This is a genomic window from Paenibacillus sp. FSL H8-0282 (assembly GCF_037963825.1).
In the GTDB taxonomy this organism is placed as follows: Bacteria; Bacillota; Bacilli; order Paenibacillales; family Paenibacillaceae; genus Paenibacillus_AQ; species Paenibacillus_AQ odorifer.
The window spans coordinates 1,614,802-1,730,144 of record NZ_CP150146.1 but is presented as its reverse complement, the minus strand read 5'-3'; the positions used below and the strand labels follow the sequence as shown (position 1 = coordinate 1,730,144).

Sequence of the window (115,343 nt, the reverse complement as noted above, 5' to 3'; positions counted from 1 at the left end):
CAGCATCGTTACCCCATTCAAGCTGTCATTCTCTGTCGCTACGAGATAAGGTGCACGTTTGCCGTTCCAGTCAAAAGAAGAATTCAACATCGTCTCCATGAAATCGCCGTTAGGGAAATGGTCCGTCCATTGTCTCTGGCCTTGGAAACCGCCAACAATTGCATTGTGGCCGTTAGCTTCCTCCTCAAAACCAAGCTCAGCGAGAACCGGATTGCCGATCATCAGGTCGCGGGCGATCAATGTCATTTTCACACAGGTCTCCCACTGCTTCTCTTTCTCTTCTGCACTGATTTGCAGATGCGGCGGATTTTTATCGGCGCCAACTTGGCAGTTTTCTTTAGTCCACGCTAGCGCACGCTTAAATTCCCCTTTATCATAAATCTCTTCTTCAAAGCGCCGGACATATTCAGACATATCTATATATTCATTGCGCATGCCCAGATACTCTTGGAAAAACTGTTCATTCACAATGGAACCCGCAATCCCCATCGAAACAGAACCCATAGATAAATATGATTTCCCCTTCATTTGAGCAACTGCTAAGCCTGCTCTAGCAAACTGCAGCAATTTAGACTGCACATCCGCTGGAATCTCTTCACTGCTAGACTCTTGAACATCTTCACCATAGATACCAAACGCAGGAATTCCCTTTTGAGCATACGCCGAGAGAACAGCAGCTAGATACACAGCACCCGGCCGTTCCGTTCCGTTAAATCCCCACACGGCATGCGGAATGGATGTATCCATATCCATTGTCTCTGAGCCATAACACCAGCAAGGCGTCACGGTGATCGACACCCCTACGTTAGCCCCGGAGAATTTCTGAGCCGCAGCAGCAGCTTCTTTAACTCCACCGATCGTAGAATCGGCGATGATGCACTCTACAGGACTCCCATTCGGATACCTTAAATTCGCTTCAATAAACTTAGCCACCCGCTGAGCCATGCCCATCGTTTGCTCTTCCAGTGATTCACGAACGCCTCTTCTTCTGCCATCAATGGTTGGGCGGATACCAATTTTCGGATAGTTTTCTATCAATGCCGTTCCTCCTCAAGATCATCTTAGAGTCATCGTTAATAGATCTATTTCTCCTTCATCATAAAATCTGCAAGCGCTTTAGTCAACACAAAACAACATATCTCCTAAACAAAAGTGTGGTTTTATGTGATATTATTATTATATATTGTGGTTTTATGTGAATATGTAATTATTTTTAGATTTAAACAACAATGTAGTACACTAGAAAGCAGACGATTTATATATAAAGGTGAGTGAATGAATGAAAGCATTTGAACGACGGGATCTAATTATTAAAGAGCTTTACAGACAGAAGAAGGTCCATGTCGCAGAGCTAGCGCAAAAATTCAACGTCTCGGAAGAGACCATTCGGCGGGATCTAGATAAACTGGACAAAGAAGGCCTTGCCAAAAAAAATTATGGTGGAGCCATTCTCAACGCCCATACCAATGAAGATCCTTCCTACATCAGCAGACATCAGGTCAATATTGAAGCAAAGCGAATCATAGCCGATAATGTACTGCAATTAATCAATGATGGAGACAGCTTGGTGACAGATACGAGCTCAACGGTGTTTGAAGCCTTGCGTAGAATTATTGAGGAGAAAAACAATCTGACAATTATTACGAACTCTCTGGTGGTATTATCCGAATTTCAACACTCCGGTCAAAAGCTAATTTCCACAGGTGGAATTTTAGGTCCCGAGACCAGCTCCTTTGTTGGAAATACCGCTTCACAGACGATTCGAAAATATAATGTGGATGTAGCTATATTCAGTTGTAAAGCATTGTCCATGACAGGCGGGCTAAGTGATTCAAATGAAGAAGAAAGTGAACTGAAGGTGCTTATGCAGCAGCAGGCAAATAAAGTGGTTCTGCTCGTAGATCACTCCAAATTTGACCGGACTGCGTTCATTAAGTTGTTCAGCTTTGATAGAGTGGATTATATTGTTACAGATCAGAAGCCTTCTGAGGAATGGACCGATTTCTTAAATAATTACCATGTATCTCTTATCTATGCGCCCGCTGAGTGATCAGTAGGTGCATAGATAAAGAGAGATAATAACTTTATAACTTAGTTGTTTAAAAGACCACTTTCCAAGACGACCTCCAGCCATTCCCCAGCAATCAGATCATGCCCGGCAGTCGTCGGATGAACGCCATCCCACAGCCAGTAGGCTGCTTCTGCTCTCTCCACAGCTGCATTGAAAGCATCCTGTAAAGGTACATAGACCGTATCAAATTGCTCAGACAGCTGCTTAACCACTCCCTGATAATGTGTAATCTTCGCTTCCCATTCTGCCCACTGTTCAGCTGGAGCTCCGGTATTTAAAATAAAAGGCTCACATAAAACCAGCTTCGTATGTGGCAGAACTTCACGTGTTTCTTCAAGTACGTGACGGTAAGCGCGTTCAAAACGGTCCGTAACTCCACTTGGTTCCCCTTTCATCATTCTCCAAATATCGTTAACCCCAATCAATATACTAATGATGTCAGGCTGCAAGCTAATTGCATCTTCATTCCAGCGTGCATATAAATCGGAGATTCGATCTCCACTCACTCCGCGGTTATAGAATACCAGATTCTCTTCTGCCCGCTCATTCCCTAGCTTGCCCCCAATGATATACGCATAGCTATGTCCAAGAATATGATTCGGGTCTTCATCACGACCCCGATTCCCATCCGTAATGGAGTCACCCTGAAATAAGATCACTTTTGATTTTTTAGTAGCTGGATTAGTCATTGAATCTTTCATCTCCTTGATTACTAGTATATTAATCATTCAACTTGAATGTCTCCTATAATACAAGTAAAGTTATCATATAGAATACAAGGAGGAAAGAGAAAAATGAAATATAGAAGACTAGGCAATTCAGGGCTCAAAATCAGTGAGATCGGACTAGGCAGTTGGCTTACATATGGAACAGCAGCAGAGCAAAAGGCAGCCGATGCTTGTATCAGCAAAGCTTTTGAATGCGGTATCAATTTCTTTGATACGGCTAATGCATATAACCGTGGTGAAGGCGAAAAAGCGATGGGTGCTGCTCTACGCTCCTATGAAAGATCATCTTATGTGCTAAGTACAAAGGTCTTTTTCCCCATGGGAGACGATGTTAATAACCGTGGTTTGTCCCGGAAGCATATTATGGAGCAATGTGAAGCCAGCCTCCGCCGCTTAGGCACCGATTATATTGATGTATATTTTTGTCATCGCTTTGATACAGAGACCCCTGTAGAGGAGACTCTACGCGCGCTGGATGATCTGACGGCTCAAGGTAAGATTCTCTACTCCGCTGTTAGCGAATGGAGCGCAGCCCAAATCTCCAATGCAGCTGGTATCAGCCGCAGACTGAACCTGCGTCCACTGATCTCGAATCAACCCATCTATAATATGTTCGAACGTTATATTGAAGATGAGGTCCTTGAAGTATCCCAGCGTGAGGGGCTGGGCCAAGTGGTCTTCTCTCCTCTAGCGCAAGGAATTCTGACTGGCAAATATAAACCGGGGCAACAACCTCCAGCAGGAACCCGTGCAGCGGATAATTCAGTTAATGGTGTGATCTCCAGCTACCTCCGTGATGATGTGTTGTCTGTGGTTGGACAGCTGGATGAACTCGCTCACAGTTTAGACCTGAAGCTTTCGCAATTGGCATTGGCATGGATTCTACGCCAGCCTGGTGTAAGTTCAGCATTAATTGGTGCCAGTAAACCAGAGCAAGTTGCAGAAAATGCTAAAGCTGTAGATACGGTACTCTCCGCAGATACTTTACAGCAAATCGAGGAGATTCTTAAGCCGGTAGCTGATTTTGCTCCTGCAAGATAACCTATTGCACACTTGCCATATAGTACACAAAAGAGGTTGTGCCAAAAGCCATCACCATGGCTTAGGCACATCCTCTTTTTCTTTAAGAAATCAATTTAGACTCTTCGGCTTGTTCAGAAGCCTTATGGATAAAAGGCTCCAGTGGTTTCTTGAGGAGTAATGCCAGCAAGAGTGCTAGCACACCGAAGATAATCAGATAAATCACATCACGAATCGCCACTTCCGGCAGAATTCCCCCAACCGCCTCCCGCATCAGACTAATTGCATAGGTAAACGGCATATACGGATTTAATATTTGAAAAAAACGCCCAGTCGTACTAATCGGAAATGTGCCGCCGGAGCTAGAGAATTGAAGCACCATGAATACGATCGCTATCCCTTTTCCCAGGTTGCCAAATACAGCGACAAGCGTAAACACAATGGTTACGAACACGATGCTGATTAACACTCCAAAAAGTACAAACCACACCTTATTCACCACATAACAGTGCAGAATAAAAATGTTGCCAAGGACAGCCACCAACCCCTGAAGAATTCCCACCGTAAGGAAGGTCAGCAGGCGGCCAAAATACAGTTGATATCTTTTATACGTTAGCCCCCCCGTATCCACACCTGTGCGGAGAAGAGAGACAAGCAGTGTGCCTCCGACCCATAAGGAAAGTACGACATAAAAAGGAGTCATTGCTGAGCCGTAATTCGGAATGGGATATAACTTATTCTCTTTTAACACTACCGGATTGGCCAAAAAATCACTTTTGCTCTTAATATCTCCTCCGAGCAGTTGCGCAATTTCCCCCAGATCAATCTCTTCTTTAATTTGGCGGATCGTGGAGGCGGCTTTTCGAATCGAGTCTTCCAGTACTGGAAGATCATTTCTCACCAAATCTGCGGCAAGCGCCACTCCTTTGTCTGCACGGGGGAGTCCTGTACGAATCAACTCCGAGACCTGATGAACCCGCTCTTCTACAGTAGGCAGATCCTGACGCACGAAATTCGCAGCTTGCTGTATCTTTTCCCCTGCAGTAGGTAAGCTGCTCTCCAATAGCGGAAGTGTATCTCGGATGAAAGCACCAAAGCCCTGGGTCTGATCGGCAACCCCACTGGCTGCTGTGTGGACCGCTTCGCGTATAGCTGGCAAATCCTGCTGCAGACTAGCTAAGCTTGTCTGCCCGAACTCAATCGCCGACATCGTCTCTTCCAGTAGGGTACCCAGCGCGGGTATACGATCTGGCACCTGCTGCAATGCGGTGGCTGTGACATCTGCCGCCGAAGTTATTTGCTCCAGTGTATTTTTTATGGCAGGGATAGTCGACGAATCATACCCAGAGATAAGCTTCGCAATTGCCAGCTTCCCAAGACCAGACTTTAGGAACAATTGGTTAATTGCACTGGAATCAGCGTTATCCTTATTCTGAAGGTCAGCCGCCATAGCATTTACCAAGGACTTCTGACTGTTCAAAACACTGTCTACACCTTTCAATGCCGCAAGATCAGCAATAGACACTGTTTCAGGTGAAAATGTGTTCAATGCATTTAACATAGAAAGTGTGTGTTCAATCACGCTGCTTCCTGCAGCCAACTGTGCTGAGAGTACCTCCAACTGCTCACGTACAGCTTGTGGCTCGTTATCCTCTCCCTTTAACTGTTCAGCAAGCTTGACCACTGAGCTCTCCGTTTGCTGTAGGAGATTAAGATTCTGTTTGACAGCTGCTGGAACAGCTTCAAATGCAGCACTGCTCTTCTCCAAAAATTGTTGAAGCTCCAGAACAAAATCATTTCCGGCAGTGGCAATCTTTTCTGCCTCAGGCAGTGCTGTTAAGGCAGCATTAACGATTTTATGCGCTTCCGTAAGACCTTGCGAGGCCTGAGCCATGATCTGTTCAACTTCACCATAATGGTTATCAAGTTGAACGATTAGCTGTGCCGCTTCTTCAATCTTGGGCAGCTTGTCCTGTAGCCCCCCTAAATGATCTAAGGTACTCGCGATTTGCGGCCAATGCTCAGCAATTTTCTCTAAAGCCTCACCCGCTTTTTCCACCTCTGGCAGCTTATTCTCCAATGTGGAAATACGCTCTGCTGAGGCATGAATCTGCGGCCAATTTTCCTGAATTTTTAATACTCGTTTACCTGCGGTTTCAATTTCTGGCAGGCTCGCCTCTAATTTAAACAATCCTTTTTCTACCTTGCGTATAATGGGCAATTCAGATTGAAATTCCTTATCGATTTGACTTAAAACAGTAAATACCGTCTCACTAATCGTTTCCGTGAAATTCTCACTGATCTGTGTGGTGATTGAAGTGGCGCCCTTATCCGTGATTTTAGGAGCAATCGCATTTATTTTCTCATTGACGGTATATTCGATCTCTGGTTTCACAATCGTTCCTTCAAGAATTCCAGTCATTCGTTTGGAGAAATTAGCAGGGATAACAATACTGGCATAGTAGTCTCCGCGTTTGACACCATTATGTGCAGTCTCTGCATCTACAAAGGTCCAGCCCAAGTTTTTATTGCTCCGAAGACTTTCCATGACCTCATTGCCGATATTAAAATCCTTCTCCTGCACCTTAGTACCTTCATCTAAGCTGGTAACAGCAATTTTAATGCCAGAAGTATTGCTATAAGGATCCCATACTGACGCAACGTTCACCCAATCATACACGGAGGGCAATACCACCAAAGCGGCAACCAGCAATACGGCCACAGGAACTCTGAATAAGTTACGCCAATCGTTCCTATAAATCCGTAGTATTCCGCCCATTCGCTGCTCCCCCTAATCTGCATGTTTTGATATTTTAATATGCCCGAGGAGACAAGCTTTTACTATTCATTTTAGGGAACTCAAGACTTCTCATTGCTTTTTAAAAAAACTTTTAAAAAAATGCAACAAAAACTGCTCTTCTCACGTAAAGAGTAATATAAAACCCGTTTAAGAAAAAACAGAGCGGGTAATAAGTTTTATACAACGTCTTACATATCTCAAGGGGGAGATTAATAATGTTTAAGAAAAAGTCAGCGTATGTGTTACCGGTTGTTGTTCTGTTGTTTCTTTCCCTCATTACTTCTGCAAGTACCGTTGGAACACGGGTAGATGCGCAAGATAGTGACAAGACCCAGCATCAAACAGTTTACTTTCATACTATTGAATCCGACCATGGCAAGCTCTCCGGTACGACCGATGAAATAAACTGGTATCAGGGTGCTGATGCCGATCGAATCTTTGCTGAAAGAGATCCAGAAGCTGCAGCAGAAATAGGCGGAGCTCCAGACAGTTATTATATTGTAAATGATGTTGATACTCTGACAACTTATCCGATTGCGGATAACGCCACAGTGACGATGCAAATTTTTGATCACACTGGCAATATGGATGACTTGGATATCAACTGGAATGAGTCCATCACCTTACAGCAATTTATGGATCAATTTAATAAAACGGATGTCATCGACTTGAGCCAGTTCCCGTATCACATCACCATTCAGGACGGCGTAATTACTTCTATCGTTCAACAATATATACCTTAAGGTGCAACATAAGAAAGAGGGTTACTCAGCAGCCATGTAAATGGCTTATAAGTAACCCTCTTTTTTTATTTCCTTAACGAATTATTGTTTAGCTGCATCCTTAACGGGAACCCCAAAATTCGGCGTACCATCTTCATTCCAATGGAAGACTTGAGCACGAGTATGACGGTTCGGATCGTACAGCGGATCGCCGGTAATTTCTTTATAATTGCGGCAGTGGTAGATGAGCACATCTTCCCCATTTTCATTTACAGTAAAGCTGTTATGACCCGGTCCATATTGTCCATTCTCTTCATTGGTCTGGAATACCGGTTCCGGCAGTTTGGTCCATGAAGTGGCATCCAGCAGGTCGCTGTCCTCATCTGCAACCAAAAGTCCCATGCAGTAATTGAAGTCCGTAGCGCTAGCCGAGAAGCTGATAAAGATACGGCCGTTACGTTTAAGCACTGCAGCTCCTTCGTTTACCTTGTACCCAATAATCTCCCAGTCATATTCAGGAGTAGCAATCATGGTCTGAGGACCGGTTAGCGTCCATGGATTACTCATTTCCGAAATATACAGATTAGAATTCCCCTCAATATTCAGGTCCTTCTGTGCCCATACATAATACAATTTTCCTTTGTGTTGAAAGGTGGTTGCATCCAATGCAAAGGATTCCCAAGCGGTTTTTACCTGGCCTTTTTCTACCCATGTTCCTTCTAAAGGATTGGCAGATTCATTCTCAAGAGCAAACATACGGTGATCGAATAATCCATCCTTCGTCTCCGTAGTACGCGCCGCTGCGAAATAAATGTACCATTTCCCGTCAATATAATGGAGCTCTGGTGCCCAAATGTTTGCACTAAGCGGACCCGTCTCATATTTACGCCAAGCTACAACCGGTTCTGCAGCAGCCAATCCCTCGATTGTTGTTGCTCTCCGTACTTCGATCCGGTCGTATTCTGGAACAGAAGCAATAAAGTAGTAATAACCATCTGTATGTTTATATACCCATGGATCAGCACGTTGCTCCACCAATGGATTTTTATATTCTACACTCGTATTCATAATCTCTCTCCTCTATTTAAACTTTAACAATACAGAACCATGCTGTGGAAGAGTTTGAGAAATACCTTCGTTAACCACTTCCAAATCGCGGCTCTGCCATAGATCACGTATAGTGTTAGGAATTGAAACCTTAAGTTGCTCGAACGACACCTGAAGCGTTAAAGCTTCATCGCTAAGATTAAACAAAGCTACATAGTGGTTACCTTGTTCATCCTCAGATGTCCAGATCGCATGCGCCTCATTTAGCGCTACCTGACTGCCGCCTTTACCATAACGATGCAGATGAAGCACTTCCTTATTGGTCAATAAAGATAATGTCCAATCGTCATTGTCCCGAAGTTCTCCTCCAAACATTAACGGGGAGCGGAAAATACTCCATAGTGTCATCATGGTGACCTGCTCGTCATGAGTAAACCGCGTGAACCGGTCTCCCCCGCCATCTACAGAACGAATGCCCAGATGACCTAACGGCAGCATGTCACAATCCGGCCAATGGCCCGGCTGCACATAAGGAGCCCATTTCTCACAGCGCTCAAACATCCCGCGCAGCAAATGCCAATGATCCCAGTAATCATCGGTCATTCTCCAAAGGTTAGCGTGTCCGGCTAAGTGTTCAGCCTCTTCCACTGGAGCAGGTCCAGGCGAAAGACTGAGTACCATCTCGCGACCGCTGCGGTCAATAGCCTTACGGATCATAGCAACTTCTTCTTTGTGATATCCATAAATGCGAGAAGCGGCAATATCATCCACTTTCACATAATCCACACCCCAACTGGCATACAACTGGAACAGCGAGTCATAATACGCCTGACTGCCTTCTTTTGAAGCATCTACTCCATACATGTCCGTATTCCATGGACAAATAGAATTTGGATGAGCCACATCGCGTGCGGTTTGCTCAGATCCTAGAATGGAACTGGCCGCATGAGCAGCCTGACGCGGGATTCCGCGCATAATGTGTATGCCGAATTTCAAACCCAATCCATGTACATATTCAGCGAGTGGCGCAAACCCTTTGCCTCCCGCTGCGGAAGGAAACCGGTTCTCAGCAGGTTGAAGTCTGGAGTACTCATCCATAACCAGCGGTACAAAGTTGCGGTACTGCGAAGAATTTGCTCCAGGCTCATACCACTGAATATCCACAACTACATATTCCCAACCAAAGTCCTTCAAATGGGTAGCCATATATTCTGCGTTGCCTCTTACTTCTTCTTCATTTACACTGGCTCCGTAACAATCCCAACTATTCCAGCCCATCGGGGGCGTAGCAGCTAACAAATTTTGTGTGATGATTTTCACGTCCTTTTCAAAAACTTAGTATTCACTCCCAGCGAGGTGCCGAGGGATAGGGGCAAGTAGAGTCCTGCAATCTTGTTCTTACCTCTACGAGACAGCCGCAATAACGGCAAGTGCTACCAAATTGCAGGCCAGAGCAATCTCGGCAATGTTCAATACGCTGCAAATATTGCTCCTCCGGCGCTAAAGGTCTTTCTCTAGTGGCTATTTCTATTAAACGCTCCAGTTTTTCTGGGCTTATTCTCATGTTCTCATCACAGCTTTTGCAGCGACGGTTTTTTTCTTGGTTCTCTGACATGATGTTATTCCAGAGTCAAGACTACCACGGAAGCAGGTGGAAGCTCGCAGCTCAGCTTTTCACCTAATAAAGACGCACCCTCAAAAGCTACTGGAGTAACTGTATCCGGTGCCTCAAACGTATTGTGCGCTCCCAGCACGGAATGCGTTAAAATCTGACCTGTCACTTTGCTAAAGCTAACCTCTTCAATACCAATACTTAGCGATGCGCTGTCATTATGGCTCAGGTTACAGAGTGAAACATATACTTTGCCATTCGTATCACGAGATGCAGAAACGCTAATCTGTGGAATTGTAAGCTCCCCAAACGTATAATCAGGGCTCTCAATAGTAACTTCAAGCAGTTCATTATCCTGATGCTCTTTGTACATTTCAAATACATGATAGGTAGGCGTTAGAATCATCTTGTCGCCCTCCGTCAGGATAAGGGCTTGCAGTACATTGACCACTTGAGCCAAATTCGCCATTTGCACACGACTGCTATGCTTTTGGAAAATATTCAGCGTTACCCCTGCTACCAATGCATCTCTGAGTGTATTCTGCTGATACAGGAACCCTGGATTCGTACCAGGTTCACTTAAGAACCAAGTTCCCCACTCATCTATAATCATTCCAACCCGCTTATCCGGATCATATTTATCCATTACCGCTGAATGTTTGGTAATCAGTTCATCCATATGCAAGGTTTTTTGCATAGTCTCAAACCATTCGGCTTCATCAAAACCTAAAGCGTAACGTTTCTCTTCCCAGCTTCCAGGAATCGTATATGAATGAAGACTGAGACCATCCATAAACCGTCCAGCTTCGCGCATTAACACTTCCGTCCAATTATAATCATCAACGTTGGCGCCACCAGCGATTCTATAGATCTGATTTTCACCATAATTGCGCACATATGTCTGGTAACGTCTGTACAAATCTGCATAATATTCTGGACGCATATTGCCGCCGCAGCCCCAGTTCTCATTACCTACACCAAAATACTTCAACTTCCACGGCTCTTCACGCCCATTTTCACGACGCCAGTCCGCCATCGGTGATTCGCCTTCAAAGGTCATATATTCAACCCACTCCGACATCTCCTGAACAGTGCCACTGCCAACATTCCCGCAGATATACGGTTCACAATCCAGCAACTCACATAATTCAAAAAATTCATGCGTCCCAAAATGATTATTCTCGACGACACCGCCCCAGTGCGTATTCACCATCCGCTTACGGGTTTCTTTTGGACCGACGCCATCCTTCCAATGATACTCATCGGCAAAACAGCCCCCCGGCCAACGAAGGACAGGAATATTAACTTTTTTGAGTGCTGCTAGGATGTCATTGCGGAAGCCCTTGGTGTTCGGAATCGGTGAATCTTCCCCCACATAGATCCCGTCATAGATACATCTGCCCAAATGCTCGGCAAAATGACCATATAGATATTTGCTGATCTTATTAATTCCTTTACCTGCATGTAGCTTGATCGTAGTCATCTATTCTCTTCTCCATTCTTTTGCTTACCCCAGATGGAAATTCCATTTTCATTTAATCCAGTAAATACAAGGGTCTGAGTTTCTTTCTCCCAATCCCATGACGGAAGCAATTGCACCTTCTCTATCCGGCCTCTACCCTCGACAACATCATTCCAGACCAAGATCAGGACTCTGCATCCATCAAAAGACCAGCTTCCCTTTCCATTCGCACCTTCCAGCTTAAAGTCAGAGGATAGACTTATGACGGCAGACTGAATCTGGCCATCCGCTGAGGGGTCCATTACAATCCATTCCCACTGTCCTGCGATTAGCTGTTCTGGAATATCCTGTTCCACTTCACCCGCATACCGTTCTGGAGATACAACAGGCCAACCATCCTCTGTCCACAGAATTCGACGAATCTGTAAATAGGACCAATGTTTATCGTTTTCACCACGTGCATGATGAACTATATAATAGCTGCCATCCTCATGAAGAACTGAGTTATGGCCGGGAGCAATCCAACCTGGATCTTGTCCAAAGCGATAGCCACCCAGTATTTTATTGCCGACCTCATATCGGGGTTGATGCGCACTATCAGTCATATCTCGTCCGTTATAATCCACATATGGGCCGGTAATAGTATCTGCACGAGCGACACGAACGTTATAATCCTCAAACAGGGAGTCATAGGAGACGAACAAATAGTATTTTTTGAATTGCTCGTTATACACTATATACGGTCCTTCAACTGCTCCATCTTTAATGGTGTTATCCCGTTTAGCGATCAGCGTACCAAAACCTTCTTGCTTCGGTTTGCCCGTTTCCGCATTCAGCTCAATGATGTGAATTCCACCAAAAAAAGAACCATACACCATCCACATTCGCCCATCTGCATCCGTAAGCACATTGGCATCAATCGCATTCAGTGAATCTTCAGCACGCGTCTGAATCACTACACCTTCATCGGTCCAAGGTCCCTCAATAGAAGCTGAAGTTTGAAGTCCGATTAGCGATTGTCTACTTCCGAAAGATGAGGCCGAGTAATACATTCGATACTGTTCACCGTATTTCACCACATCGGGTGCCCATAAATTAGTAGCCCCTGCCCATTCCTTCGCAACTTGGGGAATTCCCGGCAGCGCATAATGAACCCATTCCCAATGGATAAGATCCTGTGATTTCCGAACCATTACGCCTGGACGTAATTCTCCTCCGACTCTTATGTCAGTAGAAAAAACATAGTAACCCTCATCTGTTTTAATAATGCCTGGATCATGTGTGTTGTGAATCGTCCATAAAGACTCGATATCAATCACTGATAGATCATACATTGGCATGTTCCCCGGGGAACTTGGAAAGACAAGATCTGTTGTTTTTTTTACCATTAGATTATCACCTCAGCAATAGCAACAGATTGAGTAACAATAAATATTAAATTTAAAATGAAAAAATATGTATTCGCTTACAATATAAAATAACATATATAAAAAGCCTTGTAAATATATTTCTATAAACCTTTTTATATTTATATGAAATTAAACTCGAAAAAAATGAATTATGGCGAAATAACAGCCTTTTTCTTTAGATTAATTCTTCATTTGTTTAAATTTTACTAAATCAAATAAAAATCATGCCAAAAACCCCTCTTATATTCGTACATTCTACAAAATAAGGAAGTATACTTTATTTATATGCCTTATTAGTTTATAATTTTATAAAATAGTATAATTTATGACGTAATCGGAAGAAGGTATTGATAAAATGATCTATATTAAAGATTTAATGAGTGGATTAGAAATTTTTAAGGCACTAAGCTCAGAAATCAGAATCCTCATTTTAGAGCTCCTTGCCACCAATCAAGCCTTGAACCTTAATGAAATTGCCAAGAAACTGAACCTCAGCAACGGCGCCATCACCATGCATATTAAAAAGTTAGAAGAAAGCGGTCTCATTGAGATAAACACATCAGTGGGTAAACACGGTATTCAAAAGGTCTGCTATTTAAATAAGGACAAACTTATTGTTGACCTTCGCAGCAAGGATGTTGATAATCTTTACGAAGTAGAAATTCAAGTAGGTCATTACAGCAACTATCAGGCTGTTCCAACTTGTGGACTGGCTACCAAAGACAGCATCATCGGGGATTTCGACGAGCCGCGTTATTTTGCAGATCCGCAGCGAATTGAATCCGAAATTATTTGGATGGCCGAAGGGTTCCTCGAATATAGAATTCCGAACTACCTTAAAGCCAACCAAACGTTCCGCGAAATTCAGTTCTCGATGGAGATCGGCTCTGAAGCTCCTGGGTCTAACGATAACTATCCGTCCGACCTTTATTTCTATTTAAATGGAATTGAAATCGGATTCTGGACTAGCCCTGGCGATTTCGGAGATACCCGAGGAACATTTAACCCCGATTGGTGGCCTCCGCACCTAAACCAATACGGTATGCTGAAGCTGATCCGTATCAATAATGAAGGCAGCTTTATTGATGGCTGTCGGATTTCTGACGTGACCCTTGATGATATCCAATTGGATTACAAAAGTGAACTCACTTTCCGTATCGCAGTAACCGACAAACCTACAAACAAACGTGGACTCACGATTTACGGAAAACATTTCGGCAATTATAGCCAGGACCTACTGGCACGTGTGTTGTATGATGTACATGAAGTTGGAGAGGGCCTCCCTCGTAACGCTGTTATAATAGCAGAGTAACAACCCCACTTGAATAAAAAGACCCTAGATTCAGCTAACGCTGATTTAGGGTCTTTTTGTGCTTCGTATATTTTTTCGATATTGAACCATAATAACTTTGTCTCCCAAACCACCGAGAAGGAGTGTTTCGAATGCGTGAAGGTCTAATTCCCGCTGTTCTTGGAACCGTCGTAACCGCTTCTAGCGCCGCTTTTCTTGGAAGCAAGTATAAGATGGCAGCAACAGGCGTACTTGGATTTGGTCTGGCTCATGTCGTATTGGGTGCCATTGATCTGTTTGAGCATCGGTAAGGATTGGAAGATGCCGGGTGGTATGAACACTGCCCGGTTTATTTTGTATTTCTTATGTTGGCGCAATTACAAGCTGCTCCAACAGATGATGTCATAAAAAAACAGCGCTTCTCCTGATATCGGAGAAGCGCTGTTTATGATTGGGTCTCTGGCTGGTTGCTCCAACCTTGTCTCCATCATCTCACGTGGCTTACGTGTCTTACGCGGCTTACGTGACTTACGTGACTTACGTGGCTTACGTGGCTTACGTGACTTACGTGGCTTACGTGGCTTACGCGGCTTACGTGGCTTACGTGGCTTACGTGGCTTACGTGGCTTACGTGACTTACGCGGCTTAGCGGCTTACGGACCCAGATGACGTTATTTGCATATTTTTAGCTCTTGGAGCATGTTTTCGGACTCCAGTGACGCTATCCATTGGAAAAAGACCAATATTGGACGTTTTTCAAGCCAATAGCTGCAATGGAGTCCGATAGCACCCAAAATATTGGAAAATGCTGCGTATAAGGTCCGCTGGGTCCGATCGCTACTACTAATACGTATATCTGATGGTAGTTGTGCATGCATGCGTGTTGGGTAGTGAAAACCCACACGCTTCCGTAAAGGGTAATGCATGAGCATTCGATAGCGGGAATCCACACGCTTCCGCAATCGGTAATGCATGAGCATTCGAGAGCGGCAACCCACACGCTTCCGCAATGGGCATATATGAGCATTCGATAGCGGGAACCTACACGCTTCCGCAAAGCGGTAATGCATGAGCATTCGATTGCGGGAACCTACACGCTTCCGCAAAGCGGCAATGCATGAGCATTCGATTGCGGGAGCCTACTTGTTTCCGGCAGCGTCAACCTATGTGCTTCTAACAGCAGCATTCCACTCGCTTCCGCCAGCAATAAGCTAAAGTCAAAAAAAGGGGCTGTCCCAGCAGCTATTTTCATAGCTTATGGGACAGCCCCTCTTAGTATTTTGAATAATTATTTTATAGCTACATAAAATAATCGTTCAGCATCATCTTCTGCCTCTACCCACTCGAAATCGGCGTAGATCTTCACATCACTAAACCCAGCCTTAAGCAGCTCTTCCTTCATCCAGTTAGGATCGTAGGCGCGCTGAATATGGGTCTCTTCGAATCGGCGATAGCGATCGCTATGTCCGTCTTCACGGGCAAAAATGGACAGATGATGTTCAATTTCGCGGCGTGGAACATCCATCTCACAAGTCCAAATATAAGAAACAGATGGCTCGTCCAGAATAAAGGGCTGTTCTTCTTCATAACGAATTAGTGTGTTTGGATGATGCACATCGAACAGGAAGGTTCCGCCTTGCTTTAACCCTGCATAGGTACTGGCAAAAACAGCGCTGATGTCATCCTCTTCCAACACATAATTCAGACAATCACAAAAGGAAATTACAGAATCCACCAGCTCCGGAAGCTCCCATTCCTTCATGTTTTGTCTAATCCAACGAACACTGCCTTCGCGCAAAAAACGCCGTCCCTGGGGATGCTCCTCCATTTTGCGCTGTGCCACTGAGAGCATATCAGAAGATAAATCGATTCCGGTCATATGATATCCTGAACCCGCCAAAGGAATTGTAATACTTCCTGTTCCGCAGCCAAGCTCGGCTACAGTTAACGGTTTGCCGTATTTACTCCATGCGGCTTCAGCAAAGGATATCCAATCTGGATACGGCATATCTGCCATAAGCTCATCGTATACATAAGCAAATTTCCCATAGGAAGACACAATTACACCGCTTTCTATAACAACATTTTATAAATTCCGTCTATTGAATCGTGAACTTAATCCGTCGTTTCTTCTTGGCCTTCGGTTGTTCCATCTTCATTATCCTTAGCAACAAGATACGTCCAATTCTCTTTTTGAGTAATATGGCCTTCCTTCATCAGCTTCCCAAGAGCACGCTTGAAGGCGGATTTACTGATTCCGAACCGTTGTTTGATAATATCTGGCGGCGTAGCATCCGAATAAGGCATCGCTCCACCTGGACGAGCATTTAAGAACTCCAAAAGTGCGGCGGAATCTACATCCATCCCCACTTCTTTACGAAGACCCATAGAAAGGTTAACACGTCCATCCTCACGGATATGAGAGACACGTGCTTCAAACTGCTCACCAAGACGCAGCAGACGGCTCCGCTCCGATGAATGGACCATACCGATAATCCCAAAGCCTAGCACACCCGCATCCACAAGTACAAAAGTACCCATTTGCAGCGGCTTATACACTCGGGCTGTTACAGTCTGTCCCATCCAAGATTCAGGTGCAGGCAGAGCTAGAGGAGCAAGCTCCTGTTCTCCGGCCAGCTTGGCACGTAGACGCCCCTGTTTATCATGCTCCATGATCGCAAACACATAGTCCCCCACCTGCGGACGCAGCTCTGGAAGCTCTGGAAGCTCACGGATAGGCAGCAACAGCTGACGTCCAAGGCCCATCTCCAAAAAGCAGCCCAGACGCGGATGAATATCAGCCACTTCCAATAACGCCATCTCGCCCAGCGTCAGAAATGGTTTTTTCATCGTTGCCGCAAGACGGTCCTCTGTATCAAAGAAAATGAAAACTTCAACTTTATCGCCGGCTTTTACCTTCTCTGTCAGCTCCGTATAATGCAGCATAACATCTTGGTCTCCAGCATTCAGAAAAAATCCGTATGGGGAAACTTCCCGCTCTACATGAAGTGTAACCGTAGTTCCTGCAATCAGGCTCATACAGTCTCCACAACCTTGGCATCGGACCACAGACGCTCGATATTGTAATATTCACGCTCATCGCGGTGGAATATATGAACGATAACATCGCCAAGATCCATCAGCACCCAGCGTGCTGAATCCATGCCTTCAATCCCTTTGATCACTCCGCCTGCTTCATGAACCACTTTACGGACTTCGGTAGCGATCGCCTGTACCTGAATATCCGAGTTACCGTGACATACGATAAAGTAATCACTGATTGGTGAAACATTACGTAGATCTAGTGCCACGACGTTCATTGCTTTTTTATCTTCAACAGCCTTAAGGGCCAGTTCTAACAGCTTGCTTGGTTGTACACTCATATTTTATCCTCCAATATTCTAACTAAATCATTACGCGCCAGTACCGTTAAGGGGAAAATCACCCGGCGTTTCTCCAGTAACAAACTAATCGTAGAATCGAACCCAGCGACTAATCCTTCTTCCAAACTTACTTGTGCCTTCTCGCGTATCTTATCAACCCCGGGAAAATCACGCCCAGGCTCGATGTAGTCAGCTAGGCAGACGATCTTTTCAAGTAAACTCATGTCTTCACGGCCTGAGGTATGGAAACGAATCGCATTGATAATATCAGGATCCGTAATCCCATAGTCTTTCTCAGCTACAAAGGCGCCTACTTCCGAATGCCACATCTGCTTGTCATACACCAGAAGATCCAAATTTAATTGATTTTGTTCAATGATCTCCTTCATACGCTCAACCGGCCAATACTTAGCCACATCATGCAGAATTGCTGCTGTCTCTGCACGCTCAGGGTCAGCACCATATTGCTTCGCCAGTTGAATAGATGTCTCCATCACGCCGAGTGTATGCTTCCAGCGCTTATCAGGCATCTGTGCGGAGACCGCTTCAATCAGTGCTTCGCGGCTGTATGCCATACAATCCACTCCTTTGAACATAATCGAACACTGCCTCTGGAACCATATAACGAATAGATTTACCTGCTGCCGCCCGTTCTCTTAACATCGTTGACGAAATATCAACCAGTGGCATATCTGCAAGCAATACCTTTTTCGCTATAAAGTCTGGCAATGCATCTAGATCAAGAGGTGTCCCCGGACGACCCACACCAATAAATGTAAGCCGCTGCACCAGTTCTTCAATCTCGTTCCATTTCGGCAAATACTGAACCATATCCGCTCCAATGATGAAATAAAGATCGAAATGCGGATACTCCTCTTGCAGACGTCTTATGGTCTCATAGGTATAGGAGACGCCACCTCTGACAACTTCCCAATCTAATGTGCAAAAAGCTTCGTGATTCTTCACCGCTTCCTGCACCATGGCTAGTCGGTCTTCTCCAGATACACCCGCCTCATGTTTATGAGGCGGGATATGTGAAGGCATAAACCATACCTCTTGCAGACCATAAGTATCTCTTGCGGCTTCCGCTGCCATCATATGACCGATATGAAGAGGATCAAAGGTACCTCCCATAATTCCAACTTTCAAGAGGACGACCTCCTCGGTAAGGTATACTTACAGCTATTAACGCGGCAGCTCAATGGTTTTGTTATCACGTGATTCTTTGTATAGAACGACAGTCTTACCGATCACTTGCACAAGCTCAGAACCCGATTGTTCAGCCAGAGCAGCGCCAATTTCCTTGGGATTCTCAATATTATTGCTCAGTATACTAATCTTCATAAGCTCGCGCTTCTCAATAGCTTCTTCAATATGGCGTACGAGGTGATCATTTACTCCACCTTTGCCCACTTGAAAAATAGGATCGAGATGGTGCGCCAATGAACGAAGATACCGTGTTTGTTTACCAGTTAACATAAATGAATAACTCCTTAATTAACATATATTATTACCTATTATTACCCTAACTTGATGAATCCATTTCTTACTCATTTCCACCCAAGCAATCGAGAATGGTCTGCCGCATGATTTCCGTAGGTGCAGGCTGCCCTGTCCAATACTCCAGTGCATAAGCTCCCTGATAGACAAACATACCAAGGCCTCCATGAATCGTACAGCCCCGTTCGAGTCCTTCCAACAATAGCCGCGTACGCAGCGGATTATAAATCAGATCGCTTACGACCATTCCTTTACGAAGCAGTCCAGGATCTATCGGTGTCTCATCCATATGAGGATACATACCTACGGAGGTAGTATTGATCAGCACGTCTACACCACTTAGCATTTCTGCTACTTCGTTCATGCTAATCCCGATGACATTCCCTTTGCTCCGGCACTGTGACGCCAAGTCCTCTGCCTTATCAACACTGCGATTAGCAATAATGATTGAAGAAGGCTTCTCCTGAAGTAGTGCGGCAACAATTCCTCTTGCTGCTCCACCGGCCCCGATAACCATAATCTTCACACCAGACAAATCAGAAATAGCTTCCGCTTTGAGCGAACGCACATAACCGATCCCATCCGTATTATATCCGGTGAGCACTCCGTTATCATTAACAATCGTATTGACTGCACCAACGGCTACTGCACTCTCATCTAATACATCCAAATATTGCATCACCGCAACCTTATGCGGAATCGTCACATTCACTCCACGGAAACCAAGCGTACGGATCGCTTGCACCGCATCGCCCAGCTTCTCCGGGCGGATGTGAAGCGGTACATAAGCACCCGGAATTCCCAGCGCTTGCAGCGCTGCTTCATGCATAATTGGAGATTTGGATTGTATAATAGGATCTCCCATTACACCGAGTAGAATATTACCGCTATTGTAGCCTTCGACTGCAGTTGTAGACAATAGATTATCCTCCCTCGTTAAATCATCGAAGGGCGGGTAAGCACCTTCACACCACGCGGAACATGAATGGCCACAACTGCACCTTCAGTTCCATTAACCTTAATCCAGCCCAGACCCGAAATATACAGATCGGCTCTGCTGCCCCGGTTAATCCGGAACTCATGCCGCTGCCAAGGTGGCAGCTTGTCCATCCGGTCACTTCCCGGTGGAGACAGCATTTCACCGCGATGATCCTGATAGAGGGAATCTGCGCGTTCCAGCTTCGTGCGATGGATTTTTAAAGTACCACTAATAAAGCAAGTGAAGGATTGATGCGGGCCTTGTACGAAATCAAAACGTCCCAATCCACCGAAGAAAAGAGTCTGTCCTTCGTTCAACTGATAGACTGTCGGCTTCAAAGGATTGGCAGGCATAACTGCATCCAGATCCTGACGCTCAACTAATTCACTATAACGCCAAGGATACACAATCCCTGGAGTATCTATAATGTAGTGGCCGTCATCCAGTGGAATTTTGACCGTATCGAGTGTTGTGCCAGGGTAACGTGAAGTCGTTAACTCCTGCTCTAAATCGCTATAGTCCGAAATCAGACGATTAATAAGTGTGGATTTGCCCACATTGGTAGCACCTACTACATATACGTCGCGTTGACCGCGCAACTCCGTTACGGCTTCCAGCAAACGGTCAAAACCTTGATTGCGTTTCGCACTGCAAAGTACGATTTCAGCCGTCCGCAAGCCTTCCTCTTTACAGCGCTGCTGCATCCAGTTACGCAACTTGTTCCAGTTTGTAACCTTCGGCAGCAAGTCACATTTATTCACTGCAAGAATAACAGGGTTATTGCCAACAAACCGCTGCAGGCCGGAAATCAGACTGCCTTCGAAATCGAAGATATCGACAATATGAATAACAAGCGCATTCTTCTCTCCTACTCCACTCAGCAGGCGAAGAAATTCATCCTGATTCACCGAAACAGATGAAGCCTCATTATAATTTTTAATCCGGAAACAGCGTTGGCAAATCACCGGGTCCCGTTCAAGTGCAACCTCCGGAAGGTATCCTGGTTGATCCTTATGCTCCGTCTGAAGCTTGATGCCGCAACCGCTGCACTTCTCAGGACGCTGTGTTTCGCTTTGTTCGTTCATTACTATTTATCCTCCTCGTGCCACAATCCTTTTTTGCGAAGCCGTGTCAGAGCAACCCGCTCTACCCGGCGATTAAACCTTGTGCCGAACCCCTCGTCCTTGACGGAGATTGGCAGTACCAAAACAGTATACAGGCCAAGGCGATTGCCGCCGTATACATCAGTAAGCATTTGGTCTCCCACCACAATCGTTTGTTCAGGGGGCAGCTCCATCTGCTTCATCGCTTTGAGAAAAGGAGCATTACTCGGTTTACGAGCCTGGTGCACAAATTCAATATTAAGCGGTGTTGCAAAGCGGGACACCCGTTCCATGTTATTGTTAGATACGATGATGAGCTTAAAGCCCAGTTCCTTCACCTTTTCGAACCATAACAACAGCTCCGGAGTAGCCACAGGCGCTTTGGCACCGACCAGTGTGTTATCCAGATCCGTGATGATTCCGCGATATCCCTGTCTATACAGCTCGTCCAGAGCAATATCGAATACCGTATTCACCCGGAGTTTGGGAACTAACATTTCAAACAATACGTTCACCTCGATTTCATACAAAAAACTATAACATACTCCTTGCGCATCGCAAATAAATCTGTAGCTATACTTTCACGCAAAGTGTTATTTCTTGGATCTCATTTTTCTCCGCACCCACAAAGCTTCAGTATACACGCTCTGCCAGTCTTTGTCTTCAATAACCTCAGGGCTATATTTCGCCTTTTCGAACATTGTTAGTAGTGAGTATAGATGATCAGCCACTGCCGGCCGTTCTCCACTCCAGCGATCTACGGCTTCACGTAAAGTTTCGTGCTCTTCTTTTAGCATTCCCTTGCGATGCAAATACCTTACCCAACGTTCAGTTTCCGCCACTACTTTCTGATCTGGCGTTAAAGGCCGGCCATTGCGCAGCTGCTGCATGAAGAAGCGAAGCTTAAAGCGTCTATGCCAAACTATAAAAATCGCCCAGGACAGCAAAACCACTACGGCTGCCACAACAACCCATAGACCTACATGAAACCCTTGATCTTCTTGTGCATTATTCACCGGCGCTGGTGTAGGTTCTGCCTGCTCTTCTTGATCTTCTGGCTCGACTTCAGGGGTTTGCTCACTCTGAGTTAGAAGCGGAATATTAAATCCAGGTGTAGCTTCAACTGGAATCCAACCATAATCACCAAAATAAACCTCAGCCCAAGAGTGGGAATCCGCATTGGTAATTGTATAGTTATTATTCACTGTGCCGGATTGCTGTTGTGCCGGATTCATTGGGATTTCTGGCTGTTCCCCAGGTGCGTACCCCTTAACCCATCGTGCAGGGATGTTCAGAGAGCGCGCCATAGTAACCAGTGCCGTAGAATAATAATCACAGTAACCTTCCTTTAACTCAAACAAAAACCCTTCTACAAAATCGTTGCTTGTGACACGTGATATATCTGGATTATTGGTATATGGAAAGGTTTGTTGTAAGTATTGTTGCAAAAGCGCTGTTTTTTCATACGGCGTTTTTCCTTCAGCCGTGATTTCCTCAGCCAGCTCTCTGACTCTTTTAGGAAAATCGTTAGGCAGTTGAAGAAACATTTTCTCCAAATCGTTCCCTTTATATAGCTCCTCATACGTCTTTGTTGTCAATTCTTGAACAGGAATTACAGGAACCTCAGACGTCACCTCAAAAGTAGACGGATAAGCGAGTTTCTTCCCATCCACATCCCAGATCAGCTCGCTGTCTCGGCTTCTCCAGGAGAGTCCATCTCCAGCTTTTTCCCCATTTAAAGAATCCACCGAAGATACTGAATAAGTGCCAAATAGTACGGGAAATTCATTATTATTAAGCACGGTTACTGTTTGTTTCAGTGTTCGTGTATTTACTTTAGAACCCACACTGCTCTCTAAAGCTTCACCTACATCCACCGCTTCTAGAGGTCCCCGATTTAACCGATCTCTATCGACCCAACCTCTTCCGGAATATAATCTGCGCGTTTCTCCCCGCATATAAATACGCAAATCAGAAACCACTGTCATCACCGGTGTATAATCGAAGGTAAAGCCGCCACCTAGTTGATCATCATTCAGACTGTAGCCTGACGAAGTATTGTTAGTAGGGGAGACAGAACCCATCTCAGATTTCGTGGTCCCAACTGTGCCCTTCCCTGAAGACTTCCCAATCCCATTCCATTCTTGCCAAGCGGTATAAGGATCGGTTAGGGTAGGCCTTACCCCAGGCATATTCACTCCAATTAGGATGACCAAAGAGAAGACGATGGCAATATTAATGACTATTTTCGTGGGATATTTCAGCAGATGCACCCAACCACGCGGATATTGAAGCTGGAAGCTTCTCAGATGCTGGCTGACCAGCCAGCCCATCCCCGCAAATACCGTCCAGGCTACTTCCTGCCACAAAACAATAGATGTAAAGGAATCCAAGGCAGCCAAGGCCACTATGTTCATTCCTATAAACCATAAAATACGTCTTTTTGAGGATGCCCACCAAGACGACAACAGCAGCAGGGCTGAGGCTCCGAGGGCAAACCAGATATAGGGCACCATATGAACTGCAATATCCTGCAGTCTGTCAGGGAGGGTTGTTGCCCAAGGATCAGCAACGTATATACCATAATTGATAAGTATCCGATAAACGATATAAATAATAGCTGCCGCTTCAATAAAGAGCCTTATCTGAACTTTTACAGGAATTATGATTTCAATCACAGTGATCGTTATTAATGCAGCCCACACAACAGCAGTTGTCTGTCTTAACCAGATAGGTTCCGTATAAGAGACCCACTGGTGGGCTATAATCAAAAGCCACAATAGACCTAAAGAACGGTGCCAGGAAAATTTCATCTGATTCCACCAGTTTCTCATATCAGACTTCCCCTCCTAATACTATGGGAAGCTCTTGCAGTGAGCTAATGCTGTAGCCTGTAATCCCCCGTGATCTTAGAACGTTCGTCCAATCTGTGCTGCTATTCGTTTCTGATAAATTCCCTATATGAATGTGCGACGGAGTCATCCCTCTGCTGTCAGCCCAACGTAGTGCATCCAGTACAGGCTGACCACGTTGAGGACTAATTAGCACGAAGTATGAGCCTTTAGGGAACATACGGTAACCTTTTTCCAAACGGGATATGAGTGGACTGTGCCCCTCGGCGTTAAGATCGATCAAATATTGAATCATTTTCTGACGCTCAGCAGCACCTTCAACAGGTGCAAATACCTTCGTGGTCTTATCCAAACAGCAAAGACCGATCCCAATTCGCTCTCGAATGCCGAATCCAAGTAGTGAGGCTGCGACGGAGACTGCGAGTTCAAATTGATTCGAATTCATATAAGCAGAAGCAGAGCCGTCCAGAACTAGAATGGTCTTGGGAATCGACTCATGCTCGAACTCTTTGGACTTCCACGAGCCTGTCTTTGCCGTTGCATTCCAATGAATGCGTGTTAGGCGGTCGCCATATACGTAGTCGCGTACACCGTTAATTTGGGTAGTCTCACGTCGTGATTGAACAACAGAGGTCTGTGGCCCAGAAAGACGGGATTTTCTTTCATATAACTGCCACCGCGGAACATAGATTGCACGAGGCAACACCTGAAACTGGCCTTCAGCCAGAAAAGTACCTTTATGCTCAACAAGGCCAAAAATATCTTGGCTGATGATATCCGTATCTGAAAATGTATAAGTGCCCCGTTCGAGAACTGGTGTCTGAAACCGCAGTTCCCCAAGTCCTCTGAGGCTGGGAATCAGGCTTTCCTCAAATACCCAGGATTCGCCATTATGCCGTTTCAGAACTTCCCTAACAACTACATAAGGTAAAGGCAAAATCCCCGGGATTGTGACCTTCAGACCTACACGAAGATACCCACCGGCAGAGAGCAAATCTCCCTTATCCTGTTCGGCATAAAAACTGCGAACACCCTTAGCCCGCCGAACGCCTCCCAAACCTCCAGCAATCAGATATGCAATAAGTACAGAGACCATAATAAACAACATAAATGCAGTTTTACCGCCCTGAAATAGTACATATAAGAGAGTAATACTCCAAATTACAAGGATGCTGGCGAACTTAGTAGGCTGAATGCGAGCTGCCACCGTAGACAAATAACGTCTCATATTATTGCCTCATCGTAACAGGCACTTGAATGCTCTGCAGAAGCTTTTGAAGCAGTGAATCTACGCTAACATTATCTAGGCGCGACTCTGGACGCAGCAATATACGATGACCCAAGGCAAATGGAGTAAGCACCTTTACGTCATCTGGAAGCACATAATCTCTTCCCTGTAAGAAAGCATAAGCTTTACAAGCCAGCATAAACGATAACGAAGCTCGTGGACTTGCACCGAGCAATACAAGCGGATGCTCTCTTGTCTGGCGCACAATATCTAACAAGTAATTCAGTACAGGATCACTCATATAAATCTCACGAATTTCCTCCTGAATACTAGCGATCTGCTCCATACTAGTGACAGCCGTAAGCCTGTCCACTGGTTGACCTTCTTGATGGCTCAGCAATAGATTTTTTTCGGTTGCTGCATCAGGATAACCAAGACTAATTCTTAGCATAAACCGATCCAACTGAGCTTCCGGCAGCGTGTAGGTTCCCTCAAAATCTATCGGATTCTGGGTGGCGCACAACATAAATGGATGCGGCAGCGGATAGGTCTCCCCATCTACGGTTACATTTCGTTCCTCCATCACTTCCAGAAGGGCGGATTGTGTCTTTGTGGTGGCTCGGTTAATTTCATCGGCCAGCAGGATATTCGTCATCACTGGACCTGGGCGGAAATGAAACATCTCGTCTCTCGGATGATACACAGATACACCGGTAATATCACTCGGAAGAATATCCGGATTACATTGTATCCGGCGATACTCTCCGGACATTGATCTGGAAAGTGCGCGAATAAGCTGGGTCTTTCCTGTTCCCGGTACATCCTCGATCAGAACATGACCACCGGCAAGCAGCGCTGTTAGCAGCAATTGTATTTCAAATGATTTTCCAAGTATGCAGGATTCTAGATTATTACGGACAGCATTCATGATGTGCATTGATTCTTGACGAACGGGCATATATGATCCTCCTAGGTCAGAATAAGCAGTAATATTTATATTTTACATGATTAGGGGACCCAAAGTACATTGTTGAAGCTTACGAAGTGTAAACAAACCAAAAACCCGCAGGACAAAATGTCCCGCAGGTTCTATTCTAAATCGCTAAAATCCCATTATCCTTTAGGCCGAACAACCAATGCAGCCAGGAAAGAGAACACAATCGCTGACGAAATCCCTGCGCTCGTGATATCAAAAATCCCTGTAACTACACCGATCCAGCCATCCCTTTCCAGCTCTGTCAATGCCCCGTGGACCAAAGAGTTACCGAAGCTTGTGATTGGAATGGTTGCACCCGCACCCGCAAATTTCACAAGTGGATCATAGATGCCAAAAGCATCAGCAATCGCTCCGGCTACAACTAATGTACTCATCGTATGTGCAGGTGTCAGCTTCAATACATCAAACATCAGCTGGCCTATAACGCAAATGGCTCCTCCGATCAGAAAAGCCCATAAGTAAATCATCATTAAACTCCACCTCCACTTTCTATAGCAACAGCATGAGCCACACACGGAATGCTCTCTCCCTGCTGGTATGACAATGGGGATAATAAGGCTCCAGTTGCCACAATCAGCACCCGTTTTAGTTCACCTTTTTTAATACGCTTGAGTATATGACCATAAGTCACTACTGCGGAACACCCGCAACCACTTCCTCCGGCGATCACATACTTCTGTTTCTCCAAATCGTAGATAAGCAAACCGCAATCATCAAAGGTTGTTTGCTCCATTGGAATCCCTTCTTTAGCTAATAAGGTTTTCGCAATGGGCAAGCCTACAGATGCAAGATCACCTGTAACAATTAAGTCATAATGCCCGGGGGATAGTCCGGTATCCCGAAAATGCGCAGTGATCGTATCCGCCGCCGCCGGTGCCATCGCTGTTCCCATATTAAAAGGATCTGTCAAACCGAGATCCATTATTCGTCCAAGGGTAGCCGAGACCACTACTGGATTGTTGCCAGTCCCATCATTCTGACCTACTACAGCACAGCCCGAGCCTGTGACCGTATATTGCGCCGTTGGCGGCTTCTGTGAACCGTATTCGGTAGGATAACGAAATTGCTTCTCCACCGTACAGTTATGGCTGGATGTTCCCGCGAGCACGTATTTGCTGCCTCCGGAATCTACGATCATAGAGGCAATTGCAAGGCTCTCCATGGAAGTGGAGCAAGCACCGAAAACTCCAAGATAAGGCACACCTAATTTTCTTGCCGCGAAGGAGCTGCTGATAATCTGGTTCATCAAATCTCCGCCAACAAAAAACTCCAGCTTCTCCTTATCCAGGTTTGCATTAATCAGTGCCAATAGGGAGGCTTTTTCGAAAAGAGCCCGCTCAGCCTTTTCCCATGTTTTTTCACCCATTTCCAAGGAATCAAATATAAAATCAAAATCTGACGTTAATGGACCCTCTCCCTCTTCAGGACCCACTACAGCGGAAGAGCCTAAAATAACGGGACGGCTCGTGAACTCCCAAGTCTGACTGCCAAGCTGTTTCATGTATGTGCACCTCCGCCAACGCCTAAAAAGAGATAGACGATACCAATTATGAAAGCAGCAACGGCACCAAATACGATGACTGAACCCGCCAGCTTGAACATATTGCCGCCCACACCGAGCACAAGTCCTTCCGCACGATGTTCAAGAGCTGCTGAGCACATACTGTTCGCAAAACCAGTAACCGGAACCGCAGTTCCTGCACCGGCCCATTGCGCCAGTTTGTCATACACGCCAAAGCTGGTCAGGATTACAGAAAGTAGAATCATCGTCGCTACAGTTGGACTTGCGGCTTCTTTGGAGGTCATATCGAATATTGCCATATAAGCCTCCTGAATCCCTTGTCCAATTACACAGATTAGGCCGCCAGCAAGAAATGCTCGCACACAGTTTTTGAATACGGGCCTAGCGGGTACAAAGGGCTTGGACAATTTCTCGTAATCTTGCGGGGTCAGGGTATCAAGCTTCAGCTTGACACCCGATTTTTTCGTTTTCGCCGGCATTGAGGGCACCTCCTGAAAGTTAGGCGAAGGGGGCTGACAAGCATCATAGTAGTACTCACTTTGAGCCCCTCAAGTTGTTTCTTCGCTTAGAAGTTTTCCTTATTGTTTGCCATACCCCGCTTCGTTATGTCCCTCCAATTCAGGAAAAATACAGTAACACAACTATCAGCAGCAAGAACAGCACAAGAATAAGCACTGCTTCCTTTTCCAGAGAGTTGTGGCGCCAGTAACGTCTGCGCGCTCCGCTAACCTTTAGGTTTCTTTTGGAGTATCCTCCCTGCACCCTTCTTTTGGGTACACTACCTGCTACCCTCATTTCCTTCGCATCCTTTCTAAAGCTCCTGCCACCAGAGCCCCTATTGCATTGTATTCGCGGAGCGTTCACCGGGTGTTCATTTGTCTCTTTAGCATGGACAAGTGAGCTCACAATGTTCATACTAAGTGGCAGGAAGAAATAACGTTGTCGTCCATTTTGGATGGCAACCGTTTCTCGTAGAACTATAAGGATGATGTATAACGCAAAGCTTATACGTCCTTATATTTTAATAAAGGAGTGATTTCAAATGAATCAAGAAACATTGGATCTATTCAAAACACTTACCGAATTCCCTGCAGCCCCGGGCTTTGAGCGCGAACTCCGCGCTTACGTCAAGGATGCTATGACACCTTATACCGAAGAGTTCGTGCAGGATCGTCTCGGAAGTCTGTTCGGCGTATTGCGCGGTGAGGAAAACGGGCCAAAAATTATGGTCGCTGGACATTTTGACGAAGTGGGCTTTATGGTCACCGGAATTACTAACACCGGGATGATTCGTTTTCAACCGCTAGGCGGATGGCTTGCTTCTGCTGTTGCTTCCCAGCGTCTCCAAATCATTACACCAAAAGGCACATTGACCGGTGTTGTTGGCAGCACGCCTATCCACCTACTAAGCGCAGAAGAACGCGGCAAGACGGGCGAAATTAGCAAAATGTATATTGATATCGGTGCAGACAGCCGTGAAGAGGCAGAAAGCTTTGGCGTCAGACCAGGTCAACAAGTACTGCCGATCTGTCCGTTCACCCCGCTTGCCAACCCTAAAAAAATCATGGCTAAAGCGTGGGATAACCGTTACGGTGTAGGCCTCGCCATTGAGCTGGTTAAGTCATTACACGGCAAAAAGCTGCCTAATACTGTTTATGCTGGTGCTACTGTACAAGAGGAAGTCGGACTTCGTGGAGCACGTACAGCCGCTAATCTTCTGTCCCCAGACATTTTCTTCGGCTTGGATGCGAGCGCTGCTGCCGATATGACCGGTGATAGCCAAGCCTTTGGCCATTTGGGTAAAGGCGCTCTACTGCGCATTTATGATCCTACGATGGTTACACATCGCGGCTTAATCGAATATGTACAAGACACAGCGGATACTCACAAGATCAAATACCAGTATTTTGTCTCCCAAGGTGGAACAGATGCAGGTCAGGTTCATGTAAGTGGAATCGGCGTTCCTTCCGCAGTCATCGGAATATGCTCTCGCTACATTCATACCGCTTCATCAGTTATTCATAGCGATGACTACGAAGCTGCTAAAGAGCTGTTAGTTAAACTGGTAGAAGGCCTCGACCGCACTACACTGCAAACGATTATTGAGAACAGCTAAGTTCTTATTTTTAAAAGAGCAGCGATCCTTTTTGAAGGATTGCTGCTCTTTTTTGGGTCGGGGCTTACGGACCTGTGTCACTTGCGCCCCAGTGGTGTTTACAAACCCCGATATTACTTCTAAAAACCAATTGTGCTTATGAACCCCATTGCCCGCTGATCCCGCCATTGGTACTACGACGGACCCATGATGCTTACGAACCCACGTTGTTTATTGTTTACGCTCCCAAGTTACTTGCTTACGGCCCCATGTTGTTTATTGTTTACGCTCCCCAAGTTGCTTGCTTACGGCGACACGTGGTTTATTGCTTACGCTCTCAAGTTGCTTGCTTACGGCGACACATTGTTTATTGCTTACGCTCCCAACGTTGCTTCCGGACTCAGATGACGCTATTTGCTAATTTAGAGCCTTTTGAGTAAAGTTGCGGACCTCAGTGACACTATTCCAGAGAAATGGGCTCATAATCGGTGTCATTTATGCTAATAGCGACTATGGTGTCCGATATTCCTCCAAAAGTGGCATAATTCTGCGTTTAAGATCATCTGTGTCCTATAGAGACTCCCCCTATCTCTTTTCATATAAAAAAAGCCCGCCTCAACGGCGAGCTCTTTAGCCACTCTCAGACAGCTATATCAACTCATATCCAGTGGCACTTTCCACGAAGGTATCGGGAAAGCCTCATCCAGCTTCCATCTTTCTTCTTCACTCAGCGTAATTAAACCTGCAGCAGCATTCTCAATTACATGCTCACGTGAAGAAGCTTTCGGAATCGTAATGATCTCCTCCTCGCGAATCGTCCAAGCTAACATAATTTGTAGTGGGGTTGCGTTATGAATACGGGCAATTTCCTGAACTGCCTCACTCTCGATAACCCCTTTGCGGAGCGCGCCTGCTTGTGCAAGCGGAGAGTACGCCATTACGGGCATGCGGTGACTTTTCTGCCATGGCAGCAATTCAGCTTCGATGCCTCTCGACCCTAAATGATACAGCACCTGATTCATAGCACAGTGAGTTCCCCCAGCTATACTAAGCAACTCTTTCATATCGTCAACACCGAGGTTCGATACACCCCATCTTGCTATTTTACCTTGAGAGACCAGTTTCTCCATGCCTTCCACAGTCACTTCAAGCGGAATATCTCCCCGCCAGTGCAGTAAATAGAGATCCAGATGATCCGTATTCAGTCGTTGCAAGCTTTCTTCACAGCTGCGAATAAGATTCTCGTTGCCGGCATTATGTGGGTATACTTTGGATACCAGGAAAACGTCATCCCGAATACCTTTAATAGCATCACCTACTAAAAGCTCTGAGTTTCCTTCCCCATACATCTCCGCCGTATCTATCAAATCCATGCCTAATTCCACGCCTAATCTAAGAGCAGCAATTTCTTCCTCTCTACGGGAAGCATCATCACCCATATTCCAAGTTCCCTGTCCTATTCTAGGCACAGAGGTACCGTCTGGAAGCAGCATGCGGTTAGCTCGGTTCACTTTCACAATTTCAGCCAAATGCTCGATTGAATCCTTAGTCATTGTAAAAATCTCCTTACCGATAAATTGTATACTTACTTTATACGACCTTTATGACCCTTTCGAAACATCTGAATCGTGTCTAATTTATAACTTATCTTTCCTTTAGGAGAGAAAAAGCAACAAATTGATTGCTAACTACGCTATCAACTTCAGCCCCACTGCGGCTCCCAGTATCATAAAAATACAGATAACCCGCCGCCAGTCTTTGGCCTCCCCATATAAAAGCATCCCCAAAATTGCTCCACCGGATGCACCGATCCCCGTCCATACCGCATAAGCTGTGCCCATAGGCAAACTTTTCATTGCAAATGATAGAAAAAGAAAACTTCCTCCAAAACCAAGGAAGAGCAGCAAAAACGACTGCAGATTCCGGTATTTATTCAACCTGTTGATCATAGCCACTCCGAACATTTCAAACAATCCAGCAACAACCAAAAATGCCCATGCCATTTAAGACTCCCCCTTTATTTCAGTTTCTTTGATATCTTTGGTTTCGTTAGTTACCATTTTCAGACCTATAACTCCTGCCAGCAAAATAACCACCAGTACCAGCTTCATTAGCTTGAAGGGTTCACCGAATAAAACCATGTCCGCAATGACTGTACCTGCTGTCCCCAGCCCAACAAATACAGAATATACGGTACCCACCGGTAATTTACTGCTTGCTGAAATAATGACATAGAAACTTATGATTATGGCTACAACTGTGATCAGCCACTCCCACACGCTTGAAGCATGCTTTAAACCTATGACCCACATGACTTCGAAAATCGCAGCGCCAACTACCTTCAGCCACTCTGAATTCTTTTTCATTTCAAGCCCTCCTTCAATTCTCCATAACTTATGATTGCCCACGGACAAACAAATAAGCCCGGAAGGTCATCGCCAAATGGCGATACCTCCCGGGCTTTTATCCCTCCGTGTAAACACAAACTTAATGTTCGTGCGTTTTCCCTCGGACCAGACCAGCTGTGCACTCGCTGCGGAACCCTAGAAAACAAATAAATGATTAAGTTACATCGTATGGTAGCAAATCGGGCGTATAAAAGCAACCTTTTCTATTCCGAGCGTAATTAAATCATAGTATAAAATTCCATAAAATTATAAAATAGATATAAATTTCATTCGATTATCTAGGAAAAGAGGTTAATTTATGTTTATTTCCAGACATTTTAACTGCGTCCCTCTAGTGGAAGGCATTTATTGCCTTGAAGCGAAGGAGCAAGGCGGAGCCATGAGCAATGCCGGTTTGATAGATATGGGTGATTACACATTAATCTTTGATACATTCAACACTCCACAAGCTGGCAAAGATCTTAGGGATGCCGCTCTGTATTATTTTAATAAACCTATCAAATACATCGTCAACAGCCATTGGCATGGAGACCACGTTAGAGGGAACCAATTCTTCTCGGATGAAGTAATCATATCCTCCAGTAGGACTAGAGAGCTCATGATAAAAACTCAACCAGACTGGCTTGCCCGAATGAAGAAACTGCTTCCTAATCTTGAAGAAGATCTTACGAAGCTTAATACATCTCTCGAGCTCGAGCTCGAACTCGAACTCGAACTCGAACTGAACGATTCCAAACAACGAGAGCTCCTTTCGCAAATAGGTTATTTACAAGAAATCAAAGAGTCTATACTAACGCTTGAAGTAACCCTTCCCCAACTAACTTATGACCGCAAAATGACTATACATGGCTCGGCTAGGACCGTTGAACTCCTAACGGTAGGTGCTGCCCATACGGAATGCGATTCTATTCTATTTTCTCCTTCCGATTCTTTAGCTTTTCTTGGAGATATTGTCGCAGTTGATAATCATCCATTATTAGTAGACGGTAATCCGTTATCCTGGTTGGAGGCACTTACTTATGTCGAGCGCTTAGATGTGAACATAATTGTTCCCGGTCATGGGCCCGTTACTCAAAAACATTATCTACAGCAAATAAAACGGTATATAAATGATATAATCCATATTAGCGAATCATTGATACACGAAGACATGAATGTGAATGTGAACCATATAGAAATTCCCGAGCCTTATCTGGGCTGGAATTATGGGAGTATTTTTTACAGAAATCTTGAGTTTTTGACGAAAGCAGCTAGTAACTAATTTTTGGAGTTGAAGGGAGCAGTTCGTTATGGTTTTTGGGATACTATTTGTAGGTGTCGCTGTATTTATTATTATACAAGCCGTAATACGTAATGGCTCGAGCTCGAACAGAAGTACCTTTGATAGAAATAGGCAAAATGATGCCGCCAACATGTCTTTTATGGCTGCCAGTCATCCGGATCTGCTGGATCCAAACCACTCTAACCACTCTAACCACTCTAACCACTCTAACCACTCTAATCATTCTAACCACCACCATAATCACTACGGAGATCACTCGCATCACCATTCTGGACCTGACAGCGGGGGGCATAGCTGGGGTGGAGACGGCGGACATAGTGGCGGTGGAGACTTCGGCGGGGGTGGAGATGCTGGCGGGGGCGGTTGTGATTAGATGAAAAGAAACGAAAAGAAAAGGACATCCCTGATCCTTCAGGAATGCCCTTTTTTTTAATGCTCATTTATGATACTGAGAATTTTAGCTTGAGTTTGGCTTAATAACTTTTCGGCACCGTGCGGATGGATTGGTTCGCTCCAAGCGAAGCCATCTCCTTCGTATCTAGGGATAAGATGCATATGATAGTGAGTCAGGTCGTTAAACTTCCCGTCATTTTGGCAAATGCTGATGCCAGCAGGTTCAAACAAAACCTTCAGGACAACTGATAGCTTCTTTGAAGCGTCCATAATCGCATAAGATGTTTCTGAATCGATATCTTCGAGATCCCAATAATGCTTTTTAGGGAGAATTAGGAGATGTCCTTCGTTAAATGGAGCAATGTCGAGCACACAAGTTACAAATTCATTCTCGTATACTACGTTTACGTTAGCCTCAATCCCATTAGCGATTCGACAACCCAAACAATCCATACAGGCACCACCACTCCATCCGAAGAAATTAAGCGTGTTCTAGCTTATCTTATTGATTAAATTGAAAACGGCTAAGCAGTACCTCACCATTAAAGATGAGATAAACATCGGTAGTTTCAGATTCCACGGACACTTCACCAGTAAGTGTGTTCCACTGCTGCAACACGCCACCCGACGGTACAGTCACAGATCCAACCAGCTTCCCTGCTGGGCTGCCCGTTCTGATCTCAAGGGTGCCTCCTTTTGCAGAGGATACCAAGGCTTCAAAAGCACCTGCCCCTTGCTCGAACAATACATCTTTAAAAGCAATCCAAGCGCCATCTTTTACCGGATGTATGGATGCATCGCCTGCTTTGCACTCGTCCAGATATACGCCTTCGTAGTCATCGTAATTCTCTGCTTTGGTATTGATATACAGATTACGCGACGGAATAACGTCCCCTTGAACTGATAGTTGAGCGGATAATTGGATATCAGCAGATGAACGGCCGATCAGAACCATGTACTCTCCATTTTCCACGCAATATTGCTCACGGGTAACATCCCAGAATGCCAGCTCGGCAACCGGTAACGTAAACTCTAGGGTTTGCGATTGACCTGCGGTTAGGTTTACTTTTTCAAAACCCTTCAACTGTTTAATCGGACGTTTGACCCGGGAATTCAGAGCTTGCACATAAAGCTGCACCACTTCGTCCCCATCAACAACGCCTGTATTCTCTACTTGAACAGAAATTTTCAGCGTCTCATTCGCTTGCAGCTCCTTAGCGCTTAGGCTTAGGTTGCTGTAGGAAATTTGGGCATAACTTAAGCCGTGTCCAAACGCATACAGTGGCTCTCCGTCAAAGTACATATATGTTCTTTTGCCTTTGATAATATCATAATCCATCAGCTCAGGCAGCTGTTCTACAGAACGGAACCAAGTCATGTTCAGCTTGCCGGAAGGACTGTAATCGCCGAAAAGAACTTCTGCCACCGCATTGCCCAACTCTTGTCCACTGTGGGAGGTATACAATACAGCCGGGATGTTCTCGTCAATCCAAGTGGAAGTTATCGGGTAACTGCCGACAATGACTACAACTGTATTCGGGTTCGCTGCATAGACAGCTTTGACCAGTCGCTCTTGCTCCTCTGGAAGCACAATATCCGGTCTGTCGATTTCTTCTTTTCCGTTAAGGAGTGGATGGTTGCCCACAAAAACCACAGCGATTTCAGCAGCCTTGGCAGCTTCTACTGCAGCCTCTATGCCGTTAGTTACGATGTTCTTTTTAAAAAGACCTGCTTGCGCATTGGCATCCTGATCTGCCACTTGCAGCGTTCCATTTTCCGGATTCACCGAGATCATTTTATCATTCCAGGTCCGCAAAGATACCGTATCTTCGCCTTCCGGAACGATGTTAATCGATTCTTTTACAAACCAGCCGTAAATTTCATCAGCAGATGCTGTGAGAGTCTCTGCTTCGCTTAAAGTTACATACTGACCGCGACTTGTCGCCTTCAGAGTATTGCTAGTCCAGCCCCAAGCTGTATGATGGAACAATTCTCCGTGCTCTGCTATGTCATGTTGTACAGCCAGTCTTCCGTCCTCCCCTGTGATTCCAATGGCTTGGCCGTTTGCGGCTGAAGTAAGAATGATCTGATCTGCGCCACTCTCAAAAGTAACGTGTTTACCAGGCAGCTTTTTGCTAACCCCCTGCAGCGGAGTCACTCCATAAGGTAAAGTGCCAGAATACCAGTCTCTAAAGGCTTCATCACCAAGCGGACCAATAATCGCCAATTTGCTCAGACTGCTTTTGTTCAATGGCAATGTGCCTTGGTCATTCTTCAACAATACTATAGATTGTTTCGCAGCTTCCAAGGAGAGTGCGGTATGTTTTTTGCTAAGTATAACGGAATCGTCGATTGCTGCGTATGGGTTCCCTTCAGCCGGATCGAACTCTCCCAGACGGAAACGAACTCTGAAAGTGTTGGCAAGCGCACGATCCAAATCTTCCTCTGCTAAGAGGCCTTGGTCTAGTGCTTCGTGAAGAACCTTGATTGTCTCTGCGGTTTCTTCTGTTACGCTGTCAATTCCATTTTTGATAGATTCAGCCATCGATTGTGCAAAAGATTCATAATACTTGTGATCCTTCACAATCCCAAAAAGATCGCCGGCATCGCTTACGATAAAGCCATCCATTTCCCATTCGCCTTTGACCACATCCATTACTGCCGGATGAAGAATAACAGGTACGCCATTCACCGAGTTATAAGCGGTCATCATGGACTGTGCGCCACCTTCTTGAAAAGCAGGCTTAAACGCTTCCAGATAATACTCCCGCATATTTCTCGGATCGATGCTCGCAGAGCAGTTCCCGCGTTCAATCTCATTATTGTTGCCGAGGAAATGCTTCAGCGTTGCTACCGCTTTCAAATAGACCGGGTGATCACCCTGGATTCCCTGCACAAGTGAGGTGCTGAGGCGTCCGGTCAACTCTGGATCTTCGCCGTAGGCTTCCTCGGTTCTTCCCCAACGCGGGTCACGTTCCATATCCACCGTTGGCGCCCATAACGTCAGACCATTCACCGTTGGATTCTTTTTGTAAAAGGCTCTAGCTTCATCTCCGATGGCCGAACCAATCTCCTTCAGCAGCTCTGGATTCCAAGTACAAGCCAATCCGCTCGGCTGAGGAAAAGAAGTCGCTTTTCCAAGCCAAGAAATCCCGTGCGCCGCTTCCGTACCATGCTTGTAGGCCCCAACACCCAAACGCTCTATGGCAGCTTGATACTGAGGCATCAGGCTTACTTTTTCATCAAGTGTTAGTCTGGAGATCAGATCCTGCACTCGCTCATTTAAAGGTAAATCAATCTGTTGAAATGGATATTTAGCTATATCTGTTCCCATCAAAATCGCTCCTTCGTTTCTTGTTGATAGCGGTTTCATTCATTCTCGAGGACAATCCTTCGAAAAAACACCCATACGTCCTATCCATCTAATCATAGAAGATTCCCCTCCTCCGCAACACCTTAACAATCTAAATAGAAATCAGGTCATAATTAGAGATTTGGGGGCCTCTCTTTCGCCTGACTCTCACCATTCGGATGATATCTAGGGCATTTTTGCCCATCTTTCGACTGACTCCCACCATTCGGATGATATCCAGGGCATTTTTGCCCTTCTTTTGCCTGACTCCCACCATTCGGATGATATCTCGGGCATTTTTGCCCCTCTTTCGCCTGACTCCCAGCATTCGGACGATATCTAGGGCCTTTTTGCCTCTCTTTCGCCTGACTCCCAGCATTCGGACGATATCTAGGGCCTTTTTGCCTCTCTTTCGCCTGACTCTCACCATTCGGATGATATCTAGGGCATTTTTGCCCATCTTTCGACTGGCTCCCACCATTCGGACGATATCTAGGGCCTTTTTGCCCCTCTTTCGCCTGACTCTCACCATTCGGATGATATCTAGGGCATTTTTGCCCATCTTTCGACTGGCTCCCACCATTCGGATGATATCTAGGGCATTTTTGCCCTTATTAAAATAGTAGCCTTACCATATCTGATTATCCTTAAAAGAATGCTTATACTCATACCTACAAACTCTACCACTTTCTATAGAAACCACTGGACTAAATATCCCTTTTTCACATAGTGTACCCAATCCTTTTCTAGCCGTACGCGGATGAATTCCAAGCTCTCTCACCAAATCAACAGGCCGAATGTCCCCGTTCGAACGCACCGCAATTTGCAAAATATCACGCTCCAGTCGACTAAACGCCTCCTTCTCTTCTGTCCTCAAAGCGAGGTACGGCATCAGCAATGATCTCAACAAAAAAATAGTATTCTCAGGATTCGCTTCCAGATCATCATATGGTATCGCCACTACCCGATAACCCGCGATTTGTAGATAAGTCTCTCTATTCAATTCCTGCCGATAACGCGTCCGATCTGTGTTTTGCACATGTGGGCCGTAACCTTTTACCTCAAAAGCAAACTTAACCTGCCCAGGCTTCCACGCAAAATCAACAAAATAAGGCCATCCCCGCCAATCCAACACTTCATATTCAGGATGAAGATCATTAAAATGACCCATCATTGGCCACCAAACCTTCTCCGCAAACATTCGCTCACCATGCCCATGTCCCCGCTCCAATCTCCCCCGTCTTTCTCCCGTTCTTCGACTAATATGATCTTCCATCCACTTACGATGTTCTTCCGTAAATCCCATAACGTTCCCCTCCTCCTTGGCATAAAAAAATCCCGCACCCAATTATGGATGCGGGACGTGCTTCGTCCTATTACTCAGAAGTATAGTATTCGCCTTCTTATGCTGTCAATGACACTCTACATTCAACGTTAGCACTCGAGCAAAATATGCTTACCTATTAAAAAATCACATTGGTTAAAGTATGTTCAGCTAGAGTTAGATCACTACAGTAAGTTCACCTTGAGTTAGATCACTACAGTAAGTTCAGCTAGAGTAGATCACTACAGTGAGTCCAGTTACAGTCAGATCACTACAGTAAGTTCAGCTAGAGTAGTTACAGTTAGATCACTACAGTTTAGTTAGTATTAGCTCAGCAAGAGCAATCTAGGTTAAGTAAACTATATTTGAGTTAGACGACTAGATTTAGCTCAATATAGTAGGTTTTGTATAGTAGGTTCAGTTAAAGTAATCTCGGTTTGACTAAGTTCCGCTAGAATAATATTATTCGACCTACCTTTTTGAAATTGTCAGAAATCGTCTCCCATTCTCCACTATTCACTGGCTATCGACCTGTGCTTTTTCTATTTAATTGTATTTCATGCAACTATTTAACCCTTATCCCCCTAAAAGTCCATTTAGTTGTACTTTCTACAACTAAAAAAGGAAACATTAGGTAGTTAAGCGTAAATGATCAAATTTAGATGTACAAAGTGCAGTTAACTGTTACTTTTCCTAAAACTACTGAAGTTTAACTGCACAAAATGCAATTAAAACTGAGTTCGAGATGAGGCTGACTGGATTGCGACTTAGTTGCATTGACTTAGCCGCCTAGTTATAACATTGCGACTTAGTTGCATTGACTTAGCCGCCTAGCTATAACATTGCGACTAAGTTACATTGATTTAGCGGCCTAGCTACAACATCGCGACTTAGCTACATTGATTTAGCGGCCTAGCTACAACATCGCGACTTAGCTACATTGACTTAGCGGCCTAGCTACAACATCGCGACTTAGCTACATTGATATAGCGACCTAGCCACAACATCGCGACTTAGCAACATTAATTTATTGATCTAGCTACAACATCATAACTTAGCAACATTAATATAGCGGCTCAACTAGAGTGACATATTGCTCCCTCTTCACTGCCTTCCCTCACCTAGCAAATGTGCAGGCCGAGCGCCTTGCCCATAGGCATCAAAAGAGATCATTCCATCGTCACCCTGACTTCGACACCCCAGCTTCAATCCGAGACGGGAAATCAATGACCTTAAATCCATTATCCATTATCCTTCACAACAACCTTTCACAGAAATGTCGGAGAGCGTTCTTTTGTTCCCTAACAAATCACCATTTACCGCATATAGCTTACGAAATCCCTGCTTATAAAGAATTCGCGCGGCTTTATTTCTTTTGTAGTAACTTCCTGCAAGAATTAGAACCGAGTCGCCCGGAGATAGACAGTGCTGCCAGACATAGGGTAACCGCCCCAGCGAAATATTTATCGAACCACGGATACTGTCCTTCTGGTAATCAACGGCATCCCTGACATCGAGCATTTTCATAGCCAATGATTGATCCGCTAATTCGCGAACCTCACGGACTTCTATATAAGTAAGTGAACGAACAGGCCAAGCATAACGCAAAAACCTCACAATACTAAAGACAATTAAAATACTCAGTAGGATCCGAACCATCATGCTCATATCATTACTCCCGCACCAAAAAATCATCCGTCCAAGCGCCTAATCCACCCGTCATGTTCACAACGTTATACCCCTTTTCACTCAGCAGCTCACAAGCCAGTCCACTACGGCCACCACTTAAGCACATCACAATTATCTCGCCATGAGAATCCAGTTCATCTGTGCGCATTAATAGCTGTCCAAGCGGAATATGTTTAGCACCCATTACATGTCCCTCCACCCATTCGGCGGGTTCGCGTATATCTAACATGGTAAGAGTTTCGCCATTCTTCAAGCGTTCCGCCACTTGCTGTGGGGTAATTTCCTTTGAAATTTTAAAAGACATCGAGCATCTCTCCTTCACCTTTATAAAAATAACTTGATTTTCATATCACTATATCATAATATTACGATATAAGGATATTGTAAAGCGAGGTGTTCGTTACCATGGACAAAAATTTCAAAGCCTATAACCAAACCGCCGAAACCTTAAAGGCTATAGCTCATCCCGTGCGCTTGTGCATCATCAAGGGACTTCTGGAAAAGGGCAGCTGCAACGTGAGCTTCATGCAGGACTGCCTCGATCTTCCACAATCTACGGTGTCCCAGCATTTACAGAAGCTTAGATCACTAGGCATCGTTGAAACCGAACGTAATGGGCTGGAGATTAACTATTCTGTTAAAGACGAAAAAATCAAACATCTGATTCAGTTATTTTTAGGGGAGGAATAAGTCATCATGAGTAAAAAAGTATTAATTGTTGGTGGAGTTGCAGGAGGCGCGTCAGCAGCCGCCCGACTTCGGAGATTAGATGAAGATGCGCATATTGTAATGTTTGAGCGTGATCCGTACATTTCTTTTGCCAATTGTGGACTTCCTTATTATATCGGCGGGTCCATTCAGGACCGCTCCAAGCTGCTGGTGCAGACACCGGAGGCGATGCATAAACGTTTTAACATCGATGTTCGGATTCAAAGTGAAGTCGTGGCTATCGACCCTGTGAACAAAAAAGTGCGAGTAGAAAGCATAGAAAAAGGCTCCTATGAAGAGAGCTATGATGCGCTTATTTTATCGCCAGGTGCTAAACCGATTCGTCCGAATCTGCCCGGTATCGAGAGTTCCCAAATACACATGTTGCGTAACATTCCCGACACTGACAAAGTCAAAGCTAAAGTCGCTGCGGAAGGCACACGTTCGGCCGTGGTGATCGGTGGTGGATTTATCGGTGTGGAAATGGCTGAGAACCTTAGAGAAGCTGGTCTGGAAGTTTCCTTAATTGAAGCAGGACCACAAATATTAGCTCCATTCGATACTGAAATGTCTTCTATTTTGGCAAAAGAACTCGACGAGCATGGCGTTAATCTTATTTTTTCCGATATGGTCAAAGGGTTTGCTGAGGTGGGAGAACAAATACAGGTGCAATTAGCAAGTGGCACTGTACTGCAAAGTGATATGGTTCTGCTGGCTATCGGCGTTTCTCCGGATACCTCTTTTCTGAAGGACAGTGGCTTAGAATTCGGTCCCCGCGGTCATATTTTAGTCAATGAGCGGATGGAGACCAATCTGGATCAAGTGTTCGCTGTAGGTGACGCGGTTGAGGTGGTTGATTTCGTAAACGGAACAAAAACCGCCATTCCACTAGCTGGTCCTGCCAATAAGCAAGGGCGGATTGCTGCGGACAACGTCAGTGGTCTCGGCACAACTTACAAAGGATCACAAGGGACTTCTATTATAAAGGTTTTTGGAGTCACAGGTGCTTCTACAGGTAATAATGAAAAAACATTACAACGTTTGGGTCTGCCGTATCACGTGTTTTATATACATCCAAGCTCACACGCATCCTATTATCCGGGGGCAACCCCGATATCTATGAAGCTGATTTTTGATCCAAAAGGTACGGTGCTAGGAGCACAAGCTGTAGGTTACAGTGGTGTAGACAAACGTATCGACGATATCGCTACAGTTATTCGTTTTAGAGGTACGGTCACTGATTTGACGGAGTTGGAGCTATCTTATGCCCCTCCTTATTCTTCCGCTAAAGATCCGGTGAATATGGCTGGCTTTGCCGCTGAAAATATTTTGCATGGTTTGACTACGGTATTCGTCCCTAAGGATTTAGAAGGTCGTGACAAAAACAATACCATTTTAGTTGACGTACGTTCGGAAATCGAACATGCTAATGGTCATATTGAAGGGTCCATTAACATCCCTGTGGATGATCTGCGTGGTCGGCTAAGCGAGCTTGACTCTAGTAAAGAAATTTGGGTGTATTGCCAAGTTGGACTCAGAGGCTACACCGCTTCCCGGATTTTACAGCAAAAAGGTTACCGTGTGAAAAACCTGACCGGCGGTTATAAAACCTATCAGATGATCCAATTTACGCCTAAAAAAAAAGATAACTTGACGCCAAACGTTGGTACACCAGCAGCCAGTAAAGAAATCGCAGCAACGGGAGCAATGACGGAGACTGAGACTGAAACTGGGATTGGAACTGGGACAGAGACTGGAACTGGCACAGTTACACCAACCGTTAACGCTGCAGCTTTCACAGCACCTGATTCCGTGCTTGATGCCTGCGGACTGTGCTGCCCAGGGCCGCTGATCCAAGTTAAAATGAGCATGGACCCGCTCTTGGACGGGCAAGTCCTGAAGGTCACTGCTTCCGATCCCGGATTTTATGAGGATATCAAGGCTTGGGCTCGTATGTCCAACAATACGCTTTTGCAGCTCACAAAGCTGCCTACTGGCATGATCGAAGCTTATCTGCGCAAAGGAGTTATCGAGACTTCAGCATCAGCACCAACCGGAGCAGGCGCACAAGTAATTCAAACTAGTAATGCAAGCACAATGGTTGTTTTTAGCGGGGATTTGGATAAAGCGATCGCTTCCTTCATCATTGCCAACGGAGCAGCATCCAGCGGCAAAAAAGTCACAATGTTCTTTACCTTCTGGGGCCTCAATATTATCCGCAAGGATGAAAAGGTGCCTGTGAACAAGAACTTCATCGGTAAAATGTTCGGTGCCATGATGCCACGCGGCAGCCGGAAGCTGACGCTTTCAAATATGAACATGATGGGCATGGGCTCGAAGATGATCCGCTCTCTAATGAAGAGCAAAAATATCTCTTCCTTGGAGGAATTGATTCAGATGGCTATCGACCAAGGTGTGGAAATCGTCGCCTGCCAAATGTCCATGGATCTTATGGGCATCACTCGTGAAGAACTGATTGACGGTGTCGGAATCGGCGGCGTTGGTTATTACCTCGGCCAAGCCGATCAGTCGGGTCATAATCTATTTATCTAAATACCTTAACACCGCAAAGAGACTCCTCTATTTAAATAGAAGAGTCTCTTTTTTATATAAAAATGAACTCACGAGAATCGGTGATATAGATTTGAATATCCAAAATGCAGAAATTGGCTGGATCTGGATACAGAATCTAAAACCTGCTATCCTATTTAATAGGCATTCATCCGAACAACGACCTATTTCAGGTAAATAAAGGAGATTAAATGAATAACCCGATACATATTCTTGTTGCTGAGGACGACAGCGACATCAACCGATTGCTGTGCAACATTATTAAGAAAAGTGGCTACATCCCCCAACCTGCCTACTCGGGAACGGAGGCACTACTCTATCTGGAGCAACGTCAATGGAGCATGCTGCTACTGGATCTGATGCTGCCTGGCATGTCAGGTGAGGAACTACTTGAGAAGATTGCCGGGCGGGATGATATGTCGGTAATTATCATTTCTGCCAAGGGTGAGCCCCAGACCAAGGTGTCTGCCCTGCGGGCGGGGGCGGATGATTTCATTACGAAACCCTTCGACGTTGAGGAAGTCTCTGCACGGATCGATTCTCATCTGCGTTTGTATTCGCGGATTACGCAATCGGCTTTGCCTAACGTGCTCCAGCATCAGGGTCTTGTACTTCATCGAGAGGCGATGTCGATTACGGCAAATGGTGTGGAACTGACGCTCACAGCTCTAGAGTTTGAAATCCTCTCGTTACTTTTGTCAGCCCCCAAAAAGGTGTTTACGAAAGCGAATTTGTATGAAAGAGTCTGGCACGAGCCATATTACGGGGACGATAATACGGTCAATGTCCATATGAGCAATTTGCGCAGCAAGCTAACCAAGGCCGCACCAGGAAGCGAATTTATCGAGACGATATGGGGCATAGGTTATCGGCTCAAGCCTTAAGACATTCTTAAGATTTGGCTTTAGCTCTTCTTATGTTTTCAATTCTATACTTGGTCTATCACGAAAAGGAGGCCAAGACGAGATGTACGAGTATGTATTAAAAACAAATCAGCTATCCAAAAAGTTCAAGGGCCATACAGCGCTGGACAAAGTCAATTTGTCAATCCGTAAAGGCTCTATTTATGGTTTTATTGGACAAAATGGAGCCGGAAAATCAACATTAATCCGGATTGTGACCGGACTTGCTTTTCCGACTCAGGGGACGATCGAGCTGTTCGGAGCCAGTGAAGAGCAAGCCCTGATCCAGGCTCGTAAGCGAATCGGCTCGATTATCGAGAGTCCCGCTTTATTCCCCCATATGACAGCGAGTGAAAATTTAGAAGCAAACCGGATTCTACGTGGTATTCCCGGCAAAGATTGTGTTCCTAGAATGCTAGAGCAAGTTGGACTGCAGGGCGCCGGAAAGAAGAAAGCCAAAAATTTCTCACTTGGAATGAAGCAGCGGTTAGGTCTTGCCATCGCCTTACTGGGAGATCCAGAATTTCTGATTCTGGACGAGCCAACTAATGGGTTGGATCCGATGGGTGTCGTCGAAATGCGCGAACTGCTCAAGCGACTAAACCGTGAGCTAGGCATTACGATAATGATCTCAAGTCATATTCTAAGTGAGCTGCATTTAATGGCAAGTCATTATGGCATTATTCATCACGGTCAGTTGCTTGAACAACTCACTGCGGAGGAATTAAACGAGAAATGTCAGCAGTATTTATTTATCAAAGTGGATGATCCGGGCAAGGCAACAGCCGTCATTCAGAACGAGCTGGGTACGGCCGATTTCGAAGTGATGCAGGATGGAACCATCAAGTTGTATAGCCGTATTGAGCAGCCAGGCAAAGTATCAACAGCGTTATTCAATGCCGGCCTCGAGATCGAGAAGTTTATGCCTATGGGTGAAGACTTGGAAAGTTATTTTACAAAGCGGATTGGGGGGAACCCAAATGTATAATCTGATCAGAGTGGAGTTTTTCAAGCTCCGTAAGAATAGATCATTTTGGACTTTTCTATTGGCACTTTCCGTTCTCTCGCTTGCTTACCCATTGCTATATTATTTTGATCATCGGTCCAATGGGGAACCTCAGATCACCGGCGCTGAATTTCTGACTACCTTTATTTCAAGCAATGCCTACATTATTAAATTCGGCGTAGCCATTCTGGCTGGATTCTTTATCTCTAACGAATATTCCACAGGGGTCATGAAGACGATCGCCTCTTCGGGCAACACCAGAGGGCGGCTGTTCGCAGCAAAACTAATCGTATTCGCAGTTGGAGCCATGGCGATTTCGCTCGTCTTTCCTATTGTCAGCACAGTCGAAGTCACGCTGCTTTCGGGCTTCGGTCATCTGCCGGAAGGAAGCACTACACTTTTCATACCGCGAGCTCTCGGGCTAACGTTATTGTACACGGCTGGTTACGCAGCCATCGGGGCGCTGTTCACCGTAATCCTAACCGACAGCGGCAAAACTATCGGCTTCTCAATGATTTTCTTCCTTATGATCGATACGGTTTTGGCTAGTATAGGTTCGAAGATCTCTTTCTTTAGTAATTTGTACGATTATTCCATCTTCAAACGGGTGAGCGATATCGGTAAGCCCAGTATCGACAGCGGAGATTGGCCAGCGCTTCTACTCGTGCCGTTGTTGACAATAGCCGTTTCCGGGGTACTCGGTATTCTCGTATTCCACCGAAAAGAGATCAAATAACAAATGGGGGGTGCAGGAGAGTGTTGCTTATTCTGACAATCATATTGTTTGCGGCAGGAGCTCTCCTGCTTTTCCGTTTCTTAATGTTAAGGCGAGAGCTAGGGCGGATAACAGGGCAATTGCATACCTACAATGAGCGAGCAACCGGTAAAAAAATTGATGTGGCTCTATTCGACCAGAAGCTTGAGGCGCTTGCAGGACAAATCAATCGTCAATCTGATTTAATCGTCGAAGCGGACGCCCAGCGAAAACGTGTCGAACAAGAATTCCGTCAGGCTGTGGCGAATATTTCACATGATATCCGTACACCCCTCACCTCCATCTTCGGTTATATTCAACTGTTGGAGGATGAGTCTATTACCCCTGATGAAAAGCTTGAATATGTTGCCATCGTTAAAAATCGGACGAAACGGCTGCAGGCGCTGCTGAATGATTTTTTTGAGCTTTCCTTGATCGAATCGCTAGATTATCCTCTACATACGGAAAAGCTTGGGATGACGGCCCTGCTCTCGGAAATTCTGGTCGGATTTTACGATTCTTTCAACGAACGCAATATTACACCGGATATACGGCTACCTGAAGAAGATGTATCCGTATACGCCGATCAATCCGCTGTGCGGAGAGTTGTCGAAAATTTACTTGTCAATACGGTCAAACATGCGACCGGGTATGTAGAAATCCATTTCGAACGACAGCAGGAAACAGCTGACTTAACAATAGTAAACGATGCGAAGGAACTAGTCGGAAGCGATATTAACCTCTTATTTGACCGATTCTATACCGCAGACCGTACCCGATCTTCTCAAGCTTCCGGGCTGGGTCTCTCCATCGCCAAAAGTCTAATGAATAAAATGGGTGGCACGCTGACAGCCGAACTGGAGGGTGAGAAGCTGATAATGACCTGCCGTTGGAAACTAGGCGATGCTGGCATTAGCTTGGCTACTTAATTCATTTTATAGTTGGTCTAGACTAACCATTGTTCTAACCCGTTTATTGAAGGTAGCCCATTCCCGATAGCCAATGGCCTGCAGGTTTTTCCGGACTTCTTCGAACTGATCTCCCACCCGTTCAGGTTCATGGTTCTGAACAAAACTTTATCGAGAAATTATTCAATAAAAGGGTCTCTGAATTTACGAAGCAACCTCCCGGCTATGAATTATATTTAAAAACACTTATGTTTGAGCTGCTTATTTATATTTATCGCCACCAGGAAGCTCGTGCCTTGTTAATCAATACTGCCTTTAAAGTAGCCAAGATAGCTGAAAATGTTGGATTTGATAATATGACTCACTTTGGTCGGGTATTTAAGGTAATCACCGGGCTTTCTCCACTAAAATACCGCCAGACTTATAAGATAGAAAGTCCATGATGTATCTACGAAAAAGGAGCAGCTGCAATCATTTTTATTACAATATCTAAACCAAAAAGACTCCTCTATTTATATAGAAGAGTCTTTTTTTTGTTACGACAGGCTAACGGATTATGTTTAAAATCTAACTCAGCAAGTTTAGGCTTGCTTCTTCAAGCGAGGGTATAAGAAATTTATGATCGATTGGTGATGACATCACGATCAGAATCGTGTAAGTACCGTATTTGTCACATTGATTTCCGAACTCCTCGAGGGCTCGTGTAGAGTCGGTTACTACCTTCAATAAGTAGTTGTGTTCCCCACTTATACGGTAACATTCGACGACATCAGGACTTGAGCGGCAGAAATCAAGGAATGCATTACAATCCCTAGAATGAAATAACATGTAGGCAGCTGCTTGTTTCCCAATCTTTTCAGGAGAAATTATGGTGCGATATTCGCTGATGATGCCTTTTTCCTCCATACGCCTAACTCTCTCCGTAACCGCAGGTTGCGATAAACCGACACATTTGCCCAGCTCTGTCATAGAAATTCTTGCTTGATTTTGAAGATGGAAGAGAATTTGCTTATCAACATGGTCCATCAAAATCGCCTCCTTTAAATTTAAGGTTTTCTATATTAACTAGATTGTAATTAACCGTTATAAAGCTAATTTAGCTTAGTTGCCTTATGTAATCAAGATAACTTGTTATATATAATAACCCTACAATAGTAAAGTGTTCTTGACTTTAACTATTCCGAAGGGATGAAGACCGTTGAGTATATTGGATTCAAATAAAATAATTACAGAATGTTTATCAGGTCGCATCGATAGAGTAATCGATCGAACCCTCGCTGACAAGCGCTTGGTCGGTGCTGTCATTAAAGTGGCGATAGATGGGGAACTGGTTTATAGCCGTGCTGCCGGTTTTGCCGACCGCGAGCTAGGCCGACTTATGCGAGAAGATGCCTTATTCCGGCTCGCTTCAGTTACTAAACCTATCGTTTCAACGGCAGCCCTAGTATTAGTTGCGCAAGGTCGTCTACAACTGGACGACCGCGTTGATCGTTGGCTTCCAGAGTTTCAGCCGCGTTTGCAGAATGGCGAGTTCGCTTCCTTGACGATTCGTCATTTGATGACGCACACCGCGGGCCTGTCTTACCGATTTTTCCAAGAAGAGAAGGGTTCCTATCAGTCAGCAGGGGTATCAGATGGTATGGATCAGTCCGGCATCACGTTGGAAGAGAACCTGCGTCGTCTTGCCTCTGTCCCCCTCCTTTATACGCCAGGTACCGAGTGGAAATATTCCATCGCGACAGATGTGCTGGGAGCAGTAATTGCAAAGGTCACAGAAACACCGCTCAGTGAGGCTGTACATTCACTCGTGACCAAGCCGCTTGGCATGAGCGACACGGGTTTTATTGCAGTCGATCGAGAACGGCTGGCCACTTCCTATGCCAATGATACTCCAGAGCCACGGCCCTTACTTGATCCCGACAGTATTGCCTTTGTGGAGGGAACGGCTGGGTTCCTGCTTGCCCCTAGCCGAGCACTTGACACTACTGCCTATCCTTCTGGAGGAGCTGGCATGGTCGGCAGCGCCGGAGATTTTTTGCAACTGCTGGAAACATTACGTAAGGGCGGAGCGCCGCTGCTACCGGAGTCACTGGTTCACGATATGACGACCAACCAGATCGGTGATCTGCCAATGGCCTTCTGGCCAGGACGAGGCTTTGGCCTAGGCATCACGGTACTAAAGGATCCTGTCGCCGCAGACACTCCAGAATCTCCGGGTACTTGGCGCATGGGGGGTACTTATGGTCATTCGTGGTTCGTAGATCCCAAGCAACGCCTCAGTGTCGTCGCTTTCACTAATACCGCATTGGAAGGCATGTCGGGTCAGTTTACTGTAGACCTTTGTGATGCCATTTATGATAGACGTAATAAATAGAGCATGAACACAAGAAGCCTGGGTCCGGAATGAACCAGCCTAGGCTCTCTGTCCAGTAGACCCTATTCGTCGTCTATATCATTGAGTTTGCTAAAATTATATAAGAGAGGGGCTTCTCTATGAGCCAAAACACATCTTCTGCCACACAAAGTGCCCCCAGCACTCCCTCTTCTGAACGTCTGCCATGGGCTGGATTACTCGCCTTAGCTATGACGGGGTTTATCTGTATTCTTACCGAAACGATTCCGGCAGGCTTGTTGCTCCAAATAGGTGAGGGGCTTGGTGTCTCCGAGGCCCTTGCCGGTCAACTTGTCACTTTGTATGCTCTTGGTTCCCTGTTGGCCGCGATTCCCTTAACTACCGTGACGCGTGGATGGCGGCGGCGACCACTGCTACTAATGTGCATCCTTGGTTTTCTCATATTCAACACCGTTACCACTTTTTCTTCCAATTATATACTTACGCTAACAGCTCGGTTCTTCGCCGGCGTATCCGCTGGAGTCTTATGGGGCATGATAGCAGGTTACGCCCGGCGCATGGTGCCGGAGTCACTCAAGGGACGAGCAATGGCGGTAGCGATGGTTGGCACACCTCTCGCTCTGGCACTCGGTGTCCCTGCTGGAACCCTTCTTGGCACCCTTGTAGGCTGGCGCTCTATCTTCGGGTTCATGTCGCTATTAGCTCTCATGCTGATCGCTTGGGTATTTTGGAAGCTACCGGACTATCCAGGAGAAGCCCCTGATAAACGGCTCCCTCTCTACAAGGTTTTTGTTATTCCGGGGGTACGGCCGGTATTGTTTGTCGTTCTGGTATGGGTACTAGCACACAACATCTTGTATACCTATATTGCCCCCTATCTTACTCAGGCCGGGCTAACCCAGCGGGTTGACTTGGTATTGCTTGTTTTCGGCATTACAGCGCTTGTTGGCATCTGGGTCATCGGTATTTTGATCGACCGCAAACTGCGTCCATTGGTTCTGATCAGCCTAGCTGCTTTTGCCTTGTCATCCATTGTACTAGGCATTAGTAGCAGCCAGCCCATAGTGATCTATTTAGTGGTTGGTGTATGGGGGTTGACGTTCGGAGGAGCAGCTACTTTGCTACAGACAGCCGTTGCCGAAACCGCTGGCGAAAGTGCAGATGTGGCCCAATCGATGCTGGTGACGGCATGGAACCTAGCTATTGGCGGTGGCGGAGTGATAGGCGGAATTCTTATTGAAACACTTGGTGTCCGCTCCTTCCCGTGGGTAATGTTTATACTATTGATTCTTGCGCTGCTAGTAGCGTGGCGCGCTAAAGATTACGGATTTCCTTCAAGGAAACGTTGAGGCACACCTATCGAGTTTATGGGTAACGGTATCCAGACAAGAAATTTACACAAATAAGACCAGTGGTGCATATTAGATAGGACTAATATGTGCCACTGGCTTACTTCTACTTAGTAGCCAATGTATTAAATTCTTGCAGATCCTTGGCTAAATCTTCTTCCGTGTATTTCCCTTGGCCGAAACCGATCATTGCCCGCAGCGGCATATATTTCATCATCGCCATGTACATTTCCGGGTTATCATCCATCGCACCTTCTAAGCCAAAAACACTGCTGAATTTCTTCACTTTTTCCGCTGTCCGTGGATTATCCAGCAAATCACCAATAGTACTATTCCGATGATAACGCATCGTAAGCGGATTGGTCGATTCTACTCCGATACAAGTTGTCAGACGAATATCCCGCGATGATGAGCCAATAGCAATTTCAAAATCTCCACTTTCCACATGCCAATCACCAATGTTAACGTTGTAATAAGCAAAGGAGCGTTTATCTAACTCAAAGGTTACCTCCTGCTCTTCTTCAGGCTGAAGCTCTAGCTTCTGGAAGCCTTTTAGTTCCTTCAGTGGACGGATCACGCTGCTCTCCACATCACTAACATAGAGCTGAACGATTTCTTTTCCTGCGCGAGTGCCCGTATTTTTAACAGTAGCCTTAACCTGAATAGTCTCGGTGTCCTTTATGCTACTCTTGGAAATTGTTAAATGACTGTATTGAAACTCTGTGTAGCTGAGACCAAAGCCGAAAGGAAACAGCGGTTTTATCTCTTTTTTATCATAATAACGATAACCTACGAACAAACCTTCCTTATACTCTACCTTGTCCCCTTCCCCCGGGAAATTAAGAAAGGATGGATTGTCGCTCAGCTTCATGGGGAATGTCTCTGCCAGTTTACCGCTTGGGCTGACCTCTCCAAACAATAAATCTGCTACGGCACCCCCAAACGCCTGCCCACCTAGATAACCCTCAAGGACTCCTTTTGTTTTATCAATCCAAGGCATCTCTACAGGTGAGCCATTACTGAGTACAACAACGATATTACTCTGCACCTCAGCTACCACATCGATCAGCGCTTTATGGCTCTCTGGAAGAGACAAGTGGCTGCGATCATAACCCTCTGACTCATAATTATCCGGCAGTCCAAGGAACAACACCGCTACATCACCTTTTGCCGCTGTTTCTCTTGCCTCTTGCAGCAAAACCTCATTAATCTCATCATGCTCCAGTTCATATCCTTGGGCATATAGCAGCTCAGCAGACCCCGCAAGACCTCTCATCTCTTCAAAAGCATCATCCAATTGAGTTGGATTCACATGCGAGCTTCCCCCACCTTGATAACGCGGATTTTTAGCAAATTCCCCAATGATCGCAATAGTACCTTGTTTAGATAAGGGTAGAACTTCCTCCTCATTTCTAAGAAGCACCATGCTTTCCCTCGCCACTTTCCGTGCCAGTTGGTGATGCTCTTCAGCATTAAATGAAGTATTATCTTTACGATTGTCTACCGCCTTAAAAATAAAAGTGAGCAGCCGCTCCACCGCAAGGTCTAACGTTTCTTCAGCTAGTTCCCCACTTTGCACCGCTGCGACAATCTTGGCATCGCCAAGTCCTCCCGTTGACGGCATTTCCAGCTCCAGCCCTGCTTGCAGCGCCTTCACTCGCTCATTGACCGCACCCCAATCCGAGACTACAAATCCTTCGAAACCCCATTCATCTCTAAGAATCCGCGTTAGAAGCGTTTCACTCTCAGAAGCGTATTCACCGTTAACCCGGTTGTAAGAACACATTACGCTCCAAGGTTGACTGTTCTTAACTGCACCTTCAAAGCTAGCCAGATAAATCTCCCGCAGCGTCCGTTCATCAATAACCGCATCTACCGACATTCTCCGGTGTTCCTGATTATTGGCGGCAAAATGCTTAAGCGAGGTTCCTACTCCTTCGCTTTGCACACCTTTGATATGGTTCCCCCCCATCTCCGCAGAAAGATACGGGTCTTCCGAGAAATATTCAAAGTTACGACCGTTCAGTGGAGAGCGTTTAATATTCGTCCCCGGTCCCAACAGAACAGCAACGTTTTCTGCCTGGCACTCCTTACCAAGCGCCTTCCCCACTCGCTCAATTAGTTCCCGATCCCACGAAGAAGCCAACCCTGCTGCTGAAGGAAAACAAGTTGCGGGAACACTGTTATGAAGCCCGAGGTGATCGGCACTCTCTTTTTGCTTGCGTAAACCATGGGGTCCGTCCGTTACCATCAAAGAAGGGATTCCGAGTCGTTCAATCCCCTTGGTATGCCAGAAATCAAGCCCTGAACAGAGTCCCGCTTTCTCCTCAAGGGTCAATTGTGATATGAGTTCATGAATTTTGGTTTTCATAAAAATGCCTCCTCTGAATGTATACTATCCCCATTTTAATATACTTCATGCTTGATTTATGGCATTATTATTGTGTTTTTGGTATTCTTGTTAGGCGAGGAGGTCATAACATGTTAGATCATTTGGAGGATAAGGAAAGAGTCCAATATATCTGTAAAGTGATGTATGAGTCACAGCAAATTCCCGTGTTCCTGCTCGACGCCAATCGGGAAATTGAATTTGCTATGCCTTCCTCCTTCGAGTGCGCCCCTTGGGTTCATAACCTTAATGAGCCACTTTCTGAAATTACTAAATCTTTTAACCGTGAAAACAACTCTAATGGCAATGGACGGACTTCTACCATACCCATCGTGCGTACCACAAATTTTCTAGAGAATTACATCATTCTCCATTTACCCTCAGACAACAGTAACGAGGGAAGCATTGTGATTGGCCCTTCATTGTATGCTCAACCTACGGAGGATAGTGTGGTAAGTCTGATGCGTGATCATGAAGTTCCGCTTAAGTTTCAGGAGCAATGGCTTAACTATTACCGCAGCCTGACCGTGTTAAATAAAATGAGACTATACCATACCGCTATGCTGCTATACTCGCTCGTTACTGGAAAAACCTTGACCCTTAGCGAACTGCTGCTGGACTCCCGCATTCTTGCCTATAAACAACTGCCCTCAGGCAGTTTGGATTTGGATATTTCTTATCGCCGTGAGAATACGTGGCTGCACCATGAGCCTATGCTAGAAAAAAATCTCTTTCACTATGTCAAAAAAGGCAATAAAACTGAGCTGCTACGCGTTCAAGCTTCGTTCTCCGAAGAGAGTTACGGGCTTCTCTCTAAAAGGAGCCAATTACGTAACAAAAAGAATCTGGCAATCTCTTGTATTACACTCGCTACACGTGCAGCTATAGATGGAGGGCTGTACTGGGAAATTTCTTATACCCTAAGCGACTTTCATATCCAGCATATCGAAGAACTAAAAGATATTCCCGCTGTAGATCATGCCGTTCTTAATGCCCTTTGCGATTTCGCAGACCATGTCAAAGAGAGCCGGATGGCGAAACTGTCGCGCACCGTGGCTCTCTGTCAGAACTATATTTTCAATCACCTATATGAGGAACTTTCCTTAGATAGACTGGCTGAGGTTGCAGGATTAAATAGAAGTTATCTCTCCCTATTATTTAAGAAGGAAACCGGCTTCACCATCAGCGATTTTATTCAATTGGAGCGGATTGAAGAGGCAAAACGACTAATAGAAGTACCAGAGATAAGCTTATCGGACATCGCCTCACGCCTACATTTTAATGATCAGAGCTACTTTACCAAAGTGTTTAAGAAATATACCGGAATCACCCCTAAACAATTTAGAACAAATAGGGAAAACACACTTTAAGAAAAGTAGACACAACAAAAATTCAAAATGGATATGAAAATAGCAGCTGACATCACAGCTCTGTGATTGCTGCAAGAACAGTATTGTTGAAATAATCAACATACATATTTTTAAATGGCTTCTGGTGATCCAGCTCTACGGATAAATGAACCGTCACTGTCTGATAAATCGGATCCACGCAGAGGAAAGGACCTGCCGCTCCCCAGTGTGAATAGGCATCTGCAGAGAGCAGATCTCCGCCGTCACGCTTCGTGCCATTAATCGCCCATCCGTACCCCCAGTACGCTTCAGGGAAAACTTCGTCTCTATATTGTGAGGATACGCCCGGAATTTGATTGCGGGTCATTTCTTTTACTGTTACCGGACTAAGCAATCGTACTCCGTTATATATTCCGCCGTTAAGGAACATCTGGCCAAAAACAGCCAAATCCATAGCCGTTGAGTAAGCGCCGCCCCCCGCAGATACAGAATTCAAATTGTATTCACTGTCTACCCATTCCGCGCATGCTGCCTCAGGGGCACGTCTAACTACTCTGTTCCGCACTTCCATTGGCACACGATAATATGTATTTTCCATTCCAAGCGGTTTAAAAATAGTTTCCTTTACGAATACATCATAAGCTTGTCCACTAACACGCCGTATAATTTCACCCAATAGCTCATAACCATATCCACAGTAAGACATCACAGTACCTGGCTCATGGCTAAGTGGTGCATCATAACCGCCATTAACCTCAATTCCAGAGGTATGTGTCAACAAATGATGTACGCATACCTTTGTTTTGTTCTCCCCTGTAAATTCGGGGATGTAATCAGAAACCGGCCTGTTTAGGCCCACTTTCCCTTGTTCCACTAACATCATAATAGCGGTTGCAGTAAATAGTTTTGTGATGGAACAGAGTGGAAATATAGCATCCGCTGTTAAATCTGCTGCGTCTGCTTCAGGTCCGAATTTCCCATTCGCTTGATGGACCAGCAGCGTCCCCTTTCTCGCAGCAACAATAACTTGCGCAGGTGTGATATTGTCTTCAACCATTTGTGCGGCGGCTGTACGAATGCGCTCCACACCAAAAGCCGAGACACCCGCCTGTTCTAAAGAATTAAATACTAACCCTCTCATCGGTAGCCCTCCAATATGATTCATTTAATACATATATAAACTATTATACAAATATATTAAATAATCCTGCTAGTTTACTATTATCCTGTGACTGAATTGTTGAGTTTCTATTAGCTATTTGCTAAAAAAACTAAAGCTGACCCCGGTTTCTCCCGAAAATCAGCTTCAGCTTAGTTTTTGCTAAGTTACCGCTACCTTAAAAGCATCCACATTAAATGTTGTCCCGTTGATGGATAATGTGGCATTGTAATAACCCCGATCACCATTTGTTTTGCATTTATATTCCCCCGAACATCCGCATACGAAAAATTTAGTTTTGTTGTAACCGGGATATATATTACTAAGCTTTCGGTAAAACAGATGTCCATGATGCGTAAAAATAGCTAACACCTTATCTCTCACTTTTGTAGGAATGGATGAAAAAAACTTATTCGTCTCCGATGCGCTTAATACATGGGTTGGGTCCACCGTAATCCCACTTACTTTGAGAGGCCAATGAAAATCTATAATATAATAAAAACTATCATCTAAATTTCTCAACAAATTTATACTACCCGGAGTAAACCGTCCAAGCGCACAATTAAGCCATACATACTTGACCTTCCCCTGCGTACCCGGAAAATTCATTTGACCTTCAACAGCACCTAAATATTGTGTGAATAAGGACTGTGTGCTTGCCTCCCAATTTCCTATAGATGCTTTATAAGGAATACTCCCAAGCGTGCTTGTTACCGTATCCTTGAAATCCTTGTAGTAAGCATTCGCATTATTTCCATGATTAGCTCCCGCTTGCGTATTATCTCCTCCAAAAATAACAAATCTCTTATTCCCGTTATTCACAGCTTTAGGCAAAAGATTACTAAAAATGCTTGAGCTGTTTCCATACCCCACATGACTATCACCAATAACCGCAAAGTTAATGATTTGCGCTTTTGCTTTAAGAATTAAACTACGTTTAGGCTGCAGTCTGGAGGCAGGTCTTCTTTTCCTACTAGGTTTCACCTGTCTTTTCATCTTAGATTCACCTCTTTTAAAATGGATGAAGGATCATAGTAGTATTTATATTCGCTTGACCTTAGGGACTCTTGGACCAATGGATTCATCTAGGAGATTAGTTTCTCTTCTACTTTGTGGTCATTTATGCGGCTTGTCCCAAACGGGAGATGTTATAATTAGTCCCATAGAAGTGAAGAATATAATACCATTCATAGAATTATAGGTAACGGAGGCTTAAGATTTGAATAACGTAGTCCCAGAATGGGCGGAGTCCCATTTCCCTTTATATACCGCTGATAGTATTCAGTCGATGTATGGAACCTCAAATCTGCCAAGACTTCAGATTCATGAGCATTCAACCGTCCTACTAGCTATTGCTGCTGGCAAGGGTATGCTTGAGGTCAATCATCAGACTTATGAGCTAATGGAAGGCATTGTCGTCCTTCTCCCCGAGAATACTTACGCCTCTCTAATTACAAATCGCCAGCAGCCGCTTCATGCTTATAAGCTTTCAATCCGGATTCAAGAACAGACACGAGCACTGCCCTCCAGTGCTATGACGCGGACAAGCCAACTGACATCCAATTCAAATATGCTGTTGTTTCCTCATGAACCAGCCATTGTATCTAATATGAAGGAATTGTATCTTCACCGGTTGCCAGATCGTGAAATACGTCATGTACAGAACCAGATCCTGTTCCATCAGATCCTTCTTCAATTGCTGGAGCAGCAGGAAACAAGATTTGAAGTGAGTGAGCAGCCATCAATGGAACGCAGTATCACATACTTAGAGAATCACTTCAGCGAAAAAATATCACGTGAGCAATTAGCTGCAATTGCGGGTGTGAGCGGTTCACATTATTCAACGCTATTTAAACAATTTACGGGCTTTACCCCTAATGAATATCTGTCCAGGTTGAGAGTTCACAGAGCGAAGGAACTACTGCTTAATAGTTCAAGCACACTAAGAGAAATTGCTTTAAAGGTGGGCTACAAGGATGAGTTCTATCTTAGTCGGCGCTTTAAGCAGCAGACCGGCGCATCTCCTTCAGGCTATAATCTTATCCCTTTCCAACGTGTAGCGGTGATGCTCACTCCCTATGCCAGTCATTTGCTGCTGCTTGGCCTGGAACCTGCAGTTACCATTTCAGAGAGCAGCGAGTATTTAAATCTTTCTGACCAGGAACCACCACAGTCTATGAAATTCATCCATACGAACAGCTCGGCTGAGCAGATAAAAGCGTTATTACTGGAAGCAAACATTGAATTGCTTATTGCAGCCACACAACATCTGGAAGAATTCGGCTTGAACGCTGAGCAGCTGCGGGCGGTCGCTCCTATTGTTGAAATCTCTTGGCAGGAACTAGGATGGAAAGACCACTTGCGCTTGATCGGCCGTGCCATTCACCGTAGCGAACGTGCTGAGCAGTGGCTGGACGATTTTGAACAAGAGGAGCTGGAAGCTCGGGCCGTGGTGCAGCAAAGCGCGGTGGCTAACGAGATTGTAACCCTTCTGGTCATTAAACCAGATGGACTACTCGTATACGGGGCAAGAAATGTTGGGTATGTGATCTATCAATCGCTAGGTCTCAAGGCTCCTGCCTTGATTGAGGATCAAATAAATAAACTCGGCGACCAGTTTCATTCCCTTGTGATTGACGTCTCTGAGCTGGAGGCTTATGCCGGTGACCGATTGTTAGTCACTGTATTTCCAGACGCAAAAGGCTCCACTGCACACAGTGAAGAAATCTTCCACTCCTCTTATTGGAACCAGCTTTCTGCTGTGCAGAACAAGAAGATCCATCTGCTTAATCTGGATGAATGGGTGCCTTATAATCCAGTTTCCATTCGTTTGCAGCTTGGACGTGCGGTTGCATTATTCGAAGGCCAATAATAGTCCAAGTCTTTTTTCCAACAAAAAGGCATGGTTAGGCACATAAGTGATCCCTATAATGATTACAAATGCGAATGATTCTCATAATCAATCTATGGCGCAGCCTGGGATTCATTAAATAATGGAATTATTCACGGAAACATAGTCATTAAAAGGGGAGAATTATTTAAATGAGAAAGATATTTATTCCGTTTGTACTTATTTTAGGGCTTGCCCTTAGTGCTTGTGGGGGAAATCAGGCGAAGAATGAGGTTAGTCTTACAAACAGCCCATCCTCGGCTCCTGCTGCGGAGTCAGAAAGTGCGACTTTTACTTATGAATCGGAAAATGGACCTGTTGAAGTTCCGACACATCCTCAGCGTGTCGTTGTCCTCACTCGATTTTTAACAGGTAATGTTATGGCTCTAGGTGTACCTGTTGTAGGCGTAGATGAAATGTCCAAAACCAATCCGCGCTTTGAAGAGCAATTGAAAGATGTAGAAGCTGTAAGTGATGAAAGTCTGGAGAAGATTATTGAGCTGCAGCCTGATCTGATTATCGGTCTCTCCGATATTAAGAACATCGATAAATTCAAGCAAATCGCACCAACGGTTACTTATACTTATAATAAAGTTGATTACTTAACCCAACAGCTGGAAGTCGGCAAATTAGTGAACAAAGAAAAAGAAGCCCAAGCTTGGGTAGATGACTTTAGTGCCCGCACCAAAAAAGCGGGTGAGGAAATCAGAGCGAAGATCGGCGAGGATGCAACTGTCTCTGTCATTGAAACCTTCAATAAGCAATTGTATGTATACGGGTATAACTTTGGCCGCGGAACTGAACTCCTCTATGGGGACTTCAAGCTCGGTATGCCGGATACAGTAAAGGAAGGCACCAAAACAGATGGTTACGTGGCCCTCTCAACAGAAGTGCTGAAGGATTATCTAGGCGATTACGTTATTTTCAGTAAAAATGCGGATGAAGATAATTCCTTCCAGGATACAGAAATCTACAAGAGCATCCCAGCTGTCAAAAATAATCATGTTTACGAAGCTGATGCCAAAGCATTCTATTTTAATGATCCGCTTAGCTTAGAATATCAACTGGAATTCTTTGAAAAAAACTTTCTAGGAAAATAATAAAGATGACTACGAAGCAAACTTCCATTCCATTCTTTTATAAGCTGCTTGGTAGCGTGCTGGTAATGGTTATTTGCCTCGTGATCGCGATGTTATTCGGGGCTAAAGAATCCACCCTCCATGATCTGTGGCTTGCCATCACTTCAAGTTCAACGGCAGACAATGTCCTCATTCTTCGTGAGATCAGGCTGCCGCGTGAACTGGCCGCCATGCTGATCGGCGCCGCCTTTGCCGTATCCGGGGCTATTATGCAAGGAGTTACGCGCAATCCGTTAGCCGATCCCGGCCTGCTGGGGTTAACTTCAGGAGCTAATATGGCACTGGCGCTTACCTTCGTATTTATGCCGGGGCTGAACTATTTTGGTACCATGATTGCTTGCTTCTTCGGCGCTGCTCTGGGAGCCGTTCTGGTTCTTATTCTCGGCTCCGTGCGCCAAGGTGGCTTGTCTCCGATCCGTATCGTACTCGCTGGTGCTGCGGTATCTGCATTCCTATATGCTATCGCAAGTGGTGTCAGCATTGCCTTCAAGATATCCAAAGATGTATCCATGTGGACTGCCGGTGGGCTTATCGGCACAACTTGGGGCCAGCTTCAGGCCATTGCACCTGTGATCCTCATCGGGATCGTGGTGGCATTAATATTTTCTAACCAGCTGACTATTCTTAGCTTGAGTGACGAGGTAGCGATCGGATTAGGACAAAACCTTGTTTTGGTTAAAGGGATTCTGTTCACGCTCATTATTCTGCTGACTGGCGCATCGGTCGCTCTAATTGGGGACATGGCTTTTGTAGGGCTAATGATTCCGCATATTGTCCGCAAAATAGTCGGCACCGACTACCGCTATATTCTGCCGATTTCAGTATTCACTGGGGCATCCTTCATGCTACTTGCAGATACCATTGGACGTACAATCCATGCCCCTTATGAAACGCCGATAGTTGCTGTCGTGGCTATGCTAGGACTGCCTTTCTTTTTGTTCGTTGTTCGTAAAGGAGGTCAAACACTCTCATGATTTCCTCTGCTCCAGTACGAAAACAACGTCTTATCCTGTGGGTATGCACCGGACTGATCCTGCTTACGGCTATTGCCAGTATGGGAATCGGCTACTCTTCCCTGTCTTTTGACAGGCTGCTTCCCGTTCTCTTCGGTCATGGAACCTTTAAAGAGGACTTTGTATTATTTTCTGTGAGACTGCCACGTATTCTAATTACGCTACTGGCAGGAATGGCCTTGGCCTTATCTGGGTCGATTCTGCAAAGTGTTACCCGAAACGATCTAGCAGACCCCGGTATTATTGGGATTAACTCCGGGGCAGGTGTGGCTGTCGCTGTATTTTTTCTCTATTTCCCGGTTAGCGTTGGATCCTTCATTTATGCGTTGCCGCTGGTTGCTTTTATAGGGGCTATAATTACGGCAGCATTAATTTATCTTTTTTCATATAGTCGGACTAGAGGGCTTGATCCTATTCGGCTAGTTTTGGTCGGGGTCGGATTTTCCCTAGCGCTGTCGGGAGTTATGATCGTAATCATTTCATCCGCAGATCGTGCCAAAGTTGATTTTATCGCAAAATGGATTGCCGGGAATATTTGGGGTACAGATTGGCCCTTCATCTGGGCTTTACTGCCTTGGTTATTACTGCTAGTTCCCTTTACCCTGTACAAATCGCTGCGACTCAATCTGCTCAGTCTGAGTGAGGTATCAGCCATTGGTGTCGGTCTGAATCTGGAGCGCGAACGTATCGTCCTGATTCTTATCGCCGTCGCAGCTGCCGCCTCCGCGGTATCCGTAACAGGTGGAATCGCTTTTATCGGATTGATGGCACCACATATTGCGAAATCGTTGGTGGGTCCGCGCAATCAGATGTTTATTCCCGTCGCAGTATTGCTGGGTGGCTGGTTGCTTCTGATCGCGGACACCGTTGGCCGCAATCTCGTCTCCCCTGATGGCATCCCCGCTGGGATCATGGTAGCATTGATCGGCGTACCTTATTTTGCTTATTTATTGATTAAGAAATAAATAAGCATATAGAAAATCAAAAAGAGGTAACTCAGAAGCCATGAATGGCTATTGAGTTACCTCTTTTAGTTAGAACACTCTTTATTAAATCTTCATATCCTTACCCGTATAGTCTACAAACATGAATTGACCTTCCGGTGTAGTCCGCTTCTCGATCAAGTCCATGATGCCCTCAGCACTTTGGGTCGGATTCGTTGGCGCCTCTGCCCCGCCCATATCCGTATGCATCCAGCCGGGATGTACGCCGAGTACTTGTACCCCGCGTTCTTTTAAATATACATGCAGCTGCTGTGAGAACATATTAAGTGCCGTTTTGGAGATGGAATAAGGATAGTCTCCGGAATAAGCATTAGTAATGCTGCCTGCTTCCGACGATATGTTGATGATCGAAAGCTCGGGTTCAATGAGTAGCGGCAAGAAATGCTTAACCACTCGCATCGGTCCATAAAGATTAATATCCATCGTGGTAAGCATATCTTGGAAATCCAGCTCTTCAATCTGTGTGTCCCTTGCAGTCAGTACTGCCGCATTATTGATAATGGCACCAAGCGTCCGACCTTGTCCTTGCAGATTTGCAGCAAGTGCCGCGATTCCTTCTTCATCCGTCACGTCCAGCTGGGCCACAGTCAGCTTCTCCCCGTAGGTCGCAGCGAGCTGAGATAGTGCTGTTTGTTCCTGATCGGGACGGCGAACCCCGGCAATGACTCCATGCCCCCGCTTCAATGCCTCAGCCGCCAGCTCATAACCTAGTCCACGTCCGGCACCAGTAATTAGAATATTCACTATACATCCTCTCCTTTATCCTTATCGTTCTCCAGCAGCTCCACAATCACCTTTAACTCCTTGAACGTGTCCATATAAGCATAACGCCCCCCGGTATACTCACCCTTTTGCTGGAGTGGGAACCCTTTGCCTTCGAGCAGCATAATCTTCTCCTTCATTCCTTCAACCACAAAAGCAATATGATGAGGTCCCTCACCATGTTCATTCAAATAATCACGCCATGTACTGGGCTGCTGGTCTGGCTCAATCAGTTCAAGCTGAAGGGAGCCCATATCAAAAAAAGCCAACTTCCCCCGCGCCACCGTCGCCTCGCCATTATACCGAGTCTGCGCCTGATCTTCTGTATCTGTAACGATAATTTCCGGCTTTTCCAGTCCAAAAAACTCCGCATAAGCCGTGCTTACCTTTTCAACATCATTCACCAAAATTCCAATCTGCGTAACAAAATGATTCCCCAGCCATCCTGACATGTACCCTACCTCCCATTTGTCTGACAAGTCCACCATACCGATTCTTTGAAAAGGCTGTCAAGCCTGAAAAGAAATCGCTCCGGGCCAGTGAAAATTATCCAGAGAAAGCTCAGCCGACTTCCGCGCTATCAAAGGCATTTTTGCCTCTCTTTCCTCCAAATCGCACACTTTCGGCGCTATCAAAGGCATTTTTGCCTCTCTTTTCTCCAACTCACACACTTTCGGCGCTATCAAAGGCATTTTTACCTCTCTTTTCTCCAAACCGCACACTTTCGGCGCTATCAAAGGCATTTTTGCCTCTCTTTTCTCCAAATCGCACACTTTCGGCGCTATCAAAGGCATTTTCGCCTCTCCCGATGCCGCAACTCGTTAAGAATACTTGGTGCGTTATATTACTGTTTGTTTCGGTTAATCACCAATTCGGTTATAGAATGAAAAGTTTAAATTAACAAAAGGGGTGAGGAACGATGGACCATAGAAAAAGATCACGCCTGATGCAGCAGTTTATTTTTGTCGGGCCAACTTCCTTGTTTTTCTTTATTATTGTGCTGATTCCTTTCTTTTTGGGACTCTATTATTCATTTACCAGCTGGAACGGAATCTCGCGGCATGTCGAGTGGACCGGACTACGGAACTATCTACATATTTTCACCAAGGATCCTTCCTTTCTTAATTCATTCTGGTTCACGGCGAAGTTCACTTTCTTCGGTCTAGTGCTGACCAATCTGCTTGGCTTCGCACTCGCTTATGTGTTGACGCGCAAACTGTTCACACGTAATGTCCTGAGAACTGTATTTTTTGTACCGCATGTGATTGGCGGACTTTTGCTCGGGTTTATTTGGCAGTTTATTTTTGTCAGAGGATTCTCCTCTATCGGGCAGGCCACCGGCTGGTCCTTCTTTAATCTTCCCTGGCTAGGCACCGGAGGGACAGCATTCTGGGCGATTGTTATCGTATTTGTCTGGCAAAATGCGGGATATCTGATGGTGATTTACATCTCTGCTATCAACAATGTTCCCCAAAGCCTAATTGAAGCGTCCAAAGTGGATGGAGCCGGACGTTTTCAGGCCTTGCGCCATGTCACTCTTCCACTGGTCATGCCTGCTGTAACTGTTTGTCTATTTCTATCTATCTCCTGGTCCTTTAAGCTGTTTGACCTCAACCTGTCGCTGACCAAGGGTGGACCCTTTAAAGCTACCGAATCTGTAGCCTTGAATATTTACAATGAAGCCTATACCATCAGCCGGTTCGGAATGGGCTCGGCTAAAGCGATGGTTTTCTTCGTCATCGTGGCCGTGATCTCCCTACTACAGGTTAGAGCAACCAAGAAAAGAGAGGTGGAGCTGTAATGGAGACTACCGCCAAGAAATTTAATGTCCCCCTGCTTCTCATCGAAGTGATTGTAATCCTGCTGGGACTTCTATTTTTAGTGCCCTTTTACTTTTTACTGGCTAACTCAGTGAAAAGCTATAGTGAAATACTTTCTGACTCTGCTGCGCTGCCTTCCGCACTCCAGTGGAGCAACTACGCGGAAGCTTGGAAAGCTACCAATTTCCCTCGCGCCTTCCTGAACTCTTTTATCATCACGGTGATTAGTAATATTCTGCTAGCGTTCCTCTGCTCTATGTGCGCTTACAAAATGGTCCGCAACAACAGCTTGTATAACCGTGTGCTCTATATTGCATTAGTAGCCGCCATGGTTATCCCATTTCAATCTATTATGATCCCGCTGGTACAGGTCGTCAGCGGTTTGGGCGTCATGGATTCAACCGCCGGTTTGATTTTAGCATATCTTGGGTTTGGGGCCCCGATGACTGTTTTTCTATTCCACGGCTTCGTCAAATCGGTACCTCTCGATATCGAGGAGGCTTCAAGAGTGGATGGCAGCAGTCCTTATGGTACCTTTTTCCGGATTGTTCTTCCGCTTATGCAGCCGATTATCGTCACCGTCATCATACTGAACACCCTGTGGATCTGGAATGATTACTTGATGCCATCGCTTATTCTGCAGGATCCGGTGCTTCGCACCATTCCTATCGCCACTTATAGCTTTTTCGGACAATATACGAAGCAGTGGGATTTGGCGCTTCCAGGACTTGTACTCGGGATTACGCCGGTGGTCATCTTTTTCCTAGTGATGCAAAAATATATTATTGAAGGCATTGCCCAGGGCTCCGTGAAGGGCTAATGATACATGTTGCTTTCAGCCAGAGAGGATGAATGAATATGAGAACAAAACGTGGAATTCTCCTCGCATGCTCCCTGCTGCTGGCTGCCCTGACAGCCGGTTGCGGACGCAGCAGCGACAATGCAGATGGAGTCAAAACCGTACACATCTACCAGTTCAAGGTTGAAATATCTGAAGCGCTGGCTTCGCTCAAGACCGAATTCGAGAAAGAACATCCCGATATTAAGCTTGAGGTGCAAAGCGTGGGTGGCGGGACCGATTATGGCGCCTCGCTGCGTGCCAAATTCTCTTCCGGAGATGAACCGGATATCTTTACCATCGGCGGCAACAATGAACGTGATATGTGGCTGGAATATCTGGAGGATCTGAGCGGCGAAACTTGGGCCAAGGATGTAAAGCCACTCGCAGCAGAACAAATGACTATAGATGGCAAGCTGTATGGGATGCCGATGAATCTAGAAGGATACGGCTTCATCTATAATAAGGATCTATTTAAAAAAGCCGGAATCACTGAGAAGCCATTGACGCTAACCGCTCTACGCGAAGCCTCCGAGAAGTTAAAAGCGGCAGGCATCACCCCTTTTGCGAATGGTTACCAAGAATGGTTCGTGCTTGGCAATCATAATGTAAACGTGCCTTTCGCCCAGCAGCCTGATCCAGAGGCATTCATCGCCGGACTTACAGACGGTTCCAAAACCTTCGCCGGAGACCCTATTTTCTCCAAGTGGATCGATCTACTTGACCTTACTGTTGAGTACGGCAATAAGAACCCGCTCTCGACCGACTATAATACACAAGTCACTATGCTAGCGAGCGGCGAAGCTGCGATGATGCAGCAGGGTAACTGGACACAAGGGCAGATCGACGGCATCGATCCCAATCTAAACCTTGGCATCCTGCCCATGCCCATTGACGACACTCCCGAAGACAACGACAAGCTTTATGTAGGCGTACCCAGCAATTGGGTTATCAATAAAAACTCTCCCGTTAAGGAGGAGGCCAAGGTCTTCCTGAATTGGCTCGTCACCTCCGAGACCGGAAAAAAATATATCACTAAGGAATTCCAATTCATCCCTGCGCTCGACAACATTAAGGGAACCGAAGAAGATCTTGGAGCACTAGGTGCTGAGGTGCTGGCGTATACTGATAAAGATCAAGCGCTGACTTGGAACTGGACCCGCCTGCCGAACGGGATGCCACAGGAATTATCCAGCAGCATTCAAGGGTATCTCGGCGGCAAGCTGACCAAAGAAGGGATGTTGAAGGAATTCCAAATCAACTGGGATAATCTCAGTGTGCAGTGATTTACCTGCTCTAGATACAACAAACAGCCGCGCAACGATGCGTGGCTGTTTGCGCTTGTTCATTTAATTCCTCTCCGTTCATTAGTCGGAACCCGTTGCTAGTTCGCACGCAGCATGCTAATTTGTCTGGCAAGATACACAGGCGTATAGGGCATGTCATCTCGGAGCCAAGAAATAACCGTGCCAATTAGAGCTGCTGAACCGTACCAAACGGCAATGTCCTTTTGTATCGGTACCTTTGAATGATCAACGGCCCCATCCTTTTTCTTCTGGTGTGCAGAAATGATTTCCGCCATCAAATTAAACAGGCGATTTGTAAAAATCGGGCTTCGTTTCGATGTGAGTATGACTTTGTAGAATTTTGCATTTTCCGCAATATGCTTAAGCAGACTCTCTAATATTCTCAGATTCTCTTCATCAACCGATTCATCATGGTTGCCATCGTTGTTCACCACTTGTAGAATGTCCTCCACCATCTCATCCGCCATCTTTTCTAACATATCCGGGAGATCCCGGTAGTGCAGATAAAAAGTAACACGATTGATTTTAGCCCGCTCTGCAATACGGTTTACTGATATTTTCTCAATATCCATTTCCTCAAGCAATTCAATTACAGCATCTCTAAGCAATTGGCGCGTCCGAAGTACCCGGGGATCTGTACGTTGCGTTGTGTTATTCATCTTCTACTCTCCAATCTTTTACTTTCCTATTGTAAGCTACATATTTTAAATAATTGTTGTTTTTTAAAAAGAAAAAACTACATTTTCACAAAGAATGTAAACTACTTTACATTCTTTCGCAAATTGTTGCTTGATTACATGAAAATTTCATTTATAATCTAATTCATGCATTGTAAACTATACAACACACTGTAAATTTAGTCCATGATCGACGAGTTGAAAGGATGGAGTGGAGTGAGTACAAAGAGAGAAGTAACAAGCAGTTCCGTGAAAAAGGGCCCCATCTTATTCATTATGATTTTGGGCGCCTTTCTTGCGACACTGAATCAAACGGTAATGAGCGTTGCCGTTCCGGAGTTAATGCATGATTTTAATATCTCGGCGGCTACAGCTCAGTGGCTGACAACGGGGTATATGCTGGTTAATGGTGTTCTAATTCCAATTACAGCTTATCTAATGCAACGGTTTACGACGCGGGAGCTTTTTCAAGCTTCTATGTTTATATTTTTGGCTGGAACGATCGTATCGGCCGTCGCGACAAACTTCCCTGTTCTGTTGACCGGGCGTATGATTCAGGCAGCTGGTGCCGGGATTATTATGCCACTGCTCACGAATGTCATCTTGACCCTGTTCCCTCCTGAAAAGAGAGGGGCTGCCATGGGGATGGTAGGGTTAGCCATCATTTTCGCACCTGCGATTGGACCTACTCTGGCTGGATATATTTTGGAACATTATTCTTGGGAGACAATGTTTTATGGCATGATTCCTTTGACCGTCATTGTAATCATATGCGGATTTATTTATTTAAAAAATGTATCGGAACGCATCTTTCCCAAGTTGGACATTGTTAGCGTAACTCTTTCTACCATCGGTTTTGGAACCTTGCTGTATGGCTTCAGCCGCGCTGCAAGTGCGGGTTGGTCGAGCGCAGAAGTGTTATTGTCTTTAGCAGCAGGTGTGCTTTCCCTTGGCTTGTTTACTTGGAGACAGTTGGCTTCCCAAAATCCACTGCTTGATCTCCGGGCCTTTAAATACAATATGTTCTCCTTAACAACTGTCATCAGTATCGCAGTTACAATCGTGATGTATGCGGATATGATGCTGCTACCTTTGTACCTGCAGAATGCCCGCGGTTTTACAGCGATGGAGTCCGGCTTGTTGCTGCTTCCCGGTGCACTCGTAATGGGATTGTTGATGCCGGTAACCGGAAAGCTGTTCGACCGGTTTGGGGCAAAATGGCTCGCTATAATCGGTCTACTGATTACAATTGCAACGACTCTAAGCTTTGTAAATTTAACAGACTCAACCAGCTACATGTATCTGGTATACATGTCAACAGGCCGCCGGATCGGGATGGCTTTGCTCCTCATGCCTATACAAACTCTGGGTCTAAATCAACTCCCCGCCAAGCTTAGTGCGCATGGTACAGCGATTTCGAATACCATTCGACAAGTAGCTGGCGCCGTTGGGACTTCCCTGCTCGTCACCGTAATGACGAGCCGTACTACAACACATATGAAGGATATGCTGGCCTCTGGCAGTACACAGAACGGAACACAGGAACATATGATTATGGAAGCATCCATTCAAGGGATCAATGATTCCTATCTAGTGATTGTGGGAATTGGTATCCTCGGTCTGCTGCTATCTTTCTTTATTAAACGTGTTGGGCAAGCGCCTGACCCTGAGCAAGAACCCAAGGTGAAGCTCAAAAAAGTCATTGCCAAAGAAGCTTGATATAAAAGTTATCAGCACTGTGTAAGCCTCATAAAAAAAGAGATCAACGATGAATAACATCGTTGATCTCTTTTTCTGCTAACTTGCATAACTATTTCAGTTTGAAATAGATGGACGTTTTGTCGGACTCAAGCTTACTATCGTTTCTACGAAGAACAAGGCTGTTCTCCTTGCCTTTGATTATTGGCAGAATAACTTTACCCGAAGCTTCAAAAGAACCCGGTTTACTTGGGGTGACTTCAGGAAAATCAGCCAACAGCTTTTCGATATTTTCTCCGAGAGATCCCTCAAAATAATCACTAGAGCCACCAATATAGTATTGTCCACTGGAAGTTTCTGCTCCCCAAATGCTAGGTGTAAAACTTGAAAGGAACTTCCACCCTTGGCCCTGACTACCTTTTACAAGACTGGCGTTTCTCACCTTAAGCGTTACATCAAGCAGGACATAATCTACAGCTACATCGGGATCAGTGACATGTTCTTCAAACCCAAGAGCTTTTAATTGTCCGAGAGTAGTCGACGTAACCTTATTGATAGTGAAAGTATATTGAGCAGATGTTGAATCACCCTTAGGGCTGTAATAGTTATCAAGGTCCGTATAAGTAAAAGAAGTACCCAACTTCACTGCATCTGCAAACGAAGCGCCGCTGTTACTGGAAGTTGTAGCGGAAGATGATGCAGCAGGCTTTGGTGTTGCTTGCGGAGTGGACTCAGTTGCAGGCGGAGTAGATACGGTTGCCGGCTTCGCAGTAGCTTGTGCAACAGTATTGTCCTTATCCGGGACAACGGATGTAGATGTTCCGCCGTTCGCCGATGTGATCACAACAGCTTGACGACTGTTATCCCATTTCACGGTTGCCCCCAGTGCTTCAGATACAGCCTTGGCGGATACATAGCTATGTCCCTCATAGATAATTGGGTACATTGTTCCTTCACTACTTGACAGGTTCACTTTCTGATTATCCACTTCAATGCTGATGGCCGCATTCTGATATGCAGAAATCTTCTTCAATGTCGTGTCTGCATAAGCGACTGCACCCACAGCCAACAGCATTGAGCTAACTGTAATAATTGACATGACTTTTTTGCTTGTTACCTTTAGCATCTTACACTCTTCTTTCATGTTTATGTATATGAATCTCGAAAATTATATCACTTTATATCGAATTTTGTAAATATTGGAATGATAGGATATTCGTTCTTTATTTGTGAATACTTAAAAAAGACACATTTCCATTGCCCAACGCCACATTTCACTTCTAATCTCCTAAATAGCATGAATACTATAAATCTTTATACTCAAATCAAAAAGCAGCCCTGGGGGCTGCCTTGATCAAATGTATTAGTAAGTCTCTTAGAATCATTCTACGCCGAAGCTTCAATGATCTGTCCTGCCAAAGCAATCAAATCCTCCTTGGTCAGATGTCCACCGGTTTCCCGAATAATATAATTGACACGGGTCTTTGGATTCATCCATGCAACTGACTTGTACTCCATCTTATCAATAGGTGTGTATACCACCTCTTGGCCACTCACTTTTAGCTTCTGCGACTGTGCATTTGCTGGTTCGGATTCAACAGTCGTATCCTTTGGTCCTGCAGGTTCGGCAGCGATGGCAAGAACTCCTCTTTTACCATTTTTCTCTGTGGTCATATTATAGATGATGTTGATAGCCGTACGCTTCTCCTGCAATTTCTTTACATAGATTTTCTTATCGGACGCCTTACCCTCGGCGATCACTTGATAGTATATCTTATCCTGTTCTTTTTTCGTCATATATGGAGAAACAATTGCCCTGAAAAAATTGTAGCCTTCCGGAGGCTCTTGCAATTGCAGTGGTATGGAGGTATTGCCGGCAGCATACCTTTCCACATATTCATTATACGTATTAAACGAAAGGGAATAATATGCACCCGCAGTGGGTGATCCCTTAGCATAGGCTTGATATTCCTTGTCATTAATATACACATATCTGATTTCTCCAGGTTTAAGCTCTTCACTTAATGCTTTCTGCTGCAGATCTTTGAGATTTTTGAATTTTTTTTGTTCCTGATCTGTTTTCGCTTTGGCAGCTTCATCGATGCCCTGAGCTATATATTTGACTTCCGCCTTAATGGCGGTTTCTTCCACAGACTGAGCAACAGACTTCTCGGCGTAAGCTTCTCCTTTGAAGCCATAACCTAAACCCAACATTAGGGTCATACTGGTCATGGCAATGAGTGTTTTTCTATTATTCATTAAAATACCTCACCTTCCTGTATATGTAGTACTCTTACATAACACTTACGTTACCGGATTTGTGACATCAAATTTCTATACTTATTTCATCATGTCGGCAGCAATTCGGATAACCTCCTCTTTGGTTAAAGAAGAAGACTCCGGTGCAGCAGTCATATCGTATACTACATTTTGTTCTGGATCCGTCCAGACAAGTCTGTATCTATACCCCAACTTTATTTCAATGTTTGTAGTTTCCGTATAGATCAGTTGGGTTCCGTTAACAAGAATATTCTCTACGTTTGTAGTGTTAGTCCTTAATAAGCTTTCCACCGTTCCGGTCTTTGCCTTGATGTGTTTGGCATAAATTCTTACCATACTCTCTCCTTTTTTGTATCTCATCGACGAATATTCATAATTAATTCTGGCCGTAGGTTCTTTTTTCCACATAACCCGGTAACCGCCTTCCAGCTTTATACCATCAGTCAGGGCAAGCAGTTCATTCTCGTTGACCTCAAAATCAGGTTGTATCCATGCTTGATCAAAAACATACCCTTCTGGCAGATACTCCGGGCGTGGCAAATATGGCGCCTTATACTCCTCTGCTTTGGCTAAATAACTAGAATAATCATTAAATAGCATCGCAGGAATAACTCTGCCAAGCTGAGGACGTTCATCTCCAGCACCTTCCTTTTTTAACACGTAAGAAGCGCCCTCTCCCGGTAGTAATAATTTCTCTACAACTCTATATGCCTCTAAATTTTTTTCACTCAGCAGCTCTTCTTCTTTGGTCGCCACTCTCTGAGGAATTTTTACCTTTGAGGGAACTAACGGATTCTTAGATACTTCAATCGTCCCCCCTTCCTTCGTTGCAAGAAGCGGCTCGTATGGCAGCACTTCATATTGAAATTTGGCAGCTTGCCAGGGACTCTCCTTAAACAAGGAATAGCTGCCTCCTACCAAGACAACCAGGATCAGCACCGCTGCCCATCTCCTTACAGGCCTGCTCCACATGCGCTTACGGCATCGTTTGGCATAGGTTGCTGGCTCCACTCTATGCATAATATCTGGGATGTCCCCCTCCTGCTGGTGAGGTACAGGCTTAACAGCAAGGCGACCATTACCTAGCCCGATGGCTTGCATTACAGAATCATGAACATCAACCAGCGGAAGTTTGGCAGAATTATCCCCCTCCTTCAGAAACAACTCTTCGGAAGTCAATTCGTCCTTGCGCATAGTTGTTTCTCCTTTCTTTCAATGACTTCTCTGAGCTTGCACCTTGTCCGCTCGTACCGTTTCCTAACAGTGACCGTACTTTTACCCAGAATTTCACCAATTTCTGCAAATGATTTATCTTCAAAAATGCGTAAAATCAACAGATTACGTTCCTCCACGCTAAGCTTTGCCAGGGCAGAGGCCACGGATTCACTGAACAACTGATTTTCCACCATTTGTTCAGCGCTTTTAGTGGTTACATCCTGTCTGAGTAATTTTCGCAGCTGATTTTGAAATTTCTTCCGGCGCAATTGATTCAGGCAATGATTATAGGAAACCCTGTAGAGCCACGAGTTAAAACTTACCTGAGACTCAAAATGGCCGATGTTCTGGTAAGCCTTAATAAATATGTCCTGAACCGCATCCTCAGCTTCTTCCTTATTGTTCAACAAGCGAAAGCAGTAGAGGTAGATCCGTTGTTGGTAGAGTCTGATAATATCTGAAAAAAGGTAGACTTCTCCCGCTTGTACCCGCTTTATCTTCTCTTCAATAGAGTCCACGACTGTCTCCTTTCTACTATCAGTACAGTTATAACACTTGAGCGGTCTGTTTCGTGACATTTTTTTCCGTTTCAGTTTCAACTTAACGGAACATACACACAAAAAAATCGCTGCTCCTCTCCGCAGGGAGGTGAGCAGCGATGCTTAAAACAGAAGAACGCAAGGGATGGTTGCACACGTATTTCCACTCTTCAGACTAAATATGGCCTTGAGTCAATTCAGACTTTTTTTCTCTGCTGCCGGGACTACTACTTCCAGATACGATACAGAATGACTGCCGCTTCTGCACGGGTAAGGTTATCGTTCGGTGCAATTCTATTGTTCTTTCCGTTTACGACTCCGGATTGGATCAACAATGATGCACTGTCTTTTGCGTAGCTGGAAATGCTTGCTTCATCAAGATAAGCAGCAGCTACAACGCCGCTCGCCTTAACTTGCTTACCGGTTGCCGCCAGCGCTCGTGCTGTCAGCACCATCATATCTTGTCTGGAGATATTGCTATTGGGTCTAAACGTATCATCTTTAAAACCTGTAGCAATTCCCAATTCCTTCGCGATGACCAGTTCATCATAATAGTAGTCTGTCTTTTGGACATCGTTGAACATTATTGCACTTTTGCCCGTTCCCTTCAGTTCAAGCGCTCTTACGAGGAGAGTAATGAAATCCGCTCGTTTGATTGAATCTGCAGGTGAAAAGCTGTTCGTGGACGTTCCTTTGATGATATCGCGAGCCGCCATAATGTCTATAGATTGTTTGGCCCAAGAAAGATTCTGCAGATCTCCGAAGTTTTTCTTTACGAAGGTTACTGCATAAGTGCTGAAGTGGGTTGTTTGAAAGACAACCGTTTGGGTTGCAGCATCATATCGGCTGCTCGGAACCGGCAGTACGTTGCCTTTGCCATCGATGTACCAAACGACTATAAGCTCGGGAAGGCTTAGCTCCTCCGCTGTCGGCACGTAAGGAATGGCTACCGTTACAGGTGCTTTAGGGTTATTCCAAGGAATAACTTTGTCACCTGCTACTACGCTTAGACCGATAATTGGACGGTTGCCAATCATATTGCGGGTAGCTGCTTCCAAGCTGTCCGTGGTGACTTTACTTATTCGTATAGATACTTGCTCAGCATTGTCTGTTACGTTGGACAGCATATTGCTTGGAATTTGAATTGTGGCATTTTCCGTCTTAAGCCATAGTTCAAAGTTTTCTTTCCCCGTTAGGCTTTGGGTCGGTAATTGTATATCATACCCTTTCGCGTCCGTTTGCTTTGGCACTTCAATGATAATTTGTTTCTTGCCGTTTGCCGCTACAGTAGCCTGCTCAAGCGCTTTTTTCATGTTGTCGCTGGAGATGGTACCTATAGCACGCCCGTTGTCGGACTTTACCTCCAGTTTAATCGTAACAACACCATCTTTGTTTGTAATGGCTCCAGGCTGTGGAGTTGCTACAACATTACCCGAGTTACTGCTACCCGTTGGCGCATTTGTTGGTGCTGGCGTCGCTGTTGGAACAGGTGTCGGGGTTGCCGATGGTTCCGTTGGGTTTGTTGGATCGGTTGGATCGGTTGGATCGGTTGGATCGGTTGGGTCAGTTGGATCGGTTGGGCTCGTTGGTGTCGGTGTCGGTGCTGTTGTCGGCGTTGGAGTGGGTTCCGGACCCGTAGATTTGCCCTTTAGAGTAAGCACACCATAAACGGATGTGTCCATATACCCAGTTCCACTCGTATCATTCCAAGCCGCGACACTTTGACGTGAGCCCTCTTTAGCATCGTTGATCTGTACATCAAAACCAAGCTTTTTATCGTTGTCCGGAGTGATCCCTTGAAGTGGAATCTTCACTTCAACCGTATAGTTTGTTCCGGAAATCTGGGTTGCCGATTCAAAACCGGCTGCGATACTTGCAGGATTAAATGAAGTCTCGTTGTCAAAATTGATTCTGTACTGGCCGTCATCATCTTGATAGAACGTCGTTTTCCCATTATTTTGGTCCACGAAGATTTCGACCGAATCCTGTTCATGTGCATTCACACTGCTCTTATCAAGCTGTGTATCACTCACCTGGATCAGGACATATAAATTTTGATCATCCCAGAGTGCTTTTGCCACTCCACTCGCTCCTTGCCAAGCGGTTTGATACCGATTGACCGGAATCTCAGCGGTCTGGCTCCAGATCTCGTCAACTGTTCCGTCTATAACAGGTGCAGCAAATTTAGCAGTAGATTGATTAGCTTCTACTGATTCAGGCTCATGCTCTTCAATGAAGGTATCAGGATCGATAACGCCATAGTAAGCCGGCTTGGCTTGCAGATTTTTATCGAATAACAACGGATTGGATGAAGCTCTCCAGCTTGTGTTATCATCCATTCCCCAGAAGGTAACACGTTTGATAGAATTAGCGTGATCCCTGAAGATATTTAACAACTGCGCATATAGATAACCCTGCGCATTAGCAAGCTTTTCAGAGAGCTGATAGTTGGTTCCGGCCTGAATGTCCAGCTCAGTTATGCTTACTTCGACACCCAAGGAAATGAACTTTTCCAAGGAAAGCTTCACATTCTCTGGGTTCGTATTAATGCTGTAGTGCCCCTGCATACCAACACCATCGATAAGCAATTTGCCAGGGTGAGTCAGCGCGTACCTATCATTGATTTCTTTGACCATACTATAGATGGCTTGCGCTTTATTCTGATTATCTTCGTTATAATCGTTGTAATAGAGCTTAATATCCCAATCTGGATGCGCGTCCAGTACTTCTCTTGCCGCCAGGAAGGCTTGCTCTACGTAATCTGCTCCAATGGCACTTTTCCATGGGGCGGATCGCAGCGCTGTTTTCCAATCTGTTGGGTTGGATGGATTATCGCTCATCGCCTCGTTTACAACATCCCAGGAGATCACCTTGTCACCAAAATGCTCCATAACGGTTTGGATATGGGTCTGCAAATTCATAAGAGCTTCATCCCGTCCCAAGGGTATCGTGTTGTTAGCTGCGTCTGTTGTTGTATTCAGCCATGCAGGCGATTGTTGATGCCATACCAATACATGTCCATGCATCTGCATGCCCTCAGCCAGTACTTTATCTACAATTGTATCTGCCGCGGTAAACGTGAAATTACCCTTCGTAGGCTGCAACGCGCCCGGCTTCATGGCATTACCTGCCGTAGCAACATTGTGATGCATTTTCAAAAGCTCAAGTCTGACACCTTCCAGATCCTCAGCGGTTATCGCATTTCCGATCAGAAAATCATTCTGATAAGCATCCTTAATCGGTATAAGATCTTTTTCGATATCTACCGGGCCAGAGCCTACCTTTTCAAAATTAATATCATCAATATAAAAAGAGGCCGTGCTATTACTGGAGCTTTCCACATAAATGGTCAAATACTCACTGCTTACATTGTTATAACGGTAGGATCCCTCAAACTGAATCCAGCCATCGCTTGCACTGATGGTTTTAGGTGCGAGCTGCACATAATTGGCGCTGCTGCCATTGCCAACCTGCGTGGACAGCTGGAGCTGCGAGCTTGCAGGCTGGATCAGCTTGACCCATAACGAAATTTTATATTCGTAGCCTTTGTCCACATACTTCTCCACACGTAATGTCGGCCCATGCCATGTACTGGTTCTTCCCTCAACCTTCAAAGCGTATGAACCATCATCCGTATGATTCGCTTCATTAGTAACCGTAAGCGTTTCTGTACCTGCCCTGCCTTCAAAACCACCTGCTGTTTGATCCTCAAAAGTAACAGTGGTAAAAGGTAAAGCTGGGTCTCTAGGTGTTTCTGGTGTTGGAGTTGGCTCTACGGTAGCCACCTTTTCTGTGACCAATACATCCCCAATGTAGAACGGAACCGTTTTCCCGTCATCGTTGGATTGAACACGCAGTGTCGTATCTTTGTCCGTATCCACGGTAAATTCTTTCGTCAAGGTGACCGCTTTGCCTGCTTCATAATTCACATTTGCCAAAAGAGCGTAGCTGCCTATCGCTTGAAGATAAGCTTGGGCTCCGCTAGGTACTATCACATCAGCGTCTACATACACGGATGCAGTTACCGTATAGGTTTTGCCGTTCTCTAGGCCCATGTCGCTGAATTTAAAATCAGCCGCGTCCCAGTTATTCGCTCTATTGCTTACATATAAAGCTGCCCCGTCAGCATTGCCCGCAAAAACTTTTCCGGTGACAGGGGTTAGGTTAGCGCTGCCTGATTGTGAGGCTAAACCTTTGCCACTCGCAAAAGTTTCGTGATAGATTTCTTTATCCGTTTCCGTCACTGCTTTTTTTGCTGTAATGAGAAGCTCCCCAATGTAGAACGGAACCGTTTTCCCGTCATCGTTGGATTGAACGCGCAGTGTCGTATCTTTGTCCGTATCCACGGTAAATTCTTTCGTCAAGGTGACCGCTTTGCCTGCTTCATAATTCACATTTGCCAAAAGGGCGTAGCTGCCTATCGCTTGAAGATAAGCTTGGGCACCGCTAGGTATAGCCACATTAGCATCCACATAAACGGTTGTAGTCACCGTGTAGGTTTTGCCGTTCTCTAGGCCCATATCGCTGAATTTAAAATCAGCCGCGTCCCAGTTATTCGCTCTGTTGCTTACATATAAAGCTGCGCCGTCAGTATTGCCGGTAAAAACTTTATCATTCACAGGTGTAAGGCTAGCACTGCCTGCTTGAGCTGCAATCCCCTTGCCACTCGCAAAAGTTTCATGATATACCGTTACCCTATCTGATGATACTGTCGTATCCTGCGCCGCAGCTTCAGTAACCGGAGCGATCCAGCTTGTCGGAATAAGCAAGGCAGCTGCGAGTAAGATCGAGATTACTTGTTTAAGCATTCTACTCATTTAATGCATTCCTCCTCTAGTGATTTTCATAAAAATCAGTTAATGACCTACCTTATTAGCACCAGCCCTATATTCCCACGCTAATTTCCTTACCTGCTAAATCCTTAATTTCAACAGTGGTACAATCATCCCGAAGAGCAGTAGAACATCATCACAAATGAATCTTTTTACTTACAGATCCCCTCCTTATATGTAAACGCTTTCATGTGTACTCACACTATTTTACAGCCTCGCTGCTACGCACTACTACGCTAATATTAAAGGTGTTACCCCCCATAATTATAGGAAAACATAGGTATGATTAAAGATTCTACAAATTTAACCCAAAAAGAAAACCCCACTTACGGACCGTTGAACGTAACGGAAGGTAACGGGGAATTGGTTTGTTAGTTGTTCTGCCGCATAATTAAATGGTCTGTTTGGATAACGCTCCAAAATATTCTACAACTACCTCCCGAAATTCCAAAGCGGCCTGCGAAATGTACCGGCTCCTGTGCCACAATAAAGCTATCTCCCTTTCCAATTCGTGATTCTCTACTTGGAGGTATTGGATATCTTCCCGTGAATTCCGTGCCGTGCTTGGTATGAAAGCTAAACCAATTTCAGCTTCCACAAGAGTGCTAAGCCTTGCGGGTTCATCTCCCTCATACACATATTTAGGCACAAATCCAACTGATTTGCATACAGAGTCTATTAAATCGCGAGTACCATAGCCACTCTTTACCCCGACAAACCACTCATCCCTTAGCTCTATCAAAGTTACGCTGCTTCGATTGGCCAGCCGATGTCCCTTTGGAACAGCCACAAGAATTGGATCGATAAAGACGATTTGGCATTCGATGTCATCCCCTTTTATTGGAGGTGAGGATAAGCAATAATCAACCTCTCCTCTATTAAGAAGTGTAACCATTTCCTGCGTGGTCAGCATTTGCACATGGTATTGAATATCAGGCCGCTTTTTCCGAAACTCTCGCAGGATATTGGGTAATGTGCTTGCGGTCGTCACCGCTAATTCGAGTGTGCCATGTTCAGGACTGGATAAATCGCTAAGCTCCTGTTTTCCCTGCTCCAATTCAAACAATGCCCTTTCAGCTCGGCGAAGGAACCGGCTTCCGGACTCATTCAGTCGCAGCTTTCTTCCTACCCGATCGAATAAAGGTACCCCCAGATCCTCCTCCAAACGCTGAATCGTTTTGCTCAGTGAAGATTGAGTAACGTGTAGATTTCGTGCAGCTTCAGTCATATGTTCCAACCGAGCTACCGCGAGAAAATATTGCAGTTGCAAAAGTTCCAATTCACACCTCCGTTCATTCCCTCAAGTCAATGAGATCATAACATAAAATGCGTTGGAATGAATAATCGATTTCAAGTACGATGACATTAATAAGCTTTAGGGGGATTTAAAATGAGTGTTCGCAACAGGTGGTTAATGATTTCAGTAGGTCTGGGGATTTTATTGAACCCTTTAAATTCTTCGATGGTGTCTGTGGCTATTCCAAGGCTGCAAAATGTATTCCAGCTTGACTATACAGGTGTTTCCTGGATTATTTTTTCTTTTTACATTGCAAGTAGCATCGCTCAACCTGTCATGGGAAAGGCCAGCGATTTATTCGGCCGGAGGAAAATATTTCTTACCGGGCTTGTCGTATCCTTCATTGCAGGTTTATTAGCTCCTTTCTCCCCAAACTTTGGCTGTCTCATCGTGTTCCGTATTGTGCAAGCCATTGGAACTAGCATGATGGTTGCCGTTGGAATGGCCATTGTGCGGATTCATATTACGGAGAAACAAGCGACCGCACTATCTGTTTTATCCATCTTCCTATCCGGCGCGGCAGCAATTGGTCCCTTTATTGGCGGGGTTATTATTCACTGGTGGGACTGGCCAGCTATCTTTTTCGTCAATATTCCATTCGTGGTCGCTAGCTTTCTATTATCTTGGAGGCATATCCCCAAGGACGAACCGTCAACAACCGTTACCCGGGGAATGTCCCTGCGCAAATGGTTTGATTTGATTGATGCGTCAGGAATCCTGCTCTTCACTGTGGGGCTGATTGCCGTGCTCCTTGGATTGCTTTCAGCAAAATCATCCGGACATATCTCATTAATACATGTCATTACCTTGCTAACAGGACTCGTTCTGCTAGGAGTATTCGTCCGGCATGAGCTAACAGCGGCATCACCCTTTATTCCTTTACGTACATTTGCCAAATACCCGGCAATGACTTGGGTTAATGTTGAATTCATGCTCGTTAATGTACTTTTTTACTCACTCTTTTTCGGGATCCCATCCTACTTGCAAATGGTACGTCATGTCAGTGAATTCCAAACAGGAATTCTCATGCTAACGCTGGGATTATGCTCACTGATTACTGCTCCAATAGCAGGACGCTGGATCGATAGATCAGGACCCCGGCCAGCATTGCTAGTGTCCGGGGTCCTGATGACATTGGGATCAGTGTGGCTTGTGACCTTAAATCAGACTTCACCAGTTATCAGTGTATGTGTGGCTTTAGCTGCATTCGGTATTAGCAACGGATTGAACAATGTCGGCCTGCAAGCAGCCTTGTTCCAAAGTTCTCCAAAAGAAATAATCGGTGTAGCCTCCGGATTATTTAATACATCGAGATACCTGGGAACCATTCTCTCTTCATTGTTAATAGGTATCATAATGGGAGGTAAGTTTAGCTTCGAGGGATTTCAAGTCCTTGGGGTTATCCTCACGGTAATTGCATTGTCTTTGGTATTCATGAGTCGGAAGCACCGTGAGTCAGGGCAATTGCAGGAATCGGCTAATTCGGGCGCTAACAAATAGGAAAGTGCAGACAAATAAGACCTGTCATCAGACGGGTCTTGTTTTGTTATTTTAATGCGTAGCCTCAGCTCTTTATGAGTTTTATTTAACTCTTCAAGGTGGGGATAAACTCGATTCATAAATAGGATAATAAATAAAGCGCCCATAGTAAACTTGTGCTCGGTGAGCCAAAAACATAATGAAGAAACCAGATTTACATATATTTTCCCGTCCAATTTCAAGCTCAAAAGACACATTTATAATGTAAAAACAGTTTCGGCAGCTCGATATTTTGAAACTTGTCCCGGCTTGAACCGTAATTTTTAAGAACAAAGACACAGCACAGCAGAGAGGAGCTATCATTAGTGGAATATTACCGCAACAATGTAGCCGACAGTTTACAGGATGTTCAGAGTTCAGCTAACGGGCTTACTTCGGCAGAAGTCGACAAACGTCTGAAAGATTATGGTTTTAACGAATTAAAAGGAAAGAAAAAAGATCCTGTTTGGAAGCTTTTTCTTGAAAACTTCAAAGACCCTATGGTAGTCGTACTGCTTATAGCCGCCATTGTCCAGATTGTTATGGGCCAAGTTATGGAGTCGCTTATTATTTTCCTCGTGTTGATTCTCAATGCAGTTATAAGTGTCATCCAGACCCGTAAAGCGGAGAGTTCACTTGATGCCTTGCAGCAGATGTCAGCACCCGAGGCCAAAGTGCTGCGTGATGGAGAATTAAAAACCGTCCCGGCAAGGGAACTTGTACGCGGTGATATCGTATGGCTGGAAGCCGGCGATTTTGTACCCGCCGATGGCCGGATTATAGAATCGGAAAGCTTAAAAATAAATGAGGGTATGCTAACCGGAGAATCCGAAGCTGTGGAAAAGCATACGAATATCATCGCGAAAGAATCTCCGCTTGGAGACCGGCGTAATATGGCGTTCAGCGGCTCACTAGTTGTATATGGCCGCGGAAGCCTGGTAGTAACGGGAACTGCACTCACTACCGAAATCGGAAAAATTGCTGAACTCATTGAAAGCGCCGAAGCTAAGCAAACGCCGCTGCAGCGCAAGCTCGAAACATTCAGCAAGCAGCTGGGGGTAGCAATTATACTCCTGTCCATTGTAATCTTTGCCATCCAGGCCGGACGTGTTTGGTTGTCGAATGATACTGTGGATACAACAGAAGCTATCCTGAATGCGTTAATGTTTGCAGTCGCTGTAGCGGTTGCTGCGATTCCCGAAGCTCTTTCCTCAATAGTAACTATTGTCCTATCCGTAGGTACTAACAAGATGGCTAAGCAACATGCGATTATTCGTAAGCTACCCGCTGTCGAAGCCCTTGGGTCAACCAGTGTCATCTGTACAGATAAAACCGGTACCCTCACCCAGAATAAAATGACTGTTGTAGATTACTTTTTGCCAGAAGGGGACCGTGATCAATTCAATCAAGCGCCTGAAGAATGGTCTGAAGAAGCCCGGCGGCTCCTGCATATAGCCGTGCTCTGCAACGACTCTAACATTAATGAGGATGGTAAAGAGCTGGGTGATCCTACAGAGGTAGCACTTATTGCCTTCAGCAACAGCAAGAATAAAGATTATAAGGAAATACGCGATAATTTCCCGCGCGAAGCCGAGCTACCTTTTGACTCGGATCGCAAGCTAATGACGACCTTGCATACTTTTAACGGGCAAAAAGCAATGATTACTAAAGGTGGACCCGATGTGCTCTTTGGTCTATGCTCGCATGTACTGTTAAGTGGAAAAGAAGTACCGATAACACCAGAAGTTCTTAAACGCTTCTTCGAAGCCAATGAGGAGTTCTCCAGCAGAGCACTACGTGTACTTGCCTATGCCTACAAAACCGTACCAAATACGGTTACTGAAGTAGGATTAGAGGATGAACAAAATCTGGTGCTCGTAGGTTTGACAGCTATGATTGATCCACCTCGGGAAGCTGTCTACGGCGCGATCGCAGAGTCTCAGAAGGCTGGCATCCGAACCATCATGATTACCGGTGATCATAAGACAACCGCACAAGCGATCGGCCGCGATATCGGTCTGATGACTGAGAATGAAATTGCCGTAACCGGCCAAGAACTCGATGCCATGTCTGACGAGGAACTTGATCAAAAACTCGAACAGATTGGTGTGTACGCCCGTGTCTCCCCGGAGAACAAGATCAGAATTGTCCGCGCGTGGCAGCGGAAAGGCAAAATAACAGCCATGACCGGTGATGGTGTAAATGACGCGCCTGCTTTGAAGCAAGCAGATATCGGAGTTGCCATGGGCAGTGGAACCGATGTTGCCAAAGATGCGGCTGCCATGATTTTGACCGATGATAATTTTGTATCTATTGTCAATGCTGTATCTGTGGGCAGAACGGTATTTGACAATATCAAAAAAGCGATCGCCTATTTGTTTTCAGGTAACCTGGGTGCAATTATCGCCATCCTCTTTGCCCTTATTTTCAACTGGATTAATCCCTTCACAGCGATTCAGCTTCTATTCATCAATCTGGCGAATGATTCTCTGCCCGCCATTGCTCTTGGGATGGAAAAACCTGAACCTAATGTGATGAACAGAAAACCAAGAGAGCTCAAGGAAGGAATATTCGCAGGAGGAATGATGCAGGCCATTGTCACTCGTGGTCTACTCATAGGTATAGCTGTAATCATATCCCTGTATATCGGACTTCAGGATTCGCCTGATATGGGCGTAGCTATGGCATTCACAACCCTGATCTTGTCTCGTACGTTGCAGACCTTTGCCGCCCGTTCGAACAGTCAAACTGCTATTGAAGCTGGGCTTTTCAGCAACAAATACGTCATCGGAGCCGTTCTGGTCTGCTTTGCCTTTTACGGCATTGCAGTTCTGCCAGGGGTTAGAGAAATCTTCTCGATTCCGGCTACATTTGGAATGTCAGAGTGGCTGATTGCAGCAGGCTTAGCACTCGGCTCCCTCATCCTAATGGAATTAACGAAGGTTGTTCGAAGAGCTTTTACACCCAAATCTGTTGAACAGAACCCTGTAAATTCCTGAGTAAGCTATAATCGACCGAAAAGACAAAACAGCGATTCTCCAATGATGGAGTATCGCTGTTTTTCTGACATCTAGAGTTAAACCTAGAAAAGCTTCTGTTGATTTCAATCAAAATAAAATAATTCTTCGAATTTTTTATCCAACGCAATACATAAAATCAAAGCCAATTTTGCAGTAGGGTTAAACTGTCCGGTTTCAATCGAGCTTATAGTATTTCTTGAGACACCCACCATTTCTGCCAATTGTGCTTGCGATAATTTTTGTTCTGTTCTAGCTTCGCGCAGTTTATTTTTTAAAACCAAAGGTTCACTCATACTAATCACTCATCCCATAAAAGTAAATAAACAAAAAATAAACACTTATAATTAATCCTAAAATGAATTTGAGTAAATCCATCTTTTTCTTAGTTACAGAATACATTCCAAGACCTTCACAGCTCAAATATCCAAAAAACATAGCTATCATAGCTTTTAATGCAAAATTTGTTTCCTGACTATGATTATATAAATTGAAGACACTCAGAATGCAAAATACAATCAACATTCCAATGAATCCGCTTTTTCTGCCTTTAGCAAAAACAAATTCTTTTCCTTCGTCTCCTTTTTCATTTCGGCTTTTTTCTAATATTTCTTCCTTTTTCATAAAAATTTCTCCTTTCAGATTGAAAAGATGATGACAAGAAAACTTGTCATCATTATTATAATACGCCAAGTTTTCTTGTCAAATAAAAAAATAGCCCACTCCAATCCAAAGATTGGTAGTGAGCTATTTTCTATACCTTCATATATTCGTTATATAATTGCTCGAAAGTATTGTATCGTTCGACTTTCCTGCCTACCTTGTTGTATTCCTCCAGATATTCATCCATGACCTTCAGAAACTCATTTTTAAAGACTTGAAGATGGTCAGAATCAAAATACTGCATGATATCAAACTTTTTGGTTCCCTTCCATTCTGTCATTTCATCAAGAAAACCTTGTATGCCCATTGCTGCTAGATACGCATACGATCTATCACCCGATTCTACACTTGCTATAATCTTATTGCGGTAGTTGCACCATAACTCCTCATAAGTTCCGCCAAGATTATCATAGCTTGGGACTGGCTGCACTACAAAATCCTTATACATTTTATTATATAAATCATTGATGTTTTTAAGTGCCTTATATGCTGCACTTCTGATTTCATCGATAGTCTTCGCCTCTATCACAGCCATATATGTCTTTTCAAAATCATCAGGAACATAACGGTACGTAGCTATTTCCTCCAAATATCTTTTCATTCCCCGTTTGAAATAAGTATTGTTCAAATGAGTTAGCGCATTTAACAAATTGTATAAAACTTCGCTTGAAGCATACCTTACTGCTCCTATATCTTCAGAAAGTAATGTATTCGCATATTCCTGTTTTGCTATGTCTATACACTTTTTCGCTCTACTGATACATTCTCTCCCTATAGGCATTGCCAGAGCATCGAGTGCTCTCTGTTTATATAAATTTAGCTTTTCCAAATATTCGGGTTTTGCACAGTATAACACCTGTAAATCCACCAGACATGAAATCATTGGACTCTCGAGATTGGCTTGATCTTCTATCCTTGTTTCCCATGGCGTACAATATAGATCGTATCCAATATCATCCAAAATAAAACACGAAGATATTCCCCAGCCTTGCTCTGTGTTATTAATTATGATTAGATCAAGATCGCTTTTTTCATGAAAATCCCCAGTACTAAAAGAACCTGTAAGCCCAATAATTGCAATATCATCAGAAAAATCTCTCTTAGCCCGTTCAATGACCATGCTAATAAGCTTTTCATTTTTGATTAAGATCTTTTCTTTATGAACAGCATCCATATCCATGTCCCCTCTCCAACCTTATTAATTCTATTGTATAAGCATGTTGTTAGAGTAGGTATTCCAACTTTAATTATATTAAATCTATACCAAGCCTTTCCTCTCCTTCAAAGAAAACAAAAAAACGCGCTGGCAAGAGCATAATTAGCTTCTCTCCAACACGTTTTATAGTCGTTAGTGAATATTTTTCTTTTTGAAACTGCCACCTTTAACTTCTGCAACATCGTAGACTACTACAAAAGCATTCGGGTCAATTTCACGAATAATATCTTTTATTTTACTTTCTTCAAGACGGTTAATGACACAAGTGATTTCTTTGAATTGTTCATTGGAGTAGCCGCCATAAGCATCTGTATAAGTTGCTCCACGACCCAATCGGTCACGAATAGTCTCGACCATGATTTCCGGTTGAATGGTGATGATTTTAAACGTTTTAGAGCCACTCAAACCTTCTTCAATAATATGAATGACCTTAGAAGCAATAAAATAAGCAAGCGCTGATAGAATAGCCCCTTGTAGGCCAAATACTGTTGAAACAACAATAAAGACAAACATGTTTAGAAATAAGATTAAATCACTGGTCCCAAAAGGTAATTTTCGTGAAAGTAAGACAGCTAACATATCTATCCCATCTAATGCTCCACCATTACGTAAGGCTAAACCCATACCAAAACCGATAATAATCCCGCCAACAACGGTAATTAATAAGGTATCACCTTCTATAATCGTCGGTACATGATGCATAAGACTAGTGCCAACAGCCAGTGAAGCAATACCGATAACGGAATAAAGAGCAAAGCTTTTACCAATTTGCTTATATCCTAGCCACACAAAAGGGATATTAATTATGCCAATTAGCAGCCCTAGCGGTAAGCCAAACAGTTCAGAGCCAACGATGCTTAGACCTGTGACACCTCCATCTGAGACGTTGTTGGGTATCAATACGGATTCTAGACCATAGGCAGCTATTAGCGCCCCAATAATAATCATGAATACTTTTGAGAATATCTTGAGTTTATTTGATTTCTGTTTTCGCGTCTCAATCATTGAATTTCTCCGTTTCACATTGCTTAATTTAGTCCATAAAAATTTCCTCTAAAGGTCTTCCGTCACCTGGATTAAAATCAATCCCTAAAATCTTTGCCATCGTGGGGGCTATATCTACCATTTCGATGTCCCCTATATGATGCCCATTTCTAATCTTTTCCCCGGAGACAACCAAGTTGCATCTATAGCCGTCTTTATCAGGAGAATAGCCATGCGTGGCAAATTTAACGCCTTGTTTGTCCAAATCAACAATCGTTGGTTCATCCATACTTTCGTCGAAACAATAACCTCTCTTAGCCTCAAGCATATACTTTGTGGTTTGGCCCACATGAAAATAATCCAGTTCATCTCTAGCATACAATTTCTCTATACCTGAAGATTCATCTCTCATATTATCTCCAATAACAGCTAATGCTATTTGCTCAGCTTCTTCATCGCCCTGCCGGATATGCAAGTAAGCCGCTCCACCCCCACACTGAAAGTAAGCTCTCCACTTCATTTCGCCGTTCTCTTCATAGATCAGGCCCTTTTCCTGCAAAAGGTTGTTTAAATGCACCTTGTACCTAACATTAAACTGGCCATGGTCCCCCAAAATTAAAAAAATCGTATCATCCTTTATCCCCGCTTCATCCACTGCCTGCATAATATCGCCTAACCTTTTATCCATACGTGTGATTACCTGCATCACTTCGTCACTGTCAGTTCCATAAGCATGTTTGGCATCATCCAGATCGATCAGATGCATCATTAGAAGATTAGGTTTTTTGCGCTTAATCGTTTCTATAGCACATTTGGTCGTGAAGTCATCCAGATAGGGCTGCTCAATCCCCTTGCGGATCCGGCCATATTTCAGCTCCATATCCACGCAGTATAAGGGGCTTCCGCTTTTTAATATCTTCAGTGCCTGATTTTCGTTTTTGATGGCTCTGATTTCAGGTATATTGTATTGGATGGAGGATTTACCCGATACTGGCCATAGGATTCCGGCGGTGCTCATCTTATGCTCGCGCGCAACATCGTAAATCGTTGGCACCTTGATCGCATTTCTAAACCAGAACCAATTCTGCTCCTCTTCCTTAATAAAGGGCTGAAACGGATTGTTGTGATGGATGCCATGCTTATCCGGATATACACCGGTTGCTATGGTGGTGTGCACTACATATGTGAGCGTGGGATACACACTTTTCAATTTATGGCTATGGGCTCCGTTTTTAATTAATTCCGCTAAGTTTGGAAGCCGGCTGGCCAATGCCCAGTGGTCTTCTGAAAAGGCATCGTAAGAGATGACGATCAAATGCTTGGCCATAGCCGTTTGTGCTTTAATTGACTTCATAGAATAAGCCCCTTAGATTCGTCATGTTCAGGCTGCTCTTTAGGTAAAGTTATAAATACGAATAATCCAATAATAAAAAGTGGGATAATCGCTAAAATACTAAATTTAGCATTACCTGTTAAGGTTGTTGTTAAAGACATTACAGCAGGACCAACAATGGCCGCGAACTTGCCAAAAATATTGTAAAAACCAAAGAATTCATTGGAATTCTCCTTTGGAATGATCTTCGCATAATAAGACCTGCTGAGCGCCTGAATGCCTCCCTGAGCGGAACCAATTAGCGCACCTAGAATAAATATATGCCACACTGAAGTGATAAAAAAAGCCGCGATGCAGGAAAGGATATATGTAACAATCCCCACGATGATCAAAGTCCTGGCGGAGTGTTTTTTGGCGAGATTACCATACAGGATTGCACAAGGAAAAGCGATGATCTGGATAACTAATAATATCCCCAGTAAGGTAAAGGTGTCAAAAGCATCCGCACCCAGAACCGATGTGGCATAGGGCACCACCATTTTAATAATCGTATCTACCCCATCAATATAAAGAAAGTACGCAATTAAGAAAACAAATACAACTTTATGCTGTCTAACATTCCTAAAGGTGTCTCCCAGTCTTTTAAAACTGTTGATTACAGGTCTTGGTTCAGGCTCAATATAATATCTCTGCTTCACATCTCTGATCATGGGTATGGTCAACAGCCCCCACCAAAGGGCAGTAATGATAAACCCAATCTGATAACCGATCGACTTATCCATCCCCATAAACAGAATCAATAGCAGGCTGATGCCAAATGGAATGACGCTGGCGATATATCCATAAGCAAAACCTTTTGTGGATACCTTATCCATCCTTTCATCAGTGGTTATATCCACAAGAAAAGAGTCATAAAAAATATTGGCTCCGGCAAAACCTATGACGGATAGGATGTAAAACACAATCAATAACTGCCACTGCCCGCTCGCAGGTGCAACGAATGCCAAGGAAGCCGTAGCCAGCACACCGATCAAAGAGAAAAATAAGAAAAAGCGCTTTTTCTTATCTTTGTAATCTGCGATCGTGCCCAAAATCGGACTAAGGATAGCCACAAGAATACTAGCAATGGAGTTAAAGTACCCTAAATCCATGCTGCTGTTAACATTTGAAAACATGCCAAATACAATAGGCAATAATGCAGTTGTAACCGCCATCGAATAGGCTGAATTCCCGCAGTCATATAAAATCCATGATTTTTCCTCTTTGCTAAGTTTCATCTAACAGCCACCTTTTCACCTATTTGTAACTGTTATATCATTTCAGCATAAGAGCCATGTTAAATGAATGTTAATTCCATCACAACTTCTTCATAAAAAAACGACCTTTTAAAATCGAAAGGCCGCTTACTCGCTTTTATATTAATTTAATATTTGACGATATATTCGCAATATTCATCCCCATTAACATTACATTTTATTTCCCGGACGGAAACCCGCTTTCCACGAATTTTAGTAAGTGCTCCTTCGATAATGGCTCCCTCCAGGTCACAAACCATTTTCCCTTCCATAATAGGTAACCCTTCGCAGAAACAATCGTGTACTGCAATCGTCATCCCCTTGTCATCTTCATGGGTTATTATAGGAATCCCTATCTTCAATTGTTCGAATAACTCGAATAGTTCATTAACCGAGGTAACACCAAACTCTTCCCCAATTTTTCTTCCTATAGTCAACGTTGTACCCTTACCATTCATGGGTAACGCTTGATATAAACCAATAAGTCTAATCGTTCTGAAAAGCTCCAAAGGTACGACATTACCTAAATTTTTTCTCTTTATTTTTTTCATATCTGTAAAAGTAAATTGATCCATGCCAGTAGCCTCCAATTGCTTATGTAATTTATATTTCAAATTTAATTGATATATTGAGTATAAACGTATCCAATAATTGCTTTGTGATCTTACGCACATCCTGATTTTTTGTAGAACCATAACAAAAAAAGCAACTTCCCTGTTGGCAAGTCGCTCCTTCATTCATTAGATGCAGCAGCATCTCAAATATGATAATCATAAACCCAAGGCAAAATAACCCTCACGCTAGTTCCAACCTGAACCTCTGAATCTACCTTAATATGCCCCCCATACATTTCAATTAATTGTTTACAAATCGATAATCCAATCCCTGTCCCTTTTTGCTTGGTAGTAAAGAAAGGGTCAAATATCCGTTTTAATTTATCCTGTGGAATTCCTTCTCCGTTGTCTTTAAAGAGTAGAATAATTTCGTTTGTCTCAGCAGCTGTGGTAACAGAAATATCTATTCTGCCTCTAAAAGCTGTGAAGGAATCGATACTATTTTTCAAAATATTAAGAATTACCTGCTCTAGCTGAGAGGCGCTTCCAAACGTTAGTACTTTTTCTAAAGAGCACTCTACTGAAAGTATAATATCATCACTAAGTATGAGTTGATTCACAATGTTATTAACTCTATGTATAACCTCCATAACGTTAAATACTACGCCGTTATTTTTCGTACTGTCACCTTTTCGAGCCAGTATTAGAAAGTCCGTTACTAATCCATTCAGAGCATCAATCTCTTTGATGGTGATATCCAGATATGCACGCAATTCATCCGCTTTGATCTCCGGCTCATTTAGCCTGATATTTACAAGCTGAGCAAAACCTTTAATCGAAGCTAGCGGATTTCTTATTTCATGCGCCATTCCTGCTGCCATTTGTCCCATAACAGCAATTTTTTGTTCATGTAAATTGTCAATCTGTTGATTTTTATTAGACAAATAACCTTGTGCAAAGCCAGTAAAACGGGTCCAGTTGCATTCCATTAAACGATTATAAAAAAACAATCGGATCGCGGAATCATCTACAAACTCTTCAATGATCTTAAACATAATATTCTGAGCGGTTAAATTTAAATCCTTGCTCATATCAAGTAAAATATCAAAATGATCACCGAATATTTCTGCAGTATAAACCCCTTGCTCAGCCCCCTCTTTTTCTAGCAGGTTTAAGTATTGATCGTAACCAAAAGAATCAAAAAACAAGGCTTCTACCATACTCATTAATATCGTACTGAATGATGAATCTAACAATTCCTTATGCGTCTCTACAAACCAGGAGAATTCGATGTTTTTCATAGTCATGGAATGATAATGCCTGTTTAAAATGATTGGAACTGCTAAGATTAATGACGAACGCAATTCATTTTCTTTGTATGACATTGTCATCCTCCTTCTTTGTAGTTTGTATTCAAGATATGTGTATATTTTCCTGCTTCAAAAACACAGTAATTCACTTTGTTTTAATCATCATATTATATTCTGGACTTGACTGTTAGAGTGGCATCGAAGATAATTACAACCTCACCAAAAAACCAAAAAAACTATAATTAGGAAGATCATTGATTTTGAAAAGGGGCGGTCGTCATTAGCTGGTTAAGTGATCTCTACAAATTACAGAAGCAGGAGCTAAAGAAGGACATCGAGCCCTCTTTAGTCAATGCTATCTTTCGCATGTATGATAAATTTCCCAGGATTGGACTTAAAGAGCGGATCGGCCAGCAGGATATGTCTCTAGATATCGCTGATGCCTATATTAATGGTCGAAACGCGATGATTGAAGCTGGAGTCGGCATCGGCAAGTCCTTTGCCTACCTCATTCCCAGCCTGCTTATTAACCAAATCTCAAGGCAACCGGTTATTATTGCGACATCCTCCATACAACTTTCAGAACAAATACATAAAGATCTGAGATTCATCGGAAGTCGGCTCGGATTTACAAGGGTACGTTCGGTAGTTGGAAAAGGCATGGGGCAGTATGCTTGCCGGTATAGGGCAGCAGATCTGTTCCAAGCGGATGATTCAAACCCCCCTCTGTCTGCGCTTGCTCAACAGATTGTGAATTATGAAATTGATGAGCGGGCGGATATTAAGGGCGGGGTTAGTGATGCAGTATGGTCTAACGTTTGTGTGAATGATTGCAAATTTGAACGTTGCCATTATAAAAGTACATGTACGTTTTATGAGATGAGAGCTAAAATTAATGCCAACGCGAGCGACATGGATTTTATTATCGTAAACCAGGATCTGCTCATCCGTGATTTAATTAAGAAAAAGGAAGGAACGAAGGGGTTAATCACTGAACGGCCGGCTCTGATCGTAATTGATGAAGCTCATAATCTGGAAGCGAAGGTTAGAGATGCAAGAACGCTCGAATTTACAAACCGGGGAACCTGCCATATTCTGGATGACGCCTTACAGATTCTCTTCAAACAATCTGCCGATACGGAGCTTATGCCGCAATTTAAATTTATAAAAAGATGCGTTGGCCATATTTTTAAACAAGTAGAGGCAGACTTACTGCAAACAGCCAAGCAGGACAATGACCGTATAAAAATATCGCAGATCACAGGAATCCCCTTAAGACGAGCAGCTCAGGTTTTAAAAGATTTTAATCTCAGCCTTTCCGTCTTAACTTCACGGCATGAGCGGGAGATTGACAATATTTTCGAAGCCATGAACGGACTTATCGACCTCTTTGATGTACTCGCCGGAGTAGAGGATAACTATCTGATCTGGGCAAGCAATACCCAGCGGGAGAGTACCCTTAGTATCTGCCCTAAAGGGATAAGCCAGTTTCTGAAATATACCTTATTTAACGGGAAAACCTCTGTTATTTTAACGTCAGCAACGATGTGTCAAAACGGAGAAACGCTGGAGGAACAATACGCTTATCTCACTGAGTCCCTCGGTTACAGGGGAGATTATATGGAGCGCCAAGCTTCACCGTTTGATTATGACAACCACACCATGCTGTATATTGCCAAGGACATCCCCTACTATAACCATCAGCGGCGGGAAGATTATCTTGAAGCGGCATACAAGGAAATGATGAGGCTCTGTAATTTAACAGACGGGCGGACATTGGTTCTTTTTTCAGCTAAAGAGGATATGAAGTATATTCATAAGAAATTAAACTCTGAGAAGCTGGCATGGGCATTGCATGTTCAAAGGGAAGGTTCGTCCCAGGACGGGGTGATCGCTGACTTTCGGGGCAGTAAAGGCGTTCTACTTAGTACCGGTGTATTCTGGGAAGGTGTGAATATCGAAGGTTCCGATTTGTCGCAGTTAATCATTTTCCGTCTGCCTTTCCCTGTTCCTGCCGATCCTGTCTATGAATATAAGACTTCGATGGCAAAGAATCCCTTGAAAGAGGTTTTTGTACCGGACATGCTGCTTCGGTTAAGACAAGGAACCGGGCGCCTGATCCGCAGTGAAACTGATCTGGGTGTACTCAGCATACTCGATTCCCGCCTGTCCATTGCCGCCAAAAAGGATTACCGGGATCAGGTACTGGAAGCCTTACCTTTTAAAAAGGTTACTGAGGATTTCAAGGTTCTGGAGAAGTTTGTGAAAGAAAAAGGGATACAGCTTAGCGATACGTAGAGAGATGAAAAAAAGCAACCCATCCGCAGACAAGTCGCTTCTAAACCCTATAACGTTATCTGCAATTAAACTACTTTATGTTTGTATACCCGCATCGCTATTAAATAAGCAACTACTAGAATGGCTATGCACCATATGATGGCTCCCCAAATATCATTGCCAACAGGCTGCCCCATCAGGAGGGAGCGAACCGCCTCTACTATAGATGTAACGGGTTGGTTTTCAGCAAAGGCGCGAACGACTGGCGGCATCGATTCGGTAGGCACAAAGGCCGAGCTGATGAAAGGAAGGAAAATAATCGGGTAGGAAAAAGCAGTCGCGCCGTCCACCGATTTTGCGGATAGTCCAGCAATTGCTGCGACCCAAGTTAGAGCCAGCGTAAACAATATCAGGATGCCGGCAACCGCCAGGCATGAGAGCACTCCTGCCGATGAACGAAACCCCATAATCAATGCAACAAGAATGATGACGCTAACTGAAATCGCATTGGAAATCAGGGAGGTCAGCACATGTCCCCACAGCATGGTAGAACGTGCAATCGGCATAGAATGGAATCTCTGAAAAATCCCTTTTTGCACATCATTAAACAGGCGGTAAGCCGTATAAGTTACACCACTTGCAATAGCGATCAGTATGATCCCGGGCAATAAATAATTCACATAGTTATCCGTACCCGCCTGGATGGCCCCACCGAACACGTAAACAAACAACAGCATAAATGCAATTGGCATGATAGTTACCGTGATGATGGTATCCATACTGCGGAGAATATGGCGCATAGAGCGTCCGAGCATTACACTCATGTCACTGAAAAAGTGCTTCTTAATCATTTCCATTTACTTTCCCTCCTTTTTGCCGATGATTGCGAGGAATATTTCCTCCAGCGTCGGCTGCTTTTCAATGTACTCAACTTTTGCGGGCGGAAAACGCTTTTTTAGTTCTTCGAGTGTACCGCTCGCAATAATTTTACCTTCATGCAGAATGGCAATTTGATCAGCAAGCTGCTCTGCCTCTTCCAAATACTGCGTCGTCAAAAAGACAGTCGTACCGCCGTCGGCAAGCTCCTTAACCATCTTCCATACATCAATCCTTGCCTCAGGATCAAGTCCAGTGGTTGGTTCGTCGAGGAAAATAATCTGCGGTTTTCCAACAAGACTCATCGCGAGATCTAATCTCCGGCGCATCCCGCCTGAATAAGTGGATACCTTGCGATCCGCGGCAGCGGTCAAAGTGAAGCGTTCCAGCAGATCGTCCGCAACTTGACGCGGACGCTTCTCATGGCGGAGCCTCGCAATCATGATCAGATTTTCCCGGCCGCTCAGAATCTCATCCACGGCAGCAAATTGACCCGTCAGGCTGATGGACTGGCGTACATAATCAGGCTTTGTGGCGACATCAAATCCGTTCACTGCAGCAGTCCCGCCATCTTGATTCAGCAAAGTGGTGAGGATTTTGACAATGGTGGTCTTGCCTGCACCATTGGAGCCCAGCAGAGCAAAAACGCTGCCCTGCTCCACTTCAAAATCCACCCCCTTTAAAACTTGAAGCTGTCTGTAGGACTTTTCCAACCCAACCACTTTAATGGACTTGTTCATTGCATTCCCTCCTCAAGGTTTTGTTAGCATATCTTCATGGAATTCTCCCCGCAAAACTCACTTCGGAAGCTCAGGCTTATAGGACTGTAACCTTTGTCAAATCAGCTTCCATGCCTTTGAGCGCAGCGAAGGTCAACTTATCCATCATTGCACCGTCAAAGTTGATCGTTTTGATTGCACGATAAAACTTCTTGGATAACGAAAACCCGGAGAGGAATGACACATTTTTTAACGTCGCACCTCTAAACGAAATATCGTTCAGCGCCGACTTTTCAAACTTGACCCCGATAAAGGTCTGGCCGTCAAAACATAATCCCCGCAGATCAGAGGTTTTAAATTCCACACCGTCAAAGATACAGTTCTCAAAGATTGTTTTCGTGAGATCAGTCGTACACAGCTTGACGTCGGTCAGTCTTGCACTGATAAATTTCGCCCCTGTAAGTCCTGATGAGCTAAAGTTGGTGCGAACAAGAATAGATTTGTGAAAGCTCGCATTTGCCAGTTCAATGCCGGACAGATTGCAGTCGGTCAGATTAGCGCTGTCGAACTTGGCCTCGCCAACGTCACTGCCCGCGAAAGAACTGCCGGTCAAGTCTGCGCCTGTAAAATCGGAACCCCGCAACGCGCTCACTTTAAAATCCCCTTTATGGGCGGTAACGCCTGCAAAATCACTCTTCGATAAGTTGCTCGCCCTAAAGCTCGTCACCACCTGCCGCTCAAGTGAACGGGAGAGATTGGCAACCTCCTGCACCGTCTGTTCAATGTCGCCGATGCTGTCTATCGTCATCTTAAACGCCGTTTCATCATCCTTGCCTTCAGCCTTGAGTTCACTGAACCGCTCCTGCAAATCGGAAAGGAGGTCACTCTTTAATTCAGCAACGCTTTTTATCCCGTCATAGGGTGCGAATACGCCATTTAAATACATGTTTAATTTCTCATTCATATTATCAAGTCTCCTTATAATAAGTTTTCAAGCACACGCTTTGCGTACTCCCAATTAGTCTTGTTATTGGCGTAAACAGCTTTCCCCTTCTCGGTAATCCGAAAATACTTCCGTCGTCCCCCCTGAGACTCATCCCCCCAATACCATTCAATGTCACCGTCTGCCTCAAGCCGCCGGACGCTGGAGTACATCGTAGCTTCTTTTAATTCATACTCGCCTCCGGAACGCTCAGCAATCAATTTGACGATTTCATATCCATAACGATCGGCTTCGGACAAGAGCCGTAATACCATCGTATCGGTATGCCCTCGCAGCAGATCGGATGTGATTTTGTTCTCACTCATTTCATCACCTCATAATCGCATTGTATATCATACTACTGTGACAGTCAAGGTACTTTGATCATCATGTTTATACAAAATAAAAAAATGCCGTCCTTAGTTGTCTAAGGCAGCATTTTTCTCTTTTAAGTCTGCTGGTAATTCACAGCTACCTGCCGGCAACCCTCACACAAAAATGCATAATAAATCCCCTCGCTGTCCTCGGCCTGTTCCATGTCCATTTGGGCAATAAACTTCATCGTCGTCGAACAGCAAGGGCACACAGGATATTCCGCATCCTGAATCCAAGCCGGATGTCCTCCAATCTGCGACGCAGGCGCCTCAAGCATCCAATACGAATTTTCATAGGTTCCCATCTGCCGTTCCGATAGCTGCATGGCATGCCATGCTATTTCTTCCCTGTCTTCATTTGCAGGCAAAAAATCAGGAACGGTATTATATTCACTCCACGAATATTGGCCATCCAGCTCCGCTTTCATAAACACGGTGCCATAACAATTACAATGCATGCAAGCTGCAACCCTTAACCGCTGGCCGGAAAGCTTCATAAATTGAACCAGTGGATTCTGCAAATCGTAATCAAACAGCACTGTCAATTTACCGCCACACCAAGGGCAGGAATGCTCACCCTCCTGCAGCGCCACTACCGCCGTATGATCCCGATCCAGCCCATTTTTTCCGTCCCTGTTTACTTCAAAATGATAACTCTCGGGGTAAAAGAGCAGCCTTTTCCCACCGTCGGGATCTAATTCCCATCCTGCTTCGTGAGCATAGGTTTCCGGAGCCACATTTAACTCCGATGTCCATCGAGGCGGATGCTGCCGCCATGTCTCGAACTGCCGTACAACCTCTTTATCGCCAATCCAGGCCAATGCAAGCAGCAAATGATTACGGTTTTCCGAGTCATGCTCTAACTGATGAATGATCATATCGCGGATCTCCTGACCAGCTTCTTTATAGAGAATACCGGGATAATACTTCCCTTTGTGAAAAAAAACCTCCAGCCCCCGTTCAATGAACGCACTTGAAAAACATATAAGCGACAGTAAAATAGCCTCAGCCTGGTCAAAATCATCTTCTTCCATCAATTCAATGGCGTAGGATTCCAATCGCTCCCTTTCGCTTTCAGTCAGTTGACGATACAACTCTTGCGCGGTTTTGTGATAGGAGATTTCGTGTTCAAGCGGGCTCCATCTCCGCGGTTTGTGCATGATTTTAAGAATTTCAACCGGATCATTCACACCTGCGTACAAATCAATGTCTTTTCGATTTTGTTCAATATAAGCCTTTTGCTCCAGCGCAAGCTTCCTTTGATGACAGGGCATGCAGATTCCCCCCGTCTTTAAAGCAGTTGCAGGAAGTATGCTTCCCTTGCAGCCTGAGGTTTGGCAGGGTATACGCTCGCTCATCGTATCTCTCCTATTCTGTATAAGTTATTCTCAAAGACTATTATTAATAAGCTAAACTGCATTATAGAATTAGCTATATTATAGAATTAGCTGCATTAAATATACCACCGGATTTAGCAGCTTTAAATTCATTTCAGATTTCAATTGGATATATCCCCCACCATCACCTTAAACGGAAACAAAAAAAGGTCAACCAAATATTTCTGGTTAACCTGATAAACGAAAACTCCCCGGATAAATAAGAACCGGTGCCCTTGTATTAGGCTTAATCCGTAATCTTCACATTTCCAAACACAGCCTTATTCCTCGAGTCATCCCCGGGATTGCTAAGTGCTATGCCAATATACACCTTGCGGTTCATCGGAATCTGAACAGTTCCGACCGTTTGCCAGTTATTCCCGTTCGTCGAAATAGCCCCTTTGAAGGTATTTCCACTTCGGGTCAGCTTTAGCCATCTTGGAGCCGAGGCAGCCGCAGTCTGATCAACCATATTGCCCGCAGTCTCTGCACGATACTGGAAGGTGGCCCCATTTTCGGGGGTAAGCATCATATCTGCGTGCTTCGAATTATGACCCAGCGACTCCCGAATCATAATGCCGGCCTTGGCCCAGCCGTCCAATCGGCTAGTGGACTGCACTTTAACAATAAGCTCCGCATCGCCCCGCACGGATTGGTATATATAATTCAGTTGATCTCCATTTCCCCAGATATCCGTAGAGCTGCTGCTGAGTGTAAATTGCTTATTGGAAGAATTGTAGGTAACGTTTCCCGGCATGGAACCAATATTTCGCGCCTTCCACCCTGCTGGTAATTGAGCCGGATAGTCTTGTTCTACCGGAGGCGTCCAGCCTGGCGTAGGCCAGGTTTCACGTTCTTTGATATTGGCTAGATCATCTTCTGGCCAGGCCCCGTAAGCAAAGAACGACAGACGCTTCACACCTGGATAATTCTCGCGGATTCCCTTGTAAATCTCCTGATATTGATCATCTGTCCAATCATTATCCAGCGTCGCAACAATTTCCACGTCACTGCCGCTAATCCGGTCGCTCGTATCCTTCAGGATTCCGTAGGAAGTGCTGTATACCCAATCACTGTTGAACTCCCAGTCATCAAAGTACGCCATTGGTGCAACAAAGTCGATATCATCCTTGAATTTGGCTACATTCTGCCCAACTTCAATGAATTCTGGCGGCAAAATATACACGCCGAGCTGCACATCCGGCTTCGAGGACTGGGTGATATCCTGACGGATATCGCCCACATACTGTCCGATTTGTTCGGTTCTCCATTCATTCCACTGCTCACGCTGAGGCGAATCTGTCTCGAAGTCAATGCTGAGCGGTGAATACCCGAACTGCGCCTGATACTTCAGGGCCGTGTAATCACTGACGTCCATGTTGTAATTGTCGAAGCGGATCCAATCCAGCACAACGCCATCCACATCATAATTCTCGATTACTTCCTGAATAATGGAACGCTCATACTCCTGCACTTCATGGTGAATCGGATTGACGAAGTATTCGTTGCCGTTAGAACCTGTAAACGGTGTCTGAACCCCGTCAACCAGCGCCTGCATCTGCCATTCATCGTGCTCCAGGAAAGCCTGCTGATCATGGAACTGCGGAATCCAGGCATGAACCTTGATTCCTACAGCATGGGCTGCCGTAATGACAGCCTGCAGGGCATCGAAATTCTGGTAGCCTTGGGCAATTGGTGCGATATCACTCTGATAAAATACACTTCCAGACGGAACCTCATCATCTTCATCCTGCTTCACGTTCATGCTAATAACATCGACGCCATAGCTTGTAGACAGCGCGATGAAATTCTGGACATCCGCCATGTTCTTAAACTGGTTTACGGTCCGTACAATAACTTCCGTTTCGAAAGGGGGGTTACTCTCCTCTTCGGCCATAACAGGAACGGAACCACCGGCTATCGAAGAAACCAACACGATGCTTAATAGTGCTATGAACCTCGATCTCAACGCAAATGCCATAATCTCGCCTCCACAATTATAAGATTTTATAAATAGTCTTATTTCGTCGCGTTGATTTTCTTAACATTTTCCTGCCATTTTTCGGTTCTGAATTCAAGCAGCTTAGCAAGCCCCGCTTTTTCGGTGTTCTTTTTAGCTGTCTTTAGCGCCGACAGCACCGCTTCATCCGACTTCGCCTGAACCATCTGGGCGTAAGCAAGGGTATAAATATCCCCGATATTCTGTGCGATGATGCCGATCTCTGTATCCGGAATCGGATCGGTATTTACAAACTCCGTGATATCCAACGCGGTTTTCCAGGTCACCGTGGACTGCGCCACGGTCTCCCAGGATTTCTGGTTCGCGGAAAGCAGCGCCTCGAGGCTCATTTTCGCCGTATCAATAAAGGTCGTATTTCCCGCCCAGTTAAAGTCCTCGAATTTCCGCATCGTTTCCGTACGCTCGTTAGCAGGAGTCGTCTTGTATTTCTCGTTCGGGATTGGAGCTCCGTCCGCATCCTCTTCATCCCAGTACAAGCCTTTAGGACCGAAGAAAAGCACCTTCTGCCCCTCCGGGCCCGTAATCCAGTCAAAATAAGCGAAGATGGCCTCCGGATCCTTGGCCTTTTTCGTAATGACATTAACGTTCCAACCCAGCGTCTCAAAGCCGCTTACAAACACTCGTGTTTTGTCTAGTCCGGATTTATGAATCGGCCATATAATCTCATAACCGCTGTCCGGATTGTTCGCTGTCAGTGCCCGGTGTCCCTCGGCTCCATACGTAGTGATATTGGATTCGACCATGACTGCTACCCGGTTGGTATTGACCTTTTCTTTGACCGCATCCTGGGTTTGCTGCAGTGCATCCTGCGTAATCAGCCGTTCACGATACAGCTTATTAATATAAAGCACCATCTCCTCGTAAGCGGGATCGTCCAAGATAGATGACAGCTTGTCGCCATCCGGATATCCCATGAGTGAAATAAACTTACTGGTGGAGTTCTCCTTAAAACCACCATACATAATTTCCAGACCTGCCCCCTTCTCCCCAACCTCCAGAGGTACTACATCCGGATACTTTTCTTGCACCTTAAGCAAATATTGATACAAATCATCAAAGGTCTCCAGCGCCGGTCTGCCGAGTTCGTTATAAATATCTTTATTCACCATCCATCCGCCGTTGCCGAATTGCCCGGATGTATACCAGTTCGGGATTTGATAGATTTTCCCGTCTTCTGAACGGAGCAAATTCAGGGTGGATTCCTTCACATATTTCTTGAAGTTCGGATACTTCTCATAGTAATCATCCAGCGCAACGAGTTGTCCTGCCTGCACCAGCCGCTCCACTGAGGATCCCCGGTCAGTAAAAATGACATCCGGTAAATCACCGCCGACGATCATCGTGTTGAGCTTTTCTCCGGCCGCTCCTCCGGATTGTATGGGTTCAACAGTAACCTTACGGTTCTCCTGAATCCATTTTGTCGCCTCATTATCCCCCCAGGGTGATGTCGTAAGCCAGTCATAGTTTCCATAGAAGCTGAAGGTGACGGGCTTGATCCCGCTGCCGTCATCTGTGGCGGCCTCAGTATTCAGATTTTTCTCGCTTGTGTTTGGTGAAGTGTTAGAATTTCCTCCTCCGCTACAGGCAGCGAGAAGAAGCACCAGTGAAGTCAGCAAAAGAGATACCCATTTCATACGATTGCGCATCTTTTCCCTTCTTTCTACATAATATGGAGACTGCTATTCTTTCATCGAACCAATCATTACGCCCTTAACAAAGTACTTTTGGAGAAAAGGATACGTCAGGATAATTGGAATGGTAGCGATCATCATCGTAGCCATAGTCAGTGACTTCGTGGTAATCGTCCGATTCCGGTTCATATGATCCAGCGCGATAGCATTCGATGAGCCAATTTGGGTCATGATGTTGGAGTTCATAATCTGGCGCAGCAGGGTCTGTATAGGGAGCAAGTGATCCTTTGTAATATAGATCGCTCCCGTAAACCAGTCATTCCAATAACCTACTGCGGTGAATAAGGCAATCGTGGCCAGCACCGGGCCGGAGACCGGAATGACGATTCGGAAAAAAATGCCGTAGTTGCTGCTGCCGTCGATTTTGGCAGATTCCTCCAACCCCTCCGGCAGAGCATGGAAGAAGGTGCGGATGACAATCATGTTCCAGACACTGATGATGCCGGGGATAATCAGCACCCAAAAGGTGTCCAGCATACCCAAAGAGCGAACTAGTAAATAACTAGGGATGAGCCCCCCACTGAAGAACATCGTAATCATGAAGAACACCATATATTGTTTTCGAAAAAGCAATGTCTTCTTGGACATTCCGTAGGCTAACAGTGCCGTGAAAAAGACAGACAATGCCGTGCCGCTTAACGTTCTAAGAATGGTGATCAGAAAAGAATTCAGCAGGCGTTGATCCTGAAACACAATATAATAATTTTCCAGGGTAAAAGCTCTCGGTAACAAGGTTACACCGCCGAGCGCCGTATCGCTCCCTAGATTAAAGGAAATAACCAACGCATTCCAAAACGGGTATAGCATGAGTAACGCCAGCAGCGTCAAAAGGGTATAAATACTCCGCTGCATGATTTTGTCGCCAAGGCTTAGTCTCATTGTTCACTCCTCCTAAAAGGTTTATGGAGCATCGGAAGCATTCGCTATGAGTAGTAGTACTACCAGAGACTAACATCTGCCCGGCGAGCGATTTTGTTGGCCGTCACTAGCAGAATGACACTGATCACCGCCTTGAATAGCCCTACAGCTGTCGCATAAGAGAATCTGGCATTTAAAATCCCAACACGGTACACATAGGTGTCGATAACATCGGAGTAGGGTCGCAGAATTGGATTGGTTGCCAGCAGCAAAATGTCCTCGAAGCCCGCACTGAGCAGACTGCCGATGGCAAGAATCATAAAGATAATGATAATGGGGGTAATGCTGGGGAGTGTAATCAAGTGAATTTGCTTAAACCGGCTTGCTCCATCTATAGAAGCGGCCTCATATAGGGTTGGATCAATACCTGCAATCGCGGCCAGGTAGACAATGCTCCCGAATCCGACCTCTTTCCATACATTTACGCTTACTAGAATCGACCAAAAGTATTTGGGTAACGCCAGGAAGTTAACTGGCTCCCCTACCAAATTGAATCGCTCCAGCAAATAGTTCACCGTTCCGTTATCAACGGATAACAGCGAAAATACAAAACCGGATACAATAACCCAGGACAGGAAATAAGGTAAATAGCTGACGGTCTGGATAATCCGTTTAAAGCCCATATTCCCGATTTCATTCAGCATCAGTGCAAGAAGAATCGGGGCAGGAAAAGAGATAATCAATTTAAGCAAGCTAATCACAAGGGTATTTCGCATCACATTCCAGAACTCCGGCGCCTCGAAGAACATTCTGAAATGCATAAATCCAACCCAGGGGCTCTTCATAATGCCGCCAAAAATATCGTATTGCTGGAATGCCATAACCACGCCATACATCGGAATGTAGCTAAAAATGAATACAAAGATAATTCCCGGCCAAACCATGGACTGCAAATCCAATTGACTGATAAATTTCTTCCATCTACGCGGTTTCTCGGCCGTGTTCATCCGCTTTTCCTCCTCTGGACGATTCTAGTGAAACAACGGCAACAACGATTTGTTCTTCTCCAGCATTTCATCCAGCAGTTGTTCAGCTACGGTGACCGAAGGCACGAGCGGATGATGAACCATAGCCTGTAGGGCTATATCCCGGTCTCCGTGCACAGCCGCCTCGATGGTTAGGCACTCGTATTGCTTGACCGCGGCCAGCAAGCCTTTGATGGGCTGAGGAATTATACGCAGCGGAATCGGCAGCGGGCCTTGCTTGGTTACCATACAGTTCACCTCAATAGAGGCATCGTCCGGCAAGAAGTCAATCATTCCGTTATTCCTTACATTCAACGTCTGGATATCGCGGGAATCATTATAAATGGAGCGCATCAGCAGCACTGCCGCCTCCGAGTAGTAGGCTCCGCCGCGCTGTTCCAACTGCTTGGGCTTTTCCTTCAGCTCTACGTTCCGGTACAGTTCAAACAGCTCTTCCTCCACCTTCTTCACTACCTCAGCGCGCGATCCAGTCGTTGCTGCTGCTTCCTTCTGTTCCGCAAGCATCGCGTCCGTCATATAGTAATAGCTCAGGTAATAAGAGGGAATCGCTTTCAAAGCATTCAGAAACCGGTAGTCCCAGGAATCAAACGGCACATTGCTCGCCTTGTAGCTCTGCGGGTAATCAATGAGCTCCTGCAGCTTGCTTTTACCGTCAATCACGATATCGGATACCCAGTGCAGATGGTTGATGCCGACAAACTCCGCGTAGATTTTCTCCATAGGAAGTCCGAAGAACTCGGAGAGCCACTTTTGAAAACCGATCGGCGAGTTGCACAGGCCTACGCTTTTTACCGATGAGTATTTGTGAACAGCTTCAGTCACCATACCGGCCGGATTCGTAAAATTCAGCAACCAGGCAACCGGAGCCAGCTCCTCAATGTCTTTGCAAATATCCAGAATGACCGGGATGGTCCGTAGACCTTTCATCATCCCTCCGGGACCTGTCGTCTCCTGGCCGATGACATTGTATTGAAGCGGAATTAATTCATCCCATTTGCGCGCTTCCAGCATGCCTACCCGGATTTGCGTACATACAAAGTCCGCTCCGGCAATGGCTTCCCTGCGCTCAAGCGTCTGGACCACGGTAATCGGCAGTCCGGACTCAGCAATCATGCGTTTGCTCAGTTCTGCAATCGTATGCAGCTTCTCCCTTCCCTCCTCAATATCCACCAGCCATACTTCGCGAATGGGAAGCTCTTGGTGATGCAGGATGATGCCTTCAATAAGCTCAGGCGTATACGATGATCCCGCTCCGATGACAACCAGCTTCAATGTTTCCTCCATGATAGACCCTTCCTTCATCTTTTTCATTTTGGTCTTATAAAAACTAGCCTATTGTGTTCAGTACTTTCCCCTGTGATAGATTATCTAGAACCTTCTGATCTACACGCATACCGCTGCTTTCCATAGCCAGAACGACCGATCCTACAACCGGCTCCCGGGTCAAAATCCTTAAAGTGCCATTCGGAGCCGACAACTTCACTCTTCTCTCAATGGCCCGCCGGATGATGCCTGAGCGGTCTCCCTTTGTCAGCAGGCTGCCTGCAAGTACGATGTCGAAGAAGTCCTCCTCCATGCCCAAGCGCTGGATGGCCGATGCCGCGGCCAAACCCAGCTCATCCCCTTGCTTGACCAGCAGCTCGGTGGCAACCTGGTCCCCTTCCTCTGCCGCTTGAAACAATAGTTCAGCAATATGGGGAGGCAGGTCTCTGAAATGATCCAGGTAATCCTCTCTTAGCTCCGAAACATTGGAATAGCCCAACAATTCCGTTAAGCGTTCGGTTAGGACCGTCTCCTTCTCTCTTCCCTCATCCGCCCGAAGGACGCTACGGAATACCTCAATACTTAAATCATAGCCACCGCCATAATCCCCGAACCGGTAGCCGAATCCACCACATTGGTATGTAGCACCCAACGGATTTTTACCACTACAGTTCACGCCTGATCCGCAAATCAGCACGATCCCATAGTTCTTCTCTGTACCTGACCGCAAGGCAATCCAGGTGTCGCAGGAAATCTCAGTTTGGGGAAGATCAAAGCTGCTGATGATCGGTCGCAAAATCCGGAAATCAGCCTCTCTGTCCGCTCCCGCTAAGCCGAACCAGGAGTAATCCAGCTGATCCTTGGTCAGCCCTGACGCCATAATTGCTTCCGATATGGCCTGCTGCAAACTGTTCACCGCCTGCTCACGGTTTATTTGATGATTTCCGATCCCACCCTTGCCAACTCCGATGACCTTCCCTTGTTCATCTGCAATCATTGCGTGGGTTTTACTGCCTCCTGCATCAACTCCCAAAAAATACTTCACGGATGATTTCACTCCTAAAATTCAAGGTAATCTAACAGATGCGGTGGATTCACGAATGAGTAGCTGCGGAGCAAGCTTCGTTACAGCGGGCGGCATCACCTCCCCGTTGATCATTTTTAGTAGTAAATCAACACCTATATTGCCCATTTGTGCCTCAGGTTGTCTGACCGTCGTTAACCGCGGGTAAAATTCACCTACGAACTGCTGATCATCAAATCCAACAATTGAGATATCGTGGGGTACTCGAATTCCCTCTTCCCGGAGAGCCTGAACCATTCCAAGAGCAATAAAATCGTCCCCGGAAAAAAAAGCTGTCGGCAGCTTATCTTCGCGGATCCATCTCTTGGCCACCTCATAGCCGCCGCTTACTGTAAAACTGCAGTATTCCGTTCCGAATGGCGTTAACCCGGCATCCTCGAGCGCTTGGACATAACCGCGCTTACGCTCCGCTACACTTAGAAATACCGAAGGGCCGCCAATATAGGCGATTTGAGTGTGCCCAAGATCGAGCAAGTGCTTTGTAGCCTCATACCCGCCTTGATAGTTATCGACCACGACGCTAGGCACATCCTCATGCTGAAACTGGTTATCCAGCAATACAAACGGAATATTTTTTCTTTTCAGTTCCTCTACATATGCCTTTTCTTCAAGTGGGGACAACAGGATAATTCCATCAACGCGATCCTTCTGAAACAGGAAATTATCGCCCTCATCCTCATTCTCGGCGATCGATAGGGCTAAAAAATACCCTTGCGCCGCCAGCTTCCGGTTCACCACGCGAATAACCCGGTCATAGAAAGAGTCGTTAAAGTTGGTAATCGACATCCCGATGACTCCCGTTTTGCCTCTCACAAGACTCCGCGCTGCTGAATTGGGCTGATAATTTAATTCCTCCATAGCTTTCAGTACTTTCTGTCTATTAGCTTCCCGTACAGATGGTAAATTGTTAAGCACCCTGGATACGGTCACTACAGAGAGTCCCGACTTTTTGGCTACATCATGTATATTCATCTTAGCTTCCATACCTCCGTCACCCGAAAGTTTAAACGATTAAACTTTTTAGGTAAATAAAAAAACCTTACCTTTCGTGATATTTCTATGTTCTGATTGAAAATTGCACACTGAATGTCAGCTTTGCCTTTATCAAGAACACCAAAATTCTTTACAAAAGTTTTAAGGTTTTAACTAATTTACATTCTACTTACATTTCCAATATCCGTCAATACATAAAATGCAGCCAAAACAAAAAGCAACTCATCCGCAGACAAGTTGCTTTTTAGACACGCTATTCCCCCTTCATTGCTTCTATCATCCTCAGGTTAATTGGTAATTACCCATTTTTGTCGATCAAGAGTAGGATCAAGCTCGCTAAGGGACAGTGTCGACCCATCCGCTGATACTTCCAACGCTTTCTTATGATGAGCAGAAATAATACTTACGGTACCATCATCATTTTTGTGAAAAATCCAACGCTGATTGTTATATCCGAGATAAGGGTATAACTGGATTTTATTTTGCCCTGTGTCTAGATCAAGCGCCTGACCGGCTGTTGTACGAATAGAATAGGAGCCTGCATCGTCCCCCGTCGGCACGAATACCCACTTCTGATCCGTAAATTCATTCGCAGCCTTCAGTGTAACAGCTTCACCATTTGCGAGATTTGCTGTATAAAGGGATTTCTGTAGTTCTGCATTTACTAGACTGGAAGTGTATAGATCGGCAGGTGTTTCTCCGCTCACGTTAACGTTTTGATATGAAGCATATCCGCCAAATACATGTAGTCCAAAGCGGCCTTCTGCAAATGTGCCGTCCTGCAGGTCGATCACTTTCTGCCCATCCACATAAACCACGATATGCGGGCCCTTCGCTTCGATTTTCACTTTGTAGGTTTGACCCGGCTGAATGAACGTCGGAACTTTTGCTAGAATCTGACGTTCTTCAAAACGGCCGTCGATTTTATAAAACAGACGGATGGACTTCATATTCGGATCCAGATTTAAGTAGTATCCGCTGCGTCCATCTTCGCTGGCACGGAACAACATAGAGCCTGCTCCTCCGGATTTCCCTAACATCATCTCTGCTTCATAAGTAAAATCTCCTGCCTGCTTCTCTGCGATATAATTCGCGTCACTCAAGTAATTTCCACGAATCCCATTTTCACCAATGACCCAGGAGGCTGCAGATAGATCTTTAGTCCACCCACTTAAGTTCGTATGAAATTCACCCCCAGATACCTTAACTAATAAGCTAGCGGATGTCTTCCCATTTGGAGTAGAGACGGTAATGATAGACTCGCCTTCTTTTTTAGCTACAAGGGTTGCCTGGGATTTATCCACCACGTTTAGTTCAACAACATCCTTGTTACTGGAATTCCATTTAAGCGGCTGTGCCCCATTACCGGTACCATTCTCTACCATCGCCAAAAGTATGTCGCTTTGCCCCTTGCTCAGTTCGCGATCACTTGTATCCATCATTATCTTGGTAGCTGAGCCCGTCTCCTGATTCCATACAGAGCCTAACTGATTCACCTTCAGAGATACGACTTTTACGTTGCCTCCTTTGGTGTAAAAACTCAAAGCTCTGCTGGCTGGATCCGGAAAAATGACGTCAGAGAAAACAACTTTACCGTTGTTGCCAAAAACCTCAATAAAAGACTCATCTACAAGGATACGCATCTTAACTCGCTTGTTCTCCGTTTGCATTGCCGCTTCATGTCTTGTACTAAATAGACTCGAAAAATCCGTCAAACCAGATGCAGACCGATCCACGAAAATCCGACCCTCACCAGGTTTATATCCAACAACCGTTTTTTGACTTCCCCCTACACGAACGTTAAAGCCAAATTCACTAACCTGACTACCTGCTGGAATTTCTACTTCAGCTTCAATCTCGTATGCACCAGAGGTAACCCCTTTCAATAGATTCTGAGAAGAAGGACTCACCTCTTTGTTAGCAGTAGAATACAGCTGACTACGCAGCGATTCCAACTCCTTAATCGGACTTTGAGCGAGCTGAATCCCATTTTTTGTCGTTACTAATGAGACTTCTCTTGGGATTGACAGTACGCCTTTCCAATGGCTTGTTGGAAAAGCAAACGGATAGTCCCAGTTTGTCATCCATGCCATCATTACGCTGCGATGATCTGGCATGTTCGAAAAAGACATTGAAGCGTAGAATTCTTTTCCAAAATCTGTTCGCAAAACTTTCCCTGCCGGATTATCATTAACGAATTTACCTTCCGCTGTTAAATGACCCACAAAATATTCAGCATCTGATCCGCCTGTTTTTGAATTCGCTCCTGTACTAATCATCAGAACCCATTTCTTCTGTGATGTTCCGTCTACCGAAAGCTGAAGCAGATCCGGACATTCCCATACACCGCCGCGAACATAGTCCCCGTATCCCCAACTATCTGTCAGGTTCCAATCAAGTAGATTCGTTGAAGCAAAGAAACGAATATGGTCTCCACCGGATACAACCATTACCCACCTGTTATTGTCATTATCACGAATCACTTTCGGATCACGGAAATCCCAGCCTCCCGGCTCCCCTCCATTATCGCCTGGATTTCCGATAACCATTGGACGCGTCTTGGAATATTCCCAAGTACGACCTTGGTCCTTGCTGTATGCAAGACCGATACGCTGATTCCCATTCGGGCCATCGGGATTATAGGAAGTGTAGTAGGCAATTAGACCTTTACCTCCTGAATCCCCGAACAAACCTGATGCATTCGTCAAATCTGCCACAGCTGATCCAGACCAGACATGCCCATGATCATTCCACGGCAGCGCAATCGGAAGCCGCTTCCAGTTCAGCATATCTTTACTGACAGAATGTGCCCAAGTGCCTCCGTCCTGATGGAATAGATGATATTCACCTTCGAAGTAGACAAGTCCGTTCGGATCACTGGCAGAACCACGAATTGGCGTATAGTGGTATTGAGGACGATATTTTTCACTATAATAATTGCTGGCATCCGTCACATAGGTATCCTGGAAGTAAGCTGTTCCCTGTTTAACAACGATTCCTGCATATCCATCGGTATAGGTTTTATCTGTTAGATCGATTGCGGCCGGGGTGTATCCGTCTAGAAAGACCTGAATTCTGTTTCCCTTCGCCTTTATCTCTACATGATGTTTTGCTCCGGCCTGACTTGGATAGGTATGCTGTGAACTTGCAATCGTTGTTCCGTTAGCTTTCGTCAGACTTACACGAACCTGATTTCCTTCCTTTGTCAGGGCTGCTTCATATCCCTTTGTTCCATCAGCCGATGAACGAAAGGCGAGCGCTGCAACAGAATCAGGACGAAGAGATAGATTTCCTTCATATACAAAATCAGCAGCTTGTTTATTATAAATTTGCTGTGACTTCATCTGGTTTACTGCCATTCCTTTTTTGCCGTTGATATTAGGCTGCCATTGTCCTTTATTTGTAACCACAGCACCCAAATTCCCTTTCAGGTCGCTTACGATAATATTTTGGAACAAAACAGAACCATTCCATACATTGAGTCCCAGCTTACCAGTACGATACGCATCATCCTGAACCTCAATCACAGGTTTATATTCATTGTCCCAATATACTTTCAGTGATGAACCCTCTGCTTTCACCTTGAGATGATAGATCTCTCCTGCCTTAACAGTAACCTTCCGCTCCTCTTTTAATTTCCCTTCACCATCACTTGCGTCTCGTAAGCGGATCATACCTGCATTCGGAACAATTTGGAGCATGTAGGAACCCCAGCCATCTTCATTAGAACGGAACAATAAGGTCGCGTCCGCTTGCATATCCTTGATCATGACATCAGCTTCATAGATAAAATCCTCTGACACCGTTTCGGAGATTGCCATTACATTTTCTTGTGGATCGGAAGTCAGTAAAATCCCTTCCACAGTATCCGCCAACTTACCTTTTCCTTTTATTTGCCAACCTGTCAAGTTTGTGTTTGTTTTGGTTACGCTTTCAAAAATAGAAAGCCCCTCCTTAGCTTGTTTACTTACCTCCTGATCAGCGGGCGCAGCCCAACCCATACCGGGATTGGCTACATATATGCCTGCGGAAGTCATAACAAATCCTGTTGCCATGAGAAAGGATAAAACTACTTTTCCCTTATTAACCATCCTCTTCACCCTCTTTTTCTATCATCAATCATTTCTTTTATTGTAAAATAAGAAGGAGGCCAATTCATTGCACTGACCTCCTCTCTATATTCTTTTACAATTGAGCAGAACTCTGACTTTCCAGTGCTGTGAGTCCAAGAGCGAGAGCACCACATAATCCCGCCTGTTGGCCTAGTCCTGGTGGAACGATATACTCATCTATGTGTTCCAAAATAGTACTTGAGCTGACATAACCGTTCAGGTTCTGTAGCACGGCCTGCCGAATAAGTGGAAACAATTGTGACTGCTGCATAACACCACCACCCAGAATGATTTTCTGAGGAGAGTTAAGCAATATAGCACCCGTAATCGACTGCGCAATATAAAATGCTTCCATTTCCCATGCAAGGTGATCTATAGGAAGTTCATGTCCCTTCTTCCCCCACCTTGCTTCAATAGCAGGACCTGCCGCCATCCCTTCTAGGCAGTCCCCATGATAGGGACATCCCCCTGGGAATTCATCTTCAGGATGGCGTCTTGTAAGAACATGACCCCCTTCAGGATGCACAAGACCATGAATAAGTTTGCCTTCTGAATACACTCCCACACCAACACCTGTGCCAACTGTATAGTACAAACAGCTGGATAACCCTTGGGCTGCGCCCCATTTGGCTTCACCAAATGCCGCTGCATTGACGTCCGTGTCCCAGCCAAAGGGAACCAAAAAGTTTCTTTTCAAAGTGCCCAGCATATCGTAATTTCCCCAACCTGGTTTTGGTGTTGTTGTAACGTAACCATACGTCGGGCTATCTGGGCGTATATCGATTGGACCAAACGATCCAATTCCGATAGCTTCTACTGGTTTGTCTTGAAAATATTGAATAACTTTGGGCAACGTCAACTCAGGATGTTCTGTCGGGAAACTGATCTGATCTTCAATGATCCCATTTTCATTCCCGATGCCACATATAAACTTCGTTCCGCCAGCTTCAATCGCTCCTATACGCATATACAAGACTCCTCTCGGTGACTAATTCTTGTCTTGCTCAGCAGAGAGAGTAAGCTCATAGATATCCAGGGAAATCAGCAAGTCATTCTCATTTTCTGCAAACACAGCAATACCTTTAGATTCTAGTCCAGGGAATATAAGATCCGTAATCACTGCCTGGCCTCCATTACTAAACGCCTCAACGGAAGAGCGATCCACATAAATACGGAGATCATTTGACTCATCAAGCGCTGCGAGTTTGGCTGAATGATGTCCTACGAAATGTTCATGGAAATCATGCTGGCCCGAAGCCTTCCTGTCTACATAAAGTTCCTCTGTCTCACCGTTGATACCGATCACTGTTTGTTCATCCGCACCAACTCTTACCTTGAAACCTACAGATTTACCCCGAGCGAACTCAGCTATAATCTCATAAGATTCCAAGTGAATCTCTTTAAGAAGAGTATTGATTTCTTGCACCGTTACATTTTTTATGGAAAGGACTTGTACACGAGCTGATTCCAACTCTTGGACCGGTTTCTGCACAAGAAAGGTTCCCCCTTGTCTTGATTCGAGCTGAAGTTCTCTTGCAATTGTCATCGCGCCACGGAATTCTTCTGCTGGTGTCTTGTTAGCATACATCCAGTTGCTCATCCAGCCGATAAATAGCCTTCTTCCATCTTCCGCCGGTATATCGGACCAGCTTACACCTGCATAGTTATCTCTTCCATAATCAAGCCAGCGGACTTTTATCGAATCTTCATCTGGCGTGAACACTTCTCCATCAAAACCCCCTGTAAAATACTGTGTTCTTGATCCTTCCACAAAAGCGGGATCCGCACCGATGCTCACTAGCATCACCCATTTCGTGTTCGAAGGATCGCCATCAATGGCCAGCGGGAACAAGTCCGGGCATTCCCATACCCCGTCATGAGAACCGATTCCTTCTCCGAATTCACTGGCAAATGTCCAGTTCATCAGATCAGGAGAATGATATAGACACACCGTTTGACCACAAGCTACAATCATCACCCATTGATTAGTATCTTTATTCCAAAATACTTTCGGGTCACGGAAATCAATGAATGTATCATGTTCAAGCACCGGGTTTCCATCATATTTCGTCCAGGTTCTTCCGTTATCCTTACTATAAGCCAAGCTTTGACGCTGAATGGCTGGCTTGCCTTCCGGCATATCCAAATGGTGTGTAAAAATCGCTACTAGACCTGGTTTATCTTCAAAAAATCCAGTCGTATTATTCCAGTCAACTACGGCACTGCCGGAAAAAATCATACCTAACTCATCTGGAGCAAGAGCGATAGGCAGCTCCTCCCATGTAACCAGATCCTTGCTGACCGCATGGCCCCAGTGCATAGCGCCCATAGTCATTCCACCTGGATGGTGCTGGAAGAACAAATGATATTCACCCTCAAAATAAACCATTCCGTTTGGATCATTCATCCACTTTTCCTTAGGGGAAAAATGATACACTCCGCGGTAATTTTGTTTCGCAATCGTAGACATTATTGTTTTCTCCTTTACTCCCGAACACGGCATTTACCGCATATTATTTATAGTTTATTATTTGCTTGCTCTGTCATAACCGCCTTGTTTAATTTCAAGCCATTCTTGCAGGCCCAGACGGTCCAATTCTTTCAAATATTCATCCCACTGCGCTTCGACTTTACCATTTTGGTACCATTCAGTACGCATTCTAAGCACGTAGGCAAACAGATCCGTCTCAATTGTCGTAAGGCGATCAAGCTCTTGAATAGAATGGAATACACTCGGCATTACGTTTTCTGCTTTCATTTTAGGCGCCATGATGTTCTTGATAATATCCATTCTGCCTTTGGCATCATCCGGCATGGTTGTGTATTTGCCATAATAGGAATCAAGGATAGCTAAGGGCCCACCGACACTTGTTTTCTCACGTAGTTCTACAGGAGCTGCACCCTCCAGCGGCAAATGCTTCAGCATTTCTTTTTCTTTATCAAATTCGAAAATATTTTGCTGTTTATCGTCTCCATACGTTCCCCAGTTGTTCTGTACAGATTGAATCGGATCGTAGAGTTGATCAACCCATTTTGCTGTCGTTTCTAAGTTCTTATTGGCGCTAGTGACAACCATCTTACCTCTGCCCAAACCAAGCGCGTTCGTTCTTGTTACGTTAACTTCACCATCTGGTCCAGCAAGTGGAGGCATAACCTCGTAAATGTCATTTGCTCCAGTGATGTTAGCTTTATCCCATGAGAAGTAAAGTCCGTATCTCTGATCCTTCCCTTTTGCAAGGTAAGTACTCCAGTCCTGTGTATAGGCTTCAATATCAATGAGTCCTTCTTTATACAGCTCGTTAATAAAAGAAACGGCTTCTTTGTAATCATCTTGTGCCGCCGTAAATATTACCTTCCCATCATTGCTTACAACCGCGTGGTCGGGGTTCTCCCCCAATCCGAATGAAGCAAATAGGAAAACCAGATCTTCTGCTCCAGGCTTGTTAATAAAGGACAAAGGAATTTCGTCAGCCTTACCATTGCCATTTGGATCTTTTGTTTTGAAGGCAATTAATACTTCTTTTAATTCTTCTGTTGTTGTAGGCATATCAAGGCCCAGCTTCTCAAGCCATTCCACATTGATCCAAGGCATACTGTCTACCGCCTGGATTCTTTCTTTGCCATTGCCCAGCTCTTCGATCCACGGAAAGGCATAAATATTACCGTCTGGTGCCGTAATCATACTCTTGTATTCCGGTGCTTCTTCCAGCACCTTTTTGAAGTTGGGCATATTGTTCTCGATAAGCTCATTCAGCGGAATAATGGCACCATCTTTAGCAAGCTTGAGCAGCTCATAGTCGCTATAGTCCGCATTAAAAATTGCATCAGGAAGATCGCCGCTTGCCACAGCCAAGTTTCTTTTTTCAACAAATACGTCTTTCGTGAAATTCTTCCAATTAATATGAACATTCGTCTTTTCTTCAAGACGCTTATTAATCAGTTTTTCATTTGGATCAACGGGTGCAAGTGGAGAGCTTTGCGTAATAAAGTTCAAAGTTACTTTACCGCTGGCGTCCTGTTCTTTACTAGCTGCACTTCCCCCTCCTCCTCCGCCACCACATGCAGTAAGGAACATAAACGAAGCAAGTACAGATGCAGAAGCTACTTTCGTTGATACTCTTGATTTCTTAATTCTTTTCATAGGGTATGACCTCCAAATTAGATATGAATGAATTAATCTTTATCTATGTGCAGCCTGTTTCCTACTTAAGGGAACCGACCATAACACCTTTTTCAAAGTACTTCTGGAAGAACGGATACATAACAATAAGTGGCAAACTGGAAACAACAATGGCAGCGTACTTGATGATTTCAGACAATCGTTTCATTTCCGCCATGGCGAGTTGATCGCTGATCATGCCCGGATCTACCTGATTCTGGATCAAGATGGACCGCAACACGAGCTGCAGTGGATGAAGATTCGGATTATCTAAATAGATCATGGCGTCAAAGTAGGAATTCCACTGGCCCACAAAAGCATAAAGAGCGAGCACGAAAACAATCGGTTTGGAGAGCGGTAATACGACACTGAAGAAAATCCGCATCTCCGAAGCTCCGTCGACATTAGCGGCTTCCTTCATTTCATTCGGTACTCCTTTGAAGAAAGTTCTAGAGAGAATGATGTTCCATACATTGACTGCTCCTGGAATGATCACCGCCCATACTGTATCAAGCAGACCAAGATTCTTAACGAGCAGGTATGTAGGTATAAGCCCACCCCCAAAGAACATGGTGATAATAAACAAGGTCATGAA

General features: G+C 44.9%; 102 protein-coding genes and 1 riboswitch (2 of these 103 only partly in view). Of the genes, 31 read left to right on the top strand and 71 right to left on the bottom strand.

Features of this window, described 5'->3' with window-relative positions; genetic code table 11:
• Positions 1-1,038 carry the 5' portion of an L-fucose isomerase gene (locus NST94_RS07550; protein WP_339281845.1) on the bottom strand. Its footprint begins 729 nt before the window's first position, so 1,038 of the gene's 1,767 nt are visible here — the first part of the coding sequence; it begins with the start codon at positions 1,036-1,038; the stop codon falls past the left edge of the window.
• Between the two features lie 241 nt (positions 1,039-1,279).
• On the opposite strand from NST94_RS07550, the gene NST94_RS07545 reads away from it, so the two are divergent.
• On the top strand, positions 1,280-2,050 hold the full coding sequence (locus NST94_RS07545) for a DeoR/GlpR family DNA-binding transcription regulator (RefSeq protein ID WP_076130709.1): 771 nt from the start codon (positions 1,280-1,282) through the stop codon (positions 2,048-2,050).
• Positions 2,051-2,091: 41 nt separating this feature from the next.
• Here NST94_RS07545 and NST94_RS07540 read toward each other — a convergent pair whose 3' ends face one another.
• Entirely contained in the window at positions 2,092-2,799 is a 708-nt protein-coding gene (locus NST94_RS07540; RefSeq protein ID WP_076130708.1) for an SGNH/GDSL hydrolase family protein, read from the bottom strand.
• Between the two features lie 66 nt (positions 2,800-2,865).
• Here NST94_RS07540 and NST94_RS07535 point away from each other — a divergent pair, with 66 nt between their 5' ends.
• Positions 2,866-3,840 carry an aldo/keto reductase family protein gene (locus tag NST94_RS07535; RefSeq protein ID WP_076280513.1) on the top strand — a complete coding sequence of 325 codons (975 nt, stop codon included), beginning with the start codon at positions 2,866-2,868 and terminating at the stop codon, positions 3,838-3,840.
• 82 nt (positions 3,841-3,922) lie between these two features.
• Here the strand turns inward: NST94_RS07535 and NST94_RS07530 are convergent, their stop codons facing one another.
• Positions 3,923-6,598 carry a YhgE/Pip domain-containing protein gene (locus NST94_RS07530; protein ID WP_076130706.1) on the bottom strand — a complete coding sequence of 892 codons (2,676 nt, stop codon included), beginning with the start codon at positions 6,596-6,598 and terminating at the stop codon, positions 3,923-3,925.
• Positions 6,599-6,834: 236 nt separating this feature from the next.
• On the opposite strand from NST94_RS07530, the gene NST94_RS07525 reads away from it, so the two are divergent.
• Positions 6,835-7,362: a hypothetical protein gene (locus NST94_RS07525; protein ID WP_076185295.1), complete on the top strand. Its 528-nt coding sequence runs from the start codon at positions 6,835-6,837 to the stop codon at positions 7,360-7,362.
• Between the two features lie 81 nt (positions 7,363-7,443).
• Here NST94_RS07525 and NST94_RS07520 read toward each other — a convergent pair whose 3' ends face one another.
• The 5 genes from NST94_RS07520 to NST94_RS07500 are packed head-to-tail and all read right to left on the bottom strand — an operon-like array spanning position 7,444 to position 12,850.
• Positions 7,444-8,409 (bottom strand): family 43 glycosylhydrolase, encoded by a 966-nt coding sequence (locus NST94_RS07520; RefSeq protein ID WP_076125166.1) that lies wholly within the window; start codon positions 8,407-8,409, stop codon positions 7,444-7,446.
• Positions 8,410-8,421: 12 nt separating this feature from the next.
• A complete protein-coding gene (locus NST94_RS07515) occupies positions 8,422-9,699 on the bottom strand; it encodes a glycoside hydrolase family 27 protein (protein ID WP_143766432.1) in 1,278 nt (425 codons plus the stop codon).
• Positions 9,700-9,730: 31 nt separating this feature from the next.
• The gene (locus tag NST94_RS07510; protein WP_076106144.1) at positions 9,731-10,003 is read right to left on the bottom strand and encodes a DUF6171 family protein; all 273 of its coding nucleotides are present in this window, start codon (positions 10,001-10,003) and stop codon (positions 9,731-9,733) included.
• A 4-nt stretch (positions 10,004-10,007) separates the two neighbouring features.
• Entirely contained in the window at positions 10,008-11,483 is a 1,476-nt protein-coding gene (locus NST94_RS07505) for an alpha-N-arabinofuranosidase (RefSeq protein WP_076185297.1), read from the bottom strand.
• Positions 11,480-12,850 (bottom strand): arabinan endo-1,5-alpha-L-arabinosidase, encoded by a 1,371-nt coding sequence (locus tag NST94_RS07500; protein ID WP_339281844.1) that lies wholly within the window; start codon positions 12,848-12,850, stop codon positions 11,480-11,482. Before NST94_RS07500 ends, NST94_RS07505 begins: the two co-directional genes overlap by 4 nt.
• A 376-nt stretch (positions 12,851-13,226) precedes the next feature.
• On the opposite strand from NST94_RS07500, the gene NST94_RS07495 reads away from it, so the two are divergent.
• The 4 genes from NST94_RS07495 (at position 13,227) to NST94_RS07480 (ending at position 15,377) form a co-directional block, all read left to right on the top strand.
• Positions 13,227-14,183, top strand: a complete 957-nt coding sequence (locus NST94_RS07495) for a winged helix-turn-helix transcriptional regulator (RefSeq protein WP_036675692.1) — start codon at positions 13,227-13,229, stop codon at positions 14,181-14,183.
• 131 nt (positions 14,184-14,314) lie between these two features.
• Positions 14,315-14,473 (top strand): hypothetical protein, encoded by a 159-nt coding sequence (locus NST94_RS07490; RefSeq protein WP_036675694.1) that lies wholly within the window; start codon positions 14,315-14,317, stop codon positions 14,471-14,473.
• Positions 14,474-14,609: 136 nt separating this feature from the next.
• Positions 14,610-14,831: a hypothetical protein gene (locus NST94_RS07485; RefSeq protein ID WP_339281843.1), complete on the top strand. Its 222-nt coding sequence runs from the start codon at positions 14,610-14,612 to the stop codon at positions 14,829-14,831.
• Positions 14,832-15,230: 399 nt separating this feature from the next.
• Positions 15,231-15,377, top strand: coding sequence for a hypothetical protein (locus NST94_RS07480; RefSeq protein ID WP_339281842.1), 147 nt, complete (start codon positions 15,231-15,233; stop codon positions 15,375-15,377).
• Positions 15,378-15,450: 73 nt separating this feature from the next.
• Here NST94_RS07480 and NST94_RS07475 read toward each other — a convergent pair whose 3' ends face one another.
• The 15 genes from NST94_RS07475 to spoVAC form a co-directional block, all read right to left on the bottom strand.
• Complete coding sequence (locus tag NST94_RS07475) at positions 15,451-16,221, bottom strand: class I SAM-dependent methyltransferase (RefSeq protein ID WP_038569469.1); 771 nt, start codon at positions 16,219-16,221, stop codon at positions 15,451-15,453.
• Between the two features lie 56 nt (positions 16,222-16,277).
• Positions 16,278-17,201 carry a S1-like domain-containing RNA-binding protein gene (locus NST94_RS07470; protein WP_076275350.1) on the bottom strand — a complete coding sequence of 308 codons (924 nt, stop codon included), beginning with the start codon at positions 17,199-17,201 and terminating at the stop codon, positions 16,278-16,280.
• Positions 17,198-17,545, bottom strand: coding sequence for a ribosome silencing factor (rsfS, locus tag NST94_RS07465; protein ID WP_036675699.1), 348 nt, complete (start codon positions 17,543-17,545; stop codon positions 17,198-17,200). Before rsfS ends, NST94_RS07470 begins: the two co-directional genes overlap by 4 nt.
• Positions 17,542-18,120 (bottom strand): bis(5'-nucleosyl)-tetraphosphatase (symmetrical) YqeK, encoded by a 579-nt coding sequence (gene yqeK / locus NST94_RS07460; RefSeq protein ID WP_076125176.1) that lies wholly within the window; start codon positions 18,118-18,120, stop codon positions 17,542-17,544. Before yqeK ends, rsfS begins: the two co-directional genes overlap by 4 nt.
• Positions 18,092-18,694 (bottom strand): nicotinate-nucleotide adenylyltransferase, encoded by a 603-nt coding sequence (locus tag NST94_RS07455; RefSeq protein WP_076125178.1) that lies wholly within the window; start codon positions 18,692-18,694, stop codon positions 18,092-18,094. The genes yqeK and NST94_RS07455 overlap by 29 nt, the downstream gene beginning before the upstream one ends.
• Before the next feature lie 36 nt (positions 18,695-18,730).
• A complete protein-coding gene (yhbY, locus tag NST94_RS07450; protein ID WP_036675703.1) occupies positions 18,731-19,024 on the bottom strand; it encodes a ribosome assembly RNA-binding protein YhbY in 294 nt (97 codons plus the stop codon).
• Between the two features lie 67 nt (positions 19,025-19,091).
• Positions 19,092-19,964 (bottom strand): shikimate dehydrogenase, encoded by an 873-nt coding sequence (aroE, locus tag NST94_RS07445; RefSeq protein ID WP_076307066.1) that lies wholly within the window; start codon positions 19,962-19,964, stop codon positions 19,092-19,094.
• Positions 19,965-19,981: 17 nt separating this feature from the next.
• Positions 19,982-21,109: a ribosome biogenesis GTPase YqeH gene (gene yqeH / locus NST94_RS07440; protein ID WP_076125182.1), complete on the bottom strand. Its 1,128-nt coding sequence runs from the start codon at positions 21,107-21,109 to the stop codon at positions 19,982-19,984.
• A gap of 2 nt (positions 21,110-21,111) precedes the next feature.
• The gene (locus NST94_RS07435; protein ID WP_036675921.1) at positions 21,112-21,633 is read right to left on the bottom strand and encodes a YqeG family HAD IIIA-type phosphatase; all 522 of its coding nucleotides are present in this window, start codon (positions 21,631-21,633) and stop codon (positions 21,112-21,114) included.
• An 87-nt stretch (positions 21,634-21,720) separates the two neighbouring features.
• Positions 21,721-23,940, bottom strand: coding sequence for a transglutaminase domain-containing protein (locus tag NST94_RS07430; protein WP_339281841.1), 2,220 nt, complete (start codon positions 23,938-23,940; stop codon positions 21,721-21,723).
• 22 nt (positions 23,941-23,962) lie between these two features.
• Positions 23,963-25,207, bottom strand: a complete 1,245-nt coding sequence (locus NST94_RS07425) for a DUF58 domain-containing protein (protein WP_339281840.1) — start codon at positions 25,205-25,207, stop codon at positions 23,963-23,965.
• 1 nt (position 25,208) lies between these two features.
• Positions 25,209-26,165: a MoxR family ATPase gene (locus NST94_RS07420; RefSeq protein ID WP_076125188.1), complete on the bottom strand. Its 957-nt coding sequence runs from the start codon at positions 26,163-26,165 to the stop codon at positions 25,209-25,211.
• A 155-nt stretch (positions 26,166-26,320) separates the two neighbouring features.
• The gene (gene spoVAE, locus NST94_RS07415) at positions 26,321-26,671 is read right to left on the bottom strand and encodes a stage V sporulation protein AE (protein WP_036675923.1); all 351 of its coding nucleotides are present in this window, start codon (positions 26,669-26,671) and stop codon (positions 26,321-26,323) included.
• 2 nt (positions 26,672-26,673) lie between these two features.
• Positions 26,674-27,705: a stage V sporulation protein AD gene (gene spoVAD / locus NST94_RS07410; RefSeq protein ID WP_036675714.1), complete on the bottom strand. Its 1,032-nt coding sequence runs from the start codon at positions 27,703-27,705 to the stop codon at positions 26,674-26,676.
• Positions 27,702-28,205: a stage V sporulation protein AC gene (gene spoVAC / locus NST94_RS07405; protein ID WP_076125192.1), complete on the bottom strand. Its 504-nt coding sequence runs from the start codon at positions 28,203-28,205 to the stop codon at positions 27,702-27,704. Before spoVAC ends, spoVAD begins: the two co-directional genes overlap by 4 nt.
• A gap of 563 nt (positions 28,206-28,768) precedes the next feature.
• Between spoVAC and NST94_RS07400 the strand changes: the two genes are divergently transcribed.
• Positions 28,769-29,842, top strand: a complete 1,074-nt coding sequence (locus NST94_RS07400) for a M42 family metallopeptidase (RefSeq protein WP_076125194.1) — start codon at positions 28,769-28,771, stop codon at positions 29,840-29,842.
• Between the two features lie 632 nt (positions 29,843-30,474).
• Here the strand turns inward: NST94_RS07400 and NST94_RS07395 are convergent.
• The 3 genes from NST94_RS07395 to NST94_RS07385 all read right to left on the bottom strand — a co-directional run bounded on the left by NST94_RS07395 (position 30,475) and on the right by NST94_RS07385 (position 32,187).
• The gene (locus tag NST94_RS07395) at positions 30,475-31,374 is read right to left on the bottom strand and encodes an aldo/keto reductase (RefSeq protein ID WP_339281839.1); all 900 of its coding nucleotides are present in this window, start codon (positions 31,372-31,374) and stop codon (positions 30,475-30,477) included.
• Between the two features lie 135 nt (positions 31,375-31,509).
• Positions 31,510-31,824 carry a multidrug efflux SMR transporter gene (locus NST94_RS07390; RefSeq protein ID WP_076125196.1) on the bottom strand — a complete coding sequence of 105 codons (315 nt, stop codon included), beginning with the start codon at positions 31,822-31,824 and terminating at the stop codon, positions 31,510-31,512.
• Positions 31,825-32,187 carry a multidrug efflux SMR transporter gene (locus NST94_RS07385; protein WP_036675723.1) on the bottom strand — a complete coding sequence of 121 codons (363 nt, stop codon included), beginning with the start codon at positions 32,185-32,187 and terminating at the stop codon, positions 31,825-31,827.
• Between the two features lie 84 nt (positions 32,188-32,271).
• Positions 32,272-32,379, bottom strand: a riboswitch (guanidine-I (ykkC/yxkD leader).
• 148 nt (positions 32,380-32,527) lie between these two features.
• Here NST94_RS07385 and NST94_RS07380 point away from each other — a divergent pair.
• Together NST94_RS07380 and NST94_RS07375 are read left to right on the top strand one after the other, a co-directional pair.
• The gene (locus NST94_RS07380; protein WP_280752647.1) at positions 32,528-33,490 is read left to right on the top strand and encodes an MBL fold metallo-hydrolase; all 963 of its coding nucleotides are present in this window, start codon (positions 32,528-32,530) and stop codon (positions 33,488-33,490) included.
• A 28-nt stretch (positions 33,491-33,518) separates the two neighbouring features.
• Positions 33,519-33,884 carry a hypothetical protein gene (locus NST94_RS07375; RefSeq protein ID WP_076301933.1) on the top strand — a complete coding sequence of 122 codons (366 nt, stop codon included), beginning with the start codon at positions 33,519-33,521 and terminating at the stop codon, positions 33,882-33,884.
• A gap of 56 nt (positions 33,885-33,940) precedes the next feature.
• Here NST94_RS07375 and NST94_RS07370 read toward each other — a convergent pair whose 3' ends face one another.
• From NST94_RS07370 to NST94_RS07345, 6 genes are all read right to left on the bottom strand, one after another.
• Positions 33,941-34,357 carry an HIT family protein gene (locus NST94_RS07370; RefSeq protein ID WP_076301934.1) on the bottom strand — a complete coding sequence of 139 codons (417 nt, stop codon included), beginning with the start codon at positions 34,355-34,357 and terminating at the stop codon, positions 33,941-33,943.
• A 49-nt stretch (positions 34,358-34,406) separates the two neighbouring features.
• A complete protein-coding gene (locus NST94_RS07365; protein WP_339281838.1) occupies positions 34,407-37,238 on the bottom strand; it encodes a glycoside hydrolase family 3 C-terminal domain-containing protein in 2,832 nt (943 codons plus the stop codon).
• A gap of 646 nt (positions 37,239-37,884) precedes the next feature.
• Positions 37,885-38,562 carry a hypothetical protein gene (locus NST94_RS07360; protein WP_248547719.1) on the bottom strand — a complete coding sequence of 226 codons (678 nt, stop codon included), beginning with the start codon at positions 38,560-38,562 and terminating at the stop codon, positions 37,885-37,887.
• 1,122 nt (positions 38,563-39,684) lie between these two features.
• Positions 39,685-39,822: a hypothetical protein gene (locus tag NST94_RS07355; RefSeq protein ID WP_339172356.1), complete on the bottom strand. Its 138-nt coding sequence runs from the start codon at positions 39,820-39,822 to the stop codon at positions 39,685-39,687.
• A gap of 6 nt (positions 39,823-39,828) precedes the next feature.
• The gene (locus NST94_RS07350) at positions 39,829-40,248 is read right to left on the bottom strand and encodes a rhodanese-like domain-containing protein (RefSeq protein ID WP_076185312.1); all 420 of its coding nucleotides are present in this window, start codon (positions 40,246-40,248) and stop codon (positions 39,829-39,831) included.
• Between the two features lie 4 nt (positions 40,249-40,252).
• Positions 40,253-40,573, bottom strand: a complete 321-nt coding sequence (locus NST94_RS07345) for a rhodanese-like domain-containing protein (protein WP_076185313.1) — start codon at positions 40,571-40,573, stop codon at positions 40,253-40,255.
• Between the two features lie 101 nt (positions 40,574-40,674).
• Between NST94_RS07345 and NST94_RS07340 the strand changes: the two genes are divergently transcribed.
• The 7 genes from NST94_RS07340 to NST94_RS07310 all read left to right on the top strand — a co-directional run bounded on the left by NST94_RS07340 (position 40,675) and on the right by NST94_RS07310 (position 47,561).
• A complete protein-coding gene (locus tag NST94_RS07340) occupies positions 40,675-40,959 on the top strand; it encodes a metalloregulator ArsR/SmtB family transcription factor (RefSeq protein ID WP_036675735.1) in 285 nt (94 codons plus the stop codon).
• A gap of 6 nt (positions 40,960-40,965) precedes the next feature.
• The gene (locus NST94_RS07335; RefSeq protein WP_339281837.1) at positions 40,966-43,530 is read left to right on the top strand and encodes an FAD-dependent oxidoreductase; all 2,565 of its coding nucleotides are present in this window, start codon (positions 40,966-40,968) and stop codon (positions 43,528-43,530) included.
• Between the two features lie 209 nt (positions 43,531-43,739).
• A complete protein-coding gene (locus tag NST94_RS07330) occupies positions 43,740-44,432 on the top strand; it encodes a response regulator transcription factor (RefSeq protein WP_339281836.1) in 693 nt (230 codons plus the stop codon).
• Between the two features lie 82 nt (positions 44,433-44,514).
• Entirely contained in the window at positions 44,515-45,438 is a 924-nt protein-coding gene (locus NST94_RS07325; RefSeq protein ID WP_076301939.1) for an ABC transporter ATP-binding protein, read from the top strand.
• Positions 45,431-46,192, top strand: coding sequence for an ABC transporter permease (locus tag NST94_RS07320; RefSeq protein ID WP_076141190.1), 762 nt, complete (start codon positions 45,431-45,433; stop codon positions 46,190-46,192). Before NST94_RS07325 ends, NST94_RS07320 begins: the two co-directional genes overlap by 8 nt.
• Positions 46,193-46,212: 20 nt before the next feature.
• Positions 46,213-47,139, top strand: coding sequence for a HAMP domain-containing sensor histidine kinase (locus NST94_RS07315; RefSeq protein WP_339281835.1), 927 nt, complete (start codon positions 46,213-46,215; stop codon positions 47,137-47,139).
• Between the two features lie 227 nt (positions 47,140-47,366).
• The gene (locus NST94_RS07310) at positions 47,367-47,561 is read left to right on the top strand and encodes a helix-turn-helix domain-containing protein (RefSeq protein WP_076282297.1); all 195 of its coding nucleotides are present in this window, start codon (positions 47,367-47,369) and stop codon (positions 47,559-47,561) included.
• A 124-nt stretch (positions 47,562-47,685) separates the two neighbouring features.
• Here the strand turns inward: NST94_RS07310 and NST94_RS07305 are convergent, their stop codons facing one another.
• Positions 47,686-48,144 carry an Lrp/AsnC family transcriptional regulator gene (locus tag NST94_RS07305; protein ID WP_076185318.1) on the bottom strand — a complete coding sequence of 153 codons (459 nt, stop codon included), beginning with the start codon at positions 48,142-48,144 and terminating at the stop codon, positions 47,686-47,688.
• Positions 48,145-48,316: 172 nt separating this feature from the next.
• Here NST94_RS07305 and NST94_RS07300 point away from each other — a divergent pair, with 172 nt between their 5' ends.
• A complete protein-coding gene (locus tag NST94_RS07300) occupies positions 48,317-49,492 on the top strand; it encodes a serine hydrolase domain-containing protein (protein ID WP_254857088.1) in 1,176 nt (391 codons plus the stop codon).
• 119 nt (positions 49,493-49,611) lie between these two features.
• Positions 49,612-50,820 carry an MFS transporter gene (locus tag NST94_RS07295; RefSeq protein WP_076185319.1) on the top strand — a complete coding sequence of 403 codons (1,209 nt, stop codon included), beginning with the start codon at positions 49,612-49,614 and terminating at the stop codon, positions 50,818-50,820.
• Positions 50,821-50,926: 106 nt separating this feature from the next.
• Here NST94_RS07295 and NST94_RS07290 read toward each other — a convergent pair whose 3' ends face one another.
• A complete protein-coding gene (locus NST94_RS07290; RefSeq protein WP_339281834.1) occupies positions 50,927-53,191 on the bottom strand; it encodes a glycoside hydrolase family 3 C-terminal domain-containing protein in 2,265 nt (754 codons plus the stop codon).
• Between the two features lie 110 nt (positions 53,192-53,301).
• Here NST94_RS07290 and NST94_RS07285 point away from each other — a divergent pair, with 110 nt between their 5' ends.
• Complete coding sequence (locus tag NST94_RS07285) at positions 53,302-54,579, top strand: AraC family transcriptional regulator (RefSeq protein WP_339281833.1); 1,278 nt, start codon at positions 53,302-53,304, stop codon at positions 54,577-54,579.
• A gap of 52 nt (positions 54,580-54,631) precedes the next feature.
• Here the strand turns inward: NST94_RS07285 and NST94_RS07280 are convergent, their stop codons facing one another.
• Positions 54,632-55,699: a serine hydrolase domain-containing protein gene (locus NST94_RS07280; RefSeq protein WP_076193439.1), complete on the bottom strand. Its 1,068-nt coding sequence runs from the start codon at positions 55,697-55,699 to the stop codon at positions 54,632-54,634.
• Positions 55,700-55,879: 180 nt separating this feature from the next.
• On the bottom strand, positions 55,880-56,713 hold the full coding sequence (locus tag NST94_RS07275; protein ID WP_076220365.1) for a metallophosphoesterase: 834 nt from the start codon (positions 56,711-56,713) through the stop codon (positions 55,880-55,882).
• Positions 56,714-56,936: 223 nt separating this feature from the next.
• Here NST94_RS07275 and NST94_RS07270 point away from each other — a divergent pair, with 223 nt between their 5' ends.
• From NST94_RS07270 to NST94_RS07255, 4 genes are all read left to right on the top strand, one after another.
• The gene (locus NST94_RS07270; protein WP_076279579.1) at positions 56,937-58,589 is read left to right on the top strand and encodes an AraC family transcriptional regulator; all 1,653 of its coding nucleotides are present in this window, start codon (positions 56,937-56,939) and stop codon (positions 58,587-58,589) included.
• 170 nt (positions 58,590-58,759) lie between these two features.
• The gene (locus NST94_RS07265) at positions 58,760-59,707 is read left to right on the top strand and encodes an iron-hydroxamate ABC transporter substrate-binding protein (protein ID WP_339281832.1); all 948 of its coding nucleotides are present in this window, start codon (positions 58,760-58,762) and stop codon (positions 59,705-59,707) included.
• A gap of 5 nt (positions 59,708-59,712) precedes the next feature.
• Positions 59,713-60,720 carry an iron ABC transporter permease gene (locus tag NST94_RS07260; RefSeq protein WP_248547726.1) on the top strand — a complete coding sequence of 336 codons (1,008 nt, stop codon included), beginning with the start codon at positions 59,713-59,715 and terminating at the stop codon, positions 60,718-60,720.
• Entirely contained in the window at positions 60,717-61,724 is a 1,008-nt protein-coding gene (locus NST94_RS07255) for an iron ABC transporter permease (RefSeq protein ID WP_339281831.1), read from the top strand. Before NST94_RS07260 ends, NST94_RS07255 begins: the two co-directional genes overlap by 4 nt.
• Positions 61,725-61,808: 84 nt before the next feature.
• On the opposite strand, the gene NST94_RS07250 is transcribed toward NST94_RS07255, so the two are convergent.
• From NST94_RS07250 to NST94_RS07240, 3 genes are read right to left on the bottom strand one after another with little or no spacing between them, the layout of a single operon-like run.
• Positions 61,809-62,507, bottom strand: coding sequence for an SDR family oxidoreductase (locus NST94_RS07250; RefSeq protein ID WP_076125244.1), 699 nt, complete (start codon positions 62,505-62,507; stop codon positions 61,809-61,811).
• The gene (locus NST94_RS07245; RefSeq protein WP_076193450.1) at positions 62,507-62,977 is read right to left on the bottom strand and encodes a VOC family protein; all 471 of its coding nucleotides are present in this window, start codon (positions 62,975-62,977) and stop codon (positions 62,507-62,509) included. Before NST94_RS07245 ends, NST94_RS07250 begins: the two co-directional genes overlap by 1 nt.
• 57 nt (positions 62,978-63,034) lie before the next feature.
• A complete protein-coding gene (locus NST94_RS07240) occupies positions 63,035-63,319 on the bottom strand; it encodes a hypothetical protein (protein WP_339281830.1) in 285 nt (94 codons plus the stop codon).
• 125 nt (positions 63,320-63,444) lie between these two features.
• Here NST94_RS07240 and NST94_RS07235 point away from each other — a divergent pair, with 125 nt between their 5' ends.
• Genes NST94_RS07235 through NST94_RS07225 form a run of 3 tightly spaced genes read left to right on the top strand, consistent with a single transcriptional unit; the run spans position 63,445 to position 66,469 of the window.
• Positions 63,445-64,326, top strand: a complete 882-nt coding sequence (locus NST94_RS07235; RefSeq protein ID WP_076125253.1) for a sugar ABC transporter permease — start codon at positions 63,445-63,447, stop codon at positions 64,324-64,326.
• Positions 64,326-65,165, top strand: a complete 840-nt coding sequence (locus NST94_RS07230; RefSeq protein ID WP_036675762.1) for a carbohydrate ABC transporter permease — start codon at positions 64,326-64,328, stop codon at positions 65,163-65,165. The genes NST94_RS07235 and NST94_RS07230 overlap by 1 nt, the downstream gene beginning before the upstream one ends.
• A gap of 38 nt (positions 65,166-65,203) precedes the next feature.
• Entirely contained in the window at positions 65,204-66,469 is a 1,266-nt protein-coding gene (locus NST94_RS07225) for an ABC transporter substrate-binding protein (RefSeq protein ID WP_339281829.1), read from the top strand.
• 98 nt (positions 66,470-66,567) lie between these two features.
• On the opposite strand, the gene NST94_RS07220 is transcribed toward NST94_RS07225, so the two are convergent.
• Positions 66,568-67,149 (bottom strand): TetR/AcrR family transcriptional regulator C-terminal domain-containing protein, encoded by a 582-nt coding sequence (locus tag NST94_RS07220; RefSeq protein WP_339281828.1) that lies wholly within the window; start codon positions 67,147-67,149, stop codon positions 66,568-66,570.
• A gap of 294 nt (positions 67,150-67,443) precedes the next feature.
• Here NST94_RS07220 and NST94_RS07215 point away from each other — a divergent pair, with 294 nt between their 5' ends.
• Positions 67,444-68,886 (top strand): DHA2 family efflux MFS transporter permease subunit, encoded by a 1,443-nt coding sequence (locus NST94_RS07215; RefSeq protein ID WP_232061507.1) that lies wholly within the window; start codon positions 67,444-67,446, stop codon positions 68,884-68,886.
• A gap of 91 nt (positions 68,887-68,977) precedes the next feature.
• On the opposite strand, the gene NST94_RS07210 is transcribed toward NST94_RS07215, so the two are convergent.
• The 6 genes from NST94_RS07210 to NST94_RS07185 all read right to left on the bottom strand — a co-directional run bounded on the left by NST94_RS07210 (position 68,978) and on the right by NST94_RS07185 (position 79,010).
• Positions 68,978-69,991 (bottom strand): stalk domain-containing protein, encoded by a 1,014-nt coding sequence (locus NST94_RS07210; protein WP_339281827.1) that lies wholly within the window; start codon positions 69,989-69,991, stop codon positions 68,978-68,980.
• Between the two features lie 260 nt (positions 69,992-70,251).
• Complete coding sequence (locus tag NST94_RS07205) at positions 70,252-71,124, bottom strand: hypothetical protein (RefSeq protein WP_076193460.1); 873 nt, start codon at positions 71,122-71,124, stop codon at positions 70,252-70,254.
• 81 nt (positions 71,125-71,205) lie between these two features.
• The gene (locus NST94_RS07200) at positions 71,206-72,339 is read right to left on the bottom strand and encodes a DUF4367 domain-containing protein (RefSeq protein ID WP_339281826.1); all 1,134 of its coding nucleotides are present in this window, start codon (positions 72,337-72,339) and stop codon (positions 71,206-71,208) included.
• A complete protein-coding gene (locus tag NST94_RS07195; protein ID WP_076193465.1) occupies positions 72,321-72,878 on the bottom strand; it encodes an RNA polymerase sigma factor in 558 nt (185 codons plus the stop codon). Before NST94_RS07195 ends, NST94_RS07200 begins: the two co-directional genes overlap by 19 nt.
• A 248-nt stretch (positions 72,879-73,126) precedes the next feature.
• Positions 73,127-77,716 carry an endo-1,4-beta-xylanase gene (locus tag NST94_RS07190; RefSeq protein WP_339281825.1) on the bottom strand — a complete coding sequence of 1,530 codons (4,590 nt, stop codon included), beginning with the start codon at positions 77,714-77,716 and terminating at the stop codon, positions 73,127-73,129.
• Between the two features lie 406 nt (positions 77,717-78,122).
• Positions 78,123-79,010, bottom strand: coding sequence for a LysR family transcriptional regulator (locus NST94_RS07185; protein ID WP_076125263.1), 888 nt, complete (start codon positions 79,008-79,010; stop codon positions 78,123-78,125).
• Between the two features lie 111 nt (positions 79,011-79,121).
• Here NST94_RS07185 and NST94_RS07180 point away from each other — a divergent pair, with 111 nt between their 5' ends.
• Both NST94_RS07180 and NST94_RS07175 read left to right on the top strand, forming a co-directional pair.
• A complete protein-coding gene (locus NST94_RS07180; RefSeq protein WP_076309647.1) occupies positions 79,122-80,528 on the top strand; it encodes an MFS transporter in 1,407 nt (468 codons plus the stop codon).
• A 344-nt stretch (positions 80,529-80,872) separates the two neighbouring features.
• On the top strand, positions 80,873-83,545 hold the full coding sequence (locus tag NST94_RS07175) for a cation-translocating P-type ATPase (protein WP_280752641.1): 2,673 nt from the start codon (positions 80,873-80,875) through the stop codon (positions 83,543-83,545).
• 104 nt (positions 83,546-83,649) lie between these two features.
• Here the strand turns inward: NST94_RS07175 and NST94_RS07170 are convergent, their stop codons facing one another.
• The 8 genes from NST94_RS07170 to NST94_RS07135 form a co-directional block, all read right to left on the bottom strand.
• Positions 83,650-83,859: a helix-turn-helix transcriptional regulator gene (locus NST94_RS07170; protein ID WP_036675786.1), complete on the bottom strand. Its 210-nt coding sequence runs from the start codon at positions 83,857-83,859 to the stop codon at positions 83,650-83,652.
• Position 83,860: 1 nt separating this feature from the next.
• Positions 83,861-84,187, bottom strand: coding sequence for a DUF6442 family protein (locus NST94_RS07165; RefSeq protein WP_280752640.1), 327 nt, complete (start codon positions 84,185-84,187; stop codon positions 83,861-83,863).
• Between the two features lie 130 nt (positions 84,188-84,317).
• Positions 84,318-85,406, bottom strand: a complete 1,089-nt coding sequence (locus NST94_RS07160) for a nucleotidyltransferase domain-containing protein (protein ID WP_248547736.1) — start codon at positions 85,404-85,406, stop codon at positions 84,318-84,320.
• Positions 85,407-85,574: 168 nt separating this feature from the next.
• Complete coding sequence (locus NST94_RS07155) at positions 85,575-86,447, bottom strand: YitT family protein (RefSeq protein WP_248547737.1); 873 nt, start codon at positions 86,445-86,447, stop codon at positions 85,575-85,577.
• Positions 86,448-86,475: 28 nt separating this feature from the next.
• The gene (locus tag NST94_RS07150; protein ID WP_339172281.1) at positions 86,476-87,780 is read right to left on the bottom strand and encodes an ectonucleotide pyrophosphatase/phosphodiesterase; all 1,305 of its coding nucleotides are present in this window, start codon (positions 87,778-87,780) and stop codon (positions 86,476-86,478) included.
• Positions 87,777-89,036, bottom strand: coding sequence for an MFS transporter (locus NST94_RS07145; RefSeq protein WP_339281824.1), 1,260 nt, complete (start codon positions 89,034-89,036; stop codon positions 87,777-87,779). The genes NST94_RS07150 and NST94_RS07145 overlap by 4 nt, the downstream gene beginning before the upstream one ends.
• A 146-nt stretch (positions 89,037-89,182) precedes the next feature.
• Complete coding sequence (locus NST94_RS07140) at positions 89,183-89,629, bottom strand: V4R domain-containing protein (RefSeq protein ID WP_076185335.1); 447 nt, start codon at positions 89,627-89,629, stop codon at positions 89,183-89,185.
• Between the two features lie 182 nt (positions 89,630-89,811).
• On the bottom strand, positions 89,812-90,993 hold the full coding sequence (locus tag NST94_RS07135; protein ID WP_076125275.1) for an ATP-binding protein: 1,182 nt from the start codon (positions 90,991-90,993) through the stop codon (positions 89,812-89,814).
• Positions 90,994-91,284: 291 nt separating this feature from the next.
• Between NST94_RS07135 and NST94_RS07130 the strand changes: the two genes are divergently transcribed.
• Positions 91,285-93,216, top strand: a complete 1,932-nt coding sequence (locus NST94_RS07130; protein ID WP_339281823.1) for an ATP-dependent DNA helicase — start codon at positions 91,285-91,287, stop codon at positions 93,214-93,216.
• A 65-nt stretch (positions 93,217-93,281) separates the two neighbouring features.
• Here NST94_RS07130 and NST94_RS07125 read toward each other — a convergent pair whose 3' ends face one another.
• From NST94_RS07125 to NST94_RS07045, 17 genes are all read right to left on the bottom strand, one after another.
• A complete protein-coding gene (locus tag NST94_RS07125) occupies positions 93,282-94,052 on the bottom strand; it encodes an ABC transporter permease (protein ID WP_339281822.1) in 771 nt (256 codons plus the stop codon).
• Positions 94,053-94,811, bottom strand: coding sequence for an ATP-binding cassette domain-containing protein (locus NST94_RS07120; RefSeq protein WP_339281821.1), 759 nt, complete (start codon positions 94,809-94,811; stop codon positions 94,053-94,055).
• Positions 94,812-94,887: 76 nt separating this feature from the next.
• Positions 94,888-95,754: a pentapeptide repeat-containing protein gene (locus NST94_RS07115; RefSeq protein ID WP_076125280.1), complete on the bottom strand. Its 867-nt coding sequence runs from the start codon at positions 95,752-95,754 to the stop codon at positions 94,888-94,890.
• A gap of 14 nt (positions 95,755-95,768) precedes the next feature.
• Positions 95,769-96,098, bottom strand: coding sequence for a PadR family transcriptional regulator (locus NST94_RS07110; protein WP_036675798.1), 330 nt, complete (start codon positions 96,096-96,098; stop codon positions 95,769-95,771).
• A gap of 122 nt (positions 96,099-96,220) precedes the next feature.
• Positions 96,221-97,504 carry a DUF1963 domain-containing protein gene (locus tag NST94_RS07105; RefSeq protein WP_076305022.1) on the bottom strand — a complete coding sequence of 428 codons (1,284 nt, stop codon included), beginning with the start codon at positions 97,502-97,504 and terminating at the stop codon, positions 96,221-96,223.
• A 265-nt stretch (positions 97,505-97,769) separates the two neighbouring features.
• A complete protein-coding gene (locus tag NST94_RS07100; protein WP_339281820.1) occupies positions 97,770-99,503 on the bottom strand; it encodes a family 10 glycosylhydrolase in 1,734 nt (577 codons plus the stop codon).
• A 38-nt stretch (positions 99,504-99,541) separates the two neighbouring features.
• Positions 99,542-101,188 (bottom strand): extracellular solute-binding protein, encoded by a 1,647-nt coding sequence (locus NST94_RS07095; protein ID WP_076219658.1) that lies wholly within the window; start codon positions 101,186-101,188, stop codon positions 99,542-99,544.
• A 33-nt stretch (positions 101,189-101,221) separates the two neighbouring features.
• Positions 101,222-102,112 carry a carbohydrate ABC transporter permease gene (locus NST94_RS07090; RefSeq protein WP_076185342.1) on the bottom strand — a complete coding sequence of 297 codons (891 nt, stop codon included), beginning with the start codon at positions 102,110-102,112 and terminating at the stop codon, positions 101,222-101,224.
• A gap of 59 nt (positions 102,113-102,171) precedes the next feature.
• Entirely contained in the window at positions 102,172-103,098 is a 927-nt protein-coding gene (locus NST94_RS07085) for an ABC transporter permease subunit (RefSeq protein ID WP_076185343.1), read from the bottom strand.
• Between the two features lie 24 nt (positions 103,099-103,122).
• A complete protein-coding gene (locus tag NST94_RS07080) occupies positions 103,123-104,421 on the bottom strand; it encodes a 6-phospho-beta-glucosidase (RefSeq protein WP_339281819.1) in 1,299 nt (432 codons plus the stop codon).
• A gap of 43 nt (positions 104,422-104,464) precedes the next feature.
• Positions 104,465-105,445: a BadF/BadG/BcrA/BcrD ATPase family protein gene (locus NST94_RS07075; RefSeq protein WP_076185345.1), complete on the bottom strand. Its 981-nt coding sequence runs from the start codon at positions 105,443-105,445 to the stop codon at positions 104,465-104,467.
• A gap of 21 nt (positions 105,446-105,466) precedes the next feature.
• Positions 105,467-106,468: a LacI family DNA-binding transcriptional regulator gene (locus NST94_RS07070; RefSeq protein WP_076125296.1), complete on the bottom strand. Its 1,002-nt coding sequence runs from the start codon at positions 106,466-106,468 to the stop codon at positions 105,467-105,469.
• Positions 106,469-106,764: 296 nt separating this feature from the next.
• Positions 106,765-110,532, bottom strand: a complete 3,768-nt coding sequence (locus NST94_RS07065; RefSeq protein ID WP_339281818.1) for a GH32 C-terminal domain-containing protein — start codon at positions 110,530-110,532, stop codon at positions 106,765-106,767.
• Between the two features lie 130 nt (positions 110,533-110,662).
• On the bottom strand, positions 110,663-111,556 hold the full coding sequence (locus tag NST94_RS07060) for an ROK family protein (protein WP_076185347.1): 894 nt from the start codon (positions 111,554-111,556) through the stop codon (positions 110,663-110,665).
• A 21-nt stretch (positions 111,557-111,577) separates the two neighbouring features.
• Positions 111,578-113,059 (bottom strand): glycoside hydrolase family 32 protein, encoded by a 1,482-nt coding sequence (locus NST94_RS07055; RefSeq protein WP_339281817.1) that lies wholly within the window; start codon positions 113,057-113,059, stop codon positions 111,578-111,580.
• A gap of 57 nt (positions 113,060-113,116) precedes the next feature.
• Positions 113,117-114,730: an ABC transporter substrate-binding protein gene (locus NST94_RS07050; protein WP_076193509.1), complete on the bottom strand. Its 1,614-nt coding sequence runs from the start codon at positions 114,728-114,730 to the stop codon at positions 113,117-113,119.
• Positions 114,731-114,791: 61 nt separating this feature from the next.
• Positions 114,792-115,343 carry the 3' portion of a carbohydrate ABC transporter permease gene (locus NST94_RS07045; protein ID WP_036675818.1) on the bottom strand. It continues 330 nt past the right edge of the window, so 552 of the gene's 882 nt are visible here — the last part of the coding sequence; its start codon lies off the right edge, out of view; its stop codon occupies positions 114,792-114,794.

Bases quoted from the DNA above. Each gene is read 5' to 3' on its own strand.
- NST94_RS07545 (WP_076130709.1), top strand. From the start codon at position 1,280: ATGAAAGCATTTGAACGACGGGATCTAATTATTAAAGAGCTTTACAGA.
- NST94_RS07540 (WP_076130708.1), bottom strand. From the start codon at position 2,799: ATGATTAATATACTAGTAATCAAGGAGATGAAAGATTCAATGACTAAT.
- NST94_RS07535 (WP_076280513.1), top strand. From the start codon at position 2,866: ATGAAATATAGAAGACTAGGCAATTCAGGGCTCAAAATCAGTGAGATC.
- NST94_RS07530 (WP_076130706.1), bottom strand. From the start codon at position 6,598: ATGGGCGGAATACTACGGATTTATAGGAACGATTGGCGTAACTTATTC.
- NST94_RS07525 (WP_076185295.1), top strand. From the start codon at position 6,835: ATGTTTAAGAAAAAGTCAGCGTATGTGTTACCGGTTGTTGTTCTGTTG.
- NST94_RS07520 (WP_076125166.1), bottom strand. From the start codon at position 8,409: ATGAATACGAGTGTAGAATATAAAAATCCATTGGTGGAGCAACGTGCT.
- NST94_RS07510 (WP_076106144.1), bottom strand. From the start codon at position 10,003: ATGTCAGAGAACCAAGAAAAAAACCGTCGCTGCAAAAGCTGTGATGAG.
- NST94_RS07505 (WP_076185297.1), bottom strand. From the start codon at position 11,483: ATGACTACGATCAAGCTACATGCAGGTAAAGGAATTAATAAGATCAGC.
- NST94_RS07500 (WP_339281844.1), bottom strand. From the start codon at position 12,850: ATGGTAAAAAAAACAACAGATCTTGTCTTTCCAAGTTCCCCGGGGAAC.
- NST94_RS07495 (WP_036675692.1), top strand. From the start codon at position 13,227: ATGATCTATATTAAAGATTTAATGAGTGGATTAGAAATTTTTAAGGCA.
- NST94_RS07490 (WP_036675694.1), top strand. From the start codon at position 14,315: ATGCGTGAAGGTCTAATTCCCGCTGTTCTTGGAACCGTCGTAACCGCT.
- NST94_RS07485 (WP_339281843.1), top strand. From the start codon at position 14,610: ATGATTGGGTCTCTGGCTGGTTGCTCCAACCTTGTCTCCATCATCTCA.
- NST94_RS07480 (WP_339281842.1), top strand. From the start codon at position 15,231: ATGAGCATTCGATTGCGGGAACCTACACGCTTCCGCAAAGCGGCAATG.
- NST94_RS07470 (WP_076275350.1), bottom strand. From the start codon at position 17,201: ATGAGCCTGATTGCAGGAACTACGGTTACACTTCATGTAGAGCGGGAA.
- rsfS (WP_036675699.1), bottom strand. From the start codon at position 17,545: ATGAGTGTACAACCAAGCAAGCTGTTAGAACTGGCCCTTAAGGCTGTT.
- yqeK (WP_076125176.1), bottom strand. From the start codon at position 18,120: ATGGCATACAGCCGCGAAGCACTGATTGAAGCGGTCTCCGCACAGATG.
- yhbY (WP_036675703.1), bottom strand. From the start codon at position 19,024: ATGTTAACTGGTAAACAAACACGGTATCTTCGTTCATTGGCGCACCAT.
- yqeH (WP_076125182.1), bottom strand. From the start codon at position 21,109: ATGAACGAACAAAGCGAAACACAGCGTCCTGAGAAGTGCAGCGGTTGC.
- NST94_RS07430 (WP_339281841.1), bottom strand. From the start codon at position 23,940: ATGAAATTTTCCTGGCACCGTTCTTTAGGTCTATTGTGGCTTTTGATT.
- NST94_RS07425 (WP_339281840.1), bottom strand. From the start codon at position 25,207: ATGAGACGTTATTTGTCTACGGTGGCAGCTCGCATTCAGCCTACTAAG.
- NST94_RS07420 (WP_076125188.1), bottom strand. From the start codon at position 26,165: ATGCCCGTTCGTCAAGAATCAATGCACATCATGAATGCTGTCCGTAAT.
- spoVAE (WP_036675923.1), bottom strand. From the start codon at position 26,671: ATGATTTACTTATGGGCTTTTCTGATCGGAGGAGCCATTTGCGTTATA.
- spoVAD (WP_036675714.1), bottom strand. From the start codon at position 27,705: ATGAAACAGCTTGGCAGTCAGACTTGGGAGTTCACGAGCCGTCCCGTT.
- spoVAC (WP_076125192.1), bottom strand. From the start codon at position 28,205: ATGCCGGCGAAAACGAAAAAATCGGGTGTCAAGCTGAAGCTTGATACC.
- NST94_RS07400 (WP_076125194.1), top strand. From the start codon at position 28,769: ATGAATCAAGAAACATTGGATCTATTCAAAACACTTACCGAATTCCCT.
- NST94_RS07395 (WP_339281839.1), bottom strand. From the start codon at position 31,374: ATGACTAAGGATTCAATCGAGCATTTGGCTGAAATTGTGAAAGTGAAC.
- NST94_RS07390 (WP_076125196.1), bottom strand. From the start codon at position 31,824: ATGGCATGGGCATTTTTGGTTGTTGCTGGATTGTTTGAAATGTTCGGA.
- NST94_RS07385 (WP_036675723.1), bottom strand. From the start codon at position 32,187: ATGAAAAAGAATTCAGAGTGGCTGAAGGTAGTTGGCGCTGCGATTTTC.
- NST94_RS07380 (WP_280752647.1), top strand. From the start codon at position 32,528: ATGTTTATTTCCAGACATTTTAACTGCGTCCCTCTAGTGGAAGGCATT.
- NST94_RS07375 (WP_076301933.1), top strand. From the start codon at position 33,519: ATGGTTTTTGGGATACTATTTGTAGGTGTCGCTGTATTTATTATTATA.
- NST94_RS07370 (WP_076301934.1), bottom strand. From the start codon at position 34,357: ATGGATTGTTTGGGTTGTCGAATCGCTAATGGGATTGAGGCTAACGTA.
- NST94_RS07365 (WP_339281838.1), bottom strand. From the start codon at position 37,238: ATGGGAACAGATATAGCTAAATATCCATTTCAACAGATTGATTTACCT.
- NST94_RS07360 (WP_248547719.1), bottom strand. From the start codon at position 38,562: ATGGGATTTACGGAAGAACATCGTAAGTGGATGGAAGATCATATTAGT.
- NST94_RS07355 (WP_339172356.1), bottom strand. From the start codon at position 39,822: ATGGATTTAAGGTCATTGATTTCCCGTCTCGGATTGAAGCTGGGGTGT.
- NST94_RS07350 (WP_076185312.1), bottom strand. From the start codon at position 40,248: ATGAGCATGATGGTTCGGATCCTACTGAGTATTTTAATTGTCTTTAGT.
- NST94_RS07345 (WP_076185313.1), bottom strand. From the start codon at position 40,573: ATGTCTTTTAAAATTTCAAAGGAAATTACCCCACAGCAAGTGGCGGAA.
- NST94_RS07340 (WP_036675735.1), top strand. From the start codon at position 40,675: ATGGACAAAAATTTCAAAGCCTATAACCAAACCGCCGAAACCTTAAAG.
- NST94_RS07335 (WP_339281837.1), top strand. From the start codon at position 40,966: ATGAGTAAAAAAGTATTAATTGTTGGTGGAGTTGCAGGAGGCGCGTCA.
- NST94_RS07330 (WP_339281836.1), top strand. From the start codon at position 43,740: ATGAATAACCCGATACATATTCTTGTTGCTGAGGACGACAGCGACATC.
- NST94_RS07325 (WP_076301939.1), top strand. From the start codon at position 44,515: ATGTACGAGTATGTATTAAAAACAAATCAGCTATCCAAAAAGTTCAAG.
- NST94_RS07320 (WP_076141190.1), top strand. From the start codon at position 45,431: ATGTATAATCTGATCAGAGTGGAGTTTTTCAAGCTCCGTAAGAATAGA.
- NST94_RS07310 (WP_076282297.1), top strand. From the start codon at position 47,367: ATGTTTGAGCTGCTTATTTATATTTATCGCCACCAGGAAGCTCGTGCC.
- NST94_RS07305 (WP_076185318.1), bottom strand. From the start codon at position 48,144: ATGGACCATGTTGATAAGCAAATTCTCTTCCATCTTCAAAATCAAGCA.
- NST94_RS07295 (WP_076185319.1), top strand. From the start codon at position 49,612: ATGAGCCAAAACACATCTTCTGCCACACAAAGTGCCCCCAGCACTCCC.
- NST94_RS07290 (WP_339281834.1), bottom strand. From the start codon at position 53,191: ATGAAAACCAAAATTCATGAACTCATATCACAATTGACCCTTGAGGAG.
- NST94_RS07285 (WP_339281833.1), top strand. From the start codon at position 53,302: ATGTTAGATCATTTGGAGGATAAGGAAAGAGTCCAATATATCTGTAAA.
- NST94_RS07280 (WP_076193439.1), bottom strand. From the start codon at position 55,699: ATGAGAGGGTTAGTATTTAATTCTTTAGAACAGGCGGGTGTCTCGGCT.
- NST94_RS07275 (WP_076220365.1), bottom strand. From the start codon at position 56,713: ATGAAAAGACAGGTGAAACCTAGTAGGAAAAGAAGACCTGCCTCCAGA.
- NST94_RS07265 (WP_339281832.1), top strand. From the start codon at position 58,760: ATGAGAAAGATATTTATTCCGTTTGTACTTATTTTAGGGCTTGCCCTT.
- NST94_RS07260 (WP_248547726.1), top strand. From the start codon at position 59,713: ATGACTACGAAGCAAACTTCCATTCCATTCTTTTATAAGCTGCTTGGT.
- NST94_RS07255 (WP_339281831.1), top strand. From the start codon at position 60,717: ATGATTTCCTCTGCTCCAGTACGAAAACAACGTCTTATCCTGTGGGTA.
- NST94_RS07245 (WP_076193450.1), bottom strand. From the start codon at position 62,977: ATGTCAGGATGGCTGGGGAATCATTTTGTTACGCAGATTGGAATTTTG.
- NST94_RS07240 (WP_339281830.1), bottom strand. From the start codon at position 63,319: ATGCCTTTGATAGCGCCGAAAGTGTGCGATTTGGAGAAAAGAGAGGCA.
- NST94_RS07235 (WP_076125253.1), top strand. From the start codon at position 63,445: ATGGACCATAGAAAAAGATCACGCCTGATGCAGCAGTTTATTTTTGTC.
- NST94_RS07230 (WP_036675762.1), top strand. From the start codon at position 64,326: ATGGAGACTACCGCCAAGAAATTTAATGTCCCCCTGCTTCTCATCGAA.
- NST94_RS07225 (WP_339281829.1), top strand. From the start codon at position 65,204: ATGAGAACAAAACGTGGAATTCTCCTCGCATGCTCCCTGCTGCTGGCT.
- NST94_RS07220 (WP_339281828.1), bottom strand. From the start codon at position 67,149: ATGAATAACACAACGCAACGTACAGATCCCCGGGTACTTCGGACGCGC.
- NST94_RS07215 (WP_232061507.1), top strand. From the start codon at position 67,444: ATGATTTTGGGCGCCTTTCTTGCGACACTGAATCAAACGGTAATGAGC.
- NST94_RS07210 (WP_339281827.1), bottom strand. From the start codon at position 69,991: ATGCTAAAGGTAACAAGCAAAAAAGTCATGTCAATTATTACAGTTAGC.
- NST94_RS07205 (WP_076193460.1), bottom strand. From the start codon at position 71,124: ATGAATAATAGAAAAACACTCATTGCCATGACCAGTATGACCCTAATG.
- NST94_RS07200 (WP_339281826.1), bottom strand. From the start codon at position 72,339: ATGCGCAAGGACGAATTGACTTCCGAAGAGTTGTTTCTGAAGGAGGGG.
- NST94_RS07190 (WP_339281825.1), bottom strand. From the start codon at position 77,716: ATGAGTAGAATGCTTAAACAAGTAATCTCGATCTTACTCGCAGCTGCC.
- NST94_RS07180 (WP_076309647.1), top strand. From the start codon at position 79,122: ATGAGTGTTCGCAACAGGTGGTTAATGATTTCAGTAGGTCTGGGGATT.
- NST94_RS07170 (WP_036675786.1), bottom strand. From the start codon at position 83,859: ATGAGTGAACCTTTGGTTTTAAAAAATAAACTGCGCGAAGCTAGAACA.
- NST94_RS07165 (WP_280752640.1), bottom strand. From the start codon at position 84,187: ATGAAAAAGGAAGAAATATTAGAAAAAAGCCGAAATGAAAAAGGAGAC.
- NST94_RS07160 (WP_248547736.1), bottom strand. From the start codon at position 85,406: ATGGATATGGATGCTGTTCATAAAGAAAAGATCTTAATCAAAAATGAA.
- NST94_RS07155 (WP_248547737.1), bottom strand. From the start codon at position 86,447: ATGATTGAGACGCGAAAACAGAAATCAAATAAACTCAAGATATTCTCA.
- NST94_RS07150 (WP_339172281.1), bottom strand. From the start codon at position 87,780: ATGAAGTCAATTAAAGCACAAACGGCTATGGCCAAGCATTTGATCGTC.
- NST94_RS07145 (WP_339281824.1), bottom strand. From the start codon at position 89,036: ATGAAACTTAGCAAAGAGGAAAAATCATGGATTTTATATGACTGCGGG.
- NST94_RS07140 (WP_076185335.1), bottom strand. From the start codon at position 89,629: ATGGATCAATTTACTTTTACAGATATGAAAAAAATAAAGAGAAAAAAT.
- NST94_RS07135 (WP_076125275.1), bottom strand. From the start codon at position 90,993: ATGTCATACAAAGAAAATGAATTGCGTTCGTCATTAATCTTAGCAGTT.
- NST94_RS07130 (WP_339281823.1), top strand. From the start codon at position 91,285: ATGTATGATAAATTTCCCAGGATTGGACTTAAAGAGCGGATCGGCCAG.
- NST94_RS07125 (WP_339281822.1), bottom strand. From the start codon at position 94,052: ATGGAAATGATTAAGAAGCACTTTTTCAGTGACATGAGTGTAATGCTC.
- NST94_RS07120 (WP_339281821.1), bottom strand. From the start codon at position 94,811: ATGAACAAGTCCATTAAAGTGGTTGGGTTGGAAAAGTCCTACAGACAG.
- NST94_RS07115 (WP_076125280.1), bottom strand. From the start codon at position 95,754: ATGAATGAGAAATTAAACATGTATTTAAATGGCGTATTCGCACCCTAT.
- NST94_RS07110 (WP_036675798.1), bottom strand. From the start codon at position 96,098: ATGAGTGAGAACAAAATCACATCCGATCTGCTGCGAGGGCATACCGAT.
- NST94_RS07105 (WP_076305022.1), bottom strand. From the start codon at position 97,504: ATGAGCGAGCGTATACCCTGCCAAACCTCAGGCTGCAAGGGAAGCATA.
- NST94_RS07100 (WP_339281820.1), bottom strand. From the start codon at position 99,503: ATGGCATTTGCGTTGAGATCGAGGTTCATAGCACTATTAAGCATCGTG.
- NST94_RS07095 (WP_076219658.1), bottom strand. From the start codon at position 101,188: ATGCGCAATCGTATGAAATGGGTATCTCTTTTGCTGACTTCACTGGTG.
- NST94_RS07090 (WP_076185342.1), bottom strand. From the start codon at position 102,112: ATGAGACTAAGCCTTGGCGACAAAATCATGCAGCGGAGTATTTATACC.
- NST94_RS07085 (WP_076185343.1), bottom strand. From the start codon at position 103,098: ATGAACACGGCCGAGAAACCGCGTAGATGGAAGAAATTTATCAGTCAA.
- NST94_RS07080 (WP_339281819.1), bottom strand. From the start codon at position 104,421: ATGGAGGAAACATTGAAGCTGGTTGTCATCGGAGCGGGATCATCGTAT.
- NST94_RS07070 (WP_076125296.1), bottom strand. From the start codon at position 106,468: ATGGAAGCTAAGATGAATATACATGATGTAGCCAAAAAGTCGGGACTC.
- NST94_RS07065 (WP_339281818.1), bottom strand. From the start codon at position 110,532: ATGGCAACAGGATTTGTTATGACTTCCGCAGGCATATATGTAGCCAAT.
- NST94_RS07060 (WP_076185347.1), bottom strand. From the start codon at position 111,556: ATGCGTATAGGAGCGATTGAAGCTGGCGGAACGAAGTTTATATGTGGC.
- NST94_RS07055 (WP_339281817.1), bottom strand. From the start codon at position 113,059: ATGTCTACGATTGCGAAACAAAATTACCGCGGAGTGTATCATTTTTCC.
- NST94_RS07050 (WP_076193509.1), bottom strand. From the start codon at position 114,730: ATGAAAAGAATTAAGAAATCAAGAGTATCAACGAAAGTAGCTTCTGCA.